The sequence below is a fragment of the Pseudoalteromonas sp. SR43-3 genome, from assembly GCF_014163875.1.
Taxonomy (GTDB): Bacteria; Pseudomonadota; Gammaproteobacteria; order Enterobacterales; family Alteromonadaceae; genus Pseudoalteromonas; species Pseudoalteromonas distincta.
Genome location: NZ_JACJEC010000004.1, coordinates 173,015 through 288,357, shown reverse-complemented (window position 1 = coordinate 288,357; position 115,343 = coordinate 173,015). Strand labels below are relative to the sequence as shown.

The 115,343-nt window shown below is 38.3% G+C and carries 97 protein-coding genes and 2 pseudogenes (2 of these 99 running past the window's edge); 62 read left to right on the top strand and 37 right to left on the bottom strand.

Annotated features, from left to right (window positions below):
- Positions 1-226: the beginning of an efflux RND transporter permease subunit gene (locus tag H5088_RS07680; protein WP_182752600.1), read on the bottom strand. 2,843 nt of this gene lie to the left of the window's left edge; only the first 226 of its 3,069 coding nucleotides appear in the window; the start codon lies at positions 224-226; its stop codon lies beyond the left edge, outside the window.
- Positions 227-228: 2 nt separating this feature from the next.
- Positions 229-1,311, bottom strand: coding sequence for an efflux RND transporter periplasmic adaptor subunit (locus H5088_RS07675; protein ID WP_165724062.1), 1,083 nt, complete (start codon positions 1,309-1,311; stop codon positions 229-231).
- Between the two features lie 122 nt (positions 1,312-1,433).
- Between H5088_RS07675 and H5088_RS07670 the strand changes: the two genes are divergently transcribed.
- The 3 genes from H5088_RS07670 (at position 1,434) to H5088_RS07660 (ending at position 3,734) form a co-directional block, all read left to right on the top strand.
- A complete protein-coding gene (locus H5088_RS07670; RefSeq protein ID WP_182752599.1) occupies positions 1,434-2,330 on the top strand; it encodes a LysR family transcriptional regulator in 897 nt (298 codons plus the stop codon).
- Entirely contained in the window at positions 2,320-2,631 is a 312-nt protein-coding gene (locus H5088_RS07665; protein ID WP_182752598.1) for an MGMT family protein, read from the top strand. Before H5088_RS07670 ends, H5088_RS07665 begins: the two co-directional genes overlap by 11 nt.
- A gap of 551 nt (positions 2,632-3,182) precedes the next feature.
- Positions 3,183-3,734, top strand: coding sequence for a hypothetical protein (locus H5088_RS07660; protein WP_029753163.1), 552 nt, complete (start codon positions 3,183-3,185; stop codon positions 3,732-3,734).
- A 270-nt stretch (positions 3,735-4,004) separates the two neighbouring features.
- Here the strand turns inward: H5088_RS07660 and H5088_RS07655 are convergent, their stop codons facing one another.
- A complete protein-coding gene (locus tag H5088_RS07655) occupies positions 4,005-4,904 on the bottom strand; it encodes an SDR family oxidoreductase (protein ID WP_165724068.1) in 900 nt (299 codons plus the stop codon).
- Positions 4,905-5,576: 672 nt separating this feature from the next.
- On the opposite strand from H5088_RS07655, the pseudogene H5088_RS20485 reads away from it, so the two are divergent.
- Positions 5,577-5,703 (top strand): annotated as a pseudogene (locus H5088_RS20485) (Mobile element protein); the annotation flags it as partial.
- Positions 5,704-6,010: 307 nt separating this feature from the next.
- On the opposite strand, the gene H5088_RS07650 reads toward H5088_RS20485, so the two are convergent.
- The gene (locus H5088_RS07650; RefSeq protein ID WP_007587265.1) at positions 6,011-6,295 is read right to left on the bottom strand and encodes a hypothetical protein; all 285 of its coding nucleotides are present in this window, start codon (positions 6,293-6,295) and stop codon (positions 6,011-6,013) included.
- A gap of 715 nt (positions 6,296-7,010) precedes the next feature.
- Between H5088_RS07650 and H5088_RS07645 the strand changes: the two genes are divergently transcribed.
- Complete coding sequence (locus tag H5088_RS07645) at positions 7,011-7,691, top strand: hypothetical protein (protein ID WP_182752597.1); 681 nt, start codon at positions 7,011-7,013, stop codon at positions 7,689-7,691.
- Between the two features lie 251 nt (positions 7,692-7,942).
- Here H5088_RS07645 and H5088_RS07640 read toward each other — a convergent pair whose 3' ends face one another.
- Positions 7,943-8,572, bottom strand: a complete 630-nt coding sequence (locus H5088_RS07640) for a hemolysin III family protein (protein WP_182692445.1) — start codon at positions 8,570-8,572, stop codon at positions 7,943-7,945.
- 185 nt (positions 8,573-8,757) lie between these two features.
- Here H5088_RS07640 and H5088_RS07635 point away from each other — a divergent pair, with 185 nt between their 5' ends.
- Positions 8,758-9,108, top strand: a complete 351-nt coding sequence (locus H5088_RS07635; protein ID WP_165724298.1) for a hypothetical protein — start codon at positions 8,758-8,760, stop codon at positions 9,106-9,108.
- Between the two features lie 383 nt (positions 9,109-9,491).
- A complete protein-coding gene (locus H5088_RS07630) occupies positions 9,492-10,970 on the top strand; it encodes a cellulase family glycosylhydrolase (RefSeq protein WP_182752596.1) in 1,479 nt (492 codons plus the stop codon).
- 60 nt (positions 10,971-11,030) lie between these two features.
- On the opposite strand, the gene H5088_RS07625 is transcribed toward H5088_RS07630, so the two are convergent.
- On the bottom strand, positions 11,031-12,722 hold the full coding sequence (locus H5088_RS07625) for an alkaline phosphatase (RefSeq protein ID WP_182752595.1): 1,692 nt from the start codon (positions 12,720-12,722) through the stop codon (positions 11,031-11,033).
- Positions 12,723-13,020: 298 nt separating this feature from the next.
- Here H5088_RS07625 and H5088_RS07620 point away from each other — a divergent pair, with 298 nt between their 5' ends.
- The 15 genes and pseudogenes from H5088_RS07620 to H5088_RS07550 all read left to right on the top strand — a co-directional run bounded on the left by H5088_RS07620 (position 13,021) and on the right by H5088_RS07550 (position 24,301).
- A complete protein-coding gene (locus tag H5088_RS07620) occupies positions 13,021-13,293 on the top strand; it encodes a hypothetical protein (protein ID WP_002962453.1) in 273 nt (90 codons plus the stop codon).
- Between the two features lie 235 nt (positions 13,294-13,528).
- Complete coding sequence (locus H5088_RS07615; protein WP_182752594.1) at positions 13,529-14,107, top strand: LON peptidase substrate-binding domain-containing protein; 579 nt, start codon at positions 13,529-13,531, stop codon at positions 14,105-14,107.
- Positions 14,108-14,175: 68 nt separating this feature from the next.
- Positions 14,176-14,799, top strand: coding sequence for a sigma-70 family RNA polymerase sigma factor (locus H5088_RS07610; RefSeq protein WP_002962457.1), 624 nt, complete (start codon positions 14,176-14,178; stop codon positions 14,797-14,799).
- Entirely contained in the window at positions 14,792-15,472 is a 681-nt protein-coding gene (locus H5088_RS07605; protein ID WP_182694906.1) for a ChrR family anti-sigma-E factor, read from the top strand. The genes H5088_RS07610 and H5088_RS07605 overlap by 8 nt, the downstream gene beginning before the upstream one ends.
- Positions 15,473-15,480: 8 nt before the next feature.
- Positions 15,481-16,434, top strand: coding sequence for a DUF523 and DUF1722 domain-containing protein (locus H5088_RS07600; RefSeq protein WP_024606012.1), 954 nt, complete (start codon positions 15,481-15,483; stop codon positions 16,432-16,434).
- Positions 16,434-17,828: a deoxyribodipyrimidine photo-lyase gene (phrB, locus tag H5088_RS07595; RefSeq protein ID WP_182752593.1), complete on the top strand. Its 1,395-nt coding sequence runs from the start codon at positions 16,434-16,436 to the stop codon at positions 17,826-17,828. Before H5088_RS07600 ends, phrB begins: the two co-directional genes overlap by 1 nt.
- Position 17,829: 1 nt before the next feature.
- Positions 17,830-18,258 (top strand): nuclear transport factor 2 family protein, encoded by a 429-nt coding sequence (locus H5088_RS07590; protein ID WP_182752592.1) that lies wholly within the window; start codon positions 17,830-17,832, stop codon positions 18,256-18,258.
- 2 nt (positions 18,259-18,260) lie between these two features.
- Positions 18,261-18,971 (top strand): SDR family NAD(P)-dependent oxidoreductase, encoded by a 711-nt coding sequence (locus H5088_RS07585; RefSeq protein ID WP_024596920.1) that lies wholly within the window; start codon positions 18,261-18,263, stop codon positions 18,969-18,971.
- A complete protein-coding gene (locus H5088_RS07580) occupies positions 18,968-20,224 on the top strand; it encodes an NAD(P)/FAD-dependent oxidoreductase (protein ID WP_149603675.1) in 1,257 nt (418 codons plus the stop codon). The genes H5088_RS07585 and H5088_RS07580 overlap by 4 nt, the downstream gene beginning before the upstream one ends.
- On the top strand, positions 20,217-20,954 hold the full coding sequence (locus H5088_RS07575) for a DUF1365 domain-containing protein (RefSeq protein ID WP_182752591.1): 738 nt from the start codon (positions 20,217-20,219) through the stop codon (positions 20,952-20,954). The genes H5088_RS07580 and H5088_RS07575 overlap by 8 nt, the downstream gene beginning before the upstream one ends.
- Before the next feature lie 37 nt (positions 20,955-20,991).
- A complete protein-coding gene (locus tag H5088_RS07570; RefSeq protein ID WP_182752590.1) occupies positions 20,992-22,254 on the top strand; it encodes a cyclopropane-fatty-acyl-phospholipid synthase family protein in 1,263 nt (420 codons plus the stop codon).
- On the top strand, positions 22,232-22,732 hold the full coding sequence (locus H5088_RS07565; protein WP_182752589.1) for a DUF2878 domain-containing protein: 501 nt from the start codon (positions 22,232-22,234) through the stop codon (positions 22,730-22,732). Before H5088_RS07570 ends, H5088_RS07565 begins: the two co-directional genes overlap by 23 nt.
- Positions 22,733-22,785: 53 nt before the next feature.
- The gene (locus H5088_RS07560; protein ID WP_182752588.1) at positions 22,786-23,274 is read left to right on the top strand and encodes a chalcone isomerase family protein; all 489 of its coding nucleotides are present in this window, start codon (positions 22,786-22,788) and stop codon (positions 23,272-23,274) included.
- 1 nt (position 23,275) lies between these two features.
- Positions 23,276-23,815, top strand: a pseudogene (locus H5088_RS07555) (DUF3833 domain-containing protein).
- Positions 23,816-24,025: 210 nt separating this feature from the next.
- Positions 24,026-24,301 carry an HU family DNA-binding protein gene (locus H5088_RS07550; protein ID WP_002962474.1) on the top strand — a complete coding sequence of 92 codons (276 nt, stop codon included), beginning with the start codon at positions 24,026-24,028 and terminating at the stop codon, positions 24,299-24,301.
- Between the two features lie 92 nt (positions 24,302-24,393).
- Here the strand turns inward: H5088_RS07550 and ilvN are convergent, their stop codons facing one another.
- Entirely contained in the window at positions 24,394-24,891 is a 498-nt protein-coding gene (gene ilvN, locus H5088_RS07545; protein WP_002960314.1) for an acetolactate synthase small subunit, read from the bottom strand.
- The gene (locus tag H5088_RS07540; protein WP_024596926.1) at positions 24,891-26,615 is read right to left on the bottom strand and encodes an acetolactate synthase 3 large subunit; all 1,725 of its coding nucleotides are present in this window, start codon (positions 26,613-26,615) and stop codon (positions 24,891-24,893) included. The genes ilvN and H5088_RS07540 overlap by 1 nt, the downstream gene beginning before the upstream one ends.
- Positions 26,616-27,104: 489 nt before the next feature.
- Between H5088_RS07540 and H5088_RS07535 the strand changes: the two genes are divergently transcribed.
- Positions 27,105-30,155, top strand: a complete 3,051-nt coding sequence (locus H5088_RS07535) for an immune inhibitor A domain-containing protein (protein WP_182752587.1) — start codon at positions 27,105-27,107, stop codon at positions 30,153-30,155.
- Between the two features lie 35 nt (positions 30,156-30,190).
- Here H5088_RS07535 and H5088_RS07530 read toward each other — a convergent pair whose 3' ends face one another.
- The 6 genes from H5088_RS07530 to H5088_RS07505 all read right to left on the bottom strand — a co-directional run bounded on the left by H5088_RS07530 (position 30,191) and on the right by H5088_RS07505 (position 37,283).
- Positions 30,191-31,198, bottom strand: a complete 1,008-nt coding sequence (locus H5088_RS07530; RefSeq protein ID WP_039487666.1) for an isocitrate dehydrogenase — start codon at positions 31,196-31,198, stop codon at positions 30,191-30,193.
- A gap of 206 nt (positions 31,199-31,404) precedes the next feature.
- Positions 31,405-33,093 (bottom strand): hypothetical protein, encoded by a 1,689-nt coding sequence (locus H5088_RS07525; protein ID WP_182752586.1) that lies wholly within the window; start codon positions 33,091-33,093, stop codon positions 31,405-31,407.
- 11 nt (positions 33,094-33,104) lie between these two features.
- Positions 33,105-33,488, bottom strand: a complete 384-nt coding sequence (locus tag H5088_RS07520) for a DUF3192 domain-containing protein (RefSeq protein WP_024596929.1) — start codon at positions 33,486-33,488, stop codon at positions 33,105-33,107.
- Between the two features lie 69 nt (positions 33,489-33,557).
- Positions 33,558-34,331, bottom strand: a complete 774-nt coding sequence (xni, locus tag H5088_RS07515) for a flap endonuclease Xni (protein ID WP_182752585.1) — start codon at positions 34,329-34,331, stop codon at positions 33,558-33,560.
- Between the two features lie 10 nt (positions 34,332-34,341).
- Positions 34,342-35,685, bottom strand: a complete 1,344-nt coding sequence (ppnN, locus tag H5088_RS07510) for a nucleotide 5'-monophosphate nucleosidase PpnN (protein WP_182692829.1) — start codon at positions 35,683-35,685, stop codon at positions 34,342-34,344.
- A 62-nt stretch (positions 35,686-35,747) separates the two neighbouring features.
- Positions 35,748-37,283, bottom strand: a complete 1,536-nt coding sequence (locus H5088_RS07505; protein ID WP_182752584.1) for a GGDEF domain-containing protein — start codon at positions 37,281-37,283, stop codon at positions 35,748-35,750.
- A 204-nt stretch (positions 37,284-37,487) separates the two neighbouring features.
- Here H5088_RS07505 and H5088_RS07500 point away from each other — a divergent pair, with 204 nt between their 5' ends.
- The 3 genes from H5088_RS07500 to H5088_RS07490 all read left to right on the top strand — a co-directional run bounded on the left by H5088_RS07500 (position 37,488) and on the right by H5088_RS07490 (position 43,810).
- Entirely contained in the window at positions 37,488-39,275 is a 1,788-nt protein-coding gene (locus H5088_RS07500; protein WP_182752583.1) for a M61 family metallopeptidase, read from the top strand.
- Positions 39,276-39,494: 219 nt separating this feature from the next.
- On the top strand, positions 39,495-41,540 hold the full coding sequence (locus tag H5088_RS07495; protein WP_310737272.1) for an EAL domain-containing protein: 2,046 nt from the start codon (positions 39,495-39,497) through the stop codon (positions 41,538-41,540).
- A gap of 98 nt (positions 41,541-41,638) precedes the next feature.
- Positions 41,639-43,810, top strand: coding sequence for a S46 family peptidase (locus H5088_RS07490; protein ID WP_182752582.1), 2,172 nt, complete (start codon positions 41,639-41,641; stop codon positions 43,808-43,810).
- A gap of 105 nt (positions 43,811-43,915) precedes the next feature.
- Here the strand turns inward: H5088_RS07490 and map are convergent, their stop codons facing one another.
- The gene (gene map / locus H5088_RS07485) at positions 43,916-44,692 is read right to left on the bottom strand and encodes a type I methionyl aminopeptidase (protein ID WP_182752581.1); all 777 of its coding nucleotides are present in this window, start codon (positions 44,690-44,692) and stop codon (positions 43,916-43,918) included.
- Complete coding sequence (locus H5088_RS07480) at positions 44,685-44,891, bottom strand: ParD-like family protein (RefSeq protein WP_024596935.1); 207 nt, start codon at positions 44,889-44,891, stop codon at positions 44,685-44,687. Before H5088_RS07480 ends, map begins: the two co-directional genes overlap by 8 nt.
- Before the next feature lie 204 nt (positions 44,892-45,095).
- Between H5088_RS07480 and H5088_RS07475 the strand changes: the two genes are divergently transcribed.
- The 5 genes from H5088_RS07475 (at position 45,096) to gntR (ending at position 52,668) form a co-directional block, all read left to right on the top strand.
- Positions 45,096-47,615, top strand: a complete 2,520-nt coding sequence (locus H5088_RS07475) for a bifunctional diguanylate cyclase/phosphodiesterase (RefSeq protein ID WP_220488844.1) — start codon at positions 45,096-45,098, stop codon at positions 47,613-47,615.
- A gap of 309 nt (positions 47,616-47,924) precedes the next feature.
- Positions 47,925-49,196 carry an O-acetylhomoserine aminocarboxypropyltransferase/cysteine synthase family protein gene (locus tag H5088_RS07470; RefSeq protein ID WP_182752580.1) on the top strand — a complete coding sequence of 424 codons (1,272 nt, stop codon included), beginning with the start codon at positions 47,925-47,927 and terminating at the stop codon, positions 49,194-49,196.
- A gap of 258 nt (positions 49,197-49,454) precedes the next feature.
- Positions 49,455-49,835: a BlaI/MecI/CopY family transcriptional regulator gene (locus H5088_RS07465; protein ID WP_182692377.1), complete on the top strand. Its 381-nt coding sequence runs from the start codon at positions 49,455-49,457 to the stop codon at positions 49,833-49,835.
- An 11-nt stretch (positions 49,836-49,846) separates the two neighbouring features.
- Complete coding sequence (locus H5088_RS07460) at positions 49,847-51,463, top strand: M56 family metallopeptidase (protein WP_182752579.1); 1,617 nt, start codon at positions 49,847-49,849, stop codon at positions 51,461-51,463.
- Positions 51,464-51,657: 194 nt separating this feature from the next.
- Positions 51,658-52,668, top strand: coding sequence for a gluconate operon transcriptional repressor GntR (gntR, locus tag H5088_RS07455; protein WP_182681961.1), 1,011 nt, complete (start codon positions 51,658-51,660; stop codon positions 52,666-52,668).
- A 109-nt stretch (positions 52,669-52,777) separates the two neighbouring features.
- Here gntR and gntU read toward each other — a convergent pair whose 3' ends face one another.
- A complete protein-coding gene (gene gntU / locus H5088_RS07450; RefSeq protein ID WP_004586388.1) occupies positions 52,778-54,121 on the bottom strand; it encodes a gluconate transporter in 1,344 nt (447 codons plus the stop codon).
- A 150-nt stretch (positions 54,122-54,271) separates the two neighbouring features.
- Here gntU and H5088_RS07445 point away from each other — a divergent pair, with 150 nt between their 5' ends.
- Complete coding sequence (locus H5088_RS07445) at positions 54,272-54,820, top strand: gluconokinase (RefSeq protein WP_182752578.1); 549 nt, start codon at positions 54,272-54,274, stop codon at positions 54,818-54,820.
- A gap of 40 nt (positions 54,821-54,860) precedes the next feature.
- Here the strand turns inward: H5088_RS07445 and H5088_RS07440 are convergent, their stop codons facing one another.
- The 10 genes from H5088_RS07440 to hisG all read right to left on the bottom strand — a co-directional run bounded on the left by H5088_RS07440 (position 54,861) and on the right by hisG (position 62,799).
- Entirely contained in the window at positions 54,861-55,049 is a 189-nt protein-coding gene (locus H5088_RS07440; protein WP_182752577.1) for a DUF1289 domain-containing protein, read from the bottom strand.
- A 2-nt stretch (positions 55,050-55,051) separates the two neighbouring features.
- Positions 55,052-55,606, bottom strand: a complete 555-nt coding sequence (locus tag H5088_RS07435; protein WP_182752576.1) for a hypothetical protein — start codon at positions 55,604-55,606, stop codon at positions 55,052-55,054.
- A 108-nt stretch (positions 55,607-55,714) separates the two neighbouring features.
- A complete protein-coding gene (gene hisIE / locus H5088_RS07430) occupies positions 55,715-56,329 on the bottom strand; it encodes a bifunctional phosphoribosyl-AMP cyclohydrolase/phosphoribosyl-ATP diphosphatase HisIE (RefSeq protein ID WP_182752575.1) in 615 nt (204 codons plus the stop codon).
- Entirely contained in the window at positions 56,320-57,099 is a 780-nt protein-coding gene (gene hisF / locus H5088_RS07425) for an imidazole glycerol phosphate synthase subunit HisF (protein ID WP_004586384.1), read from the bottom strand. Before hisF ends, hisIE begins: the two co-directional genes overlap by 10 nt.
- On the bottom strand, positions 57,081-57,815 hold the full coding sequence (locus tag H5088_RS07420) for a 1-(5-phosphoribosyl)-5-[(5-phosphoribosylamino)methylideneamino] imidazole-4-carboxamide isomerase (protein WP_002960267.1): 735 nt from the start codon (positions 57,813-57,815) through the stop codon (positions 57,081-57,083). The genes hisF and H5088_RS07420 overlap by 19 nt, the downstream gene beginning before the upstream one ends.
- Positions 57,816-57,848: 33 nt before the next feature.
- A complete protein-coding gene (hisH, locus tag H5088_RS07415) occupies positions 57,849-58,439 on the bottom strand; it encodes an imidazole glycerol phosphate synthase subunit HisH (RefSeq protein ID WP_002960265.1) in 591 nt (196 codons plus the stop codon).
- Positions 58,436-59,497 (bottom strand): bifunctional histidinol-phosphatase/imidazoleglycerol-phosphate dehydratase HisB, encoded by a 1,062-nt coding sequence (gene hisB, locus H5088_RS07410; protein WP_024604828.1) that lies wholly within the window; start codon positions 59,495-59,497, stop codon positions 58,436-58,438. The genes hisH and hisB overlap by 4 nt, the downstream gene beginning before the upstream one ends.
- The gene (gene hisC, locus H5088_RS07405) at positions 59,494-60,603 is read right to left on the bottom strand and encodes a histidinol-phosphate transaminase (RefSeq protein WP_182752574.1); all 1,110 of its coding nucleotides are present in this window, start codon (positions 60,601-60,603) and stop codon (positions 59,494-59,496) included. Before hisC ends, hisB begins: the two co-directional genes overlap by 4 nt.
- Complete coding sequence (hisD, locus tag H5088_RS07400) at positions 60,593-61,894, bottom strand: histidinol dehydrogenase (RefSeq protein ID WP_024597350.1); 1,302 nt, start codon at positions 61,892-61,894, stop codon at positions 60,593-60,595. The genes hisC and hisD overlap by 11 nt, the downstream gene beginning before the upstream one ends.
- A 5-nt stretch (positions 61,895-61,899) precedes the next feature.
- Complete coding sequence (hisG, locus tag H5088_RS07395) at positions 61,900-62,799, bottom strand: ATP phosphoribosyltransferase (RefSeq protein WP_002960257.1); 900 nt, start codon at positions 62,797-62,799, stop codon at positions 61,900-61,902.
- A gap of 419 nt (positions 62,800-63,218) precedes the next feature.
- On the opposite strand from hisG, the gene H5088_RS07390 reads away from it, so the two are divergent.
- The gene (locus H5088_RS07390) at positions 63,219-63,455 is read left to right on the top strand and encodes a hypothetical protein (protein ID WP_002960256.1); all 237 of its coding nucleotides are present in this window, start codon (positions 63,219-63,221) and stop codon (positions 63,453-63,455) included.
- 113 nt (positions 63,456-63,568) lie between these two features.
- On the opposite strand, the gene H5088_RS07385 is transcribed toward H5088_RS07390, so the two are convergent.
- Complete coding sequence (locus H5088_RS07385; RefSeq protein WP_182752632.1) at positions 63,569-65,422, bottom strand: cytochrome c/FTR1 family iron permease; 1,854 nt, start codon at positions 65,420-65,422, stop codon at positions 63,569-63,571.
- 283 nt (positions 65,423-65,705) lie between these two features.
- On the bottom strand, positions 65,706-66,989 hold the full coding sequence (locus tag H5088_RS07380; RefSeq protein WP_024597348.1) for a sodium:proton antiporter: 1,284 nt from the start codon (positions 66,987-66,989) through the stop codon (positions 65,706-65,708).
- Positions 66,990-67,637: 648 nt separating this feature from the next.
- On the opposite strand from H5088_RS07380, the gene H5088_RS07375 reads away from it, so the two are divergent.
- From H5088_RS07375 to H5088_RS07355, 5 genes are all read left to right on the top strand, one after another.
- The gene (locus tag H5088_RS07375) at positions 67,638-69,824 is read left to right on the top strand and encodes a M4 family metallopeptidase (RefSeq protein ID WP_182752573.1); all 2,187 of its coding nucleotides are present in this window, start codon (positions 67,638-67,640) and stop codon (positions 69,822-69,824) included.
- 89 nt (positions 69,825-69,913) lie between these two features.
- On the top strand, positions 69,914-71,776 hold the full coding sequence (locus H5088_RS07370) for a M28 family metallopeptidase (protein WP_182752572.1): 1,863 nt from the start codon (positions 69,914-69,916) through the stop codon (positions 71,774-71,776).
- 106 nt (positions 71,777-71,882) lie between these two features.
- A complete protein-coding gene (locus tag H5088_RS07365) occupies positions 71,883-73,799 on the top strand; it encodes an ATP-dependent DNA helicase (protein ID WP_182752571.1) in 1,917 nt (638 codons plus the stop codon).
- Positions 73,800-73,808: 9 nt separating this feature from the next.
- Positions 73,809-74,510, top strand: coding sequence for a tRNA (adenosine(37)-N6)-threonylcarbamoyltransferase complex dimerization subunit type 1 TsaB (gene tsaB, locus H5088_RS07360; protein WP_024595264.1), 702 nt, complete (start codon positions 73,809-73,811; stop codon positions 74,508-74,510).
- A 68-nt stretch (positions 74,511-74,578) separates the two neighbouring features.
- Positions 74,579-74,908, top strand: coding sequence for a hypothetical protein (locus H5088_RS07355; protein ID WP_182752570.1), 330 nt, complete (start codon positions 74,579-74,581; stop codon positions 74,906-74,908).
- Between the two features lie 95 nt (positions 74,909-75,003).
- Here H5088_RS07355 and H5088_RS07350 read toward each other — a convergent pair whose 3' ends face one another.
- Positions 75,004-76,293: an alkaline phosphatase gene (locus H5088_RS07350; protein ID WP_182692913.1), complete on the bottom strand. Its 1,290-nt coding sequence runs from the start codon at positions 76,291-76,293 to the stop codon at positions 75,004-75,006.
- Between the two features lie 414 nt (positions 76,294-76,707).
- Between H5088_RS07350 and H5088_RS07345 the strand changes: the two genes are divergently transcribed.
- The 3 genes from H5088_RS07345 (at position 76,708) to rnd (ending at position 80,509) form a co-directional block, all read left to right on the top strand.
- Positions 76,708-77,559, top strand: a complete 852-nt coding sequence (locus H5088_RS07345; RefSeq protein ID WP_182752569.1) for an alpha/beta hydrolase — start codon at positions 76,708-76,710, stop codon at positions 77,557-77,559.
- Positions 77,560-77,674: 115 nt separating this feature from the next.
- Positions 77,675-79,327, top strand: a complete 1,653-nt coding sequence (fadD, locus tag H5088_RS07340; protein WP_182752568.1) for a long-chain-fatty-acid--CoA ligase FadD — start codon at positions 77,675-77,677, stop codon at positions 79,325-79,327.
- A gap of 51 nt (positions 79,328-79,378) precedes the next feature.
- Positions 79,379-80,509: a ribonuclease D gene (gene rnd / locus H5088_RS07335; RefSeq protein ID WP_182752567.1), complete on the top strand. Its 1,131-nt coding sequence runs from the start codon at positions 79,379-79,381 to the stop codon at positions 80,507-80,509.
- Between the two features lie 323 nt (positions 80,510-80,832).
- On the opposite strand, the gene minE is transcribed toward rnd, so the two are convergent.
- The 3 genes from minE to minC are packed head-to-tail and all read right to left on the bottom strand — an operon-like array spanning position 80,833 to position 82,617.
- The gene (gene minE / locus H5088_RS07330) at positions 80,833-81,096 is read right to left on the bottom strand and encodes a cell division topological specificity factor MinE (protein WP_004334706.1); all 264 of its coding nucleotides are present in this window, start codon (positions 81,094-81,096) and stop codon (positions 80,833-80,835) included.
- A gap of 1 nt (position 81,097) precedes the next feature.
- On the bottom strand, positions 81,098-81,907 hold the full coding sequence (minD, locus tag H5088_RS07325; RefSeq protein ID WP_004334708.1) for a septum site-determining protein MinD: 810 nt from the start codon (positions 81,905-81,907) through the stop codon (positions 81,098-81,100).
- 5 nt (positions 81,908-81,912) lie between these two features.
- A complete protein-coding gene (gene minC, locus H5088_RS07320; protein ID WP_024596847.1) occupies positions 81,913-82,617 on the bottom strand; it encodes a septum site-determining protein MinC in 705 nt (234 codons plus the stop codon).
- A gap of 155 nt (positions 82,618-82,772) precedes the next feature.
- Here minC and H5088_RS07315 point away from each other — a divergent pair, with 155 nt between their 5' ends.
- Together H5088_RS07315 and H5088_RS07310 are read left to right on the top strand one after the other, a co-directional pair.
- A complete protein-coding gene (locus H5088_RS07315; RefSeq protein WP_004334712.1) occupies positions 82,773-83,060 on the top strand; it encodes a YcgL domain-containing protein in 288 nt (95 codons plus the stop codon).
- The gene (locus tag H5088_RS07310; RefSeq protein ID WP_004334714.1) at positions 83,053-84,069 is read left to right on the top strand and encodes a lytic transglycosylase domain-containing protein; all 1,017 of its coding nucleotides are present in this window, start codon (positions 83,053-83,055) and stop codon (positions 84,067-84,069) included. The genes H5088_RS07315 and H5088_RS07310 overlap by 8 nt, the downstream gene beginning before the upstream one ends.
- Positions 84,070-84,109: 40 nt before the next feature.
- Here the strand turns inward: H5088_RS07310 and H5088_RS07305 are convergent, their stop codons facing one another.
- Complete coding sequence (locus H5088_RS07305) at positions 84,110-84,655, bottom strand: GbsR/MarR family transcriptional regulator (protein ID WP_024596846.1); 546 nt, start codon at positions 84,653-84,655, stop codon at positions 84,110-84,112.
- 205 nt (positions 84,656-84,860) lie between these two features.
- Here H5088_RS07305 and adhP point away from each other — a divergent pair, with 205 nt between their 5' ends.
- A complete protein-coding gene (gene adhP / locus H5088_RS07300; RefSeq protein WP_182752566.1) occupies positions 84,861-85,871 on the top strand; it encodes an alcohol dehydrogenase AdhP in 1,011 nt (336 codons plus the stop codon).
- 139 nt (positions 85,872-86,010) lie between these two features.
- On the opposite strand, the gene H5088_RS07295 is transcribed toward adhP, so the two are convergent.
- Both H5088_RS07295 and H5088_RS07290 read right to left on the bottom strand, forming a co-directional pair.
- Positions 86,011-88,431 carry a TonB-dependent siderophore receptor gene (locus tag H5088_RS07295; protein ID WP_182694884.1) on the bottom strand — a complete coding sequence of 807 codons (2,421 nt, stop codon included), beginning with the start codon at positions 88,429-88,431 and terminating at the stop codon, positions 86,011-86,013.
- A gap of 218 nt (positions 88,432-88,649) precedes the next feature.
- A complete protein-coding gene (locus tag H5088_RS07290; protein ID WP_182752565.1) occupies positions 88,650-89,927 on the bottom strand; it encodes an amidohydrolase family protein in 1,278 nt (425 codons plus the stop codon).
- Positions 89,928-90,081: 154 nt separating this feature from the next.
- Here H5088_RS07290 and H5088_RS07285 point away from each other — a divergent pair, with 154 nt between their 5' ends.
- From H5088_RS07285 to H5088_RS07200, 18 genes are all read left to right on the top strand, one after another.
- Positions 90,082-91,923 (top strand): DUF885 family protein, encoded by a 1,842-nt coding sequence (locus H5088_RS07285; protein WP_182752564.1) that lies wholly within the window; start codon positions 90,082-90,084, stop codon positions 91,921-91,923.
- Between the two features lie 97 nt (positions 91,924-92,020).
- Entirely contained in the window at positions 92,021-92,533 is a 513-nt protein-coding gene (locus H5088_RS07280) for a YcgN family cysteine cluster protein (protein WP_182752563.1), read from the top strand.
- The gene (locus tag H5088_RS07275) at positions 92,533-93,045 is read left to right on the top strand and encodes an RNA methyltransferase (RefSeq protein ID WP_024595017.1); all 513 of its coding nucleotides are present in this window, start codon (positions 92,533-92,535) and stop codon (positions 93,043-93,045) included. Before H5088_RS07280 ends, H5088_RS07275 begins: the two co-directional genes overlap by 1 nt.
- A 78-nt stretch (positions 93,046-93,123) precedes the next feature.
- Positions 93,124-94,014 carry an ABC transporter substrate-binding protein gene (locus H5088_RS07270; RefSeq protein ID WP_182752562.1) on the top strand — a complete coding sequence of 297 codons (891 nt, stop codon included), beginning with the start codon at positions 93,124-93,126 and terminating at the stop codon, positions 94,012-94,014.
- 88 nt (positions 94,015-94,102) lie between these two features.
- The gene (locus H5088_RS07265) at positions 94,103-95,359 is read left to right on the top strand and encodes a sugar MFS transporter (protein ID WP_165723870.1); all 1,257 of its coding nucleotides are present in this window, start codon (positions 94,103-94,105) and stop codon (positions 95,357-95,359) included.
- A 255-nt stretch (positions 95,360-95,614) separates the two neighbouring features.
- Entirely contained in the window at positions 95,615-97,504 is a 1,890-nt protein-coding gene (locus H5088_RS07260; RefSeq protein WP_182752561.1) for a methyl-accepting chemotaxis protein, read from the top strand.
- A 5-nt stretch (positions 97,505-97,509) separates the two neighbouring features.
- Positions 97,510-98,592, top strand: coding sequence for a GGDEF domain-containing protein (locus H5088_RS07255; protein ID WP_182752560.1), 1,083 nt, complete (start codon positions 97,510-97,512; stop codon positions 98,590-98,592).
- Between the two features lie 13 nt (positions 98,593-98,605).
- Entirely contained in the window at positions 98,606-99,220 is a 615-nt protein-coding gene (locus H5088_RS07250) for a DsbA family protein (RefSeq protein ID WP_024594646.1), read from the top strand.
- A 251-nt stretch (positions 99,221-99,471) separates the two neighbouring features.
- A complete protein-coding gene (locus H5088_RS07245) occupies positions 99,472-100,224 on the top strand; it encodes a DUF3450 domain-containing protein (RefSeq protein WP_024594647.1) in 753 nt (250 codons plus the stop codon).
- A gap of 10 nt (positions 100,225-100,234) precedes the next feature.
- Complete coding sequence (locus H5088_RS07240) at positions 100,235-101,602, top strand: MotA/TolQ/ExbB proton channel family protein (protein WP_182752559.1); 1,368 nt, start codon at positions 100,235-100,237, stop codon at positions 101,600-101,602.
- A 3-nt stretch (positions 101,603-101,605) separates the two neighbouring features.
- The gene (locus H5088_RS07235) at positions 101,606-102,133 is read left to right on the top strand and encodes a MotA/TolQ/ExbB proton channel family protein (protein WP_010552929.1); all 528 of its coding nucleotides are present in this window, start codon (positions 101,606-101,608) and stop codon (positions 102,131-102,133) included.
- 53 nt (positions 102,134-102,186) lie between these two features.
- Complete coding sequence (locus H5088_RS07230; protein ID WP_004334764.1) at positions 102,187-102,600, top strand: biopolymer transporter ExbD; 414 nt, start codon at positions 102,187-102,189, stop codon at positions 102,598-102,600.
- 12 nt (positions 102,601-102,612) lie between these two features.
- Positions 102,613-103,218, top strand: a complete 606-nt coding sequence (locus tag H5088_RS07225) for an energy transducer TonB (RefSeq protein ID WP_024597386.1) — start codon at positions 102,613-102,615, stop codon at positions 103,216-103,218.
- Between the two features lie 44 nt (positions 103,219-103,262).
- Complete coding sequence (locus H5088_RS07220) at positions 103,263-104,591, top strand: lipopolysaccharide assembly protein LapB (protein WP_182752558.1); 1,329 nt, start codon at positions 103,263-103,265, stop codon at positions 104,589-104,591.
- A 296-nt stretch (positions 104,592-104,887) separates the two neighbouring features.
- Positions 104,888-108,976 carry a hypothetical protein gene (locus H5088_RS07215; protein WP_182752557.1) on the top strand — a complete coding sequence of 1,363 codons (4,089 nt, stop codon included), beginning with the start codon at positions 104,888-104,890 and terminating at the stop codon, positions 108,974-108,976.
- A 64-nt stretch (positions 108,977-109,040) separates the two neighbouring features.
- Positions 109,041-111,737, top strand: coding sequence for a TonB-dependent receptor domain-containing protein (locus tag H5088_RS07210; protein ID WP_182752556.1), 2,697 nt, complete (start codon positions 109,041-109,043; stop codon positions 111,735-111,737).
- A 203-nt stretch (positions 111,738-111,940) separates the two neighbouring features.
- On the top strand, positions 111,941-113,080 hold the full coding sequence (asd, locus tag H5088_RS07205) for an aspartate-semialdehyde dehydrogenase (RefSeq protein WP_004334779.1): 1,140 nt from the start codon (positions 111,941-111,943) through the stop codon (positions 113,078-113,080).
- A 176-nt stretch (positions 113,081-113,256) separates the two neighbouring features.
- Complete coding sequence (locus H5088_RS07200) at positions 113,257-115,146, top strand: bifunctional diguanylate cyclase/phosphodiesterase (RefSeq protein WP_220488843.1); 1,890 nt, start codon at positions 113,257-113,259, stop codon at positions 115,144-115,146.
- A gap of 151 nt (positions 115,147-115,297) precedes the next feature.
- Here H5088_RS07200 and H5088_RS07195 read toward each other — a convergent pair whose 3' ends face one another.
- Positions 115,298-115,343, bottom strand: partial view of a GGDEF domain-containing protein gene (locus tag H5088_RS07195; protein ID WP_259398098.1) — the final stretch only. Its footprint extends 1,046 nt past the window's final position; the window shows 46 of its 1,092 coding nt (coding positions 1,047-1,092); the start codon falls outside the window, past its right edge; the stop codon is at positions 115,298-115,300.

The window sequence follows — 115,343 nt, the reverse complement described above, 5'->3', positions numbered from 1 at the left end:
AAGGTAATTGCTGAATCGCGTTTTCCAGAGGAAAAGTTACTTCTTCTTCTACTTGTTGCGGCGATGCGCCAGGGTACATGGTAATAACCATGGCTTTTTTAAGCGTAAACTCAGGGTCTTCTAATTGCCCTAAGTCAAAATACGACACGGTACCGCCAATTAATAGCAGCAGCGTAAACATCCAACTGATTACTTTTTTCTCTATGGAGAGTTGTGCAAAGCTCATAATTATAAGCCTCGCTCTTTATTCCATGCTCTTACTTTCATGCCTTCTTTTAGTGAATGCACACCGGCAGAAACAACAATTTGGCCTTCTTTAATACCACTTAACACCTCAATACCATCGCGGTGTAGCTGGCCAATTTTTACTGCTTGTTTATGTACTTGGCTAGTTTCTGAATCAAAAAGCCACACGTAGGCATTATCTTTAATAGACTCTTGAGGTTCAGAAAACACTGATTCGATTGGCAGTATTGTGTAAGACACTTGCGAGCGCGTTACTTTACTTAAATCAATAAATACACTGCCCGTCATACCCGCTAGTAAATTAAAGTCCTCAGGTACTGGTAGCGAAAACACAACTTTATAGGTAAGTGTTGCAGGGTCTGCTTGGGTATCCCACTCTTTAATATCAAGTGTGTATTCTTTATCGTCAAAGCCATCGAATTTTACAGTAGGGTGGTAATCAGTGCCTTTTTGAAAACGAGCGACTATTTTTTCAGGAACTTGGATTTCTACATCCATTAAATCGCGTGTTTCTAAACGCAATATATTTTGTTTGGCTTGAATGTTTTCAAAGTTTTTAACAAATACTTTTGCAACTGTGCCTGAAAATGGCGCGCGTAGCTCGCTGTACTCAAGGTTTGTTTGTGCAATTTTAAATGCAGATTCAGCAATTTGCATATTAGCAGTGGCTTGATCTAATTCTGATTGGCTAGTGATTTTTTTCTCAAACAATTGCTCAATACGGCCAAGTTGTGATTTTGCCAATTCAAAGCGCGCTTTGCGCTCATCAAACTGCAACTGAAAATCTTCAGGGTCCAGTTTTGCTAATAAATCACCTTTTTCAACGTGTTCACCAGCAAGCACAGGAAACTTAATAAGTTCTCCGTTTACCCTAAAAGCAAGGTAAGAGCCTTGGTTTGCAACAACCTCAGCAGGAAAGCTGCGAATGTTAGTTTGAGAATCATGACCTATGTTGAATAATTTAACAGGGCGAATGGGCTCTTCTTTAACTTGTTGTTCTGGCTCAGAACAGGCTATTAAGCTTAGTAAAGTCGTAGTTAAAAAACATAGACGAAAGAGTTTCATGTCTTCTCCGTTGCAATGATGGCAAAATAATTAAGTGCAGCATACGCTGCAAACATATAAAATAAAAATCATAAAATTTTAGAAACTCAATAAGTTTTACTTATAATGTTGCAGAGTGCTATATGAAGCTGAATCAATTAATAATTTTAGATGCCATAGTGCAAAGCGCAAGCTTAAGCGGGGCAGCACTAAAGCTACATAAAACGCAGCCAGCGCTTACACTTGCTATTAAAAATCTAGAAGAAAAAATAGGGTTTGAGTTGCTAGACAGAAGTAAGTACCGATTACAGCTTACTGAAAAAGGGCGAATTTTTCACCGCGAGGCGCAGCAACTTCTGCATGCCAACGACGAGCTAGCGCAGCTTGCTAAAGAATTGGCACTCGGAAATGAACCCCAATTTAGAATTTGTTACGAACAACTTTGCCATACGCAGAGTTACAACGAGATCATAAGTAATACTTTTAGATTGTTTACCAGCACCGAATTTAGCTTAACAAGCGGGAAGCGCTTTATTTCGTTAGAGCAAGTAAATAGTGGGCAAGCCGAATTAGGCATTGGCCCGTGGTTTGACTTATTTCATGCAACAGGCGATTTAGAAAGCGTACCTATAGGCAGGCTCGATATTGGCATTGTCAGCGCCAAAGGCGTACTTCCTCAAAGGCTCACCTATAGCGAACTACAAACGTATCCGTGTTTAGCCATGTTTGAAAGTGATTTGAGTATCGACAGCGACAGACTATCGTACTCAAAAGGCTCCGCCATGATGAAAATTGATGATGTATCGACCTTAAAATCGTTTTTACTTTCAGGCGCAGGTTGGGCAATGATGAGCTTAGAGCACTGCGACTCTGAAATAAAAGCTGGCTTACTTCAAGAAATACACATAACTGACCGAGAGCATAAGTTTAGTGCGCAAATTAGAGCCTTTAGGCAGCATGCAATGCACCACGGCCCTGTAGCGCGTACTATTTGGGAGCAATTTAAAGTACTTAGTGAGGCGTATTTAAATGAACGCTGATATTGATAAAGAAACACTTATTTATACTGTTATCGCAGGCATACCAATAGGCAAAGTAGCAAGCTATGGGCAAGTTGCTACTCTTGCAGGCTACCCTCAAAACTCACGGTTGGTGGGGCGCTTATTAAAAGTGATGCCAAACGACTCAGTTATACCTTGGCATAGGGTAGTGAATAGCCAAGGTGAAATATCATTCCCTGCAGGTAGCGAAAAATACCAAGAACAACGCGAAAAGCTACTATCAGAAGGCGTATTGTTTAAAAACGACAAAGTGAATATGCGCGAGTGCCGGTGGCAGTAGAAGACAAGGAATGGCTTAATAATAGTATTTAAGCATTGTTACCAAACCAAGCATGTTGACCACTTTTTTATTTATGAAGTTTAGCAATACATATAAATAACCTGATATTTGAGCATTTAGTTTTATCTTCAATACAAGCTCCTTACTAACCTAGATTATCGCTAAATGAAAAAGTTACAAAAAAGGGGCATATTTTCTACTTTCTAGCCATCAAAAATACAAAGAGATTAGCCTAAAACTCTTCCACACATACCTATACCTGCGTTTTCATGCAATCCACTAAAAATAAAAGTTTGGCATGCCACTTGAACAAACAATCTGTCGTAGAAAATTATGAGCATATCCGTGGTGGTACAAGAGCTCGCTTTAAAGGGTATCTCATATACAGCTAAGTAAAAATTCTTAAAGCTATAATAAAAGTGGCTAGAACGCGTTTGAAGAACACGATTTATGCTTATCGGTACTTTATTAATTATCGAAATGACCAAGCGTAAATATTTAGTTTTGAGTGTGACAAATTTTAAAAACTTGATTTTAAGGACTAACCAAATATGACTGACCCTACTTTAGTTATTTTAATGTACTTTGTGATCCCTATTTGGCTTGTAGCTGGCATTGCGGATTGGTTTTGTCATCGACGTAGTAATATTTCTACAACAAGTGGTGCAAAAGAGTCGTTTATTCATCTATTAATGTTTGCCGAAGTGGGTATACCGTTAATTCTTGTTTTAATTTTTGAAGTTAATAGTTTGATTATTGCTATCAGTATCTTGTTGTTTTTTATTCATGAACTTACAGCAATGTGGGATGTAACTTACGCGGTAAGTAAACGTAGAGTGGGGCCAATAGAGCAGCATATACATAGCTTTTTAGAAATGATACCGCTGTTGGCTTTAGTATTAATTATTGCGCGGCACTGGGAGCAATTTACAGCATTATTTACTCCTGGGGGCTTTCCTCCTGAATTTACGCTCCAATTAAAAGAGTCACCTATACCAATAACTTACTTGATAACAGTGCTATTCATATCACTCGTGCTAGAGTTTATGCCTTATTTAGAAGAGTTCATTCGCGGTATACGTGCTAAAAAAGACAACGCATAAAACCAGTTTGATAAATAGATATAAAGCCTAAGTTGACTGCTTAAGCAGCTCTAGTTGTTTAAGCAGTTTGTTTATGCGTGCTTAAATAGGCTCACTCAACCTCGTACTAAGTCAAATAGTGCAGTGGGTAACTCAGGCTTTTAGGGGGTTTATAACCACGGTTTCACGAATACTTAGTGGATTTTGTTTAGATGTGATGCAAAAAGAGTAGGTAATAAAAGCGGCGTATACTCGCCGCTATTATGTTGTTTAACAATCATCTGTTGATGATTAAGGTAGATGTTGCCCACCTGTCACGCCCATTATTTCAGCGGTAATGTAACTTGACTCTTGCGAAGCTAAGTATACATATGTTGGGGCTAGCTCGGCAGGTTGGCCTGGTCTACCTAGTGGCACGTTATCACCAAATTCGGGAAGTTTTTTCGCCGGTTGGCCGCCACTTTGTTGTAGCGGAGTCCAAATTGGCCCTGGAGCAACACCATTAACCCGAATGCCTTTATCTATTACCATTTTTGCTAAACTTTTAGTAAAGCTAGTAATTGCGCCTTTAGTTGATGCGTAATCCAGAAGTCCAGCAGATGGCTGGTAACATTGGATAGAGGTTGTGTTAATAATACTTGCCCCGGGTGGCATATGCTTTACTGCGGCCTTTGTTATCCAAAACATAGCAAATACGTTTGTTGCATATGTTTGGCAAAATTGCTCGGTAGATAAATCTTCTAACTCGGCGACAAATTGTTGCTTACCAGCATTATTAACTAGTATGTCAATTGACCCCAAGTATTCAACGCTTTGAGCGACAAGGCTGTTACAGAAATCTTCATCAGATATGTCACCTGCAATACCCCAAGCCTTGTTACCGCTGGCTTTTAGTATATCGAGTGTTTCTTTCGCATCGGTTTCTTCGCTGGGTAAGTAATTAATAACAACTTCCGCACCTTCTCTTGCAAATGCGATGGCTACGGCTCTTCCAATCCCAGAGTCGCCGCCTGTGATCAAAGCTTTACGGCCTTTTAACCTGTCGTGGCCCTCATAGGAGTCTTCGCCATGATCTGCTTTAGGTTTTAAAATTTCATCTAGCCCTGGGTCCGGTTGATTACTGTCTTTTTCGGTACGTCCCATCTGATATTGGCTTCTAGGATCTTGCATAGTAAATTGATTAGTTGGCATATCAAAGTCTCCTCAACGTAAAGTTTAAGTTCGATTAATTGCATGTAATCACAAAGAGCGTAATCTCAGACAGCACAGCAATGCTGTTACTTCTCTTTGCTTAGCGTGAATTGGGTGATGTAAAAAACATAAGAGGCGTGTGTGGTTGTAAAATGTCGAAGCTAAAGAGCGACTAACTGATTTAGCACGAATAGCAATATTATAGTTAGCTTGTAATGCTCCCACTCTGTCTCTCCTTTAAAATTGACATTTTTAGCCGTTTACGTACACCGCCTTCTTTATAAAAAAGCAATAGATATGCCACAGAGGTGCTTTTTAAATATTAAGCTATGTTACTTATTTTAAAGTGTTTATATTTAAACTGTTGAAAATATAAGTGCGGATGACGGGTAAAAAGTGGATATTAGTACCGAAAATATTACACACCGTTCATTAAGCCAATCAAGTTGGGAAGGTGCGTTTATGGCTACACTGATGGGCTTATAATTAAGCCAGAAAATAGCAGCACGTTAAAGTGTGTCGTTAAGTGATATGCTAATCCCCCCGAAAAATTATAGAAGCCAAATATAAAATTTTCACCTATCGCAAGTAAGCGTGGCACTCGAATTAAATTTTGCACTTTTCTACGTCAGCTTTTCTTTAGTTTAAAAAACAAACTGGAGTTTCAGGGTAATTGCAGTAAAACGTCAAGTAAGTTTGTTTAATACAAAATATTATTATCTTTTATCACTGTGCGTGCACCGTGCTTTTTTTATGAGGCGAAGACCACTTTACAGGTAGGTCTTACGAACACCGCAGAGCCTAGGTTGAAGATAAATCAATTAAAAAAGGAAGAATCTTGATTTCTTACATTACAGTTTTTGAGAGGCTACTCATGGCTGTGTGCCAAAGTTCGGCTCAGTGCCAGTGTAGGTCGGATAAGCGAAGCGCCATCTGACAAAGTAAAATACCTTATCAATTATTATTAATACTTTATGTTGTCGAGTGGCTGGAGAGTGCCATGAGCGGACGGTGGTAACGCCCCAAGCAGGGGATTTCAAGAGCGTTTTTCAGCGAGTAAAATTCCCTCTGACTTGGCTTGTTAGGTTGCTGGTCTACAACAAACACTATTGAGCCTCGACGCTGTGATAATCAGCTGATGTTTCATAACAATTGACACACACAACTGACATTTTATTAAAGGCTCGAAACTTCTCAGTCATACCATCTTCTTCATCAAACAAGGCTTCACATTTGGAACACCACGCTTGAAGGTCATTAGGTTCGCTAGAGTTTTCAATAAAGCCTACAGGTACACCTTCTGGTTTCAACAAATGGCAACAGACGACGGCTGCAACTCGCTTACCATGTTCGCCACAATCAACATACATTGGTTCAATCTCAGTGCTCATATGCAACCTAACAACTCTATCAGAGGACACTTTCCCTTTTTTAACGCGAAAACGTCCTTATTGTATGAGTTTCTATTAATAGCAAATAGTGTAAGTTATTGCCATCTATAAATATTAAGCTTAGGAAAGGTTATTTTACTATGTGGAAAAGAGGGAAGTTTTCACTTATTCTTACTAAGTTAATGACGACTCACCTGAATGGTCGGTTATCGCTCTTTGCCGAAGTTCGGCTTAGTGCCATGAGCGGACATTGGAACTGACTCATCTATGCACCTTAGCGGGTTAAAGTAGATACTCTAAAAGTGGCTTTTAGCGATTAAAAGACTTAAGGTTATTCACTCTAAAATGATGAGTCTTGATGAAGAGACTATGATTCATACTTAGAATCTATTGTGATTGGAATTTTTTATCTTTTTTATATCAATTGCTGAAATATTGGCCAGCGTCGAATACCCGCCGAGCACATGAGAACTACATTTACTAAATAAAGCCTCTAGTAAGTTGCTTAATTTTATTAAGTTTTTATAATACCCCCCTAATAACAGGGTTCAATTTAGTCCGCGTCTGGGATAGGCCGTACTCGCGAATGCGTATCTATATAATAGAAGGGCTTGTGTTTAGAAGCATGTAAATATTGTTCCCATATTGACATTTAACCAGTGTCATTATATTTTTTGTCTAATAATTAACCACTCTTCATTTAAATAGGAATATTATGACAAACTTTTATAAGTTAGCTTCTGTCATACTGCTTGTAGGCATTTTTAGTGCAAATGGAAAACAAATAATTGAACCCACCAATCCAATATCACAAATAGAAAGCAATATAGCCAATAACAGTAGAAGTTTAGGTTTATCTGAAAAGGCCTACAAATACGCCACGGATCAATTCATGAGATTAAACTCAGGTTCATCCGTTCCTGATATGGAACTAATTTCTGAGGTGCCTGAATTTATTTCGCCAGAGGATTATTCAGAAAAAGAATTAAATAAAGCAATGAATGAGCAAAAAACAAAATTTGCGAACTATTTTGGTATACCAGTATCAAAGTTGGATCCATTTGTTGCTCAAATGTCTGTCGTTTTTGATTCAGATCTTTTCAGTGGAGGTGCTACTACTTTCGATACAGGTGAAGATATGGAGACAATAACAATTTTCTGTGAAGAAGCATGTAGTGGTGGAAAAACTTCAGGAGGAGGTATTGCATTGGGTCTGAGCGTTTACCAAGGTGCATTAAATGCGGGTATAAGTCAGTACACTGATTTTCAAGTTGAATTTGTCAAGGAATCAACAAATGATAAAGTTTCTACTGAAGTTTGGAGATACAATAACTTTTCGGGTGCTTGGAGAGAGAGTGTAATTTCTAAGCCTTGCCCTACCTGTTCTTATAATTAAAGCAGTTCAATACAAGTTTTAAAAAAGCTAACAATTATGTTAGCTTTTTTAATTACTCGATCTATTCATTACTAAATTAGATGGCTTTTCCTAAGCGAATTACTACCGTAGGCGAAAAAAGTATTTGGCTCACTAACAGCATCATATGAGAGTTATTGTTCAAATACTCTAACACGTTTCTGTCCAAAAACGAGTTGACCCGACAGTCCGGTTATCGCTCAAACCAGACCATTTTAAAATGCTATACAAGCTCAATAAACATAATTACTAATTGAAATATAATGGCAAACACACCCAGCAATAACAAATAAGTGCCAAATAGCGTGGCTAAATTGGGTGCTTTTAGCGCTGTAAAATAATGTACCTAAACTATAAAAAATGCCGCCGGCAAGTAGCCAGTAAAGTGCTTTTACATCAACACTTGAATAAAGCGGATATACAATAGCCAGTGCAAACCAGCCCATGAGTAAGTAGGTGGCGAGTGATATTTTTTTATTACCGTTTTTTACAAATACTTTGTACGCAACGCCCGCCAGTGCAACACTCCAAATAAATGTAAGTGTTGCCCATGACCAAGCACCGGTTAATGAGATTAATAAAAAGGGAGTGTAGGTGCCAGCAATTAATAAGTATATGGCGCAGTGATCGCACTTTTTATAAAAGGCTCTTAAGCGCGGTTGAATACTCGCGTGGTACAAAGTGGATGACAAAAACAGCACAAATAAGCTGCTGCCATAAATTGCAGTACTAACATACGCTTTAGTGCTGGTGGCTTGGCTAAATAAATCCCACATAACACACGCGGCAAATATAATACCGAGTGCATGGCTGATTACGTTTAATTTCTCTTCTTTACGGGAATAAGGCGCTTCTAACGACATAACTGTTCCTACCACTATTGGAATTAATTTCAGTGTACAACTGTACGCTGAAAGTTTCAATCTTAGCTGTGAGTAATTCTAAATAACTTTATTTGATACGCTACTTTAGCTTTTACTTGATTTTAAAGAGAATTAATTCACTATGTTGGTGTCTAGTGTAATACATATTACGAGCTGAAATAACCATGAAACAAGATCTAAAAGCTGCTTTACTTACCGCCATTGTTTATCCTGGAGCGGGGCATTTCTCTTTAAAAAAACACCTAATAGGCGCTATTTTTGCGGGTGTATTTACTGTTTTTTTAATTTTAACCTTTCAAGATATATTTGCGATTGCACAGTGTACTGCAAATGAAATTGTACACGGTAAAATTCCTATGTCGGTTAAGGCCATTTTAAAAGCCGCGCAACAACCTTCCGACGCCTGCGCTAAACTCGCTGAATATAAGTATGTACCTTTAATGATTATAATTTGGGTGCTGAGTATGCTGGATGCATATCGTTTGGGCAGAAAAGCGCTGCCTACTAAAAAATAAGCCAGTTAATCAGAACTCGGTTTGGTTGGCTTATTAATATTTACTCTGATATTTAGCTATTATTGATGGCGGTAATAATTATTACCGCTTTTTCCATTTTTATACATATTTTTTGTAACCGAGATTTTTGCCTGCACCATGTAAACATCGTGTAAATACCTGTATATACCCAGTAAAATCCTCAAACCTCGTTAAATTGCTCACTTGTTGATACTTAGTTAATTAAAACCCTTCTCCTTGTTCCTTTTTATTCATTTAATGTTAATAAATAAATGATGCTTTTTGCTCGCCAGATTAACTTTGTTTAACTATTAAGTATTGGTTTTGTGTCAATTTATTACATCAAGCAATGACGACTGATAATTTCAATTTAAGGAAATACGATGAATAACAGTTCAAATAATCATAAAAGAAAGGATTTTAAAGTGGCGAGCTTATCGTTAGCTTTATTATTAGGATGCTCAACCATGGCCAATGCCGCTGTTGAGAAGTTAACGGTGAGTGGGAATCAAATTCTTGCAGGTGGAGATAACACAAGCTTTGCAGGACCTAGCCTATTTTGGAGTAATACGGGGTGGGGCGCTGAAAAGTTTTATACAGCACAAACAGTAGCAAAGGCAAAAACTGAATTTAATGCAACATTAATTCGTGCAGCTATTGGCCATGGTACGAGTACCGGTGGTAGTTTGAACTTTGATTGGGAGGGCAATATGAGCCGTCTTGATACTGTTGTAAACGCAGCTATTAGCGAAGATATGTACGTTATTATTGATTTTCATAGCCATGAAGCACATACCGATCAAGCAACTGCAATTCGCTTTTTTGAAGACGTAGCTACTAAATATGGGCAGTACGACAATGTTATTTATGAAATTTATAATGAGCCGTTACAAATCTCGTGGGCTAACGATATTAAGCCTTACGCAGAAACAGTTATTGATAAAATTAGAGCAATCGACCCTGATAACTTAATTGTGGTTGGTACGCCTACGTGGTCGCAAGATGTGGATGTGGCATCACAAAATCCGATAGATCGCGCCAATATTGCTTACACTCTGCATTTTTATGCTGGCACGCATGGTCAATCGTATCGAAATAAAGCACAAACTGCACTCGATAACGGTATTGCACTATTCGCCACAGAGTGGGGAACAGTTAATGCTGATGGCAATGGTGGTGTTAATATTAATGAAACCGATGCATGGATGGCATTTTTTAAAACAAACAATATTAGCCACGCTAACTGGGCTTTAAACGATAAAAACGAAGGTGCTTCGTTATTTACTCCAGGCGGTAGTTGGAATTCACTAACCGCGTCAGGCACTAAAGTTAAAGAGATCATTCAAGGTTGGGGTGGTAGTACGGTTGCTTTAGACTCTGATTGCGATGGTATAAGTGATAGTAACGATCAGTGCGATAACACTCCCGCAGGTACAACGGTTGATAGTATTGGTTGTGCAGTAACTGACAGCGATGGTGATGGTATTAGCGATAGTGTTGATCAATGCCCTAATACACCTGCAGATGAAACTGTTAATAATGTAGGCTGTGTTGTTGAAGTAGTTGAACCACAAAGCGATGTGGATAACGATGGTGTGAATGATGATATTGATCAGTGCCCAGATACACCCGTTGGTACAAGTGTAGATACAAATGGATGCAGTGTTGTAAGTTCAACCGATTGTAATGGCATTAATACATACCCTAATTGGGTAAAAAAAGATTATTCGGCCGGTGCGTTTACTCACAATAACACCGACAATAAAATGCAATATCAAGGCAATGCATACAGCGCAAATTGGTATACAAATAGCCTTCCAGGAAGTGATGCTTCGTGGACGCTTCTTTATACTTGTAATTAAGCACGTTTTATAAAATATACAAAGAAAGTAAATAATACATTTACCTTCTTTTTAAAAGTATTAGCCTTTATAAACACTTTGGTGTTGATTAATGATGTTGTAGCTAGGGGAGTTTATGTTATCTATATAGCGCCAATCGGTTGTGATTTGCTCTTTAGTAATAGTCACTAACATATATCCACGGTGTGATAAGTCACAATAGTTTAAGTCGTTTATTAACAATGAAAGCGAGTCAGCCATTTGCTTTGCTTGTGCTGTATTAAGCGCTAAATAATGCTCCATACCCGGGGATGTAACACCTGGTGTTGCAAACTCTACTCCTACGCTTTCGCCTTTTGCATTTTTTAATGTGCCATGCCACGCATTGTGCGTATCACCTGCAACCACGACTAACTTTTTATTTAATTTAGTAACGCTTTTGTATAATGCTTCGCGCTCGCTTGGATAACCATCCCACGCATCTAAATTGTAAGGCATTAAAGTATTTACACGTGCGAGTTGCTCGGGTGTTACCGCTTTATTAGCTAACACGGCTTTTTTAATGGTAACAAGCTCTTTTAACACCTGCGGTATTTTAGTGCGATCGGATTGCGAGAATATTTCAGTAGGTAGCCACATTTTAGTCATCAATACTTGCTGGCCCAATACTTGCCATTTTGCATTTGATTTAGTTATTGCACTGGTGAGCCAGTTTAGTTGTGTGTTACCTAGTAACTGCCTACTTGGATTATTTAAATCACTGGCAAAGCGCGCAACATCCATTTGTTTGGTCTCTAGGTTTTTATAGTCGCTGTAAGCGAGTTGTTTATCGCGTGCTATTACGCGCGTATCTAGCATGTGCAAGCTTATTAAATTACCAAAATCGAAGGTGCGGTATATTTGCGGGCTTTGCTCGCCCATAGGCGGTCTAATTGGCAGCCATTCGTAATAGGCTTGAATAGCTGCTGCACGGCGCTTAAAAAAGTCACCTTCATCAGGGGTATGATTTTCAGCACCACTTTTATAGGTATCGTTGGTAACTTCGTGATCATCCCATATTGCAATAAAAGGCGCTGCAGCGTGAAGAGCTTGAAGGCCATGGTCTGTTCTGTAAATAGCATAGCGCTTACGATAGTCGCTAAGGGTAATAATTTCACCACTGTTATCGGCTGCTAATTGGCGGCCAATTTTTTCAGCATTTTCGGTAGCGTATCCGCCCATTGGGTATTCGTAAATGTAATCTCCCAAATGCAGTACCACATCTAAATCTTTTTGTTTAGCGGCATCGGTGTAGGCATTAAAGTACCCAGCAGGATAGTTTGAGCACGACACAACAGCCATTTTTACTTGTTCAATGTTATTTATTGGTAGTGTTTTAGCACGGCCAATTGGGCTTTGTGTATTTAAACCCATAAACCGATAAAAGTACTCTGTGTTTGGAGTAAGTTCTTGCACATCTATTTTTATTGTAAAGTCTCTGCTTTTATCTGTTTGTTCGCGCCCGCTGCGGATGATGTTTTTAAATTGAGAGTCACTTGCCAGTTCCCAAGCAACAGTAACTTCAAAATTTGATTGAGAAGTAGTTGCACGTGTCCAAATTATTAAAGCATTACTGAGCGGATCGCCACTGGCTACACCGTGTTTAAATTCAATAGCCGATAGAGGTTTGTTTGTTAATGTTTGAGCACAACCTGTAATGGCACTCGATACTGCGACGGTAAATATGCTTGCTGCTGAGATTTTTAAAAAATTTCGACGTGATGAAAGGGTCATACTGCACTTTTTGAATTATTTATAGTGGTGTGCACTTTAGCGGGTAGATATGACGTTTTTATAAACGCTAAATGTATTTAGTGTGACGGTATTAATACATTTAAACCCTTTTATTTATTAACTAAAAAGTAGTCAAAAAATTAAATTAAATGGTTAAATTAACAAGGCATGAATTTTTTAAATTAAAGAGATGCATGTAAATCTGTTTAATTACAGTTACTTACGATTTGTTTTTATGTTGGCACAACCCTTGAGTATGTAACTACGTCTAAACAATACACAAACAAGGAATACCATTATGAAACATTCAATTAAAATCGCTATGGCAAGTTTATTAGTTTTAGGTTCTGCGCAAGTACATGCAACAGAAGTGGACCTAGATGTAACTGATATATTAACTCAAAGTGTAGCAAGCTACGTAAAGCAAACCACAATCGAGCTTGAAAAATCACTAAAGGAAACGCTTTATTTTGATGCTAAAACTGTTTTAGAGGGTTTATTAGATGAGCCCGTTTTAACACATAGCACAACGCCTAAAAATACTGACACTAGTATTAAAAACGCAAAATAAATTATTTAAAGGATTAAAACGATGAGCAGTGAACTTGGATTATTTGCATTAATGTTAGCACCCGTAGTCAGTATGATTAGCGCTTATTACTCGGTTCAAGTGTTTAAAGCTATGGGAGGTTGGTTTAATCTTTAGCCAATTATATAGCTGGTAATTAATTCGATTCATACAAAGCTGATCGACTTAGCAAAAGCGCACGTAAATAAAGGCAGAGTGTTTGAAAGAAGTAGACTTTATGAAACGTGCGATTTTTCCATTACCCATTTTTATATTACCAGAAGGCTATACGCGATTACGCATATTTGAGCCTCGCTATTTAAATATGGTTAAAACCGCATTAAAAAACAATACAGGGTTTGTGCTTTGTACATTTGAGCACGACACGCCATTTAATATAAGCGCGCAAGGTTGCCTTGTTGATATTATTGATTTTGACCAAGACGACAACGATGTATTATTAATCGATGTGTTTGCATCTAAAAATGTGCAAATTAATGATGTTTATCAAGACGAAGACGAATTACGTCATGGCTTGGTATCGCCTTGTAATACGCCATATTGGTATAAGGATTCTAACAACTCAGTTGGCGAACATGACTTATTACATGATGCACTTTTAAACGTGTTTAAAAGTAATCCGGAACTTAATTTGCTGTACAAAAAAACTCACTTTGACAAACTGCCTTGGATTGCAGCTCGTTGGCTTGAGCTCCTACCTATTTCTATTGAGAAAAAACAGCAACTTGCGTTTGAAACGAACTTTGATAACTTACTGAATTTCCTCCATACTGTGATTAATAACGAATTTGCCTAAATTTTATGATCCTAAATTAATTATTGCCCGTATTACTTAATACAAAAGCAATAACGGGATAAATTATTATGGTAAGTCAACAACAATCACCACGTTGTGAACCTAATACAGGTAAGTACACTGCCATGCCAGAAACGCCGAGTAAAGAACTCATGCAAGCGCTTATAGATGTTGCACAGTCACGCGATAAAAAAGCATTTTCCTATTTATTTGAATACTTTGCGCCAAAAATTAAACGCTTTGGAATTAAGCAATTTGGTGTTGAAGCTCAAGCAATGGAGCTTGTGCAAGAGACGTTAACTTCTGTTTGGCGTAAAGCACATTTGTATCACAGTGATAAAGGTGCGGCTACTACGTGGGTTTATACCGTTATGCGTAACGCTTCATTCGATATGCTTCGTAAAATGAAAAGTAATAAAGAAGAAAATATAAGCGAAGATATTTGGCCGTTATTAAACGAATCACAAGATACACATCACGAATACAGTGATCATTTAGAAGATAAACAAATTAAACGTTATTTAGACAAATTACCTATTGCTCAACGCGAAGTGGTAAGAGGCGTTTATTTTCAAGACATGTCGCAAGAGCAACTTGCACATCAACTTAATATTCCAGTAGGCACGGTAAAATCACGTTTACGTTTGGCCTTGCAAAAATTACGTAATGAAATGGGAGATCAGCATGATTAAACATCACCCGAGTGAAACTTTACTGACACAGTATTGCGATGCATCACTTGCTACATCATTGAGTTTAGCCGTTTCTATTCACGTAGACATGTGCCCTGTGTGCCAAGCTAAAGTAGCTAAAATTGAAGCAAGTAATGCAAATGCATTATTTAGTGAAGAGCCTGCTAAATTTGAGAAACCTCAAACTGAGAAATCTGATTTACTTGAAGAATTTGAACTAAATGTTCTCGATATGATCATGTCTGATGATTCTATCGATGAAGTTTACGAAGTAGAGCCTGTTTCTATTAAAGTTAATGAGCATAACTATCAGCTTCCACGTGCGCTAACGCGTATTTCTCACAGTAAATTTACCCAAGTGGGTAAGCTTGCGAGATCGCGTATTGCACTTGATGATGGCCCATTACGCTCTAGCTTGTTACATATTGATGCTGGTGGTGAAATACCAGAACACACGCACACTGGCTTTGAAGTTACTTTACTCCTAGATGGCGAGTTTAGTGATGAAGAAGGAAAATATGTCCCAGGTGACTTTATATGGCAAGATGGTAGTCACCAACATACTCCTTTAACAAAAGATGGTTGTTTGTGCTTTACAGTTGTCAGTAGTGCGCTACATTTTAATAAGGGCTTCAGCAAGTTACTAAATCCAATAGGTAATTTGATTTACTAAGAGAATTTATGCACACAGATATAATAAAAATAGGTATAAGCGCCTGCTTAGCAGGCGAAAAAGTTAGATTTGACACAGGTCATAAAAAGTCAAATTTCTGTATGGATGAGTTAGGTAAACACGTTGAATATACACGGTTTTGTCCGGAGGTAGCGGTAGGTTTACCAATACCTCGACCAACTATTCGCCAAGTTAAAGTGGGAGATACTATTAAAGTATGTCGCCCAGATGGTACTGGAGACGTAGGCCAACAACTTACCGAGTATGGTAAAAAAGTTGCAACAGAACAAGCTAAAGAGTTGAGCGGGTTTGTATTTTGCGCAAAAAGTCCAAGCTGCGGCATGGAGCGCATTAAAATATACAACGAAGCAGGCACGGGTAATACTTCTGAAGGCGTTGGTTTTTTTGCTGAGCAAATAATGAAGCACAACCCATTATTGCCATGTGAAGAAAACGGTCGCTTAAACGATATGCATTTACGTGAAAACTTTGTAATGAGAATTTACGTATTTAAAAATTGGCAAAAGTTGGTACAAGAACCACTAACGGTTCACAAGCTTACTCAATTTCATTCTCAGTATAAGTACTTGTTGATGGCTCACAATTACCAAGCTTATCGAGATTTGGGTAATCTGCTTGGAACGTTCGTAGGTGACAATATAAATGCAGTTGCGGATGAATATATTTTAGGTTTGATGACGGGTCTGAAAAAGCCAGCTTCTCGCAGAAATAATTGCAACACCCTAATGCATTTACAAGGCTACTTTAAAAATGATTTATCGAAGGTTGAAAAACAAGAACTTCGTGATGCGATAGACGAATACCGCGAAGGATTGGTGCCATTGTATGTACCACTTACCTTGTTAAAACATCATTTGAAAGTTCATCCGAATGAGTACCTTGAAAAACAAGTGTTTTTTAACCCATACCCTCACGATTTAAAACTACGATTTGGTATTTAATGGATACATTATTTTGGTTTAGGCGCGATTTGCGCCTTTTTTCTAATGAAGCGTTAATTCAAGCGCTAAATAATGGCGCTAAACACGCCATTTTTTTTGTGTCTGAAAAGCAGTGGCAACAACACCAAGCTGCGCCTATTCAGATTGACTTACTCAAGCGCCGAGTTACTTATCTTCAATCACAACTTGCTGATTACGGTATTACTTTACATATTATTGAAGCGCCTAGCTTTAGTGATTGTACGCGCGAGCTGATTAACTTTTGTAAAGCAAACGATGTAAAACACGTAATTGCTAATACAGAGTATGAGCTTAATGAAGTAAACCGCGATAAAGCAATTTTGCATGAATGCGATGAGCTTTCTATTACTTTTACTTTGTACGAAGGTGATTTAATTGCGCCTGCAGGCTCTGTCAAAAATCAAAGTAATGAAATGTATAAAGTGTTTACTCCCTTTAAACGTGCATGGTTAAAGCAGTATCAAGATACACACTTTAGTTTGCCACAATGGCCTTTAACTTCTGCGCTTATTGAGTTTGACGAGAGTGATTTACTAAAAAGTGATGGGTGCTCAGATAAGTGGCCGGTTGACGACGAAACACTCTCTACGGTAGTTGATAATTTTATATGCGACAAACTTACAAGTTACGACGACCAGCGTGATATTCCCAGTGTAAAAGGCACATCGGGTTTAAGCCCGTATTTAGCACTAGGTATTGTAAGCACAAAGCAACTGCTTATTAATATTCAGCAGCGTTATCCTGATATTTTAACTACATCAAAAAGTAAAACGTTTACGTGGATTAACGAGCTTGTTTGGCGCGAATTTTACAGGCATTTAATTGCTGAATTTCCGAAGCTTTCGCGCGGCGATAACTTTAACGAAAAGTATAATGCTGTAGTGTGGCGTAAAAGCGAAAGCGATTTTAAAGCATGGTGCGAAGGGCGTACAGGTTACCCATTAGTGGATGCAGCAATGCTACAACTTAAGCAAACCGGTTGGATGCATAATCGTTTACGAATGGTTGTTGCAAGCTTTTTAACTAAACATTTATTAATAGACTGGCGTGAAGGTGAACGCTTTTTCATGCAGCACTTAATTGATGGCGATTTAGCCTCAAATAATGGTGGTTGGCAGTGGGCTGCAAGTACAGGCTGTGATGCTCAGCCTTATTTTAGGGTTTTTAATCCTATCAGACAAAGCGAGCGCTTTGATCCAACGGGCAAGTTTATCCGTAAGTATTTGCCAGAGCTTGAAAACGTGCCAGATAAACACATTCATTTTCCACACACTTATTTAGCCGCAACAGGCAAAGATAAGGAATGTTACTGGCCAGCAATAGTTGATCATAAAGCGGCACGAGAACGTGCACTTGCTGCATTTAAGGTGTGATATGGATAACCAGTTACCAGTAGATAAATTTGTTGAAATATACCAACAGCTTGATAGCACTAATCTTGATTTATTGAGTGATATTTACTGTGACAACATACAGTTTATAGACCCGATGCATGAAATTAACGGCATTGTAGAATTGCGCAGGTACTTTGCTAACTTATACAGCAATGTTAAGCATTGCCAGTTTGATATTAGTGATTCGTTTAATAGCGGTAACAATGCTTTTATTTATTGGACTATGCATTATGGACATCCAAAGCTTTCATCAGGTAAAACTATCTCGGTAGCCGGTCATAGTAAGCTTATTTTTAAAGATGGCAAAATTATTAAGCACAGAGACTACTTTAATGTGGGCGAGTTGTTATACAAACACATTCCTTTACTTGGTAGCGTTATAAAGCTAATTGATAAAAGGGCAGGTTAATTATGATCACACTTATAACGGGTGCTACATCAGGTATTGGCGAGCAGCTAGCAATTAAATATGCACAGCTAGGAGACACTGTTATAGCTTGCGGCCGTAATAGTGATAAGCTCGCCGAGCTTGCTAAATATGACAATATCCAAGCATGTAAATTTGATGCAACTAACCTGCAAGATATAAAAGAGTCGACAGTTGGCTTTCCTCATTTTGACCGTGTTATTTTAAACGCTGGTAATTGTGAATATATAGATGATGCGCGCAACTTTGATAGCGCGTTGTTTGAGCGTGTAATAAACGTTAACTTACTTTCTATGGGGTATTGCCTTGAGGCGTTACTTCCTAAAATAAATCCAGGCGGCCAACTTGTTTTGGTCAGCTCAAGTGTTACTTACCTTGCGCTACCTCGTTCAGAAGCTTATGGCGCATCAAAAGCGGGTGTAAGTTACTTAGCAAAAAGCTTAGCGGTTGATTTAAATGATGTTGATGTGACTTTAGTTCATCCTGGGTTTGTAAAAACGCCACTTACTAATAAAAATGATTTCCCGATGCCTATGGCTGTTACTGCTGAAAAAGCAGCTGACTACATGATTAAGGGTATTCAAAAACGCCGCAAAGACGTTCATTTCCCTTATCGTTTTACACTTATATTAAAAGCTTTACGCATTTTACCACTGCCGATTTGGCTTAAAATCGCAAAAGGATTAGCCCGTTGAAAAAAATAGCAATAATAGGAACTGGTATATCTGGTTTAACATGTGGGCATTTGCTTCACAAACATTACGATGTAACCGTATTTGAAAAAAATGATTACATAGGTGGCCATACAGCAACGGTTGATGTTGATGTGTGTGGCATCAAATACGCAATAGATACAGGCTTTATTGTATTTAATGACCGAACTTACCCATATTTTGAAAAGCTACTTTCGCGCATTGGTATTGATAAACAAACAACCCAGATGAGCTTTAGTGTGCACAATGAAGCCACTGGTTTTGAATACAATGGACATACGTTTACAAGCTTATTTGCACAGCGTCGTAATATTTTTAGACCTAAGTTTTGGCGATTATTGTACGACATTGTTAGGTTTAACAAACTGTGCAAAGCAATGCATGAAAAAGGTGATTACCAGTCTGATCAATCATTAGGGCAATTGCTTAACGATAACCAGTTTAATGACTTTTTTAAATACCATTATATTCTTCCTATGGGCGCGGCTATTTGGTCTACCAGTATTAAAGAAATGGAAAACGTAGGCGTTGAGTTTTTTGTTAAGTTTTTCTTTAATCATGGGCTTTTAGATGTAACCAATAGACCACAGTGGTATGTAGTACCAGGAGGCTCTCGTCAGTATATAAAGCCGCTGATCAGAGGTTTTGCCGACAAAATTAACCTCAATACAAATATTAAATCAGTTACGCGGCAAAATGATGAAGTAACAATAGAGTTTGCCAATGGTGAGCAAAGTAAATTTGATAAAGTAATATTTGCTTGTCATTCAGATCAGGCGCTTGCACTACTGGGTGATGCTACTGAGCAAGAAAAGTCAGTATTGGGTGCAATAGCTTACACTGAGAACTCAGTGGTGTTGCACACCGATACAAACCTTTTACCAGATAGAAAAGCGGCATGGGCAAGCTGGAACTACCTACTTAACAACAACACTGATAAAGCCGCTGTTGTAACTTACCAAATGAATATTTTGCAAGGTATACAATCAGATACACAGTTCTGTGTAACGCTTAACCATCTTGAAGGAATAAGCCAAAGTAAAATTTTGCGCGAGTTTACTTATCACCACCCTGTATTTAACCAAGAGTCTATTGCGGCTCAAAAACTTAAACACAGTATTGACGGACACAACAATAGTTATTTTTGTGGCGCTTATTGGTACAATGGTTTTCATGAAGATGGCGTACACAGTGGTGTAGATGTAGCCAAGCAACTTGGGGTCGAATTTGACTAGTGCAGTGTATTTAGGCGATGTTAAACATCGCCGTTTTGCTGTTAAAGAACATCGCTTTAGTTACCCTCTGTATATGATGTGGGTAGATTTAAATAATCCTCAACAACTAAATGGTGTGCATAAACACATAGGTACGTCAGGCTTAAAGGCGTTAAAGTTTAATGAAGCTGATTATCTTAAAGGCACCTCACAGCTTGCTAAACGTCCTCTTATTGAGCGTGCACACGAACAACTTGCCAATTTAGGTATTATTGAAACCTTTACTCATATTTACATGCTTGGGCAACTTCGTTGTTTTGGTGTGTATTTTAGTCCTGTTAATTTTTACTTTTTTGGTCATAACGACACCCGTTTTAAATACATGATTGCTGAAGTAAGTAATACACCATGGAACGAACGTCATTATTATTTAGTACCTTTAGAAAAAAAAGTGAACTTTAAAAAGGTTTTTTCCGTATCACCTTTTATGAATCTAGATATGAACTATCATTGGCATGTTAAGCAATCGCCTGATAAAACATTGATACACATTGAAAATAAGCGAAATGAAGAGCTATTATTTGATGCTACACTTCGCTTAAAACGTAAAGAACTTACTAAAGAAGAAGTTAATAAGTTATTTAAACGTTTTCCGGCCATGACATGGTCTATTTTCAAAGGTATTTATTATCAAGCGTTAAAGTTGTTTATTAAACGAGTTCCTTTTTTAGGCCACTCAGGCAAGCCATAAAGCACATAGATAGTCAGGACAATTAATAGGTATTTCAATGGATAAAGTGTCGAGCTTAAATTGCGAACAAAGCACAAACTGGTTAACTAACATATATAAAAAATTAGTGACTAAAGCCTTCTCGTCAATTGAAACAGGTCAAGTTGTTTTAATTGAAGGGAATGAGCGTACAGTTTTTGGCGACCCATCTTCAGTGCTAAAAGCAACAATTATTGTAAACGATAAAGCTATGTATAAGGCATTTGCATTATCTGGGAGCGTTGGCGCTGGTGAAGCGTATATTTTGGGGCATTGGTCTTGTGACAACTTAACCTCTTTCATTGAGATATTTGCTATAAATGAGAAGCAACTTGATGAGTTTGAGAAGAAATTCGCATTTTTTAGCAATATTGCACACCGGTTTAATCACATAAAAAATAAAAATTCTGAATCGGGTTCTAAGAAAAACATCGTTGCTCATTACGACTTAGGTAATGATTTGTACGAATCATTTTTGAGTAAAGAAATGCTTTACTCAAGTGCTGTATATCCTTCAAAAGAAGCGACGCTTGAAGAGGCTCAACAATACAAGCTGAAACGCATTTGTGAGCAAGTTGAGCTTCAAAAAAATGATTCAGTAATTGAAATTGGTACAGGGTGGGGGGCTTTTGCTATATATGCAGCCACACATTACGATTGCCATGTAACAACAACAACCATATCTGATGAACAACATGATTATGTCGCTAATAAAATTTCAGAGCTTGGTCTTACCAATAAAATTACATTACTTAAGCTTGATTACAGGCAATTGAGAGGAAAATACGACAAGCTTGTTTCTATCGAAATGATAGAAGCGGTAGGTCATGAGTACTTACCTAGCTTTTTTACCCAATGTGGTGAACTGTTAAAAGACGACGGTGCCATGCTAATACAAGCTATAACTATTGGCGACCAGCGTTATAAGCACTACTTAAAAAACTCTGACTTTATCCAGCAGTATATTTTTCCGGGCGGATGCTTGCCATCGCTTAACGAAATGAGTGAGCAGATTAAAAATAATACCGATATGGTTATTCACACTGTTAATGATATTGGCGCTCACTACGCACGAACATTAGCAGATTGGCGAACCCGTTTTATAAAAAGCTGGCCTGATTTAGACCGCTCTAAATTTGATGAACGCTTTTATCGTTTATGGTTATTTTATTTTGCTTATTGCGAAGGCGCGTTTAGAGCCAGAGCAACAAGTACGGTGCATTTAATGGCGCGTAAACCACGTTTTGTTAGCGATAACGATGATATTGCGCTCGGTTACTAATTTTGTTTTATTTCAAGCAGTGTGGTTTTTATCATTGCTGCTTGAAGCTGATTCGCTACTTTTTAGCGGACTGATTATTGTTTTAATGTTTTGGTTGTCAAAACAAAAAAAACACGACACCTTACTTCTAATTAAAGCCCTACCTTTAGCACTATTATTAGAATTTATAGCGGTAAAGTTAGGCTTGTTAGAGTTTAAAGTTTATCCCTTCCCTCTATGGCTCGTCTTTTTATGGGCTGCGTTATTACTTTCTTTAAATACCTCAATGGTTTTTTTGAGTAAATTAAAGCTTTGGCAGGCCTTTTTAGTATGCATGGCTTTTGCGCCAGCAAGTTATTGGGCTGGGGCGCGCTTTGAAGTAATAAGTTTAGGTTTACCTTTATGGCAGTTTTGGCTCGTTTACGGTGCGCTTTGGTCTACAGTGTTTACTGTTATTCTTTTTATAAACCAAAAAATCAAGTTATTCATCAATCGCTGATCGCCCACAATTCCCATTTCGTAACATTACTCATTGACTCAAGGGAGCTTATTTTGAAATTTTTACTAAAGGCAGTTACTTTTTATTTGCTTACAACTTCAATTGTTTTAGCTAACACACAGTTTAACAAAGTAGGCGAAGCACGAATGGAGTATTTATTTTGGGATGTATATGACGCGGTTTTATTTACCCCTTCAGGTAATTACAGCGCAGGAACGCATCCTATTAAATTTAAACTTACCTATTTACGTGACTTTGAAGCTAAAGAAATCGTAAAAGCAACAAATGAGCAGTGGGAGCATATTGGAAAAAAAGAGCTAGCAGACAAATACGACAGTAAATTATTGTCTATTTGGCCTGATATTAGACAAGGTGATTCGCTAACGTTAGTCACAAATGAGCAGGGTATGAGTACTTTTTATCATAATGATGAAAAAATTGGCGAAATAAATGAACCTCAATTTTCGAGTGATTTTTTAGCCATTTGGCTGGAAGAAAAAACCTCTGAGCCGAAACTACGAAAGCAACTATTAGGGAATTAATATGAATGTATTTAACGCGTTTAAAACAGCTCTTGTATGCTTATCTGCTTTGTTGCTGATAAGCTGTTCGGCACCAAATGTAGAGCATTATAAAAATACATCGCCAAACTTTGACTTTAAAACATTTTTTAGTGGAAATTTGAAAGCCTACGGTGTTGTACAAGACTTTTAGGGTGAATTGACCCGCAAGCTTGTCGTAGATATGAATGCGAGCTGGGATGGTAACCAGGGCGTTATTGAAGAAGACTTTGTTTATGACGATGGCGAAACTCAAAAGCGTATTTGGAAAATAACGTTAAACGAAGACAATAGTTTAACGGGTGTGGCAGATGATGTTATAGGTACTGCAAAAGGTAGAAGTGATGGCAGCGTATTTCATTGGAATTACGATGTAGAGCTTCCATACGATGGCAGTACTTTAAAAGTGAATTTTGATGATTGGATGTACCTGGTTACACAATCGCGCTTGATAAACCGCACATCTATTGTTAAGTTTGGAGTCGAGGTCGGGGAAGTGACCTTAGTGATCGAAAAAATATAGCTTATTTACCCAGTTGCTTAACTTGCGCCAAAATTGTACTCAAATTAAGTCTTTGTTAACCCAACACGCTGTATTTTACAGAGAATTATTTAAATTTTACTCATTTTTTAAGAATTTAAGCAAAAAATGCAATTTGCTGTTGCTAACTCTTTAAAAATGCATAAAGATAGGTTTTGCGAAGGCAAAATAATAACGAATAGGAATCTAACAATGAATAAAGCTCAATTAGTTGAAAAAATTGCTACTGATGCAGAAATCTCTAAAGCCGCTGCTACTCGTGCTCTTGACGCGTTTACAGGTGCTGTAACTTCTTCTTTAAAAGAAGGTGATTCAGTAGCATTAGTTGGTTTTGGTACTTTCTCAGTAAAAGAACGTGCAGCTCGCACTGGCCGTAACCCACAAACGGGTGCTGAGATCCAAATCGCAGCGGCAACTATCCCAAGCTTTAAAGCAGGTAAAGGTCTTAAAGACCAAGTAAACCCTTAATAGGTTTAACGAATTAAATTAAAAAAAGAGCTAATTAGCTCTTTTTTTTTATGTTTAATAAAGACATCAATTGATGCCTTTATATTATAAATTTATGCTTTTAAGGCTTTATCGCCTCGACCAATGCCAACAGCGCCAGAACGTACAACTTCAATAATATCGGTTTCATGACGAAGAGTGTCTAAGAACGATTCTATTTTGTCTGTGCTGCTCACTAATTGTAGACTATAGCTTTGTCGGCCCATATCTAAAATAGCACCTTGGAACACATCAACTACTCGCGTAACCGCTGCACGAGTCGTCTCGTCTTGAGCAAAGACCTTAACAAGCAATAGCTCACGTTCAATGTGACTCATTTCTGTTAAATCGATAATTTTAAGCACGTCGACTAGTTTGTTAACCTGCTTTGTAATTTGCTCTACAACTCTGTCATCACCCATAGTGGTAATGGTAATACGCGACAATGATTGATCGTCAGTTGTGCCCACAGTTAGGCTGTCGATGTTATATGCACGTTGTGAAAAAAGCCCAACAATACGTGATAGGGCACCTGGTTCGTTTTCTAATAAAATAGATAAAATACGACGCATTATGCTTTTACTCCTTTACGTAACCACATCTCATCAATGCCGCCTAACTTAATTTGCATTGGGTATACATGTTCTTTTTCATCAACGTTTATATCTAAAAAGACTAATCGGTCGTTAATTGACATTGCTTTATCGATAGCAGGTTGTAACTCATCTAGTGTGTTTACTTGTATGCCTACATGGCCGTAGCTTTCAACTAACTTAACAAAATCAGGTAGTGAATCCATGTAAGATGATGAATGACGTCCACCGTAAACCATGTCTTGCCATTGGCGTACCATACCTAAAGAGCGGTTATTAAGTGATACAACTTTTACCGCTAGGTTGTACTGTAAACAGGTTGATAGTTCTTGAATATTCATTTGAATAGAGCCATCACCCGTAATACACACAGACTCTTTATCAGGAAAGGCTAGCTTTACGCCCATTGCAGCAGGTAAACCAAAGCCCATGGTGCCTAAGCCGCCTGAGTTGATCCATTGACGAGGATGCTTAAATGGATAATATTGCGCTGCAAACATTTGATGCTGACCAACGTCAGAACTTACGTAAGCGTCGCCATTAGTAGCTTTATAAACCGCTTCAATTACAGCTTGTGGCTTAATTTTGTCGCCATCAGTGTTGTAGCTTAAGCACTTTTGTTCGCGCCAGCTGATAATTTGTCGCCACCAATCTTCTTGCGCGCTGCGGTCTATTTTAATTGGGCTTTTATCAATACCCGCTTGTAGTTGTTCAAGTACGGTTGCTAAACAACCTACAACTGGTATGTGTGCTTTAATTGTTTTAGAAATTGAAGTTGGGTCAACATCAACATGAACAATTGTGGCATTAGGGCAAAACTTTTGAACATTATTAGTTACCCTGTCATCAAATCGGGCACCAAGCGCTAAAATCACATCGGCGTTAGCCATTGCTTTATTTGCCTCAAGCGTGCCGTGCATGCCTAACATACCTACAAAGTTTGGATGCACACCTGAAATACCACCCAATCCCATTAGTGTATTTGTAATGGGGGCATTTAATGATTCAACTAAATGCGTTAATTGCTCTGATGTATTTGAAATAACAATACCACCACCAGAGTAGATAACCAGTTTTTTGGCCTCTAAAATAGCTGTTACGGCTTTGCGAATTTGTTTTGAGTGCCCTTTAGTATTAGGGCTGTACGTTCTCAGCTCGGTGGTTTTAGGAAATTCGTATTCAAACTTAATAGCAGGGTTAAGCATATCTTTTGGAAGCTCAACAACGACAGGACCTGGGCGGCCAGTGCTAGCAATATAAAAAGCTTTAGCTAAGATTGTAGGGATGTCTTTAGCACTTCTACAGTTAAAACTGTGTTTAACTACAGGGCGAGAACAACCCACAATATCGGTTTCTTGGAATGCATCGTCGCCAATCAAATTTGTAGGCACTTGGCCTGATAACACAACCATAGGAATTGAATCCATGTAGGCCGTTGCAATACCTGTAATACAGTTTGTAGCGCCAGGGCCTGAGGTTGCAAGTACAACACCAACGTCTCCAGTAGCGCGGGCATAGCCGTCAGCCATATGTGTTGCAGCTTGTTCGTGACGTACTAATATATGTTCAATGTCATCTTGCTGAAAAAGTGCATCATATAAGTCTAAAACCGAACCACCGGGATAGCCAAATATGTATTTTACCTTTAACTCTTTTAATGCCTGAACTACTAGTTCAGAACCATTATATTCTTGTTTGCTCATCCTCATTCCTCTGTGCGCTTTTTTATGCATAAAAAAACCCCCGCGTAGTGCGAGGGTTTTTAAAAAGCAGTATCACCTTTTAATACATCCCCGCTGGGCTTATAACTAAGACCAGTACGAGTACGACTAAAAGATTAATGTATGTGTTCATAGTTTTTACTCTACTTAGCAAAACACTGCTTTTAAATTAAAGATTTTGTATAGGTTTATTTTTAAGGGTTTTGAGCCTTCATGTCAACCTTGAAAGCTGTTTTTTGCATTTTAAATTCGTTTTGTGGCTTTTTTTAATTTAAACCTGCAGAAAGCCTATGTTTAATTGAGTTTACTGGCAGAAATTATGCATTTTAGGTTGTAAGTTCGATTTTAGATATAAAAGAGTGTGAGAGACCATTAGCTTTAATTGCATATGTTAACTATATGTTTTTATCGCATGTTTAAATTTCTATTATTAGGTATGATTGCTACATAATTATGTTTGAGGAAAACACAGTGAAAAAAGTGACGTTAATTGCGCTTTTAACTACGCTATTAAGCCCTATGGTGGCGGCTAATAACTTAAGTCCGCATGATATTGGTATAACTAACGAAGAGCGTATTTTATATTGGCTTAAAAAAAGAGACCAAATACCTTCAAGTGAGTTAGATAGTTCATTTAAGTCATATATGAGTAACAAAGACGTTGCCAATCACTCAATTAAAAATGGCTTTAGGCAATTTAAAACCTCTTCCAACGTTTTTTCAAATACAAATAAAAAACAGGTCGCTTTTTCAACGTCGCTAGTGCCAGATCAAAGCGTTGATGATGTAAAAGTGTTAGCTATTTTAATTGATTTTCCTGATCTTAAACATGACGACAATCAACTTGTAGAGCAAGACACAGATATGTTTTACGCTGATTATTCAACTGAGCACTATCAGCAAATGCTTTTTTATACTCAAGGTTATACAGGCCCTGATGGACAAAGCTTAAAAACGGCTGCTGATTATTATAAAGCGGCTTCGGGAAATAGCTTAAACTTTAGCGGGCAGGTATATGGTTGGGTAACCGCTAATAGCAATGCAAAAATATATGGTGAGCGCCAAGGCAGTACACGGGATATAAATGCGCCCGCTTTAATTAAAGAGGCTGTGGAGAAAGCAGTTGCAAAGTTTAATATTAATTTAGCGGATTATGACTTAACTGATTTAGATGATATTGATGGCGACGGTATCCTTAATGAACCTAATGGCATTATTGACCATGTAATGGTATTTCATTCAAGTATTGGCGAAGAAGCGGGTGGCGGTTACCTAAGCACCGATGCTATTTGGTCGCACCGCTACTATGTATTTGATGAAAATAGCGGGCCGAGCGAGATTGCAGGCAGCAACATTAAGCTATTTGGTTATACCATTAACCCTATTGATGCCGGGATTGGTGTGGTTGTGCATGAGTTTGGGCATGATTTAGGATTATTAGATGAATACGACTTACAATCTAACACGGTAGGTGAGCCTGTCGCGTCTTGGTCAGTTATGTCGACAGGAAGTTGGGCTGGTTCGCCAAGAGGCTCAGAGCCAGTTATGTTTAGCCCTTATGCGCTTGAATATTTACAAAAGCGGTACCAGGGTAACTGGGTTAACCAGCTTACGCTTGATATGGATGAGATAGAGGCTAACTCACAGCAAACATTAATTAATACTGCGAGTACTTCACAACAGCAAAATCAAATAAAAATATCACTACCACCAAGGCTCGAAAAATTTAGGGCTCCAGTAGAAGGTGATTTTCAATACTATTCAAATACGGGCGACAATATTAGCAACAGCTTAGCTAATACAATAGCGCTACCAAGCACAACTGAGACACTTACTTTAAGCTTTATTGCTTATTACAGTATTGAGCGCGATTACGATTTAGTTCAAGTAAAAGTAGATGGCGAGCCAATCGCGAGTAATTATACGCAAGCGCTTAATCCATACTACGGTGATATTGGTCCGTATATCTCAGGTGATTCATTTCTTAATAGTGATGCTAAGCAACCTAACGGCTATTTGACCCATAAGTTTGATTTATCAGCTTATGCTGGGCAAACAATTGATTTAAAAATTGAATACATAACAGATGCGAACACACATTATTATGGTTTTGTTGTTGATGATATGCGCATTGAGCAAAGTGATACTTTAATTTGGCAAAATAATGCACAAGATCAAGTTAACACTGTGTTTAATGGCTTTGAAAAAGTTGGTAGTTACACATATGCATCGCCATCACATTACTATTTACAACTGCGTTCATACACAGGCGTTGACAGTAGTTTGCAAGCAGAGCAGTACTCACCGGGGTTATTATTGTGGTACAGCAATGAATCTCAAGCAGATAATAATACTACCGAGCATCCAGGCAGTGGTTTTACATTAGTGGTAGATGCCGATCAGCGATCAATAAATAAAGGTAGTACGCAAACTCCGGCAGCTTCAGCAATTCAAATACGTGATGCTGCTTTTAGCCTATATCAACAAAGGGCAGGGTTAGGTGATGATGATTTATCAGCTATCACCGGGTTTACTGATAAAACCGATTATAGCTTTGCAGCGCAAAAACCATCGGGTGTTGTGCTTCCACAGGTTGGTTTTGGATTTAGTATTATAAGCCAGTCAACAGACAGTGAAGATATAGAAGTAGAGCTTACTTACGATGTTACTAAGGGAATTAATTTTACTAAAAACGGTTTAACCGTTAATTTTAGTGTAGAAGGTTTTGCACTTACTCCTGCGGACAAATTTACGTGGAGTTTTGACGATGGAAGCTCCAGCACAGAGTTAACGCCTACTTATGAATACCAAGACTATGGCACTTATAACGTTGAGTTTATGGCAGATAATGGTACTTCACAGCAAGTCGCTGTAGCACAAGTTACATTAGTTGAACCATTAACTGTAAATGAAATTGAATATGTAATAAACCAAGGAGCTTTAACAGCTGAGGCATCGCTTACAGGTGGAATCGCACCGTATACTTATAATTGGCAGCTAGGAGATGGAAGTACTTTAGCGACTCAATCGCTTACGTATAATTATTTGTACTCTGGCAATTACCAAGTAACGCTTACAGTGACAGATGACGAAGGCACTGAACAATCAAAAGCGATTGATGTAACTGCTAATGTTCCGCTTAGCATAAACGCAAACGTTACAGTTAGTGATTTAAGCGCACAATTTAATGCCCAAGTAACCGGCGGCTTTAATAGTTATACTTACAGTTGGGATTTTGGTGATGGCAGTGCGTTATCAAATTTACAAAACCCAAGGCATACTTATCAAGCTGACGGGACTTATAACGTAACGTTGAATGTTACTGATACTCAAACCAATGATACTTTTACTCAAGAGTTATCTGCTACTGTACAAAAACAACAAAGTAGTTCGGGTTCAAGTGGCGGATCACTGACGGGTTTATTAGGATTATTACTGTTAAGTTTATTTAGGTTTAATACTAACCTGCATAAATACACTAGGTTAGTAAACGCAGTTAGCAAACACAAAAAAGCCCGCTAAATTAGCGGGCTATTTAAATTAATAACAAATATTAATTATAAACGGTCAATTACTGATTGAGTGAAATCAGTTGTACCGTGGCTGCCACCTAAATCGCGAGTTGTACGGTCGCCTGATTTAATTACATCAGCAACAGCACTACGAATACGCTCTGCAGTATCACCCATATTTAAATGCTCAAGCATTTGAATAGACGCTAAAATTACAGATGTTGGGTTAGCTAGGTTTTTGCCAGCAATATCTGGTGCACTACCGTGTACAGCTTCAAAAATTGCAGCGTCTTCACCAATGTTAGCACCTGGAGCCATACCTAAACCGCCAACTAAACCAGCACAAAGGTCAGATAAAATATCACCAAATAAGTTAGTCGTAACAATTACGTCAAACTCTTCTGGTGTCATTACCAGTTTCATACATGTTGCATCAACAATCATTTCATTTGATTCAATTTGTGGGTAACGCTCAGCTACTTCACGTGCTACTTTTAAAAACAAACCAGATGTTGATTTTAAAATGTTAGCTTTATGAACTGCAGTTACTTTTTTACGACCTTCGCGTACCGCTAGCTCGTATGCAAAAGTTACGATTTTTTCTGCGCCTTCACGCGTAATTATCGATTTTGCTTCTGCTTCATTCCCGTCTTCACTTACTACTTGGCCAGCACCTGAGTACATACCTTGAGTGTTTTCACGAATAGTGATGATATCAATATCGTCGTAACGCGCTTTAGTACCAACAAATGATTTAACTGGACGTACGTTAGCGTATAAACCAAATTGCTTACGAAGTGTTACGTTAATAGATGTAAAACCTTCACCTACAGGCGTAGTTAATGGGCCTTTAAGAGTAATTTTGTTTTTAGCAATTGTATCAACTGTTTCTTGCGGTAATAACTCACCTGTTTTTTCAAGTGCAGCTAGGCCAGCATCAACAAATTCATAATCAAAGTCGCAACCTGCGGCTTTTAATATTTCAAGTGCTGAGTCGATAATGCTCGGACCGATGCCGTCGCCTTTGATCACTGTGATGGTTTGTTTGGCCATTGACTTTTCCTTTAAAGAGTTTGATTTGCACATAAATTATTACTCTGAGAGAGTAACCGCTTGTTAGAACATTTATGTGAACGTGCTTGAAAATTTAAGGGCGCATTTATACCAATTTATCACCCATTTTGCTAGTTTATACAAAAAATACTGGGTATACACGAAAGTTATAATGGGTATAAAGACATAAAATAGCTTCTAATAAACTAAATACTATTAAACAACTCAAGAGATTCTAATTGTTGATAAAAATCAGCTTGGTTATGCCACTTGAGTATTTTTAGCTGTTCATTTAACGTTTGCTGCTGCCACGGAGTTAGCGAAAGTTCTGGTTTAAACACATTTTGAGCAACAACCTTAAGTGTGATCCAAAGTTTATGGGCCTCAGTTAAGTGCTTTTTAGGTGTTTGCTCTGCCTCTAAGAGTGCTGCTGTCCATGGGTTATCACTCAATAAATGAGTAAGCTGTTGTGTTAGTTGTTCGGTGTTAATTGCATTTACCCCAAAAAAGGAGCAGATAGGGGCACTCAATGTTTTATTTGGTGTGTCGTCAATCAGCGTTTTACGAGAAAGCTGTGTACTGCATTGCGTTAATAAAAAATGGGTGTAAGCGTATAAAGGTAAAGTAATGTGCTCAAACTGGTCATGATCATTTTTACTAACCAATAAAGCCATTATTTTTACTAATCCATTTAATCTGTTAGTCACGTAGGCTTGCAATGGATGTGGGGTAACATTAACTAATTGTTCAAAAACAACCCGTTGAATTATTGCAGGTGCATTATAATAACCGACCATAGATAAACTATGTTTTAAGTCTTTTGCGGGCTGATGTTCTTTATTATATGGTTTTACAGCCTCGCATAAATTAGCAATTACAAGAGGGTGAGGCGCCATCAGTAGGCTTAATCCTTTATAGCTGTATTCGTGCTGTAACTTAATATTACTTATTAGCTCAAGTAAAGATTGTGCCTTATCAACCTCAAGCTCACTTTGTGGTTTTACATGTTCACTGTTAAATACTTTAAAGCTAATGGTTTTATCAGTGCAATGCCATTGTTTTGGATTATCGTTAAGCGTTGCTTTTACTCTGTACCAGGTTAATTTATTTGGATTTTCTGTACTAATTAAAACATGCCGTTGTTGTGCATCAGTTGCTAAATAAATCATGGTTTGCTCAGCGTATAAAACGCGGCTTCCCGGTAATAATGGCCCTAAATGCGCTATTAGTGATTTAATTAATTGCAGTGCGAACAAGTTAGGCGTGCGAATGTACAAATCGGTTAGTGCTTTATATAAGCTAATATGTTTATTAGCCGTGTTGCTCGTAATGTTCATGCTAATAATATTTGCTAGAGCAATCAGCGTTATGCCCCCATCGTAAAGCATTATTTTAGGAGCACTTACCAATGCTTGTTTATACTTATTTAATTTAGCTAGTAACTGCGTAACAGGTTTTGCTGAATCGCCACTAGCTAACATTACTTTTGCTGCTAACTGATGACGCATTTTCCAAATTTTTTTATCAGAATCTTGAAAAGGTGTTTGCTCGCAAAGCTTGTTTAATTGCGCTCCAACACATAAATGTTCAATGAGTGTAGCGGCTATGTATAGCTCACTTAAGGCACTATTATAATTTTGAGATTTACACAGGGCAGCAGTTATGACGCTCTGACTAACAACTAAATTTGTTGCATAAGAATAACTTGGATTATAAAGCGTTAATCGGGATTGTAATGCGAATGGCTGTTTGCTGTAGAGCACTCTATATTGCTCAGCTAGCTTACTTGCCATTGGATATAGAGCTGTCCATTTTTGTTTATTGTTATAATAACTTAAAAACAGCTGCGTATTATTAAGCAGCTGCTCTAAGGTAGTTGAAACAGCTTCATCCATTAAACCTTCACCTAATTTTGTTCTTGGTATTTATTGTATGCACTCGGGCCCCATAAAAACAGCTGCCCATTTTTAAATAATAGGCCAGTACATTCATCCATAGTGGTAATACCGTCAGATGTTTTATGTTGTGTACGATAAAAAACTATCTGAAATACTTGTTCACCATCTCGTTTGGCATAAGTAAGATCGGGGCTGCCTAAGTAATCAAGAACACTATTTAGTGTTGTTGGCTGCTCAAGTGATAGTTTTTCGATGTAACGTTTATTGAAAGCCTCTCGGTCTTGCCAAATCATAGCTTGAGGATCGTCTTTATAAAAGGTAATCACCAATGCAGCTATCAGTGCATATAGCCCTAAACCTAAAATTAAATATCGGATAAATTTTTTCAATATGGCTTACTCTGACTCCGGTAACTAATATCAGTATACGTTTTGTAATGTTTAGAGGCTATTAACTTGCGACTAATTAAGTCTTAACTGCTTTAAACTAAAACCTAAATTTATATCGGTGCGTAAACTAACCAAGTGCTTTGAAATTACGTACATATCCATATTAGCGGCTAACTTTGCTTTAATACTCGGGCTTAGAGACTCATCTTCGGCTGCTTGTTCAATTGAGTTATAGTTATTAACTATTTGCTGCGCAGATTTAGTACCTATTCCTTTAACTCCCGGAATATCATTTGTTTTATCGCCCGCTAATGCCCAAAAATCAACGAGTTTATTTTGCTCAACACCAAAACGCTCTTTTATACTTGTCTCATCTAGATAGAGCTTTTTAAAGTAATCGTAAACTGTAATGTAAGGGCCAATATAAGGTAAAAAGCCTTTATCAGTAGAAACAACAGTGCTCGTTATTTGATTATTTGATGCCTTAAAGGCAAGCGTTGCAATAATATCATCAGCTTCATCGTTAATAGGCTCAAATACTACAATACCTATTTCTTCAATTGCGGCTTTAAAATGCAATAGAGCATCTTTTAATACTTGGGGCATTGGCGCGCGTGAATGTTTGTAGTCTTTATAAAAATGATAACGCCAGCTTTTGTCACCATCGAACACAGCAATGGCATGGGTTGCATTACTCGTATCTAAAAGCTTTTTACAGGCGTGGGCTACACGTGCACAGCACGTTTGTATCATTTGCTCGTCGCTATGATGTTTTTGATTCGCGTCAACGGCGTAAATGCGCCTAATTAAATTAAGCGCATCTATAAGAAGTAAATGGGGTTTCAAACTATAAAACTCATGCTTTTATTTTGTAACATGGAACATATTTACTACCAGGGAGCTTCATGCGACCTTGAAGAACAAATGCCTGTAATAATTTATCCATATTTGTCATAAGGGCAGGTTCGCCACTTAAAATGTATGGACCGTTTTGTTTAATGGCTCTAACGCCTTCGTCTTTTACATTACCAGCAACAATACCAGAGAAAGCTCTACGCAAATTAGCCGCGAGTAGCTGTTTAGGCTGATCAAGGTGTAAATCTAAACTTGCCATATTTTCATGTGTTGGTGCAAAAGGTTGTTGAAAGTCGTTATCTATTTTTAATGTCCAGTTAAAGTAATAAGCATCACCTTCACTTTTACGGTAATCACGAACATTAGCCATCGATGACTTTAGTTTTTGACCGACTAATTCAGGATTATCAATAATTACTTCAAACTTATCCAACGCTTCCTTACCAAGTGTCATTTCAACGAACTCGCATAGCTCTTTAAAGTACGCCTCGCTTTGTTTGGGGCCTGTTAAAATAACAGGTAAACATTGCTTAGTATTATCTGGGTGCAACAATATGCCTAATAAATATAACAACTCTTCAGCAGTACCTGCGCCACCAGGAAAAATGATAATTGCGTGAGCTGTTCTAATAAAAGCTTCAAGGCGTTTTTCAATATCAGGTAAAATAACGAGTTCGTTTACAATAGGATTTGGTGGCTCGGCAGCAATAATGCTTGGCTCTGTTAAACCTAAGTAGCGATTATCGGTGTTACGTTGCTTTGCGTGGCCAATAGTTGCGCCTTTCATTGGGCCTTTCATGGCACCAGGACCACAACCGGTACAAATATTTAATCCACGTAAACCAAGTTCGTAACCTACTTGTTTTGTGTACTTATATTCAACCTCGTTTATTGAATGTCCGCCCCAGCAAACAACCATGTTAGGCTCGCTTTTAACACGCAGTGCACCTGCATTTCTGAGCATATCGAACACCATATGGGTTATGGCTTTTTGCTCTTTTAAATCTTTTTCGTATTTTTGACAAATAAACAAAATATCACGAATAACAGAAAATATATGTTCGTGAATACCGGTAATTATTTCGCCATCAACAAATGCGGTTTCGGGTGGGTTTTCAAGCTCAATTTTAATACCTCGTTCGCGGCTTACTAAACGAATATCAAAATCTTTGTATTTGTCGTATATATCGTTACTGTCGTCGGTATGGCTACCTACATTGAGGACTGCAAGTACGCAGTTTCTAAATAATTTATAACGCTCACTAGCAGACGATTGCTCTAATAAATCAACTTCTAATTGCGACAGTAAATCTAAAACCCCAGTTGGGTTTAACTGTATTAACATAGACGTGCTCCTACTACTAAATCGTAAAACTACTTGTCATAAAAGTTATAATAGCTATGACATTATTTACTGGTACAAAGTCTATCTCGCCCTGAATTTTTGGCTTCGTAAAGTGCATCATCAGCTCTATCAAATGCCTTTAATAGGGTATCGCCTTTTTTAAATTGAGTTGCACCTACCGAAATAGTGATCTCAATTTGTTTTTCTCTAAATTTAAAAGGTATATTTTTAATTACCTTTCTTACTTTATCCAGGGGTAATGTTGCGTTTTCTAGCGACACACCTGGCATTAATAGCACAAATTCTTCACCGCCATAACGCGCTATAAAATCAGACTTTCTTACTGATTTTTGCAACGCTTTTGATATAACTTGTAAGGTAATATCACCTGCGGTGTGGCCAAATCTATCATTGATAGATTTAAAGTGGTCAACATCAATAACTGCAAGCGTAACATCTGATGGCTGCACATTAAACAAATGCATTTCGTGATTGTAACGTTCGTCAAATGCAGCCCGGTTAGGCAGTTTTGTAAGTCCATCTAGTAAGCTTTTAAAGCGCTGTTCGTTTAAGCGTTTTTTATACGTTGTTAACTTATCTTCTAAAGTAACAATTCGAGTATTTATTTCATTAAAGCTAGCGCTAAGCATTTCTCTGTCTTTTCGTTCTAACTTTTCTTTTGCTATAAAATCTTCGCTTATTGATTTTAATTCGTTATCTACGAGTTCTTTTAAAGATGAGATTGATGTAGCTTTTTGCGTTTGCTCATTAAGATTTTTTATTTTTAGTTCAATGCTTTTATTAAGTGAGTCAAACTCAACCTCCATAGACTCAGAGTGCTTGCTAGTTGAGACGATAGAGTTATGAAGATCTTCGAGGGTTTGATTTAATGAAACTAAAAAGCTTTGCGCGGATTTACGCTCTTTACTTATATTTTTTACCACTACATCAATAATACTAATTGCAACATCGAGTAATGAATCGATTGAGTCACTTTCTGTAATATTATTTTTTATATTATTAATTTTTAGCGTAGCTTCTTCTTCAAGTATAAGTTCATTTGCGAGCTCAAGTAGTTTTTTTGCACGCGCCTGTTTTACTGGGCGCTGCTGATCAACTTGAGGGTCTTGTTTGGTAAGCAACGCTTCATGATAAAAGCTAATAAGTTGATCAAGTAGCGGAATGTAACCATGAGTTGAATGAACGTTATTAATCTCGTGATCGAGTAAATTTCTTAGAGTTCTACGAGTATCGTCAGGTAAACCTTTGGTTTTTTGTAATTGTTTACCGGCACTTTGCACACTGTTGAATAAATTACGTTGCTGAGCTTGTTGAATCGATTCTTGGTTTTTAAGTAGGATTAAAGTTTCACTAATAAGGGGAGCAAGGTTTTCAAAACTCATGCCTTTATTAAGCGCACTTCTAAATTTGGCGAGGCGATTATCTAACTCGATATCTAGTCCTTTACAGCTCAACGATAGTTTAGCTGCAAAGTCACATAGAACATCTACTTGATGTTTACGAGCACTCTCAACAGCCATACGCGCATCAATTGCTTGTTTTAGCTTTTTATCTGTTGCGTTAGATCTTTGTGACACCTAAGCATACCGCCATCAAATTAATTTCATTATCTTCAGTTTACAACAAATTTTTATTATGTGTAGTTATCTAGTAAAAAACTTAGAAATTTTAATAAGCTACTACTTATAAACTCGTATATAGGGTCATTTATCGTATTTAATTCACTTTTAAATAGGGGCTTGTTAGTCTTGTAAGCAATTAAGTTTCCACTAAGAGTCTCTATGAAAAAGTTATTAGCCCTTTCAATTTTAGCTGCATGTTCAGCGCCTGTATTTGCCGATGTAAATTATTCTTTAGAAATCTCGCAACCACAGCATCATTTAGGTGATGTAAGTGTTGAGTTTCCAAAAACAGCGCAAGCACACCTTGATATAAAACTTCCTGCGTGGCGCACGGGTCGCTACGAAATGTTAAATCTTGCAAATGGCATTCGCTACTTCAAAGCCAAAGATGAAGATGGCAAAGAACTAAAATGGGAAAAAATAGATCACAGTACATGGCGTGTACATCTTAATGAACCTACAGAAGTAAATGTTGACTACCAGGTGTATGCAAATGAGCTTGGTAAACGTGCTCGCCACATTGACGACAGCCATGCATTTATAGATGCGTCAGGCTTTTTTATGTTTAGTGAATCATTTCGCCAAGAGCCTGTAACCGTTAATTTAGACGTGCCTAAAAAGTGGCGTTCTGTATCGGGTATGGATAATTTAAAAGGCAAAAATTCATTTAAAGCAGCCGATTACGATGTACTTGTTGATTCACCAATCGAAACGGGTATTAACCAACTACACACATTTGAAGTAGAAGGGCGTGAATATGATTTAGTTATATGGGGCGATGGTAACTACGATGTAGAGCTAATGCTTACCGATCTTAAAAAATTAGTTGCCACGGGTAATGTAATTTGGGATGGCTATCCGTATGAGCGTTATGTATTTATGGTGCATGCAACATCAGGAGCTGGTGGTGCAACAGAGCATTTAAACTCAACAATTATTCAACGACCACGTGACCGATTTGGTAGCCGCGAAGATTACTTAGGTTTTATTAGCACCGCTGCGCATGAGTTTGTTCATACATGGAATGTTAAAGCATATCGCCCTCAAGGTTTAGTGCCATACGATTACACTAATATGAACTATTCAAAACTGCTGTGGATTGCAGAAGGTTCAACAAGTTACTTTGAAGATCATTTATTAGTTCGCTCAGGCATTCAAACAACAGATGAATTTTTTAAAGTAATGAGTAAAACCATTAACCGTCATTTGCAAACACCGGGCCGTGAAGTGCAAAGCGCAAGCGAAACAAGCTTTGATAAATGGATTAATCAAGGTGGCGATCATGCACGTAACTACAGCACCAATATTTATTCAGAAGGTTCGTTACTTTCACTTGCTTTAGATATTGACTTACTAGAAAAAAGCCAAGGTAAAATAAGCTACCGAGACGTACACAAAGCACTTTATAACAATCATAAAATGCCCGCTGGATTTACAGATACAGATGTACTTAATATCTTAAAAGATTTAACAGGACGTGATTATTCAAGCTGGTGGCAAGAAAATGTAGAGTCGCCTGCAAGTATTAACTTTGACGATTTACTTACTAAAGTAGGTTTAAAGTTTGAGCGTCCTGAAAAAGCAAAAGCACTTGCAAGTATTGATGCTACCGCCAAAAATACGGGTGAATTACTGACGTTAAGTTATGTACGCCGTGGTGGCAGTGCGTGGAAAGCGGGTTTAACTACCGATGATAAAATTGTCGCTATAAACAAACATCACGTAGGTAAAGATTTAAAAACCAGCCTAGAAACGTTTAAGGCAGGCGACAAAGTAACCGTTGACTATCTTCGTCGCGATGCACTTGAAAGCTTAACATTAGTATTATCAGAAGATTTCGATAAGCCTAAAAAAGTAGTTGCTGATAAAGAGGCAACGCCACAGCAAAAAGCGCTTTTCAAAGCATGGATTGGCGTGGAACATCCAAATAATGTGACAAAAAAATAAATTCAGTTTTTATAGAGTTTAAATACAGTTAACAATTATTAAAAAAGAGCTTCGGCTCTTTTTTTGTTTTGTATAATGGCGTATATAATGTACATGGAAATTTAATATTAAAATTTAATTATTATTTGGTGTTTTTTATTACTAAATAAAATTACTTATGGATATAGCCTCAAAATGAAATTAGACGACGTTGCTTCAGACTTAACCAACTAATTTGTAATTAACGACTATTTGCACCAGTTATTTGATGCGGTAAATGTAATTTCTGTTCAAGGTTATGACAATGAGCGTCGTGTTATTTATTGGAATGAAGGCAGTGTGCGACTTTACGGATACACCAAAGAAGAGGCCATAGGGCAAAAAATAGAAGACCTTATAATTCCTGAATCAATGTGTGAATTTGTAATTGACGCACACAGTGATTGGGTAGAAAAAGACATAGAAATTCCAGCATCCGAAATTACCCTAAAAGGTAAAAATGGCGAAAGTGTATCTGTTTTTTCTAGCCATGTTATGTTTACAAATCAATATAATACAAAACAAATGTATTGCATTGATATTGACTTATCTGAGGTTAAAAAGGCACAAGCAGATGCATCATTTAATGAGGATATGCTAAAAACTATTTTTGAGGCAATTCCTGACTTATTTTTCTTGATGGAAAATGATGGAACTATTATTGAGTATCATGCCAGTAATGAGACCGATCTCTACACCAAGCCAAAGCAATTTATTGGTAAAAAAATGGGTGATGTACTCCCGCGCGCTGTAGCCAAAAAATTTGAAACCTATATCAGCCTCGTATTAGAAAAAGAGCAGATGATGAGCTTTAAATATGAGCTAGCTTTACCCCATGGGCTCGTTTTTTTTGAAGCAAGAATAAATAAAATAACAGAACATAACCAGTTAATGGTTATTATTCGAGATATTACAGAACAGCATAAATCAGATGAACTAATTAGACATCAAGCGTATTACGATAGTCTAACTTTACTCCCTAATCGTTTTTTAGCACTTGATCGTTTGTCGCAATTACTTATTGAAGCACAAAGAAATAACGAGAAAGCGGCAGTACTGTTTTTGGATTTAGATGATTTTAAAAAAATAAATGACTCTTTAGGCCATGAAACAGGAGACAAACTTTTAATTGAATCAGCGCAAAGGCTGCAAGAGGCACTGCGAAAAGACGACACGGTAGGGCGCCTAGGTGGAGATGAGTTTATCGTATTACTACGAGGTATAACTGATCACCATGCAGCGCTAAAAATCACTGAAAAATTGGTCAATAACTTTAGAGCCCCTTTTAAAATTGAGGGTCGGGAACACATACTAACAGCGAGTATTGGTGTAGCCATATACCCAGAAAATGGTACAACCGTTGCTGATTTATTACGAAATGCTGACACTGCAATGTATCAAGCAAAATCATATGGTCGTAATACTTATTCATTTTTTACTAAAAAGATGAATGTAATTATTCAGCGCCGACTAGTATTAGAAGAGCAGATGCGTGGCGCCCTTGAACGTAATGAGTTCGAGTTATTCTACCAGCCCCAATTTGACGCCAAAAATAAACACATAATTGGCGCAGAAGCGTTATTACGCTGGCATAACCCTGTGCTAGGTAATGTAACACCCGATGAGTTTATACCTATTGCCGAAAATACAGGATTAATTGTACCCATTGGCAAGTTTGTAATTAGCCAAGCATTAGATTTTTTAAACACATGGCAAAGTACTTGTAAACGCACACAGCAATACACCATGGCTGTTAATTTATCGCCTCGCCAATTTAGGGACGTAGGGCTGCTCAGTTTTATTCAAAACTCATTGAGTGAAGCAAACGTAAATCCCGAAAGTTTAGATCTTGAAATAACTGAGGGAGTATTGATGAGTTGCCACACTAATGTTGTTGATATATTGACTGAAATAACAGGATTAGGCATTAACTTATCAATGGATGACTTTGGTACAGGTTATTCATCATTAAGTTATTTGAGGGAGTATCCGTTTAATGTACTTAAAATAGATAGAAGTTTTATTGACGGTATTGTACTAAACAATGAAGATTGTAATCTCGTAAAGGCAATTATTGCCATGTCGCACAGTTTAGGGCTGACAGTGGTAGCCGAAGGCGTAGAAACAAAAGAGCAGCATACTTTGTTGAACAAATTAGACTGTGATTTTATGCAAGGCTTCTATTTTAGTAGACCCATACCAGCAAAACAGTTTCTTGATTTTTCGATGAATTTTGATAAAAAGTAAGATCAAACACTCGATTGTAACAATTCATTGCACGGCTATTGACCTCATTAGCTACTGACGAGTAACCTGTTATAGAAACAAATAAAAAGGATTCTATAATGCGTTTAAAACCTCTTGTAGCTACATTAGCAGCCACATTTTCTTTATCACTTTCAAGTAGTGCCATAGCCGACGAAGGCATGTGGCAACCACACCAACTTCCAGAGTTAGAATCAATTTTAAAAGCCAAAGGGCTTGAAATTGATGTTGAATCTATTTCTAAATTAACCGAATTCCCAATGAATGCGGTAATTAGCTTGGGTGGCTGTACAGCATCGTTTGTATCGCCTAAGGGTTTAGTTGTGTCAAACCATCACTGTGTTTATGGCTCGGTGCAATACAATTCAACACCTGAAAACAACATATTAGAAAATGGCTTTTTAGCTAAAAGCCCTGCTGAGGACTTACCAGCAGCGCCGGGTTCACGCGTATACGTCACAGAAACAGTTACTAATGTGACTGAAAAAGTTAGTAAAGGTATTGAAGAACTAAGCGGTAAAGCACGCTACGACGCAATAGTAAAAAACGAAAAAGCGCTAGTAGCCCAGTGTGAAGCCGACGAAAGCTACCGTTGTAACGTGTATTCGTTTCATGGTGGTTTAGAGTTCTACCTAATTAAGTCACTTGAAATTAAAGACGTACGTTTATCTTACGCACCAGCTATGGGCGTAGGTAAATACGGTGGCGATATAGATAACTGGATGTGGCCGCGCCACACAGGCGACTTTGGTTTTTACCGCGCTTATGTAGGCAAAGATGGAAAACCAGCTGAGTACAGCGAAGACAACGTACCTTACGTACCAGACTCTTACCTAAAAGTAAGTGCCAAAGGCGTGCAAGAAGGCGACTTTGTAATGGTTACAGGCTACCCAGGGCGTACTAACCGCTACCGTATAGCAACAGAGGTAGATAACGTATTTAACGACAGCTACCCTAAAGCACGCGTTCATAACTCAAAATACGTGTCGCTTATTGAAGAAAACTCAGAAGACGGCAGTAAAGCGCGTATTGCTTACGAAAGCACCATTGCAGGTTATAACAACTATATTAAAAACTATGGTTCGATGATCGAAAGCTTCAAAAAAGGCACTATGCTTGAGCGCAAAAAACAGTTTGAGAAAGAGTTAACACAATGGATCAATAGCGATAGTGAGCGTAAAGAGCAATACGGAAGCGTATTAGGTGAGCTATCTGAGCTAATTGCACAATCACAAGAGCACAGTGAACGCGACCGTATGTTAGGTTATGTACATCGCTCACAAATGATCAGCACAGCACGACGTTTATACCGCCTAGCTTACGAAAAACAAAAGCCAAATAGCGAACGTGAATCTGGTTATCAAGAGCGTGACTTACCTCGCATTAAAGCAGGGCTTGAGCGCATGACGCGCCGTTATGATAGCAAAGTAGACAAAGCTATTTTACTGCACTTTTTAGAGCTGTATGCAGCACTTCCAAAAGAAGAGCGTTTTAGCGAGGTTGATAACGTATTTAAAGTACAAAATGGGTTTGATAAAGCAACCCAAAGCGCGTTACTTGATAGCATGTATGAGCAGTCAAGACTCGATAATGCCACTGTTCGCAATTCATTATTTGAACAATCGTTTAGCCAGCTAAATCAAAGCCAAGACCCATTTGTGCAGTACGCTAAAGCAATATTTAAAGTAATGAAAGCAGAGGAAGATAAATCAAAAGCACTTGCAGGTAAATTACAAGCAGCTCGCCCAGAGTTAATGAGCGCAATCATTGCGTTTAACAAAGCTAAAAACAAACCTGTATACGCCGATGCCAACAGCACATTACGAGTAACCTATGGCACCGTAGGCGGCTACTCACCTCAAGATGGCTTGGTAGCAACACCTTTTACCTCGCTTGAAGGGTTACTAGCTAAAAACACCGATGTTGACCCATTTAATGCACCTAAAAAGTTACAAGAGCAAATTAAAGCCAAGCTTTATGGTGATTACACGGGTGGCATGAATACAGTACCCGTTAACTTCTTATCAAATGTAGACACTACCGGTGGTAACTCAGGTTCGCCAACACTTAACGGTAAAGCAGAGCTTGTTGGTTTACTGTTTGACGGTGTTTACGAAAGTATTATTGGTGACTGGGATTACAACCCTGAGCTTAATCGCTCAATCCACGTTGATTCACGCTACATGCTTTGGGTAATGGATAAAGTAGATAATGCACAAAACTTGTTAGACGAAATGACAATCGTAAAATAAGTAATTAGTGAGATAACAGAAGGGCGCTTACTGTAAAGGAAGCGCCTTTTTTATTAATCATAATGGGTTACGGTTTGTATACGTCAGTTGCATAACTTAGTTTTGCTAAGCACGCTTCTCTTCATCGCGAAGTGTTAAAACTTCGAAGCCCGTTTCTGTTACTAGAACGGTATGTTCCCACTGAGCAGAAAGTTTCTTGTCTTTTGTTACGACTGTCCATCCATCTTTTTTAGTTTTTACCTTCTTGGAACCTTGGTTGATCATAGGCTCTATAGTAAAGGTCATACCTGCTTCAAGCACTAACCCTGTATGAGGTTTACCATAATGCAAAACTTGCGGCTCTTCATGCATTTCTTTACCAATACCATGACCGCAATATTCACGTACTACACTATAACCAGAAGATTCAGCATGCTTTTGAATAGCATAGCCAATATCACCAAGCGTTGCTTTTGGCTTTACCACCTTAATACCTTCCCACATAGCATCATAAGTCGTTTTAACCAATCGTTTGGCTTCTGAGCTTGTCGCTGCAAAAGTATACATTTTACTTGAATCACTGATATAACCATTTTTCTCTAAGGTAATATCAATATTTAAAATATCTTTGTTTTTTAATTTATAAATATTATTGGGTACACCATGGCACACTACGTCATTAACAGATGAGTTCAATGAATACCGATAGCCATATTGGCCTTTACTGGCAGGACGAGCATGTAACACATTGGTAATATAGCTTTCTACTTTATTGTCTATATCTAACGTAGTTATGCCCTCGCAAATAAAATCATCAAGCATTTTAAATACCTGAGCTAAAAGCTTTCCTGATTCTCTCATGAGCTCAATTTCTGCATCAGTCTTTATTGTTGCTTTACTCATGCAAAAGATCCTGAATAGTAAGCTTTTCTTTTATGAGTTGTTTTTTAATTATTTCATGGTAGGTAAGTGTCGGATTTAACTCAGCAAGCATGCCTATTTTAATCCAAAACTCTGCTTGTGAATTGATAGATCTGGACATGATATTACTCGATTTTCTAATTTCTTCATGCAGCCCGTCTGATATTTTCACTATTCCCATTATATATACCGTATATGATTTATGCATGTATCGTATATAATGAAAACATGGATGTCAACTTGGAGGTCTTACAATCGAAAGTGTATTTCTCGGCCACTTCACAAGAAAAATGATTAATAAGTAATACTTTATGTTTGCATTGAATTGTATAAGCAATCCTTTTAAACTGCATTGGGGCAGCTGATAAATTTAATGGGTTATGATATGAGATTGAATGTGACAAGAAGTGCGACTAGTATTTTATATAGCGCTATTTTGTATTTTCACTGTATTATTTTTGCACTAGGAATGGTTGAATCTACTTTTTCTGGGTATGAATTAATGAAGGTGATAAGCCCCACGACGGCAATAATTTCACTGTTAATTGCAGGCGTTTTAGCAACCATAAAAAAAGTAAGTCTATATACAAAGAAGTATTGCATCGCAATAGCTACAGTTGCTGCATTGTGTTTTCTATTTATTCAGTTTTCTTTTTTATTTCATATGCAGGTTAATTTCGATCTGGGAAGCCTTGATAACAACCCATTTACTTTATCATTGTACGCCATTTTTATGTTTACTTGTTTTTCAGCAATTACTATCAAAGCTTTTCATAAAAATATAAAAATAAATGAAATGAAAAAAATAAAATTAGTCGTATTTATAATTGTATTAATCGGTTCAACTGTGTGGCATCAGTCAACTTTGAATCTAGTCAGAACCCAAGATGCTAATGCAAGAGAAAAAATACACTTATTAGAAACAATGATAAACCGCTCTTTGGCTTCACAGAAAAAAGCTCTAGCTAGAATAAAGACTAGAGTAGAAAAAGTTAGTTTTGAAGATTTTATGCGTCTAATTAATATAGACTCAAAAAATTACATTAGTGATTATAATATAATCAAAGGTGTTTTAGTTCTTGATAATGAATTAAATTATATTTCAGGCGATAATTTTTCTAGCAGTTTTTACTTAAATGGAATGCTAGAAAAACCTACAATAAAATTATGGCTTAAAAGAGATATAGAGGAAGTCCAATTTGCAGCTAACTCATTAACTCTAGACTCCGATATACCAATTTTAATGTTTTTAGCCCCTGTTAAACTTGCGAATCAAAGTCGTTTTTATATATTAAATTTACTAGATATGAACTTATTATTAGAGAAAAGTTATTTAAAATATCTTAGTCGGTATGATACATATTTAGAGTTAACTCCAAATGTATACTTTTCAGTAGACTATAAAAATAAAACTCAGTCTGATTTAAACAAGCTAACTAGCCGTTATAACCATTTTATCACTGAAAAAATAAATGTGATGGGTTTAGTTGAACATAATGTCTATACCTTTATCAATGACTATGAAGCAATACACATTGATACTATAATTGATCAATTAATATTATGGTTTACGTTTCTATTTATATTTATTTTTGTACTGGTAGCTGATTCATCAAGAGCCTTAGAGTTTAGTACAAAGCATGATGAATTAACTGGTTTACTGAGATTGAAAGCTTTGGAAGAAGAGTTTCTGCAGCTTAGCTCGGTTAGAGGATATAGTAATTTTGCAACTGTAATAGTTAAACTAGATTTTTATGAAGAGATACATAACTCTTTAGGTTATGAAATCAGTGATAAAATTCTGAAAAAAGCTTCTGAAAGAATAAGTATAAATGTTGACAACCGAGTATTAATTTCTAAGGGAATTAACGATAGCTTTGTTTTATATTTTACAGATACTACACCAGCTATCCTTGAGCAAAAAATTGAGGCTCTAATACTCGATTTATCTAAAGCGTACTGTATAGACACATTTGACTTCAATCTTACTGCAAGTGCTGGAGTGGTATTTTATCAAACCCCCGAATTATTTAATTTTAAGCTTAACCTTCAGCAAGCAAATATAGCCCTTGAAAAATCTACAGAGCTTGGAGGGAATCAAATACACTTTTATCAACAAATAATGGATGATAAACACAGCGAAAAAATTATTATCCGAAATAATTTACACACGGCTCTAAAGAACAACGAATTAGAAGTGTTCTACCAACCTATACATAACTTGAATGGGAACCAAATTGTAGGTGTTGAAGCGCTAGTTAGGTGGTGTTGTAACGGTGAATGGATCTCTCCGGCAAAATTTATCCCTGTAGCAGAAACTACGGGTCAAATAGTTCAAGTAGGTAAACAAGTTTTAAATCAAGTCCTTCACGATATAAAAAAACATTCGCAACTGCAAAATATAACCGTAGCAGTTAATTTTTCAACCAAGCAGATTATTAAAGACAATTTTTCTATCGACTTACTCCATTTACTTACTCAAAATAACATCACATATAAAAATTTCACTGTTGAAGTCACTGAGTCCTCCTTTCAAGAAAAGACATCTATAGAGAAAACATTACTTGAATTAATTAATTCAGGTTTGAATGTTGCTATAGACGATTTTGGGACTGGTTTTTCAAGTTTGTCATATCTTGCTAATCAGCCCGCGAACATTATTAAAATTGATCGAGAGTTTACTCTTGGAGCGGATAAAGATACGAAAGAACGAAAGCTTTTAGATACCATTATCAAAGTTTGTTATGACTTAGGCAAAAAAGTAGTAGTAGAGGGGGTAGAAGATGAAAAGCTAATTACACACTTATCTAGATATAAAGGTATTAGGATTCAAGGATACTTTTTCTCAAAGCCGCTTCCTGTTGACCAACTTATTGAATATATTCGAGCCATACAATACAAATAATATTAGTAATTTATGTTGTCCTCTAAAGTTTCTAATACATATTTCGATTAAGCTTGTTTTATTTAGTGCTTAATACTAATTCATTAAATATAACCTTAAAATAACTTACTACCTAATGGAAGAACACAGCCATATAAAGTTTTTTTATATGGTTTTTCTAAAAAGTTCAAAAGAACATAATCCTTGAACTCATAGCTATTAACCGCCTTAACTTAAATCAAATCACCTTAACACCCTTAAATATATTTCATGTACATTTTATAACCAAGAAGTGCTAGGTTAGTGGTAAATTAATTGAAGGAAATAATTATGAAATTAGAGTCATTAGCACTGCACCACGGTTACGAATCTGAGCCTACGACCAAATCGGCAGCCGTGCCTATTTATCACACTTCTTCTTATACATTTGACAACACGCAGCATGGCGCTGATTTATTCGATTTAAAAGTACCTGGAAATATTTACACCCGCATAATGAACCCAACCAATGCCGTACTTGAACAACGTATTGCCGCGATGGAAGGGGGAATTGGTGCGCTGGCTGTTGCCTCAGGGATGGCGGCTATTACGTATGCTATTCAATGTTTGTGCGAGGTAGGTACTAATATTGTGAGCACCAGCCAAGTATATGGCGGCACGTATAACTTATTTGCTCATACACTACCTAGGCAAGGTATTGAAGCACGTATGATTAAAGCTGATGACTTTAGCGCATTCGAGGATGCCATTGACGACAGCACCCGTGCTGTTTTTTGTGAATCTATTGGTAACCCGGCAGGTAATATTGTTGATATTGAGCGTTTAGCACGTATTGCACACAGCAAAGGTGTGCCGCTTATAGTTGATAATACCGTGGCTACGCCGTATTTATGCCGTCCATTTGAGCTGGGCGCCGATATAGTGGTTCACTCACTGACAAAGTATATAAACGGGCACGGTACTGCTATTGGCGGCATGATTGTCGACTCAGGAAAATTTGATTGGAAAGCAAATGCTACACGTTTTGCAATGATGAACGAGCCCGATCCGTCGTACCACAATGTGGTTTATACCGAAGCTTTTGCTGAAGCTGCATTTATCGGTCGCTGCAGAGTAGTGCCACTTAGAAATACTGGCGCAGCGCTTGCCCCTAAAAACGCATCTGACATTTTAATCGGCCTTGAAACCTTAGGCTTAAGAATGGATCGCCACTGCGAAAATGCACAGCACTTGGCTGAGTATTTAGAAAATCATCCAAAAGTGCTTTGGGTTAATTACGCAGGGCTTGAATCAAGCCCGTATAACGAAATGAGTCAGAAAATTACCAGTGGTAAAGCATCGGGTATTTTAAGCTTTGGTATTGCTGGTGGCCTAGAAGCAGGTACTCGTTTTATTGATGCGCTAAACATGATTTTACGCTTAGTTAATATTGGCGATGCCAAGTCGCTTGCGTGCCATCCTGCGTCAACCACACACCGCCAATTAAATGATGAAGAGCTTGCTAATGCGGGCGTAAGTCGCGATTTAATTCGTTTGTCAGTCGGTATTGAGAACATTGCAGACATAATTGCCGATGTAAGCCAAGCGCTCGATAAAGCATAGTTACCTCACTACCTTTCATAAAAAACTTTAAAGCATAAAAAGCGTTAGTTGAAAATAAACTATCGTTTTTTATGTTTTTCTAAAATCTATTAATAAGTATACCTCTTTATTTTATCTACCTTTTTTATAAAACCTTCCTAAGGCTTTTATATTTTTACCGCTTGTTTTTTATTCACATGTCAATTTTGTATTGACACTAAGATTACTTACTACTACATTTGTAACAGTACCACTACAAGTGTAGTAATAGGAGCGACAATGAAACTTAGTGATTTTGAAATGGATATTATGCAGCTGCTCTGGCAGGAAGAACCCTGTACCGCGAGTCAACTACATAAGGTGCTTTTAGCTGATAAGCAAAAAGATAAAAAAGTAGCCTATACAACAGTTAAAACTATTGTAGATAGGTTAGAACACAAAGGAGCGATTGAGCGTTGTGGACATGAAGGACGAGCTATTATTTTTAGAACAATCGTTACTCAAGACACATTATCGGAGCAAGCTATGCCTAGTTTTATGCAACGATTTTTTAAAGGTAATTCTCGTAGTTTAATTGCCCACTTTATTAAAGAAGAAAAGCTAAATGATGAAGATATAGAATATTTACAAACGCTTTTAAAAAATAAGAAGTTAGATTAAAGGAGAGGGTAATGACGGATTATTTACTAACTTGCACACTTATTAGCTTATGTATTTTGCTTACAGTAAAAGGGCTAAAAAATGCCCCAGCACGATTAAACTTTTACATTTTAATGACTGCCTTGGTATGTTGGTTTGTCCCTTGGCAATATTTTTCCCAGTTATCCTTATTTGAAGGGGCAAATCGTTACACATTCAACGTGGCGCAATTGATTCCCAATGTTAAAGCATTAATACCAAATGCTGAACAAGTAGCAACTAAGGACGAATTACAAAGCGATATGAGTATATGGGACTTATTGCCATCACTTAGTAATGTTTTTATAGTTTTAGTTTTAGCTGGTTTTGGATTGTTTTCATTACGCGTGAGCCTTTATGTAAAGCTTATAAAAAACTTATACATTAACTCAAAGCCAAGTCCTGAACTTAAACACATTAACAATCAGTATCCAATTAGACTAACAACCCATACAGAGCCTGCTTTTGCTACCGGGTTAATAAAGCCTGTTATTTGGCTAGAGTCGACGATGGTAAATCGTGAAGAATTAGATTCAGTCATTCAACACGAGGTAACTCATTTACAACAAGGTGATATTTATTGGACGTGGCTTATTTGTTTTATAGAAAGCGTTTTTTGGTGGAATCCTATTTGCTTAAAGTTAACTGGTTTAGCAAAAGAGCAACTCGAACTTAGCTGTGATGAGTTGTGTATGCAAAAGCTAAAAGGTAAATACCAATTGGATTTAGCCAGTTTATTGCTACAAGAGCAAAGTGCTAAAAGCTCGCCTAACTTTTTTACCCCCCCACTTTTGAATATTGCTCATTCTAAGAGTTTTAATATTCAGAGGATCAAAATGTTAAACAAGGAAAAAACAATGAAAAGTAAATATTTGGTTATGGTTGCGGCGGCAATGTCTTTTAGTGCTTTAGCTGCAGCGCAAATTGTAGATGGTAGTTCAGATAACAAGCAGCCAAGTAATAATACGTCTCAGGCTCCTGTTAAAAGTGAAGAATATAAACAACAACTTGCACAGCTTCTAAAAAGTGCTGCTGGGGCAAAAAGTGATACCCCTGAACTGTTAAACCAAGCTGCGCAAGGCATACAACAATGGCACTTAAATAGAGATAAACTTGCTGGTTTTGAAGAAGCTGAAATTAAACTACAAAGCTTTAGGCTGCTAGATCACGTTTACTCTAAACTTGAGCAATATGAAGATATACTAAGTGCTTACGAAAAATGGTATGAGCCTGGTAGTAACCCGCCTTACTTTTTAAAAAATTCACTAGCAACCGCGTATATACAACTAGGGCGTTATGAGCTTGCTGTTGCAGAGCTTGAAGATTTATCAAAACAGCTTGAAGGGAAACTACATGTTGGCTCTGCTGATAACTTAGCACTGGCATACATTTACCTTGATGATTACGATAAAGCGTTAAAAACCCTAGAGAAGGTTGATGCAAAAGACGATGTATACGGAAATATCCTTAAATATTATGTTTATGATAAACAAAATAACCGTAAAAAGATGGATGAAATCAAAAGTAAAATCCCAGAAGCATTTGCAGTTACCCCCGCGTTATTACCACAAAGCGGCCTACCTGGTTCGCAATTGTTGAGATTGCTATAAGTTTTCAATTACGATGAGGCTCGGAGTATCTGAGCCTCTGTTTATGTTATTGGTACAAATACAGTAAAATAGGTCTAGATTATTTAAATCTCTTGGGTAATCGCTTAGCGATAACCTAAATAAAAATGGCTAAAAGTAGTGATTTTTCACAATAGTTGGTATGTTACAAGTAACATTTTATTTAATTGTGTGTGATGAAAAAAAACAAGCGTTCTTCTCTTCAAGATATTGCCGATGCGGTTGGTGTAACCAAAATGACGGTGAGTCGTTATTTACGTAATCCCGAAAAAGTATCAGAGTCTACTCGCACTAAAATTAGTGCAGCTATTGATACGCTAGGTTACATTGCAAATAAAGCCCCTGATTTACTCTCTAATGCTAAAAGCTACTCTATTGGTGTACTAGTCCCATCGTTAACGAACCACGTATTTGCTCAAGTTATAAAAGGTATTGAAGACGTAACAGGGCCTGCAGGATATCAAACAATGTTAGCCCATTATGGTTACAACCCTGAAATTGAAGAAAAACGGGTTGAGTATCTATTGTCGTATCACGTTGATGGTTTAATTTTATCAGAAACCACACACACAGACAGAACGCTAAAAATGATTGAAACGTCAGGCGTACCTGTGATTGAAATAATGGATACTCATCACTCTCCAATGCAGCAAGCGATTGGTTTTGATAACGTTAAAGCAGCTTTTGATATGACGACGGCACTTTTAAATAAAGGCTATCGCAATATTGTTTATATAGGTGCAAGGCTCGATGTACGAACACGCCTAAAATTTCAAGGTTATTCAGATGCTATGTTAGCTAAAGGTTTTACGCCTAAAAGTGTGATGACTGATCAAGCTTCATCTTATAGTTTAGGTGCTGAACTTTTACAAAAAGCGCGTACTGACTACCCAAATACTGACTGTTTGTTTTGTACTAATGATGATTTAGCAATTGGGGCTATTTTTGAATGCCAGCGAAACAACATTTTAGTGCCTAGCCAAATGGGGGTTGTGGGTTTTCATGGCCATGATATTGGCCAAGCAATGGTGCCTCAATTAGCAAGTGTGATCACCCCTCGTTATCAGATAGGTAATGTTGCGGGAAGAGAGTTGTTGAGCCGGATTAATTCAGATTTGGATGCTAGGATTAATTATAAGCAAGTAATTGATACTGGTTATATAGTTCATCTAGGTGAAAGTGTTTAAATACTCTAATTATATGAGCCTAATTACCTGTGCCTAATTACCTGAGCCTAAATAACAAAAGGCTCAGGTAATTTTTATATGTGTGATGATAACTCTACATACTGTAATTTTACAAAAACAGAGAAATAATCATAGCGACAAGTGCGCCAACAGTACCAATAATAGTTTCCATTACCGTCCACGTTTTAAGAGTTTGCATTTCGCTCAAACCGAGATAGCGACTCGCTAACCAAAATCCTGAGTCGTTTACATGGGAGAGCACAATAGAGCCCCCACCAATAGCGATAGTGACAGCGGCAAGCTGCGCTCCATCAAGGCCTAAAGGCTGAAGCATTGGAATAATTAAGCCACACGCTGTAAGCATAGCTACTGTCGCAGAGCCTTGAATAACCCGCACAGCGGCTGATAATACAAAAGCGAGTATTACAATCGGTAATCCTGAGCCAGCTAAGTAATTACCTAGTGCAGTACCTACTCCTGAATCAACTAATACTTGTTTAAATACCCCACCGGCACCAGTGACAAGAATAATAATTCCTGCAGGTTGTAAGGCACTACCACAAATTTCCATGATTCTAGCATTAGGGACACCGCGCCTTGCACCGAGCAAATAAAATGCCATTAGGCAGGCAACTAAAATTGCTGTAAATGGATGACCTATAAAGGCTAACCAATTATATAAATCAGAGTCTTTTTCAACAAAGCGGCTACCAATAGTATTTAAACTAATCATAATTAACGGCAGAGCAATTAAACCTAATGCTAATCCAAAACTAGGCGTGCCTTTACCAACTCTTTGGTTATCATCGATTTGTTCGTGCTGTGGGAGTTCTACATGAATAGATTTAGAAATAATAGAGCCCCAAATTGGACCTCCTATAATCATTGCCGGTATGGCAGCAATAAGGCCAAATAAAATCATATAACCATAGTCAGCGCCTAATTGAGAGGCAACCAAAATCGGCCCTGGCGCAGGAATAAGAAATGCCTGACAAGATGCTATCCCAGCAAGTAGCCCAATACCAATTTTAACAACGCTGCCACCGCCTTTTCGTACCACAGCAAAAACAATACCGATTAAAAGTACAACGGCTACATCAAAAAAGAGGGGGAGGGCACAAATAAAGCCCGTAAAGGTAAGCGCCCAATTAGCGTTTTTTTCTCCAAAACGGTGTAAAAGTGTGTGGGCAATGCGATCCAGCGCGCCGGTTTCTTCCATTACTTTGCCAAACATGGCGCCTAAAGCGACCACCACCGCTACAAAGCCTAGTGTTCCGGCCATTCCTTTTTGAATTGTAGCGGCAATTATTTCTGGGCTCATTCCTGAGAATAATCCTGCAATCATAGAAACAAGGATCAAAGAGACGACAGCATGTAGTCGTACTTTCATTACTAAAAAAAGCAATAAAAATATGGAGCCTACCGCTGTTAGTATTAATGATAAATCTGACATTTTTCCCTACTTATATTCAGTGTGAATTATGATGTTTAGTGTGTGTTTAACTTCACTTTCGTATTTGTTACGGGTAACATGTTACCCGTAACTCAATATAATATATACATTGAAAATAATTAATTATTAAATTAAGGCGAGGGTAAATACATGAGTAACACAAATGTAGGTCGTATTTATATTGTAATGGGGGTTTCAAGCACAGGAAAGTCAAGTGTGGGTGATGCATTAGCAAAGCGCATTGGCGCTAAATTTATCGACGGAGACGACTTACATCCCAAGGCTAATATATTAAAGATGTCATCTGGGCAGCCTTTAAATGATGCTGATCGTGTGCCTTGGCTCGAAAGAATACGTGATGCTGCATTTAGCATTGAAAAGAAAAATGAAGTCGCGGTAATAGTCTGCTCAGCATTAAAAAAGAAATACCGAGAACAAATATGTGATGGAAATACAGGCATTACCTTTTTACATCTTTTTGGTGATTTTGAGCTGGTTAAAAGCCGTATGCAGGACAGAAAAGGACATTTTATGCCTGTTGATTTACTCAAAAGCCAATTTGAAGCGCTAGAAGTTCCAAAAGAAGATGAGCCCAATGTTATAAATATAGATATTAATAGCTCATTTGAGCAAGTGGTCGAAAGCTGTATTAGCGCAACTAAAATGAATAGCAACAACAAGCAAAAAGTGTTTAATTAATCAGTTAACTGTTACTTTTAACATTAAGGGGCTTTATTTGTTATGAGTTAGCGTCTGCTCGTGGTGTTTCTAAAATCGCTTTTTTTTCATCTTCAGATAATATTATCCAATCAAAAATTTCTTCGTTGGTACGCCCACACCCGGTGCAGTAACCGCTGCGCCTTTCGCATATTCCTAGGCAATCAGTTTTAAATTTAGATGGTTTGTTGTTTTGATTTAATTGGCGCATTATTAAAGTCCTAACGGTGGAGCAATTTCAAAGCGAATAGAAAACCCATTACCTTCTTGATTGGTAGCAAGTGTAATGACAGGGGTTTTAGTATCAAGTACAAAGGTGCTGTAAATTGAACTTGCTGTTTCTTTTTGGCTTTCCAACCAACCTGTTTTGGTTAAGCATTGGCGCAATTGCTTAGCCAGTTTTTGATGAGACTTTATTGTTTGCGTTTGTGTTTTAACAGGTGTTTGGCATTGGTAGCTTGCTTGCTCTGACTTATTTAAAGTAACTGTACAGTTTGCTCCAATTATATGAGTATTAGTACGCCATTGATTAGTAAACTGGTTATTTACTTTATCTGTTTTGATTGAATTAAAACCAGACTCATAACCATTTATTAGGTTATTTATGGTGCTGCATTCATCGGGTGTTACTGTGGTTTTTACAGACTGATTCGTTGTAGTAGTGGTTGCTGTAGTTGTCGTCTGATTAGTTTTGCTGGTACAGCCCGCTAAAATAAACGCGACGACTAAAATAAATGCGACAATAGAAGGAGTAATATAGTTTTTCATAGTTCACAGTAACCGATTAATTTAGCCACGCACTATATCACACGTGATTTACTGTAAAAATAAAAAAGCCCATATAAATATGAGCCTCTTTGTTAGTCACAACTAATGCTATTTATGGCGACCTTGCAAGCATTTAACTACATCTTCAAGGGCTAAGCCTTGGCGTTGTAGTAATACAGTCAGGTGATAAATTAAATCAGCAGACTCGTTTGTTAGCTCATCGTTATCGTGTTTCATAGCGGCAAGGGCAACTTCTACGCCTTCTTCACCTACTTTTTGACAACTACGGCTTAAGTCTTTTGCAAATAATGACGCTGTGTAGCTTTTTTCAGGGTAATCATTTTTACGCGCAACAATCACATCTTCTAACTGTGCTAAAAAGCTTAAACTTGGTTTTGCTTCATCACCAAAACAGCTTTGTGTGCCTAAGTGACACGTTGGGCCTTCTGGGTTGGCAAGTACTAAAATTGAATCGTAGTCACAATCTGTATGCACAGATACTACGTTTAAGTAGTTTTCTGATGACTCGCCTTTAGTCCATAAACGCGATTTTGAACGCGAGTAAAACGTTACCTTATTGGTATCAAGCGTAACAGCGAGTGCTTCGCTGTTCATAAAGCCTTGCATTAAAATAACACCAGAGCGGGCATCTTGAATAATCGCAGGGATCATATCACTTTTAGCGAAATCGACCTGAGCTTGGTTTTGTTGTGTTACTTGCATAATCTTGCTGCCACTTGGTTATCTGTTAAAAATTGTTTTAGTTCGCCAATGTTAATCACATTTTTATGAAAAACGCTGGCAGCTAATGCACCATCTACTTTGCTTTGTTTAAATACATCAACAAAATCTTGCATACTACCCGCACCGCCAGAGGCGATTAAAGGAATGTCACACAGATCGCGAATTTTACTTAGTTGCTCGTTGTCGTAACCGTTACGAACGCCATCTTGGTTCATACAGTTTAATACAATTTCGCCTGCGCCTAGGTCTTGTACGCGTTTAACCCATTCTTGTGTTTTATAGCGCGTACGGCTTGATGCATTAGGATCGCCGGTTAATTGGTAAACTAAATACTCGCCGGTAATTTCATCAAAAAAGCTGTCAATGCCGACTACAACACATTGCTTACCAAACTCATCGTGTAATTCTTTAATAAGTTCAGGACGCGCAATAGCAGGGCTGTTAATACTTATTTTGTCAGCGCCGCGCTCAAGTACACGCGCTGCATCAGCCACTGATTTAATACCGCCCGCTACACAAAATGGAATATCGATATTACGTGCAATGCTCTCTACCCAGTTTACATCAAGTAGGCGTTTTTCAACGCTTGCACTGATTTCGTAAAAAACCAGTTCATCGGCGCCAGCTTCGCTATAGGCTTTAGCCATTGTTAAAATATCGCCAACTATTTCATGGCCTTTAAACTTAACGCCTTTAACTACTTGGCCGTCTTTAACGTCTAAACACGGGATTATGCGTTTTGATAACATGCCAGTGCCTCCTCAACGCTAAATGCGCCATCAAGCAAAGATTTACCTAAAATAACGCCGCCCACACCAAGCTCTTTAAGCTTTTTAATGTCATCTAGTGAGCTTACGCCCCCTGAGGCTTGCACTTTAATTGTGCTGTTGTGGCGAGTTAGGTCTTCGTAAAGCTCAAATGATGGGCCCGTCATGGTGCCATCTTTACTGATGTCCGTACATAAAAAATCGATAACACCTAAGCTCACATAAAAATCTACCAGCTCAAGTAAACCAAATTCAGATTCACTTAACCAACCGTGCGTAGCAGGTGCCCAGCCCGTGGCTGTTTTATTTACATCAAGAGCAATTACAAAATGCTCTGCGCCAAATTGCTCAATCCAGGCTTTTACTTGTTCGCGTTTTTCTACTGCCATTGAACCAATAACAACTTGGTTTGCACCGGCTTTTAGCCAATCACTTACATCTTGCTCTGAGCGAATACCGCCGCCCACTTGATACGGTACGTTAAGTGCTTTGGTCGCAGCTTGAATATGTTTCCACTGTTTTTTACTTGGATCGCGTGCACCTTCTAAATCAACAAGGTGAAGTTTACCTGCGCCGCTGTCGGCGTATTCTTTTAAACGCGCGCCAAGTTCGAAAGGGTAAAACTGTGCTGTGTCGTATTTACCTTGGTACAAGCGCACAATTTGATTTTGTAATACGTCTAATGCTGGAATAATCACAAATAATCTCTTTTTTGTTAGTTAATGGGCAGCTTATAACTGCCAATCAACAAAATTTTGTAATAAACGTGCGCCAACTTTTGCGCTGCGCTCTGGGTGAAATTGCATGCCTGCGTAATTGTCTTTAGCAACAATGGCTGAAAAGGTTTGACCATATTCGCCGCTCACTAGTGTGGCGTCGTTTACGGTGTGCGCAAAGCTGTGAACAAAATACACTTGCTCATCAAGCGTTAGCCCTTTAGTTAATGCATGCTCTTTGTTAACGCTTAAGTTATTCCAACCCATATGCGGCGACGTTAAATTGCCTACATCAAGCGCTTTTACTTGCCCTGGTATTTTACCTAGGCACTGTACGTTACCTTCTTCGGTGCTTTCGCACAGTAACTGCATACCTAAACAAATGCCCATAAGCGGGCGCTGGTATTCATTTATAGCTTGTTGCCAGCCGTTATCTACTAGGCGTTTCATAGCAACCGACGCGTGGCCTACACCTGGCAATATAGCGCGCTCAAAACCCGCTAATTGCTCTGGTGAAGTAATTACTGTTGGTGTTTGCCCTAAGCGTTCAAACGCAAAGCGTACTGAATTTATATTGGCACAACCGGTATTAATTATGGCAATCATAAACATCCCTTAGAGCTGGCTGTTTGTTGGGTCGTGTCTTGTGCCACTGCCATACGAAGAGCACGTGAAAACGCTTTAAATAAACCTTCTACTTGGTGATGACAGTTACCGTCGCTTACCGATAAAATAAGGCTAATAGCGGCGTTATCACTCAAGCTTTTGAAAAAGTGCTCAACCATTTGTACGTCTAAGTCGCCTGCTTTTTCGCGGCTAAAGTTAGCGTTTAATACAAATGATGCACGGCCCGATAAATCAATTTGTGCTTCAGCTTTACACTCGTCCATAGGAAGGGCAAAACCATAGCGTGCAATTTGCGATTTAGTGCCAAGCGCTTGTTTAAGTGCGACACCAAGAGCAATACCAATGTCTTCAACAAGGTGGTGCTCGTCTATGTGTAAATCGCCTTTAGCTTTAATGTTTAAACCAATGTTTGCGTGGGTGCGAATTTGATCAAGCATGTGATCAAAAAAGCCAAGTCCGGTGTCTATGCTGCCATTTTTAGTTTGATCTAAGTTTATGGCTACATCAATTTGGGTTTCTTTAGTGTTGCGTGTAACACGACCTTCGCGGTTTGCGGTAGTCAATTTTGTCACTATCGCACTCCAATCGCCGTCGTATAAAATACCTTCACAACATAAGTTTTGAGCAAGGCCAATATCGGTCTGGCGATCGCCAATAACAAAAGAGCGCGCTAAGTCTACTTTGCCTGAGCGCATAAGCTCGGTAAGTAAGCCCGTTTTAGGTTTACGGCAATCACAGTTTTGCTCGTCAAAGTGTGGGCAAATTAATACCTCGTCAAAGCTAATGCCTTGGCTTTGCATTATTTCCATCATTTTGTCTTGTGCTATGTCAAAATCAGCAGTAGGAAAGCTATCTGTGCCTAAACCATCTTGGTTAGACACCATTACTAAACGGTAACCTGCGGCTTGTAATTGTAATAACGCAGGAATGACACCAGGTAAAAATGCTAGCTTTTCAAGGCTATCTACCTGTTTGTCGGTAATTGGCTCTTCAATAATAGTGCCGTCGCGGTCTATAAATAAATAGGGGTTACTCATGATACTTCGTTTCCTGCTAAAGATGCTGCGGTAGCCGGCGTTTGTAAGCCATCTAACCAAATTTTTACTTGTTCAAGTTCTTGTTCACTGCCAATTGAAATTCGTAGCCAGTCGTCTTCACCGTATAGTGTAAAAGCGCGCATAACCAAACCTTGCTCAAGTGCAATTTTAAAGTAGTTTTTATCGGCTAATTTTAAAGTAACAAAGTTACCTTCACCAGTGAGAATTTTTAATGCAGCAGGGGAGGCGTTTAGCCAATCTACCAACTTAGCTTTTAAGCTATTTAGAATAGTAACTTGGCGGCGCATTGATGTAATTGCATCGGGTGCAATTGCTTGCGCTGCAATACTTGCTACAACACCTGATACCGGATACGGCGCAATTACTTTACGAATTGGCGCTAGTGTTGCTGCTTGTGCAAGCGTAAAGCCCGTTCTGAGCCCCGCTAGCGCAAAGGCTTTAGAAAGCGTGCGCAGAACCACTACATTACTAAACTCATTAATAAGTTTTGTGGTGCTTTGCTCTGGGCAAAACTCTATATAGGCTTCGTCAACAATAACCAGTGCTTTACCCATAAGTGCTGTTGCAATCGCTTTTACTTTATCAAGTGGTGTTAGGCTACCCGTTGGATTATTTGGGTTACAAATAAATACCAGCTTTGAGCTGCCAACAGCTGCAACTATTTCGTCAGCACTGCCACTTAATAATAATTCTTGTGTAAGCGCGTTAATACCAACGTTGTGTGTATCGGCGGTAACTTTGTACATACCGTAAGTTGGTAAAAATAGCGCAATACTATCTTTAGCTGGCTCACAGTATGTGCGCACTAAAAGCTCAATGCCTTCATCTGCGCCGCGCGTCATTAATACATTTTCGCTTTCAAGATCTGTATAAGCTGCGTAACGGTCAATAACCAGTTGCGGTTGTGGGTCGGGGTAGCGATTTAAATCCTCAATACTCAGTTCAAGATTTTTAGCATACGGGCTTTCGTTAGCATTTAGCCACGTAGTACCGGTTAGCTTTTCACTTTTTGCAGAGCTGTATGCAGCAAGGGCTGCAATATTCTTAGGTAATAAGCTAGACGCTTGTGCGCTCTCATTGCTCATTTTTAATTGCCTCTAAACGAATTGAAACCGCATTAGCGTGGGCATCAAGGCCTTCTGCATCTGCAAGTGGTAAAATTGCTTTTGAAAGCTGCGTTAAACCACTTTTAGTAATTGTTTGCACTGTGTATGTACGGAAAAAATCAAGCAAGTTTAAACTCGAGTAAGTTGCACTGTAACCATATGTTGGTAACACGTGGTTAGTACCCGATGCGTAATCGCCTGCAGATTCTGGTGTGTAGTCACCTACAAATACTGAGCCTGCATTTTTAACTTTATCTAGGTAAGGTGTTGCATCGCCTAGTTGTAAAATTAAGTGCTCTGGGCCGTATTGCGCCGATACGTCAAATGCTTGTTCAACTGAATCAACTAAAATAAGTGAAGAATTAGCGAGCGCTTGCTCGGCTGTTTCTTTGCGGCTCAAATTAGCTAATTGGCGTGTAAGTGCCTGCTGAGTTTGTTCTATAATACTTTCGCTGTTACATAATAAAATAACCTGCGAGTCTGCGCCGTGCTCTGCTTGTGAGAGTAAATCGGCGGCTATAAATTCTGGGTTTGCACGTTCATCTGCAATAACTAATACTTCAGAAGGACCTGCTGGCATATCAATTGCCATACCTGGGATAGTTTGCGCAACGAGCTGTTTAGCCATTGTTACGAAGCTATTACCTGGGCCAAAAATTTTGTTTACTTTAGGAACTGATTCGGTGCCATAAGCCATTGCTGCAATTGCGCCTGCGCCACCACTTTCTATCAAAGTAGTAATGCCACATAACTTAGCTGCATATAAAATAGCAGGGTTAATTGCTTTATCACCTTGTACCGGCGTAGCAAGTACAACGGTTTTAGCGCCGCTTAACTGTGCTAATACACCTTGCATAATAACCGACGATGGCAGCGGAGCACTGCCACCGGGTACATAAATACCGACTGCTTCGATGGCTTGATATTTCAGTTCACATACAACGCCTGGCTGGGTTGATAATTTAATATCTTTTGGCAACTGCGCTTCGTGAAAACGTTTAACATTTGCATAAGCGGTGTCAATTGCGTATTTAAGCTCAGCACTTAGTGCTTGCTCAGATGCGTTAATTTCATCTAGCGGTACGCGCAAACGTGGGTTAGCTCTATTATCAAACTCTTTGGCCATGCTAAGTAAGGCCTCATCGCCTTGCTCTTTTACATTAGCTAAAATAGTTTTGCATATTGCTTCAACCTTTGCGCTTACAGAAACTGCAGGGCGCATTAGCGCCGCTGCTTGTACTTGTGAAGATTCCTCATTCCAACGAAGCATGGTACTTACTCCATCATTTTTTCAATTGGCATAACTAAAATAGAGTTAGCGCCTAGGGCTTTTAACTGCTCCATTGTTTCCCAAAATAATGTTTCGCTGCTTACCATGTGCAGTGCTACGTATTCTTCATTACCCGCAAGGGCAAGTAGAGTCGGTTGACCAGAACCAGGTAAAATTTCACAAATTTCATCAAGTTTGTTTTTTGGTGCGTGTAGCATGATGTATTTGCTTTCTTTAGCTTGTCTAACACCACGTAGGCGCGGCATAAGCTTATTGATTAGTGCTAGTTTGTCAGCGTCTTGCAGATCTTTATTTTGAATTAAACATGCGTTTGATTCTAAAATTGTATCACCTTGAATTAAGCCGTTAGCTTCAAGTGTTGCGCCAGTAGATACTAAATCACAAATTGCATCAGATAAACCTGCACGTGGTGCTACTTCAACAGAGCCAGTAAGCATTACTGTACTTGCGTTGATGCCTTCGCGCTTTAACCACTGAGTTAAAATTTCTGGGTAGGTAGTTGCAATACGTTTGCCTTCAAACCAACTCTTATCGCGAGCGCCTAGCTCTTGTGGCCATGCAAGTGCAAGACGACAGTAACCAAAATCTAGTTTTGAAAGTTTGTTTACTTCGCTTGGAACACCTTGGCGTTCACGTTCTGCTTGAACTTCTACTAGTACGTTTTCGCCAACAATACCTAAATCACATACACCGTCCATTACTAAACCAGGAATATCGTCATCGCGCACACGTAGTACGTCAATTGGCATATTAGTTGAGTGTGCAATTAAGCGTTGTTCACGAAGGTTAAGCTTAACACCTAACTGTTTTAACAGATCTTGACAATCTTTAGATAGGCGGCCGCCTTTTTGGATGGCGATACGTAGACGATTTGTGTTACTCATTATTCATTTTCCTTTAATTTAAAAACTAAAAACCCCGAGGGGAACCTCAGGGCGAAAATGAATCAATGTTTTTTGAATCGCCAGAGGTTCCTTTTAGGAATAACCTCTCAGCGAAAGACCTGACAGGTTATTCCGGTGAATGGTGGTGATGATGTACTGTTGTCAGGTTTAAGCGCATTTTTTATCCTATTTAACTGCTCGTTGTTATATTAACGTTCAGTTGTTATCTGTTTAAATAAATTTCGCATTCATAAAAACATAAACAGCCATATTATGGCAAGTTTTTTTTAGCTTAATTAAAGCATATCTTATAACTGTCGATAATATTAAGAAGGGAAGTGCATTTTTTGCATATATTTGTTTGTTTATTAGCCAAACCAAGCGTTTAGATAATTTAACAGTAAACTAAGGAAGTGTGTATGGATATCATGATTCCTTATTTAGGAAGAATAACCAGACTAGAAGTTGAGTCAAAAAGTGCTTTTCATATTGCGGGTGTGCAAAGTGGATCGGCCGCTGAAAAAGTGGAGCTAGAGAATAAAAAAAGGCGTGAGTTACAAAAAAAGAAAAAGCTCAATATGCTTGACGACCAAAATAGTAAAAAAAAGTCTAACGTAGATGATGACGAAAACCCCCATTTAGATACATGGGCTTGATAATACCAATTTTACTAAATACATAAGCAATTAACTAAAAAGGCCCTTGCGGGCCTTTTTACTATGTATTTTGCTTATGCCAATTAGCTTAAACTCTTAAGCAGATAGGCATACTATTGGTTTTTGCTTTTAAATATATAAAAGCTAAATATAGCGAACACACATACCTGAGCTACAATACCTTGCCATGTTGACTTAATACCAAGCCATGCTATTTCAAAGCTCATTGGTAGCGACGCAATACCTATTATATCGGCCTCTTGTAATGCAATAACGGCTTTGCCCATAAGCACAAACGAGAGTGCAAATAATAGGTAAGTGGTAATTGCAAAAAACTTAGCAACCGGTAATTTAATTGAGTACTTAATTAATACCCACGTAATAATAGCCAGTATTGCTACAGCTATCGCGAAACCCGATGCAATAGATGAATATTGAGCAGGCGAGCTTTGCGTTAATAAAGACTGATAAAACAATACGGTTTCGAATACTTCTCGGTACACGGCAATAAAAGAAAGCCCCGCTAATCCCCAAAGTGTTCCCGACTCAAGACGCTTATCTATATTGTCTTTTATATATTTTTGCCATTGTTGCGCACTTGTTTTACTGTGCATCCATACGCCAACATACAGTAAAATTACAGCGGCAAACAATGCACCAGCACCTTCCATAACTTCGCGACTTGCACCACTTATTTCTATTAATGTATGCGCAGCAGCCCATGTTAAGCCACCGGCAATAAGTGCTGTTACCCAGCCAAAATGTACGTACTTAAGCGCATCTTGACGTTTCGTTTTAATAAGCACAGTCATAAGGGCAATTATAACTAAGAGTGCCTCTAAGCCTTCTCGCAGTAATATTATTAAACTCGCTGAAAGTAGGGCGCCATCAGTTAGCTTGGTTTCGTTTAGCATGCTATCTGCTTTAGCGAGTTGCGTTAGTGCGGCATTTACTTTTTCGGCAACGACGGCTGTATCTTTTTCGTTTTTGAATGTTTGGCGTAGGTTCATCAGTTGTACTTCGATGTTTTTACGCAGTGTTTCGTCGTAGGCATTTAAGTTGTTTTCAACAAGCTCAAAGCCATCTAAGTATGCGCTAATTGCTAAATCACTTGCTTGTGAGTAATTGCCTTTAGCATGCGCAGCTTGCGCTGCAAGTAACTGCGTGCGAGTAACTGTTATCGGATTTTTGTTAGCGCTAAATAATTGCTCTGGATTACCACGAAGCCATTTAACGTAATGTGCTTGTGCTTCACTTTGACCTGCCGATAATTGTGCAGGGTTTAGGTTTACAATCTGCGAAGCGGTAATGTTTTGTTCTACATTTTGTGGTTTTTGAACATCTTTAAATGCCAAGCTACCTACATAAAAAGCTAAAGACCATCGTTGTTGTTCATTAAATTGGGTAAAAGCAACCATAGGCGTGTCGTCAATGCCGTTACTTACAGCGTCAAATAACCCCATTAATGAGCGGTTTGTTGCGCGTTCTTCATCGGTAAAGTTGGTAGGCTCTGGCGATAAATTTTTTGCAAGCGGACCGTCGCCTTGACCGCTTTGGCCGTGACACATTGAGCAGTTAGTAGCAAAAAGCGCTTTAGTTTGCTCAACCGGAAGCAGTGATGTAGGTAACGATAGTTGTGGCATAAAGGTAAGCAGCGACTCACGAAGCGCTGAGCTTGCTGCACGTACATCGGCAACACTCGCTTTATTGGCAATCGCTGTATGCAGTGCTTTAGCTTGTGCCTTTACTGTATCAAACTCATTGGTTTGGCTTGATAGCTGTCCAGCTTGCTCAATAATAACGTGCGAAAATTCAGTCATTTCTTGATATTCGTCGGGGTCTAGTATTTCACCATTTCCAACAGCTGCCACGTAATCTACACCTACATACTCTGCAAGCTGTGCAATTTGTTTTATTTTTGTTTGCTCATTAGGTGAGGCCGACACATTAAAGCTTGCCATAGCCATTATAAAAAGCACAAAAAAACAATGAAATTGTCGTTTGCCCAGAGATACCAAATTTAAAAACACGTGAGAATTATTTTTGGACATTGAAAAGCCCTACAGAGGAAAAGCCAAAATTATAATTGTTTTCATTTGCATTTCAAGCGGATTAATTTAAACAAAGAAGATAAATAAAAAGGATAACAATTTATAGAACTTTAAAGTGTTTTTGTAACACGTGAGTAACAGTAACCAAGTGATTTATATAATAACTTGGTTACTGAGTTGATTGCTCACAAAGCATTTATTACTTTGCTTGCTCAGCTGATTTAATACTGCTTTGAATAAGCGGCGAAATAGTTAAGCCTTGTACAATAATAGAAAATATAACCACAACGTAGGTAACAATAACGATTAGGTTATGTAGGTCAGAGCCGCCTACAAAAACTTGCTCGCGTGGAATTGCTGCTGCCATTGCCAGTGCAAGACCACCGCGTAGCCCACCCCAGGTTAAAATTTTAACACTGTGTTTATCGTAACTTCTAAAGCGTTTAAAGATAACAAAGGGTGCGCCTACGCTAATAAAGCGTGCTAGTAATACTGCAGGTACCATTAGTAAGCCTAAGCCAATTTCACCAAGCGTGATTGGCATCGTCACTATTAGCATACCTATTATTAAAAACAGTAGGGCATTTAAAAAGCTATCGGTTGCATGCCAAAAATCTTTTACGTAACGAGTGTCTTCAGGCCCCGTGCGCTCAGTTGCTTTAGTACGAGTAATGTTACCCATCAATATGCCGCTCGTAACCATGGCAAGTGCGCCTGATATTTCCCAAATATTTGCAGCAGCAAAACCTGCGGTAGGAATAGTTAAGGTTATCAATAAGCGAATGTTTACATCGCGGCTGTTAATAATTAAAAAGTGGCCAACCAAAGCGATAACCAAACCAAACGCAATGCCGCCTAGGGCGTCTACAAAAAAGAGTTCTGCTATATCGCCAAATTGTGCATCGGTGCCATAAAAAGCAACCGAAAAAATGGTCGTAAATATTACTAAACCAATACCGTCGTTAAATAGCGACTCACCTTCTACTTGAACTGAGATTCCTTCTGGCGCTCGCATTTGTTTAATAATTGCAAGTACGGCAATAGGGTCGGTTGGGCTAATAAGCGCGCCAAATAATAAACAGTATATAAACGGTACATCAAAGCCAAATAAGGCAAATAGATAAAAACTTAAATAACCGACTATAAAAGTGGAAGCAATAGTAGAAAATAGCACTAGTGCGGTTATTTCCCAGCGCTGTTTACGAAGCGCCATAAGGTTAATTTCCAATGCGCCAGCATAAAGTAAAAATCCGAGCATACCTTTGAGTAATAACTCGTTAAAGTTAATACTGGAAACAATTTGGGTCATGGCTAACGCATTTTGATCGCCTAATAATTTAACGGCAATAATCAATAATAAAGAAATAACAACTGAGCCTGTAGTAATGGCAATTGTAGTTTGCATTTTGAGGATATATTGGTTTGCAAAAGCAATAAAAATTGCAATGGCAGAGAGAAAACAAATGAGATACCAAGCATTCATTGGCTAACCTTACTATTTTTTAACGACAAACGAAAAAGGGGAGTATAAACGCGGCATATGTTACTCCTGTGCTTTATCTGTGTCACAGTCTTTATGGTTTGATTAGCTATATTTATTATGTCCTGTAGGACATTTAGTTAATTTATAATTTCTATTGTTACGTTTTGTAATGCACTTTTTAATACTAGGTTACTTGGTGCAGGTAGTTGACTAAACCAATATAAAACATTGCTCTAAATAGTCCTTTTCTATTGTTGAAAGCGCGCCTTCTAATACGTACTTAAATGTTTTTAACTGCGTTAATTACCACTCTCAGTTAATCAAAAAATAAAACTCTATTTTTTGTTTTTACAAGCCATTTTTTAAACTTCTTCAATTTTTTCTAATCCTTTTTTAAATACTGGCTAATGTAATTTTAAGTAAATATATGTTTACAAAATGTAAAATAGAGGTTTTGATTACTTGTCACTAAATCAGTAACTCACTGTAATAGAATAGTTTAAATTTTAAACTAATACTTTACGTGTAAATTAAATGTTTAATTTTTAAATCTTCAATTTGTAACATATGCTTGATCCTTAATCGGGTACAGATGGTTCCGGTTAATACAATTCCACTACAAACTAAATATTTTAACGGAGCGTAAACGTGAATTTATCAAAAATCACATTAGCAACTTTTGCTGCTTTAACTTTTGTTCAAGCAACAGATGCAGTAGCTGCGAATAAGAAATACCTAAATCAACAACAGGCTATAAATACTATGGTGCAATCAAACTCTGCATCAATATTATCTACAAGTCCTCAAGAATTGATTGGGTTGAGTGTAAGGAACGAATTAGTTGTATTAAAAGAGTTTACAAGCAATAACGGGGAGGTGACTCGCCGGTATCAACAAACCTACCAGGGGTTACCCGTGATAGGGGATACACTAAGCTTAACATTTAAAAACGGCATGCTAAAAAAAGCGCACGGCGCGGCAGTGTATGACATTGAAGGTGATATAAGCGATGTTAGTGCTAAATTATCAGCTAAACAGGCGATGCTCCAAAGCCAAAATGTGGGTATTGCAGCAAAAACAATTGGCTTAAAAAAACATAATGAAAAATCAAGATTGGCTATTTGGGTCGATCAGCAAAGCAAAGCGCACTTGGTTTATGAGGTGTCGTATGTCACCTATGGTAAATCGCCTTCTAGACCCTATCAGATTATTGATGCTAACTCTGGCGAAGTGCTACTTAGCTTTGACAATCTTCAGCATGCAGATGCTACAGGTCCAGGTGGAAATTTAAAAACAGGAAAATACATATATGGTACTGACTTTGATAGTTTAGATGTTACCCAGTCAGGCAATAACTGTACGATGAACAACACAAACGTGCGCACCATAAACCTCAACGGTGGTACTAGTGGTACGTCTGCATATTCTTTTACTTGTCCTGAAAATACATTTAAAGAAATAAATGGTGCTTATTCTCCTCTCAATGATGCGCATTATTTTGGAAATGTAATTTTTAATATGTATAACGATTGGATCGGTACGCCACCACTTACGTTTCAATTAAAAATGCGAGTTCACTACAGTAGTAACTATGAAAATGCATTTTGGGATGGCAGCGCCATGACCTTTGGTGATGGCCAAAATACGTTTTATCCGCTTGTTAGTCTAGACGTGTCTGCTCATGAGGTAAGCCATGGATTTACTGAACAAAACTCTGGCTTAGTGTACAACGGAAAATCAGGCGGTTTAAATGAAGCCTTTTCTGATATGGCGGGTGAAGCGGCCGAATTTTATATGAAAGGCACTAATGATTGGCTTGTCGGCCAAGACATATTTAAAGGCAATGGTGCGCTTCGCTACATGAATAATCCAACGCAAGATGGTAATTCAATAGATAACCAATCAAGTTATTATTCTGGGATGGATGTGCACCATAGCTCTGGTGTATTTAATAAAGCTTTTTATAATTTGGCTACCACACCCGGTTGGGATACAAAAAAAGCATTTATTGTAATGACTAGAGCTAATCAGCTTTATTGGAGCGCAAGTACAAATTGGGATTTAGCCGGTAATGGCGTAATGGATGCAGCTTGTGATTTAAACTATGACCCAAGTGATGTACAAGCAGCGCTAAGTGCTGTGGGAGTAAACTCTAATTTAAGTTCAGGTAGCACGTGTAGCTCAACACCTCCTCCAACTAACGATGAAGCTTTAACTAATGGCGTAACTCGTACTGGTATAAGTGGCTCAGCTAAAGAGCAGTTGTTTTTTACGCTAGAGGTTCCTGCTGGAGCAAGTAATTTAGTGTTTAATACAAATGGTGGATCAGGCGATGCAGATTTATACGTACGATTTGGAAGCAAACCGACACTTAGCACTTATGATTGCAACAGTACAACTTCTACAAGTACTGAAAGCTGCTCTATAGGTAGTGCTCAAGCGGGTACATACTACGTTATGGTAGAGGCATGGAATGCTATTTCAGGCGTTTCATTAACAGGTAGTTATGACGGGTCTACTGGCGGAGGTGTTTCGCCAATTAACCGTACAGAAAGCAACGTGAGTGTTGCTTCAGGTGGTTGGACACGCTTTACGCAAAATTTAGATGCAGGGTATTCTTCACTCGATATTTCAATGGCCGGTGGTTCTGGTGATGCTGATTTATATGTAAATTTTGGTTCAGCATCTAGTACTAGCTCTTATGAGTGCCGCCCATATAAAAATGGAAACGTTGAAACGTGTACGATAGAAAATCCTCAAGCAGGTACATGGTATATAGACTTACAAGGTTATAGCGCGGCAAGCGGTATAACATTAAGTATTTCAGCCAATTAAGTTAATTTCTAGGGAGCATTCGCTCCCTTTTTTATTTTTCAAAACTCCCTCGTCTCAAATGCATTACTCGACTTAAAAGGTATCAATTAATGAAACACGCGATAAAAATTATGCTATTTAGTGCTAGTACTTTATTACTTACCCAACCCTCATACGCACAAGATACTGAAAGTGTTTGGGTAACGATAGATCCCGTTGCAGCCAAACATTATAAACAGGTTCAAAACTCGCTTAAACCAAATGATGAATTATTGAGTATACAAGATACAACATTACAAACAGTGAATTTGTTAAAAATAAGGCCTGCAAATATTGCTCATTTAAGTGAGTTTATGCATGATAATTATCATCGCTGTGGAGGGTTTGTTGCTCATGATTCGTTAATCGAGGCTAATGAATACACTCAGCAGTTAGCTTCTGTTCAAAATCAAAATCTAAGTGCGTTAGCTGCTACATATAGCATTAACAATCCGCAAACAACTCAGCAATTAATAAATAGTATTAGTCCAAATAATTTGACGAACACAGTTAATTCGATGAGTAGCTTTTATAATCGCTATTACACGGCTCAAACTGGGGTAGAAGCCTCACAATGGCTAAAAGATTACTGGCAACAGTTAGCAGCTACACGTAATGATATAAATGTTGATTACTTTACTCATAGCTGGGCGCAGTCGTCGGTCATTGTTACTATTGCAGGAGATGAAGAGGCTGATGAAATTGTCATTATTGGTGGGCATTTAGACTCAATTAATCAATCAAATCCAAGCAACGGTCGCTCACCAGGGGCTGATGATAATGCATCGGGGATTGCTGTATTATCTGAAGTGTTAAGATCGATTGTTGAAAATGATTATAAACCGCAAAAAACAATTCATATAATGGCTTTTGCTGCAGAGGAAGTTGGTTTAAGAGGTTCAAAAGATATTGCTTCATCTTATAAATCACAAGGAAAAAATGTGATCGGCATGGTGCAATTTGATATGACTGGAAACAATGGCAGTAGCGAAGATATTGTAATGATGACTGATTACACTACAAATGCTCAAAACCAATTTTTAGGTCAGTTAATTGATACCTACTTACCTAGCATTACCTATGGTTTTGACCAATGTGGGTATGGGTGTTCTGATCATGCATCATGGTATCAACAAGGCTTTGCAGCATCAATGCCATTTGAATCTAGGATGGCTGATATTAATCCGTTAATTCATACACAGAATGACGCTAATTCTGATGCTGACCACGCTAGTAAATTTGCAAAACTTGCTGTGAGTTATTTAGCTGAAATGGCAAAAAATGCTGGTGATATAATGCCACCAGCTAATAATGAGTTACAAAATGGTGTTGCAGTTTCTGGCCTTGCAGGTGATGCTAAAGCGCAGCTTATCTATACGCTACAGGTACCTAATAATGCAAGTAACTTAAACTTTACTACCTCAGGGGGCAGTGGTGATGCAGACCTATATGTTAAATTTAATACAGCGCCTACATTAGAAAATTTTGATTGTAAAAGTACAACATCATCGAGCAATGAACGTTGTGATATTGCGAGTGCCCAAAACGGTATTTATTACGTTATGGTAGAAGCATGGAACGCTATTGCTAATATTTCTCTTATTGCCAATTATAATGAAACAACAGCGATTGAACCTATTAATCGAACAGAAACTGATATTAGTGTTGCTACGGGAGATTGGGGGCGGTTTACACAAGACTTAGTAGCAGGGTATTCCTCTTTAAATATAACTATGGCTGGTGGCTCAGGCGATGCCGATTTATATATGAATTTTGCCAGTCAATCAACTGAATCTGTATATCAATGTCGACCGTATAAAAATGGTAATGCTGAAACGTGTAGTATTACCAACCCACAAGCGGGTAAGTGGTATATTGACTTAAAGGGGTACAGCGCAGCTAGTGGAATAACCTTAACTATAAATGCGCAATAATAACTAATGGGAGCTCTGCTCCCTTATTTATATACTCAAACCGATTACTTAATTACTTGCCCTTGATGTTTAGCTTACGTAAAATCCCGCTATTATTTATTGTAAAGTGATTGGTATTATCAAACAGCTGTTTAGTGCAACCGGGCCTTTAGCGTTATCTTTAGATGGGTATACGCCTCGCCAACCTCAAATTGATATGGCAGTAGCTGTTGCGGATGCATTAAAAAACAGTTCGCAATTAGTTGTTGAAGCAGGCACGGGTACGGGTAAAACATTTGCATATTTAGCCCCTGCACTTAAGTCAAAAGGGCGCACGATAATATCAACAGGTTCTAAAGCTCTACAAGAGCAGCTTTATCACCGCGATTTACCGCAACTAGTTAAAGCTTTAAGTGCTTCAAAAAAAACCGCCTTATTAAAAGGGCGCGCCAATTACCTATGCACCTACCGACTTAATCAACATGTTGCACATGTACCTACTGACGACTCCGACGTAATGCATCAACTAGCTATGGTAGCTAAGTTTGCAAGCGAAACACAATCGGGCGATTTGGCTGATTGTATAGGTATAGAAGATGATGCCAAAGTACTGCCTTATGTAAATTCAACAGCCGATAATTGTTTAGGTAAAGAGTGTCCAGATTTTCAAAGCTGTTATATACGCAAAGCACGTTTAACTGCGGCCGATGCCGATGTGGTTGTAATTAATCACCATTTGTTTTTTGCTGATATGGCTGTAAAAGAAAGTGGCTTTGCTGAACTTATGCCAAAAGCAGATGCTTACATATTTGATGAAGCCCATCAGTTAAGCGAAATTGCCAGCGATTACTTTGGTGAAAGTGTTAGCACTAAAAAGTTGGTAGATTTAATTAATGATTTACGTGCTATTTATAGAGCTGAAATTCCCGATATGCTGCAACTTGGTAAAAGCTTAAACAAGCTTGAGACAAGCGTTGCTGATTTACGTTTACAATTTGGTGTTGATGGCAGCCGTGGCGATTGGCGAGAAAAACTAAGCGATAAACAAATTTGCGCGGCGCTCCATCGTGTGATCAGTGATTTAGATTTTGTTTATCAAGTACTCAAGCTTTGCCTAGATAGAAGCGACAAAATTGAGCATCCATTTGAACGTGCACTTGCGTTTAAAGGGCAGTTAGAGCGGGTTTTTGATACAGCCCAAACCGGCTTTAGTTATTGGTATGAAACAACGCGCCGTTATTTAACAATTAATATAACGCCATTGAATGTATCAGCTAAGTTTGCTCAAATGATGCAAGACACGGGCTCAGGATTTGTATTCACTTCTGCAACACTTTCGGTTGATAACAAACTAGAGCATTTTAATGCAAGCCTAGGTTTGAAACCAAAACAAAGTATGATGGTAGATAGCCCATTTGATTACCCTAATCAGGCGCTGCTGTGTTTACCTCGCTACTTACCCGAATCGCACGCTGATAATATGCCACATGCAATTGTAAAACTAACGCTTGAGCTTATAAAATCAGCACAAGGGCGTTGTTTTGTGCTATTTACTAGCTATCGAATGATGCACTTAGTGGCCGAAGGGCTAACTACACAAATAGACTACCCAGTTTATATGCAGGGGCAAATGTCTAAGCGTATAATTTTAGAGAAATTTACCCGCCATGGTAATGCGGTATTACTCGGCACGGCTTCTTTTTGGGAAGGCGTTGATGTACGCGGCAGTACATTAAGTTGTGTTATTATAGACAAATTGCCATTTGCAGCCCCTGACGATCCATTGCTACAAGCTAAAATGCAAGATTGCCAAATGCAGGGAAAAGACCCTTTTTCACACATACAATTACCGCAGGCTGTAATTGCGCTAAAGCAAGGTGTAGGGCGTTTAATTCGAGATAGTAAAGACAAAGGCGTACTTGTAATATGTGATAATCGCTTAGTTACACGCCAATATGGCCAAGTATTTTTGAAAAGCTTACCACCGATGCGCCGCACACGAAGCTTAGAAGATGCCAATACATTTTTAAAACAAATTAATTAGAGTACTAAAATGATCAAAAGTAATATCCTTGCCCTTGATGCTTCAACTGAAGCACTTTCAATTGTTTTACATTACCAGGGCCAAACGTTTCATCATTTTGAAGAGTGTCCGCAGCAGCACAGCCAAAAAATACTTCCACTTGTGGATGAACTGTTAACTAAAGCAAACTGTAAATTAAAAGATTTAGACGTAATCGGTTTTGGCCAGGGGCCAGGTAGTTTCACCGGTGTACGTATTAGTGTTGCTATAGCGCAAGGCTTAGCGTATTCAACTAATTTGCCGCTTGTTGGTGTGTCTACACTGGCTACTATGGCTCAACAAACGTTTGAACAAAAAGGCAGCCTGAGTGTTTATCCAAGTATAGATGCGCGTATGGGGGAGATATACTTTGCACATTACCAAGCGCAAAATAATCTAATGCTTTTAGTTAACCAAGAATGCGTTATAAAACCTGATTTACTAAATAATGACTATATAGCGACCACTGAGCCATCTGTAGCTGTGGGCACGGGCTTTAAAACCTATCCTGATGCGCTAAATGACTTTGAAAACGTGACAATTAATACTGATATTACATTGCCTGATGCGCGTTATATGTTAGCGCATGTTGAAGCCGCGTTTTTAGCGGGTGACGTTGTAAAAGCGAGTGACGCTCAACCTAAATATGTGCGAGATACGGTAACGTGGAAAAAGCTACCAGGGCGTGACTAATCATATTATTTGCAAATTGGTTGTTTTTAAATCATAATTTTATACAATATTAAGGTTGGAGACGCGTAATGACGCTGCCTATTGGTTCAGGTTTTTTTACCGGGGATATTCCGGGTAGGGTTAGCCCTACTAAAGTTGTTACTAATAAACCACAGAGTTTATTAGACCATCCGGCTGCTCAAAAAACGAATACCGATTATGTAAAAAGCAGTGTCGAGGGCGTCGAACTTGCTAATCAGCTGTTTAAAAGCAGTGCTAAAAGCAATGAATACAGCCAAACAATTTACGACCAACCGACAGCTCAAGTAAGTAAAGCGATTTCTACTTATACTGAATTTGCTAATTTAGAACGCAGAGCCGAAGTACAAAATTTAATAGGTGTTGATATATACGCTTAAAGCTTAATTGAGCGTTTTAGATAAATACAGCGATAAAATTCAATAAAAAGCCCGAACATGTGTTCGGGCATTTTGTGTTCAAAACGAGGTGAAATTTACTGCTCAATAAAGCCAATCAGCTTATCTGCAATATCAGTATTATTTTGTGAACCAATAAATTGCTCACTGCCTTTGCCATAGGCAAATACTTGAACGTCTACAGCGGTGTGTCCGCCAGTTGTCCAGCCAGTAAAGCTTGCATCACTAATAATACTTTTAACAGCTAAATTAAGCGCTTTTTCTCCCATTTTTTTAGCTTGCTCAAGTTTGATTTGGTTTTCAGTTGTAAATTCAATATTGGTGTTAGCAGTCCATACTGGTTTTAAGTCTTTAGACTCCATAAGTTTGTCTGTTAACTTACTAGCCGTTGCCTTAACACCTTTAATTACGTCTGTTTCCCATTTAAATTGGCCGTGCGAACCAATAGTTAAGCCGCCCGTTGAGTGATCGGCTGTAACTACAAGTATAGTGTCTTTATTTTTATCAACGTACGCTTTTGCTTTTTCGATTGATTTAGCAAAGTCGTCCATTTCAGCCATCGCACACGCTATATCGTTAGAGTGACCACACCAATCAATTTGGCTGCCCTCAATCATCACAAAAAAGCCTTCTTCATTCTGGTTATCTAGTAAACCAAGCGCTTTAGATGTTAACTGAGTAAGGCGAGTTGGGTTCATATCAAGGGCAAATGGCAAGCCTTTGCTTGCATACAAACCTATGGCAGGTATTTGTGTAATTTGTCCCAGATTATTAATATCGTCACCGTATTGGTAACCTGCCGCTTTAAATTCTTCAACTAAATTACGGTCGTCACGAATAAAATATTTAGTACCGCCACCTAGCATTAAATCAACAGGTAATTTACCAGCAATCTTATTATCAATATAATCGTTGGCAATATCATCGTAGTTGTAACGAGATTCATTGTGAGCTGTAAAGCTAGCAGGTGTTGCATGGTTTATTTGTGAAGTTGCTACAAGCGCTGTTGTCATACCGCGCTCTTTTGCCATTTCAAGCATGGTTTTAACTGGCTTTTTATCTGTATCTACAGCAACTGCACCATTATAACTTTTATGGCCGCTACTAAGCGCTGTAGCACCCGCAGCGCTGTCTGTTACATAAGTATGGTCATCAGGGTAGGTGTGAGCCATGCCTTTTAAAATAGTGTCAAAAACCGTGCCTTCTACTTCTTTTGTTGCAGGGTCATCTTTAAAATAGCGATAAGCCGTGGTGTAAGCCGGACCCATGCCGTCACCAATCATATAAATTACATTTTTAGGTGCTGATTCTGCGTAAGCACCAGAAGCGGTGCATAAAAGTGCCAATAAGCTGATCTGTTTTTTCATGGTTGTACCTTATGAGTGTACCTTATTTAATAGCCGCTGATATTGTATACAGATAGGATGATAAATAAATGAATATCTGAGATATTTATAATTTATACTTTGATTTTATATACATAAAATTATAGTTAACGCTGTTAGTTCTATTTATTTAAATTATACTAGTTATAAGTTAAGTATATACAATGCCGCCATTTTTAAATTGTTCAAAATACATACAGAGTAAGCTTATTAAAAACGGTTAGTTTGTTGTTTTTAGTTTAAGTTATTAATAATGTTATGTTTAATTATTATGCTTTGCTTCTTTTTTCATCACGAAGATAATTAAATCGTGAATTTGGCACCATTTTCTAAGTTAGTGGTCTGACAACTTGTATGCTATAAATAATGATGCTCTAAATTAATAAAGGACTTGCCGTGCAGCCATTTAATATTGAAACCAATAACTTGAATATTCATGGCTTAAAAGTAGGTTCTGGGGATGAAATAGTAATAGCGTTGCATGGTTGGTTAGATAACTGCCACAGTTTTATACCAATGTTAAGTAAAGCTAAGCCAAAGCACACTTGGTACTGTATTGATTTTGTCGGGCATGGTTTATCATCTTGGCGAAGTGATGATGCACATTATTATTTTGTTGATTATATTGATGATGTGTACCAACTTATTAATGCGCTTGGTGTTAAAAAAGTGCATTTAGTTGGGCATTCGATGGGAGCCATGGTTGCAGGGCTTTTTGCTAGTTGCTTTGGTAATTATGTAAAATCTGTTACCTTTATTGAGGGGATTGGGTGTGTTACAACTCCCAGCGAAGGCGTATGTGAACAGCTAAAAAGTGCAGTATTAAATAGAGCGCGTTTAAAAAATAAGAAGCAGAAAGTTTATAAATCGAAAGAGCTTATTTATGAAGCACGTGCTCAAACAACCGATTTGAATAGTGAGCTTATTGCTCTTTTAATGCAGCGAAATATAAAATCGGTTTTAGATGGTTATACATTAACAACTGATCCAAAGCTTAAAAATCACTCAGGTTTTAGGTTTAATGAGGCGCAATGTATTGGTGCAATAAAAGATTTAATTGCACCGTGTCAATTAATTTTAGGTAACGAAGGTTATTCGTTTGTAAAACAAAATCTGGCAAAGTATATTAGTTATTACAATAGCTTAAAGGTAATTAATGTAGATGGTGGGCACCACTGTCATATGCAAAGTAGTGAACTATGTTTTAAGCATATTCAAGACTTTATGCTGCAAAATGGTGCATGTTAATTGTAAGTTTACGTAAAATGTGGGATTATTCCTCCATTAGAGTATTTGCTCAATTGTTAAAGCGCCTTACTTAGATTAAGGTTAATAAAAATATAATTATAAACAGGGGCTAAGAGTGGAAAAAATCTGGCTTAAGCGCTACCCAGAGGGTATGCCTGAAACAATCGATCCTGAGCATTACAACTCGTTACTCGAAGTGTTCGAAAAAAGTTTTACTGACTACACCGATTTACCTGCATTTACTAATATGGGTAAAACGCTGTCTTATAGCGAAATAGATACAGCAACAAAAAAAGTTGCTTCCTACATTCAAAATGATTTAGGTCTTAAAAAAGGCGACAAAGTTGCCGTAATGATGCCTAACTTACTACAAACACCAGTAACCATTTTAGGTATTTTACGTGCAGGTTGTGTGGTTGTAAATGTTAACCCACTTTACACTGTGCGTGAATTAGAGCATCAGCTAAAGGATTCTGACACTACCGCTATTTTCATTTTAGCAAACTTTGCTGACACACTTGAAAAGTCACTTGCACACACTGATGTTAAACACATTGTAGTAACGCAAGTAGGCGACATGGTTGGTGGGCTTAAAAAGCACATAGTTAACTTTGTTGTGAAGCACATTAAAAAAATGGTGCCAAAGTTCAACTTACCAAACACAATTAACTTTTCAGACGTTTTAGCTGCAGACGAAACTAAATATACACGTCCTAAAATGAGCTTGTCAGATCTTGCTTTTTTACAGTACACCGGTGGTACAACAGGTGTATCAAAAGGGGCAATGCTGAGCCATGGCAATATGGTTGGTAACCTTGAGCAAGTTTCAGGCTGTTTAGACAAAGTGTTAAATCGTGGTACAGAAGTTGTTGTTACCGCTTTACCGCTTTATCATATATTTGCTTTAACAGCTAACTGCCTGACGTTTATGAAGTACGGTGGTTTAAATATATTAATCACAAATCCACGAGATATGCCTGGGTTCGTTAAAGAGCTGGGTCAGCATAAATTCACTGCTATTACTGGTGTTAATACGTTATTTAACGGTTTATTAAACACACCAGGTTTTGCTGAGCTTGATTTCAGTCATTTAAAAATGTCACTTGGTGGCGGTATGGCCGTGCAACGTCCTGTTGCTGAAAAATGGCAAAAAGTGACTGGCTCAAAATTAATGGAAGGCTATGGCCTTACAGAATGTTCTCCATTAGTAACTATTAGTCCTTATGATTTAGAAGCATATAATGGCTCTATTGGTTTGCCTGCGCCTAATACTGAGATTAAGCTAATACTTGATAACGGTGAAGAAGCCGCTAAAGGTGAACCAGGTGAAATGTGTGTGAAAGGCCCGCAGGTTATGGTGGGCTATTACAAGCGACCAGATGCAACAGTTGAATGTTTAAAAGATGGCTGGTTTGCAACAGGTGATATTGCAACTTATGACGATGAAGGTTTCTTCTTTATTGTAGATCGCAAAAAAGACATGATCATTGTATCTGGCTTTAATGTTTTCCCTAATGAGATAGAAGAGGTAGTGGCTATGCACGAAGGTGTGCTTGAAGTTGCTGCTATTGGTATTCCTCACGATGTAAGTGGCGAACAAGTTAAAGTTTTTGTTGTTAAAAAAGACCCTTCTTTAACTGAAAAAGATATAATAAGTCACTGTCGTGATAATTTAACTAATTACAAGGTCCCAAAACTGGTAGAGTTTAGGGATGAGTTACCTAAAACTAACGTAGGTAAAATACTCCGAAGAGCCTTGAAAGATTAGCAACCTATAAAAAAGCCGACATATGTCGGCTTTTTTATTGTAGGAGATTAAGTGCAATACCAATTGATCGAAACCCAAAATCAACTGAACACTTTTGTTGAACAAATAAAAAATAAGCCTATTTTAGCTATTGATACTGAGTTCATGCGTCGTCGCACTTTGTATCCAGAAGTTGCACTTATCCAAGTTTTTGATGGTGAGCATTTAGCGCTTATCGATCCGTTAGCTGAGCTCTCATTATTCGATTTTTGGGAAATACTAAAAGATCCTAGTGTTTTAAAAGTACTGCATTCTCCTTCTGAAGATATTGAGGTTTTTCAAAAATACGCAGGCTTTGTTCCATCCCCACTTTTTGATACACAATTTGCGTTGCAGTTACTTGGGGAAGGTAACTGTATGGGCTTTGCCCTTATGGTAAAAGAGTTGCAAGGTATTGAAATAGATAAAAGTGAGTCACGCACTAACTGGCTGCAACGTCCGTTAACTAAAAAACAGTTAGATTATGCTGCTGCAGATACTTTTTACTTATTGCCGTGTTTTGAGCTGATTATAGAGCGTATTAATGCCGCTGGGTTCTTTGACATTGTAATAAACGAGAGTGAGCTGATTGCAAAAAAACGTGCATTTCAAACACCAGACGAGCTTTTATATAAAGATATTAAAAATGCATGGCAACTCAAACCGCACGAACTCGCGGTTTTAAAAGAACTTGCTGTATGGCGTAGAAACAAAGCCATTAAGAAGAATTTAGCGCTAAATTTTGTGTTAAAAGAACATAACATGACTGAAATTGCCAAACGTGGTCCTTCAAGTTTAAACGCTCTACGTCAAATTCCAGGAGTTGAAGCAATTGAAGTTAATCGCTCTGGTGTAGATATAATAAAGTGTATTGAAGTTGCCAAAGCGGTTCCTGATGCTCAGCATCCTGATGTACTTAAGCGCTTAATTGATTTTCCTACCTATAAAAAAGTAGCCAAAGATATTAAACAAAAGATCACTAAAGTCGCTAAAGAGCACAATATACCAGAAGACGTTATGGCCTCTAAAAAGCAAATTAATCAATTGATTAGTTGGAATTGGAAGTTAACTAATGAGCAAAAACAAAGTCATATAAAACCTGATTTATTAAGCTCTTGGCGTTATACCTATGTTAAAGACGCTTTAAAAGAATGGGATACTTAAGACTAGATATTTTTTTACTGTGTAATACATATACCAATCCGCAATAATACTTAATCATTTTGCGGCGCTAAACGTGTCGTTACCTGTGTTAAAAAAATCTCATTTAGAACAACTAAATAGCGATTTTTTTGCCTAGCTATCAACACGTTTTTCCATCCTCAAAATAGATCACTTAATTAAGCGAATTGGTATTATCTATAATTTTTGTGTTACATAGTAGAAAAGTTTTAGTTGCATGCAAGGGATTAAAACGTAGATATTTAGAAAGTTATTACAAAGTAAATGAAAATAAAGAGGGCGCTTATAAAGCGCCCTTTCTTCAATTACTTCTTTTCTTCATCAGGTAGTGTAACGTTTAGCTCAAGTACGGCTAAATCGTCTTCGTTTTGATCAAACTGAACCTGAACTGCATCGGTACTTACGTTCACGTATTTACGGATCACATCTAAAATATCTTGTTTTAATTGTGGTAAGTAATCCGGCGTTCCTCGTTGAGAACGCTCGTGCGCGACAATGATCTGCAATCGCTCTTTTGCTAGTGACGCACTGTTTTTCTTTTCTGAGCGGAAGTAGTCAAGTAAAGACACGTTAACCTCCAAAAATCCGTTTAAATAAGCCTTTTTTCTCAACGTCTAAGAAGCGAAAATCGACGGTTTCACCTAGTAAGCGGTTAATTGCATCAGAATAAGCTTGGCCTGCATCAGATTCTGTATCCAATATAACAGGTTGGCCTGAGTTTGAAGCACTTAATACCGCTTGCGATTCAGGAATAACCCCTAATAATGGGATTGACAGAATATCTTGCACATCTTCTACCGATAGCATTTCACCTTTTTCAACACGACCAGGGTTATAGCGTGTTAATAGTAAGTGTTCTTTAATATTTTCTAGGCCTTCTTCAGCACGTTTTGATTTGCTGTGTAAAATACCTAAAATACGATCTGAATCTCGAACTGACGACACCTCTGGGTTTGTTGTAACAATTGCTTCATCAGCAAAGTACATCGCCATCATAGCGCCAGCTTCAATACCTGCTGGTGAATCACATACTATGTAATCAAAGTCTTCTTTTAGTTCATTTAGTACGCGTTCAACACCTTCACGTGTTAAAGCATCTTTATCACGAGTTTGTGAAGCAGGTAGTAAAAATAATTTATCTACACGTTTATCTTTAATAAGCGCTTGGTTAAGGTTTGCCTCACCATTAATTACATTTACAAAGTCATAAACAACGCGGCGTTCACAACCCATAATTAAATCTAAGTTACGTAAACCAATATCAAAGTCGATAATAACTGTTTTATAGCCTTTTAACGCTAAGCCTGTGCCAATTGCAGCACTTGATGTTGTTTTACCAACACCGCCTTTACCTGAGGTAACGACAATTACTTTTGCCATGAGATTTATCCTTTAACCAAAGCTGAAATTTCTAATGATTCGTCTTTTTGTTGTATTTGCACTGCATTTCCCCAATGTTCACCTTGTAGCGAATCACTGATCCAGTAATTACCATCTATTGAAACCAGCTCGGCTTCAAGTTTTTGGCAAAAAATGTGTGCTTCTTTAAAACCTTTTGCGCCTGCAATAGCGCGACCGCGTAGGGTGCCATAAATATGCACATTCCCATCGGCAATGACTTCCGCACCATGACTAACTGCGCCAAGTACTATCAAATCTCTATCTTTTGCATAAACTTGTTGTCCAGAGCGAACTGTACCGCTGATAATTTGCGCTGGTAAATGCACCGTTTTTTCTACAATCGATGTATTGGGCTCTTGTTTAACAGGTTCGCTCTTAACGTCTTGTGAATAATTTAAAACAGATAAGCCAGCAGCCTTTGCTTGAGTATGTTGCTCATCTGAGCCATTACACACACCAACCGCATTAAAACTCATTCGCTCGATTAATGATTTTAAGTGAACAAAATCAAGTGAACTGTTTTTAATTTCTATTAAATTAACGACAATAGGCGCACCCTCAAAAAACTTAGGGGCCTGGGCTATTTTTACATACAGTTGTTCTGCTAAAAGGTTTATATCAGTACTATAAAGATGCAAAACTGATAACGTAAAAAGATTCCCTTTTAACTCAAAAATTTGGTCCGACATACACGCTCAATTGATTTGTCTGATTAGAAATTAATTTTAGATAAACGTAGGCTGAATAGGGCCTTTATTGAAATTTCTAATCTAATTTTTCTAACTTATTATTACTCTCATGTTATAGTGTGCGGCATTGTTAAGCAAGAATTTATAGGGCCATAATGCTCACTGCAGTATATAAAAGTAAGAAAAAAGCGGATACGTTCTTATTTGTTGAAAAAAGAGATGATTTTAGTAAAGTTCCGGAACCTTTGATGGCTATGTTTGGTCAACCTGTTTATGTGATGATCATCAATTTAGCAAAACGTGAGCATTTAGGTGGGGCAGATTTAGAAACTGTAAAAGCAGCGTTATCAAATCCTGATAAAGGCTACTACTTACAAATTCCACCACCTGAGCAAAATTTGCTAAGCCAATTACGAAAAGACAATGGAGTTGATAGTGATTAAAAAACTTATCGTTATATTATGTGGTGTATGTTTAAGCTCACCTGTTATGGCAAAAACTCAGGCTGAATTTCAAGATTATTTAGCGAATTTAAAGCAAGAAGCTATCGCAAAAGGTTACGAAGCCAAACTTATTGACGATGCGTTTGCAACAGCAACGTATAAAGAAAAAGTGGTTTCGGCTGACAAAAACCAGCCAGAAGTAAAAGAAACCCTTGAAACGTATTTACCAAAACGTGTACCACAATGGAAGATTGACCGCGCACGTAAGCTTTACGCAGAAAACAAAGAGGTACTTGAAAAAGTAGCGAAAGAGTTTGGCGTACAAGCACGCTTTATAGTCGCGCTTTGGGGGCTTGAAAGTAACTTTGGTACAATTCAAGGCGGTCATAACGTTATTTCATCATTAGTGACACTTGCTTTTGATGGACGCCGAGAAGCACTTTATAAGCGCCAACTTTGGGCTGCACTGGATATTTTAAAGTCGGGCCACATAACGCTTGATAAATTTAAAGGCTCTTGGGCAGGCGCAATGGGGCAAACGCAATTTATGCCTACCTCTTTTAATGCTTACGCGGTTGATTACAATAATGATGGTCGCAAAGATATTTGGACTACAAAAGAAGATGCTTTTGCCTCAATTGCTAATTACCTAAAGCAAGAAGGCTGGAATGACTCTCTTACGTGGGGTCGCCAAGTTCAGTTACCTGAAAACTTTGATAGTAAATACGTTTTAGTGCGTGGTACAAAAACTCGCAAGCAGTGGTTAGAATATTGGAACGACTCAGAGCGCTCATTAGCTGATTGGCAAGCACTGGGTGTTCGTAAAGCTGATGGTTCTGATTTACCTAATGTAGACGTACGTGCTGCGCTGGTTATGCCTGATGATATAAATGGACGTATGTACTTAGCGTACGATAACTACAAAGTGTTTATGCATTGGAATCGCTCGTATTACTTTGCTACTAGTGTAGGTTACTTGTCGGATAGAATTGGTTATCCAAAAATCTAATTTTTAAAATATACCTATAAATAAAGCCGCAATTGCGGCTTTATTCTTTTTTGAATATCTTTTCTTTTAGGTCAATAACTTTACCAATTCCAGAACCTAGCTTCATTAGCTTATTAAGTTGCTCTGGCGTTAAACGCTGTAGTTCTGATGACCATTTAGTGACGGTTTCAAGTAGGTTGTGAATCTCACCCATTTGTTTTTGTGCGTAAAGTTCATCGTCGTTACTGGCTTCGTCTAATAAGTTATCGCGTAGTAGTGTTAAGGTGGGCTCAATTTCACGTTTTTTACGTTCTTCAAATACGCGATTTGCCATATCCCAAATATCGCCAGCAGGGGCGTAGTACTCTTTACGATCGCCAGGAATATGCTGTACTTTAATTAACTGCCACGATTGCAGCTCTTTAATGCCCATACTTACATTACCGCGAGAAATACTAAGCGCATCTGCAATCTCATTAGCTGTCATTGGGTTTTTAGTAATAATCAGCAAACCACACATTTGTCCGATCGTACGATTGAATCCCCATCGGCTGCCCATCTCACCACAATGCATTACAAAGGCAAAATTCTTTTCGGATAAACTCATAGCTTAGTAACTTTCAGTAATTTCAGAAAGTAAATGCTAGCACGCTCATTATGGATAGCAAGTTCTTAGCAGGCTTATAAGTTAATTTAAATGACTAAAATATGATTTAGATTAATATTTATACATCTATATTAGGATATGTTGTACACAACAATACATAAATAAATCCTTATCTTTAATTTTCTTCACATACGATGGAATGACTATGAAAGCTGCAATTAATACTCAATACAAAGGTAAATTAGAAATAACAGACTTACCAATTCCTGAGGTGGGAATAAACGATGTTTTAGTAAAAATAGCGGCCTGTGGCGTTTGCCATACCGATTTACATGCCTGTCATGGGGATTGGCCAGTAAAACCAAAAATGCCATTAGTACCAGGGCACGAAGGTGTCGGTGTTATCGAAAAAGTCGGAAGCAACATTAAGCACTTAGAAGTTGGCGATAGAGTCGGTATTCCTTGGCTCTATAGTGCATGTGGGCACTGTGAGTTTTGCCTAGATGGTAAAGAAACACTGTGTTTATCGCAGCACAATACTGGCTATTCTATTGACGGTAGTTATGCAGAATATTGTTTAGCGCATGGCGACTACGTTGTAAAAATACCAGAAGAACTCGGTTTTTCTGAGGCTGCTCCATTATTTTGTGCAGGTGTTACAACCTATAAAGCATTAAAAGTATCCGGTGCTAAACCAGGACAGTGGGTTGCTATTGTTGGTGTGGGCGGGCTTGGTCATTTAGCAGTACAGTACGCTAAAGCAATGGGTTTTAATGTAATAGCTGTTGATACAGGTAAAGAAAAACTCGCGCTTGCTAAAGAGCTAGGCGCAGATATCACCCTCGATTTTAAAGAGGTGGTTCCAAGCGAAGCTATTTTTGAACAAGTAGGTGGCGCGCATGGTGTTGTGTGTACTGCGGTGTCTAAAGCGGGGTTTGAACAAGCCTATAAAAGTGTACGCCGTGGCGGTAAATGCGTATTCGTGGGATTACCTCCAGAGGATATGCCACTTCCTATTTTTGATACTGTCCTTAATGGCATTTCAGTAGTGGGCTCTATTGTTGGTACGCGTAAAGATTTGCAAGAATGCTTGGAATTTGCAGCGCAAGGTAAAGTAAAAGCGATTATTGAAGAAAAACGCTTAGAGGACATTAACGAAATTTTTGATGATATGCTCAAAGGTGAAATTAACGGTCGCATAGTGGTTACTATTTAATTTAGATTAAGCGTTTATAAAACACAAAAAAGCACGGCTTCTAAATTAGAAAACCGTGCTTTTTAAGTATTTAACTAACCTGAGCGCTGAAAATAGCTGCTTGAGATAGATTTATTTATCCAGAGTTCAGGTTAACCAATTAAAGTGTGTAACTAAAACTTAGTTTTGCATTACGCTCTTCCCCTGGCATACCACCTAAAAACATCGCTTTTGAGTAATACTTTTTGTTGAACAAGTTATTTAAGTTTAACTGCATATGCCATTTATCAGTTGTATACGATACAGCTGTATCGTAAGTCGTATAACTTGGTACATAACCATCAGGAATCGAGAATGAACTTGAATTAGTACTTCTGTTATCTACAAACGTAATACCACCACTTATATTTACAGCTTCAGGTAAATTAAACATATCTGCGTAGTAGGTTACCCACGTACTTGCTGTTACGTAAGGCACACCTTTTTGGCGTGTGTCGTAACTGCTGCTATTAGGATTACTTTTGTCACGTGCATCTTGATAAATACCGTTTACGTTTACTTTCCATTTATCGTTCAAGTAAGCATTTAAATCAAGCTCAACACCTTTTGTTTGCTCTTTACCATCATAATAGCTTTCAGGTACATCTGAGCCTGATGTTAATGCGTCATAAAGCGGGTTTGCGTATTCTAAATTAGTACGAGAGCTTTCAAATATAACAACAGATGCGAGTAGTTGGTCATCAAATGCTTTAAATCTAAAGCCTAGGTCGTTACTTATAGACTCTGAATCTTCACGGTCAGCTTCGTTACCTGCCACAGAGCCTAATACACTATACGCTGTACGCCCTTTTGAATGATTTACAAATACAGATAAATCTTCAGATGGCTGATACGTTGCACCAAGGTTATACGTTAAGCCAGAATCTGATGTACTCGCTTCAGGTGTTGGCTCTGCACGGCTAGAACTGTAGCGCTCATCAACACCAAAGTGCTCATAAGTTTGCTCAATTCGGTTATACGCCACACCAATACGCGTTGTAAGTTCTTCAGTTATGTAACCAACATGTTGAATGCCTAAGCCCCATGCTTGTACTTTTTTATTGTAGTCACTTGTTTTAAGCGGATCGTAATCTTCAAAGTTACCGGTTGGCCAATTTGGTTCTCTTATATCGTAAATATACGGCAACGAACCTTGGTACGTTACATCACCATCATTGTTTGTGAGTACGTAATCTTGATCCCATATTGAGAATTGTTTAAAACGAATATCTCTATCTTCGTAGTTGGCGTTAACCAGTAATTCGTTATCTACGTCGCCTAACATAAAGTCATAACGTAAATCTAAGAAGTACTGCCATGATTTTTCATCTGCTTCTACTTGGCGGTATTCTTGGCGGCGTGCTGCATACGGGTAAAGTACACCGTCTTCAACTAATGGAGCACGGGGGTCGTTATTAATTATTCCATCGCGTGTTGAATAGACGTAGTTATATGCACCTGTTTGGCGCGCAAAACTTGATGTGTAGTTACGGTACTGTAGCTGCTGGTTTAAAAACAAATCGTCAGTAATGTAATAGTTATGCGTTAATTTAAAACGCAACTCTTCACCTTCGTTAGCATCAGCCATTGGTGAAATAATACCATTTGTGCCAAAGCTATAAGGTGTTAAGCCATCAGATGCAGATAATGAATTAGCAAGTTGGTCGCGTTGTGCATCACTTAACTGTACGCCGCTTCCTGTCGGATCGTTTACTAAATCGGCACCAGTTACTTCACCCGCGCTTAAGCCGTTTGCAGTTTCTGCACTGTAAATACGAATAGGATGACCAATAGAATCAACCGCTATTTCATCTTTTATATAGGCTGCAGAAAGCATGATGTTTTGTCTGTCATTAAGCACGTATTTAAGTGAGGTATAAATTTCGTCGCGATCTTCTTTTAAATCGCGAAATCCGTCACTTGACGCTGTTTTAGCCATAACACGATAAGCTAAATCATCTGTTATAGCGTTAGTGCTATCAAACGATAATGAATAGCTATCCCACTGGCCAAGCTCAGCCGATACTTTGTGTTTTTCTTCAAACTCTGGCTTTTTTTCAATTAGGTTAATTACGCCACCTGCGCTACCAATGCCATATAAACCTGTTGCAGGGCCTTTTAAAACCTCAACAGATTCAACATTTGTAAGTGAACGAGTTGGGTTAAATGTATTCCCCAGGCCTGCACCACCATACATACCATCGTAGGTGTAGTTTGCATCTAAACCACGAATTACTAAGTTATCACCAATACCGTAATTATTACCTGCTTGTGTTAAGCCACTTACGTTTCTAACTAAATCTTGTAAGCTATCTACACCTTGAGATTCAATCAGTTCTCGGTCAATAATTACTACCGGTGCAGGAGTTTCCATTAAAGACATGTCTGATTTAGTAGCAAGACCAGAGCTCATCACCACGCGGTTTTGCTTTTCGTATACGCTGATGCGTTCAATATCAGCATCAACTTTTGTATTTTGGGCAAATGCAACATTTGCATTTAAACAAGCAAGAGTAATAAGAGAGTACTTAAACGTTTTCATAGAGTGATAACTATTCGCGTTATTGAATTTTCGCGAATGATAATGGTTATTGTTTTTAAAGTGAATAGAAAGTTCATTTTATTTGATTAAATAAAACTGTTCGGATAATTAATAGACAAAAGCGAGTCTAATAGGGGGGCGGTGACCCTTTTATGGCATATTCAATATAGGTGAGAGTTTTATTAAGGCTGAGTAAACTCAGCCTTAATAGCGTGTATTTACAATTGGTTTTTATAAACAACCCCTGCTTTCATTACAAAAGGTACTGCCTCTAAGGTTTTAATACTTTTAAGAGGATTTGCTTTTACCGCAATTATATCAGCTGCAAATCCGGTTTTAATTTGTCCTAACTGAGTATCCATTTTTAATAACTTAGCGCTATTAATAGTTGATGCTTGAATGGCTTGTAGTTCTGTCATGCCAAATTCAACCATGCGGCTAAACTGTTTTGCATTATCTCCGTGCGGGTAAATTGCTGCATCGGTACCAAAGACCATTTTAACACCCGCTTTTACAGCACGGCTAAAGCTATCACGTTGCCTTTTAGAAACTTGGCGCTCTTTATTTAGGTTTTCTTCGTCTACGCCGTTTTGCTCGCCATAAGTGAGTGTGTATTCGGTGTTATAAATATCCATAGAAAGCCAAGTTCCATGCTCTTTGGCAAGCGCTATCGCTTCGTCATCTAAAAAGCTGGCATGCTCTACGCTATCAACACCTGCTTTAATGGCTGTTTTTATACCGCTTGTACCGTGTGCGTGAGCAGCTACTGGTAAATCTCGCATATGGGCTTCATCAACAATGGCTTTCATTTCTTCAAAAGAATACTGCTGTGCACCTACTTTAGTCCCTTTTGAAAATACTCCACCTGTGGCGCAAAACTTAATAGCATTTGCCCCGTATTTAATATTTTCGCGTACTTTTATACGCGCAGCCCATGGACCGTCTGCGACGCCACTTGAAGTATATTTAAGCTCAGGAGGCAGGCGGTTGTTATCACAGTGCCCGCCAGTAATGCCGAGTGATGGGCCTGCAGCCCAAATACGAGGGCCAACTATGTCACCCGCATTTATGCCGTCACGCACGGCTATGACGCTGTAACCTTCTGCGCCAACATTACGTACTGTTGTAAATCCAGCTTCTAAGGTTTTTTTAGCAAAATGAGCCGCTTTAATCGCCATTCTAGGAACTGACTGGCCTAAACGTTCACTGCGCGGCACCGTAGGGTCACTCGTTAAATGCACATGCATATCCATTAAACCAGGCATAAGGGTCAAATCAGGGAGTTGAATATGTTTATCATCTTTAGTTAGCGTTGGTTTTTTATTTTGTTCAACATTAGTGATCACGCCATCATCTATAGTAATTAAGGGCGATTTAATGAGCTTGCCATCTTTAACATCAATCATGGCTTTAGCCGATAGGTATGTAACTGCATGGCTATTAAAAGTGGTTAAGCAAAGTAAGGCAATAGAGGTGCTGAGTAGTTGTTTTTTCATTTTATTTTTCTTTTAAATCATATTTGAATTAATAGAAATGTAACAAGTTCAGATAAAAGTGCAAATTTAATACGATGAATGCAATCTATCGTAATTTCTTTATTAAGCACGGTTTAATGCGCATAATTAAAAAACGATATTAAAAAGGATTATCATGAAATCAATTAAATTAGCATTAGTTGCCAGTGGCGTTATGTTTGCTTTAAGTGGCTGTATGAATACTGAGCTTAGTACACAGACTAATACCAGTACGCAGCTAAACACAGTTAACGCATCGGCAGGTATTGTTTCAGAGCTTTCAGCAGAGCAACAACTCGATGTACTTGTTGCACAGTATTACGATGAATCGCTCACATACAGCCCCATCAGCGCAACGTATAATGGTCGTAACGAGTTTAACGATCAATTTACGCCTGAGATTTCAAAAGAAAATAGAGCTAAAAAAGCGGCTTTTTATAAAAAATATCAACAGCGCTTAAACTTTATAGATAAAGCACAGTTAACAGGGCAATCGCTTTTAAGTTTTGAAATATTAGAGCGCGACCTTGCACTTAAATTAGAAGGCATGCAGTTTCCTGATTATTTACTACCAATTAACCAAATGGCAGGTGCGCATAACACCTTTGCAGGTTTTGGTTCAGGTCAAAGTGCTCAGCCGTTTAATACCGTTGAAGATTACACGGCTTTTATCTCGCGCAGCGAAGGTTTTGTAAAGTGGCTTGCCAGTGTAGAGCGCTCAATGGCGCAAGGCATTAAACTAGGTATTACGTTACCAAAACCACTTGCTGAAAAACTGCAGCCACAATTTGCGGCTCATGTAGTTAAAAATGCTGAAGACTCACTGTTTTGGGGACCAATTAAAAAATTACCAGAATCGTTTAGTGCACAGCAAAAGCAAAAAATTACAGCGCAGTATCGTCAATTGATTATGCAGCACTTAGTACCGGCTTATAAAAGTATGAGTGACTTTTTAGCTAATCAGTATATTCCTAATAGTCGAGAAAGCGTAGGTTACAGTGACTTACCAAACGGTAAAGCATGGTATGAATACCAAATTAAGAAAAACACAACGCTTAGTTTATCTGCAGATGAAATTCACGACATTGGATTAAGTGAAGTGTCGCGCATTTTAAGCGAAATGAAAAAAGTAAAAGAAACCGTAGGCTTTAAAGGTGAGCTATCTGAATTTTTTGATCATTTACGCGATTCAGATGAATTTTACTACGACACGCCCGAGGAGTTAATTGCGGCATATGAAAACGTTAAGAAAAAAATAGATGCGCGTTTACCTCTACTTTTTAACATAGCACCCAAAGCACCTTACGTTGTAAAAGCAGTTGAAGCCTACAGAGCGCAGTCGGCAGCAGGTGCATCCTATGCATCTCCGGCGCCTGATGGCTCTCGCCCTGGTATTTTTTATATCAATGCTTATAACTTAAAAGCGCAGCCTAAATTTTTACTCGAAACTTTATCGATTCACGAAGCAGCCCCAGGTCATCACTTTCAAATAGCACTTCAGCAAGAAATAGAGGGCTTACCTGATTTTCGTAAATTTGGTGGCTATACCGTGTTCGCAGAAGGTTGGGCGCTTTACGCAGAAAGCTTAGGCAAAGAGCTAGGCTTATTTACCGACCCTTATATGTGGTATGGACGTTTATCGGATGAGCAATTACGCGCAATGCGTTTAGTGCTTGATACTGGTTTTCATGCAAAAGGGTGGACGCGTCAACAAGGTATAGATTACATGCTTGCAAATTCATCTATGGCTAAAAGCGATGTAATTGCTGAAGTAGAGCGATATATTGCATGGCCAGGACAAGCGCTTTCTTACAAGTTAGGGCAATTTAAAATTCAAGAATTACGTGATTTTTCTAAAAAAGAACTCGGTGATAAATTTGATATTAAAGCGTTTCACACGCAAATATTAATTGATGGCGCATTACCAATGCCAATCCTTGAGGAAAAAATTAAGCGTTGGGTTAAATCTCAAAGCTAATTTGTAGCGCAAAGCCAGTACTTTGAAAGGGTATTGGCTTTGCGCCATTTACAGCAATACGGTAGAATGCGCGCTCTTTAGGGGGCACGAGTAAACTATGTTTGATCAACAATTAGCAAATACACAATTTTGGCTTAAAAAAAGCTTAAGCGACATGAGTCAAAACGAATGGGAAGCCATTTGTGATGGATGCGGAAAATGTTGTTTAAATACGTTTATTGATAGCGAAGATGAAGACGAATTTACCGCCACCGATCAGTTACGCGAAGGTGAGCAATTAATATTTACTAATATTGTATGTCAGTATCTTGATAACAACACCTGTGGTTGTAGCGAATATGAAAACCGCCAAACGCTTGTTCCTTCTTGTATAAAACTCACAAAAGAAAACCTTAAAGACATCTTTTTTATGCCACAAAGCTGCAGTTACCGTCGTTTACATGAAGGTCGTGGTTTGGCTTCTTGGCATCCGTTATTAAATAATGGTGATAAAACAAAGATGCATGAGCTAGGTATTTCTGTAAAAGACAAAACAGTAAAAGATTGCGATGTAAAGCTCGACGACTTTGATTTGTACATTGCAGAATGGCCAACAAAGGACGTAGATTAATGAGTAAACAACAAGCCGTAATTGGTTTAATCAATCCTAAAAGCCCGACTAATGTTGGCGGTGTATTGCGAGCAGCTGGCTGTTATGACGCTAAACAAGTTTTTTTTACAGGCAATCGCTACTTAAATGCCAAAAAATTCCATACAGATACAAAAAATGTAGTGGAGCGTATTCCTTTAACCGAAACAGATAATTTAGAAGCAATAAAGCCACAAGGCGCAACGGTTGTGGTTATTGAGCTTATTGAAGGTGCAACACCTTTACCTGAGTTTAAACATCCTGAAAATGCATTTTATGTATTTGGGCCCGAAGATGGTTCTGTATCAAAAGACGTCTTAAAGTGGTGTGATGAAGTGGTATATATTCCAACTATTGGCTGCATGAACTTAGCGGCAACCTGTAATGTAGTTTTGTATGACCGCTTGGCTAAATTAGGCGGCGTTGAGAGTAGTGACGATACTATTATTAGCTCTCGTGATACAAACAATAAAATGAGGTGGCAAAAAAGCTGATTAGTTAAGGTTTATTTGTGCAAAAGTGTTAGTAGTAGCTAAACTTAAAAACACTATTAATCACAAATAGATACTAAAATGCGCTGGTTTTATTTTATATTATTGCTAACAACTAGTAATAGTTTTGCTGAAACATCGGTTGAGTATTTTCAAAATGGTACTCAACACACTTTAAATGGGCATTCCCATAAATCAGGGGTGCTCTATGAAGCTAAAAACTCCAAACAAACACTTCATCTAGCCACACTCGATTGGCCTCCCTATATTGGTAATAATGTATGTAATAAAGGCTGGGTTTATCAATTTTCAATTGCCTTGTTAAATAGTAAGGGCTACAGCGTATATATTGAATTTTTGCCTTGGGCAAGAGCGGTACGAAATGTAGAACTAGGCAGGGCTGACATACTAATGCCTGAATACTTTATAGAAGATACAGCCCCCTCCGATTATGTTGATGGTAAAACACGTCGAGAATTACTCGGCTTATCTAATTCGTTTAAAGGTGGCGAAATTGCTTTTTTAAAAAGGAAAGGCGATACAGACCATTTCACAGGAAACTTGAACTCGCTCAAAGGGCTTAAGATTGGTGTTGTTCGAGGGTATCAAAATACGCCAGAGTTTGATGCCATGATGGACAATGGTGAGTTTGAAGTTATCGCCTCTGTTGATGACTTACAGCTTGTTAAGCTACTGACTGCTAAACGTGTTGATTTGGTTATAGGCGATCCTCAAGCTTTGAAATCATCTGTGGCTTACTCCTCTTTAACTAAACCTGAAAAACAGTCTTTGCTTTCTTCCATTGAGCAAGAAAGCATTCCTTTGCAATATAACTCGTTATATTTTGCCATTAGTAAGCGTGCACATAATTGGCTTTTAGTATTAGAGGATATAAACGAAGGGCTTTATCAGTTTAATAACAGTGGCGAAATAGACCGAATTGTTAGAGCGACCAACACGCAATGTGAATAACGCCACTGGAACGTTCCATAAGTGCGCTGACTAATTTATATTTAAACATGTAAAATCGTTTTCAACTTGTTAATGGAGTGAAAACGACGTGAGTGAAATAAATACAAACCAATCATTCGCGGTCAACGAACAGCCAAATAAAAATTATCTGTTTCCACTGACTGCAATGACGACCCTATTTTTTTTATGGGGTTTTATTACTGTTTTAAACGATGTACTAATACCACGCTTAAAAGGCGTATTTGATTTGAGCTTTTTTGAAGCGATGCTAGTACAGTTTTGCTTTTTTGGGGCTTACTTTATTGTTTCTATTCCTGCGGGGCTTTTAGTTAAGCAATTTGGTTACAAAAAAGGAATTTTAACTGGTTTAATTGTGGCTTCAATGGGGTGTATGTTGTTTTACCCTGCTGTTGTAGTACATGAATATTGGCTATTTTTAGGCGCTTTATTTGTACTTGCTGCTGGTGTAACTGTACTTCAGGTTTCTGCTAACCCTTATGTTGCAGCTCTTGGCAGTGAAAAAACAGCTTCTTCTCGTCTAAATTTAGCACAAGCACTTAATGCGCTTGGTACTACCGTTGGGCCTTATGTTGGTGGTTTATTATTTTTCGGTACGGCAGGTAGTTTAGCCGCATCGGCAGCAACTGCTGAATCTGTAAAAGTGCCTTATTTAATGCTTGCTGGCGCTTTATTGCTTATCGCTATTGTATTTGCCTTTATAAAGCTTCCAGAAATTGAAGCCCACAAAGAGGAAAATAATACAGCAATTGAATCTCGTTCGTTAATGCAAGCACCGCACCTAACTATGGGTGTACTTGCTATATTTTGCTACGTAGGCGGGGAAGTTGCCATTGGCAGCTTTTTAGTTAACTACTTTGGTGAGGCGCACATAGCAGGGCTTGAAGAGCATACTGCGGCCGCACTTATTAGTTATTACTGGGGCGGGGCAATGGTAGGGCGTTTTATAGGCTCTGTATTATTACAAAAGATAGCACCTTCTAAAGCTATAGCGTTTAATGCATTTAGTATTATTGCGCTATTATTGATCACTATTTTTACTCAAGGTGACGTCGCTTTATACTCAGTATTGGCAATTGGTTTATTTAACTCAATTATGTTCCCGACTATATTTTCAGTTGCAATCGAGCGACTAGGATCATTGACGAGCAAAGGTTCTGGCTGGTTATGTTTAGCAATTGTTGGTGGTGCACTTGTACCATTACTGCAAGGGTTTATAGCTGATACAGTAAATATACAGCAAAGCTTTTTTGTTCCAATGTTATGTTATGTATTTATTGCATGGTACGGTTTAAATGTTGTTCGCTTAGCAAATAAGTGGAAATAACAGACTATACAAAAGTGACTGAATACGTATTCAGTCACTTATAAAGCTATATTTAATGGGAACGTTCCATAAAAAATAAATCTAGTCATTAATTATTTAATATTAGCCAGTTACCCACGAAAGCCTTTTGTTTTACAATCCTTTATTCTTATTTTTCATCAATAACCTAACTGTAAGTCTCTTTTACTAGGACATTTAGCTAAATTTTTGCTAAAACAGTAAGGCTAATAACGATAAATAATAAAAAGGGTGTATATGCTTAACTCGTTGAAATTTACTTCCAAAGTGACTATTGCAGCCTCCTTAATTTTGGTTTTGGTGCTAGGGTTATTTACTTCTAATAACTACATTGCGATGCGCAAGCAAACCGAGCAGCAGTTAAGCTTGGTATTGCAACAAAATTCCGAATCTGTTTTACAAAATATAGCGAGTTGGTTAAATGCAAAGTTGGCGATTGTTATATCAATTGCTAAAACCCATAAAGCTAATGATTCTAAAGCACTCACCCTTTCACAACTAAATACAGCAGAGCTTGCTGGAAGCTTTAAAAATACGTATATAGGTAAATCCAGCGGCACGTTTATATTAAACGATCAAACGGTTGTATTACCTGCAGATTTTGATGCGACTTCTCGTCCTTGGTATAAATTAGTCGAAAACAAATCAAATACCGCTTTTACAACTCCTTATATTGATGTAACCACTAACGAGCTTACAATTTCAGCGGTAGTACCCATACTCCAAAATGGTCAGTTTAGCGGCGTTGCAGGTGCCGATATTGATATGCAGACCGTGACAAAAATTATCAACGATATTGACTTTTTAGGACTCGGTTATGGTTTTTTACTCGATAATAAAGGCCAAGTGTTAAGCCATCCAAATGCTCAGTTAAACTTAAAAAATACATCAGACATATTTGGCACGAATACGCCTTTACAAAGTGAGTTTACCCAGTACGAGATAAACGGAGAGTCTAAGCTTATTTCGTTTACAAAAATTAGTGGTATTGAAAACGTAGATTGGTACCTAGGTGTTGTTATAGACAAAGATAAAGCGTATGCCAGTGTCTCTAATTTTGGCCAAACCGCAGCTGTTTTTATGGTGATAGGAATTATCACTATTATAATTATGATGCAGCTTTTATTACGCTATTTAATGCAGCCAATGAATCGTTTAAACGATGCTATTAAAGATATAGCACAAGGTGAGGGCGATTTAACAAGGCGTTTAACCGTTGAAAACGACGATGAATTTGGCGATTTAAGCTATTCATTTAATATTTTCATCGAAAAAATTCAGCATTCAATAGAACAAGTAAAAGAGTCTACAAAGCAATTAGATACAGCTATTGAGAGCTTGGTATCACAAACACATTCTTCGCTGTCTATGTATGATGATCAAAGTAAACGAACCGATAGCGTTGCAGCAGCTATCAACCAGTTTTCTGCCACATCAATGGATATTTCAAGTAATGCAGAGAGTGCATCGCAGCTTGCTAAAAATGCAGATGAACACTCAACACAAAACCAAGAAGCATTAAGCCACAGTGTTGCAACTATCCACCAGCTCTCGGGTAATATGGAAAAAGCTCAGCAAACTATAAACAGTTTAAATACGCATACAGCCAGTATTGGCCAAGTGCTTGAAGTTATTAAAGGTGTAAGCGAGCAGACTAATTTATTGGCACTTAATGCCGCAATTGAGGCGGCTAGAGCAGGAGAGGCGGGACGCGGTTTTGCCGTTGTAGCAGATGAAGTTCGCCAATTAGCGCACCGCACTCAACAGTCAACGCAAGAGATTGAAGACACGGTTAGTCAGTTGCAAAAAGGCTCAAACCTTGCTGTAGAGCTTATGAAAACAAGCCTTGAAGGCAGTGAAAAAAGCGTGCAACAAGCCGATGCTGTTGGCAATTTAATGAGCCATGTTATACAAGCGATTCAACAAATTAACGATGCAAATCACTCTGTGGCCACTGCAACAGACGAACAAAACCAAGTTGTTAAGTTATTAGATACAGATATTCAAACAATTAATTCGCTTTGTATACAAGGCAAGGCCAACTTAAATGACACGCTTGACGAATGTACCAAACTAAAACAACAGTTTAGTGCTTTAGAAAATATGGTTCAAAAGTTTAAAGTATAAAATTAATGACTAAAAAAAATGTGAATAAACCAAATTGGCTCAGTCTGATAAATATCGACAGTGTTTATAGCTCAGACATGCAACGCAAAGCGTTTTCTTTATTTACCATGATTGGGATTTCAATTGTGGTGATCGCAGTATTAGTGTTTTTTAATTATAAGCTTTATTCGCCACTACTGACCGCTTCATTAATTATCGTTAACATTACAAATATATGCTGTTCTATCTACTTTATAAAAACGGGTAACCTGCAAGTTGTGGCATTAATAAGTATGAGCATTGTGTGCATGATGTTTATTGCACTTGTTTATACCGGCGGTAAAGATAATACCGCGCTATATTGGCTAATGTTTTATCCTGTCGTAACGTTTGCATCTTTAGGGGTTAGATTAGGTGCTTGGTTAGGCTGTACCTTACTGTTTTCTTGTATTGTTATTTTATACGGCCCTGACTTTGGTCAAGTTAGCTATGGCAACGTAGAAAAAACACGTTTTATAGCGTCCTTTTCTATGGTGTTTTTATTCTCATTTATTAGTGAGTATTTTAGGCATAAAAGCCACATGGCTATTGCCGATATTACGCTAGAGCAAAAACAAGATGCTTATACTGACCCCCTTACTGGCATAGCAAATAGGCGTTTTATTACCTCTCATTTTTTAAAGCTTGCTCAAACACGCCCAGAGCAGTACTTACCTTTTTCAATTTTGTTAATTGATTTAGATAATTTTAAATCTTTAAACGATACGCATGGCCACGATTTTGGTGATACGGTATTGATAGAATTTACCAAACTTCTTGAGTCTCAATTTTTGGCAACTGCGTTAAAGGCCCGTTATGGCGGTGAGGAATTTGTTGTTATTTTACCGCAGCTCACAGCCTCTGCAGCCTCTGTAATTGCGAACAAATTTCGAGAAGCTGTGGCAGGGCATGTTATATTTACTGATGACAAGCAGCGTATTTCAATCACCTGTAGCATTGGTATTTCCCAAGTAAATAAAGTAACTGATTATGATGATTCATTAAAGCAAGCTGATGAAGCTCTTTATAGTGCAAAGGCTGCTGGTCGTAATAGTGTCGTCTCAAACTAGTTGAAGGATTAATATGTCTCAAAGTAAGTTAATATATGTTCATGACCCAATGTGTAGTTGGTGTTGGGGTTACTCACCAACCTGGCTTAAGCTAAAATCAGAGCTTGCTGGTAAAGTAGCAATTGAATATAAAGTAGGTGGATTAGCACCTGATAGCCAAGACCCAATGCCACAAAATATGAAAGAGATGCTTGAGGGCACTTGGCATAAAATTTCAGCTCAGCTAGGTACGCAATTTAATTATAACTTTTGGCGCAATTGCCAGCCAAGGCGTTCAACGTATCCCGCATGCAGAGCTGCACTTATAGCGCGTAAAGCGGGTAAAGAAGCTCAAATGGTGGCTGCTATCCAACACGCTTATTACCTAAACGCACAAAACCCGTCTGATGAAAGTACATTAATTAGTTTGGCTGAAAAAATTGGCTTAAATAAAGATGAGTTTTCGGCGCAGCTAGCGTCAAGCGAGCTTAATGATGAATTTAAAGCTGAGTTATCTTTTGTTCGCACTTTACCAATTCAAGGTTTTCCCTCACTAGTGCTTATTAAAGATAATAAAGCATACCCTATAGAAATTAATTATACCGATTGGCACTATTCCCTTAATCAAATTAATTCAATTTTGGATTAACCACCTTCTTGCATCTTCTTAATAGGGGGTATTTGGCCAGCAAGTACCCTTATTCGCGTTAAAACCTCCTTGTAAGTCTCAATTGTTACCATTGTCATAAAAGCGACTTTTTTGCGCAACATCCTTGTCATGTTTCATCTATAAACTCCTGCTCATTGAATTATTAAGTCATAAATTATTTATATAACAAAGTTTATGACCTAAAAAAACAAACTAGCAAATCCGCTAACTAACGAGTAAAGGTGTATGCGATGAAAGGCGTTAAACCATTAATCTTAGCTGGTATTGTGGCCGCAAGTGCAGCAGTACACGCAAACGATTTAGATAAGGTTATTGATAAAAGCAGTGAAATTAATAAATCAGCTGCGCAATCACAAACAAAAATAGACAAGATTGCAGATTCAATGCAAGGACGTTTACAGCAATTTAAAACCCTCAATAAAGAGATTGATGGTTTAGCTGTATACAACGCCCAGCTAACTAAACAATTAAATAATCAAATAGAAGAGATGGAATCTTTAAACCTGTCAATGGATCAGGTTTCTATTATTGAACGTCAAATTACTCCGCTAATGCTTAGAATGATTGAAGGTCTTGAGCAGTTTGTATCTTTAGATATTCCATTTTTAGCTGATGAGCGCACTAAGCGCGTTACGTCTTTAAAAGAAATGATGAATCGTGCTGATATTAACTCAAGTGAAAAATTCCGCCGTGTACTTGAAGCGTATCAAGTAGAAGTTGACTACGGGCGCACTATTGAAGCTTATACCGCACTTTTAAATGTGGATGACAAAGAACGTGAAGTTGATTTTTTACGCATTGGCCGTTTAGAGCTTATTTACCTAACACGCGATGGCAAAAAAGCAGGTAGCTGGAATGCAGAGACAAAATCATTTGAAGCATTACCAGACTCTACAATAAGCCAAATTAATAAAGGTTTACGCATTGCGCGTAAACAACTTGCCCCAGATATGTTAACTCTGCCAGTACATGCAGCAGAATAAGAGGTTGAAAATGAAATTGTTTACTCAAATGACAAAAATAGCTCTTTTTGCTGCAAGCCTAAGCATTACTGGTGCAAGTATAGCGGCAGAGCCAATGAACTTAGATTCATTACTTAAAACGCTCGAAAATGGTAAATCAGCTCAAAGCGAGCAAAATAAACAACGTGAACAAGAGTTTGCTGCTCGCCAAAACGAGCAAGTACAAACACTTAAAAATACCCAAGCAAAGCGCAATCAAATGCTGGTGGAATCTGAACGTCTAGAAACGCAATTTGAAGAAAACGAAGTAAAACTTGCTAACTTAACAGACACGCTTTCTAAACGCATGGGTTCGCTTAAAGAGTTGTTTGGCGTTCTTCAACAAGTTGCAGGGGATTCTAGTAATAAGTTTGCGACATCAATAATATCTGCTCAGATTGCTGGGCGCAGTATGTTTATGGATGACCTTGCTCAAAAGATGGGTTCAACTTCAAAACTTGCTTCAATAGAAGATATTGAAAAAGTATGGTTTGAATTACAACGCGAAATGACCGAGCAAGGTAAAGTAAGTCGTTTTAACGCAAGTGTTATTGTTGAAGGCGGTACTAAAGCACAGCAAGAAGTTGTGCGAGTGGGCGCATTTAACCTTATATCAAACGGTAAGTATTTAGAGTTTAATTCCTCGACTAATTCTTTGAGTGAATTAACTCGCCAACCTGTATCGCGCTTTACTGCAACAGCAGAAGAGCTACAAAGCACTAAAAGTGGCGTGGTGCAATTTGCACTTGACCCAACAGGCGGCTCTATTCTTGGTTTATTAGTACAAGCACCTGATACACAAGAACGTGTTCATCAAGGTGGCACAGTGGGTTATGTGATTTTAGGCGTAGGTGTTATTGCACTTCTTATATCACTTGAGCGTTTTTTCTCACTATTGATTATGGGCGGTAAAATTCGTCGCCAGCTTAAAGATACAGTTGCACGTGATGACAATCCGCTTGGACGCGTAATGAAAGTAAAAGATCAATTTCCAAGTGTTTCACACGACACACTGGAGCTTAAACTAAGTGAAGCTATTTTACGTGAAATGCCAAAAGTGACGCGTAATTTAACACTTATCAAAATCATCTCTGTTGTTGCGCCGCTACTAGGTTTATTAGGTACGGTAACCGGCATGATCAATACATTCCAAGCAATCACCTTATTTGGTACTGGGGATCCTAAGCTTATGGCGGGTGGTATTTCTCAAGCGCTAGTAACAACGGTATTGGGCTTAGTGGTCGCCATACCAACGGTATTTTTATACACCTTACTTAATACGCGCGCTAAAAATATTTTGTTAACTATTCAAGAGCAGAGCGCCGGTATTATTGCAGAGCGAAGCGAGAAAGGAGCATAAACCATGGTGCTATTGATTGATTCAATCAATGCTATCCGTGATTTTCTCGACACTGGTGGCCAAGTTCTCTTGGTCATCGGGGTGTTAATCTTCGCGATGTGGTTATTGATACTCGAGCGATTTATTTACTTTTTTAATGGTTTTAGAAGCTATAAACACGCTCTTAAAGCCAATTGGATTAACCGTGCAGAACGTGATAGCTGGAATGCAGAGCAAATACGCGAAGCGATGATATCGCGAGCTGGTATGCGCTTAAACACCAATCTTTCTTTGATTAACGTGATGGTTGCTTTGTGCCCGCTACTTGGTTTGTTAGGCACGGTGACGGGCATGATAGAAGTGTTTGATGTAATGGCAATTACCGGCACAGGTAGTGCGCGCTCAATGGCATCAGGGGTATCAAAAGCAACTATCCCGACAATGGCAGGCATGGTAGGTGCGTTATCTGGGGTATTTGCCTCAACGTATTTACAACGAAAAGCTAAGCGCGAAGTAGAACTACTACAAGACAGCATGGTTTTAGACCATTAAGCAAAATTTTGATAAGCGGCTTATATAAAGCCGCTCATCCTAGGAGAATAAAAATGAGAGCCCCGTTAGGAAACCTATTTCAAGAAGACGAAGCTGAAGAAATAAACATGACCCCAATGTTAGACGTTGTATTTATCATGCTTATTTTCTTTATTGTAACTGCCTCTTTTGTTAAAGAAGCCGGTATTGATGTAAACCGCCCAGAAGCCGCAACAGCTGTTAAAAAAGAGCGTGCTAATATTTTAGTGGCTATTTCTGATACAGGCGAGATTTGGATTAATAAACGTCAAATTGATGTACGCGCAGTACAAGCCAATATCGAGCGTTTAAAAGCAGAAAATCCACAAGGTAGCGTTGTGATTCAAGCGGATAAAAAAGCCACTACCGAAATGTTAATAAAGGTGATGGATGCCTCGCGCGCGGCGGGCGCATTTGATGTATCAATTGCCGCACAAGATGCGTCTTAAGGGCTAGTTATGTTGCGATATTTAGTTGCATTAGTGATAGCCGGTGTAGTGACCTTTATGTTGTTTTTAGGCATGCAGGCACTGATCACTGGCGGTGAAGGCGCTATGACGGATCCGGTTAAGGGTAACGTACTTGATTTTGTTCGCTTGAAAAAAGAAGAAACCGTACAAAAAAAAGAGCGTAAGCCACAAAAGCCACCAACACCAAAAGAGCCGCCACCACCAATGGAATCACCGCAAATGCAAAATAGTGATGCTACAGCAAATGCTAACAACTTTGACTTTGGTGCCAATGTAGATGCGGATGTAAATTTAGCCGGCGGGTTAGCACTTGAAACAAGTGATGGTGAATACTTACCGATTGTAAAGGTGGCCCCAGTTTATCCGCGCCGTGCGTTATCACGTGGCATAGAAGGCTACGTGATTGTTGAATTTACAGTAACTAAACAAGGCACTGTACGCGACCCACAAGTAGTAAAAGCAGAGCCTGAGTCACTTTTTGATAGAGCTGCGATGGATGCAGCCCTTAAATTTAAATATAAACCGCGCGTAGTAAACGGTGAAGCCGTTGAAGTTGCGGGTGTTCAGAACAAAATATCTTTCCAAATTAGCGGTTAATTAGTAATTAACCACGAGTAAACGGACAGAAATGCGAGGCGATTATGAAATTACTACCTACAGCTAAACTTTTAAAGTTAACACTATTTTGTACCGCTGCGATCAGTACAAGTATTGTTACACCAAGTGCTCTAAGCCTAATTCCAGGGCTACATGTAGCTACGGCATATGCAGAGCAAGAACAAAAAACGAAACGTGTACCAGCACTACGTGAAAAGGTTTATAGCCAGCTTGCTCGTGCCCAAAAACTTGCAGACGATGGTGATGTTAAAGGTGGACTTGAAGCGCTTGATAGCATTCAAGAGCGAGCTGCAAGCATGAACTCGTACGAAGTGGCAATGATGCATAACTTTTACGGGTTTATTTATTACAACGAAAACGACTTACCAAAAGCGATTGCCTCGTTTGAAAAAGTGGTAGCTGAGGAAGCCATTCCTGAGTCACTTCGTTTAAGCACTACATTTAGCTTGGCTCAACTGGCTATGGCTAATAGTGATTACACTAAAGTTATCTCTTTTTTAGATGATTGGGACAGTATTAACACTCAGCCTAAAACAGAAGGCTATTACTTGTTAAGAGCCCAAACATACTATCAGTTAAAGGATTATAAAAAAGGGCTTGAGTATATCTCCCAAGTTATCTCCTTAAGTGATAGCGAAGGTAAAATTCCTAAGGAAAACTGGTTAGTACTTCAGCGTGCAATGTATTACTCGCTTAATCAAGCTGACAAAGTTGTTGAAGTACTTGAGCGCATGGTAAAGCTTTATAATAAGCCTGAGTATTGGGTGCAGTTATCGGGTATGTATGGTGAAACAGGTAGGGAAAAACAACAGTTGGCGGTAATTGAAGCCGCTTACCAGCAAGGATTTTTAACCTCTAAATCTGATTTACGCCAATTAGCGCAAGTGTATTTATACAATGGTTTAGCGTTTAAAGCTGCAAAAGTGATGAGCGATGCCATTTATAAAGATATTGCTGAAAAAACAGCAAAAAACTACGCTTTTGTTGCCGAGGCGATGATCCAAGCTAAAGAAGATGAAAAATCTATTACCTACTTTGCAAAAGCTGCTGATTTATCTGAGCACGGTAAATACGATCAACGTTTAGCCGAAGTGTTTGTAAATACAGAGCAATATGAAGAAGCCGCCGATGCAGCGCGTAAAGCACTTGATAAAGGTGGCCTTGATTTTGAATCAAATGCATTTGTTGCACTGGGTATGGCGCAGTACAACATGCAAAATTTTGATGCATCAATTTTAGCGTTTGAGCAGGCAGAAAAACATAAAAAATCTCAGCGTTTAGCACAGCAGTGGATCAAATATGTAAAGCGCGAAAAAGTGCATGCAGAAACACTTAGAACAGCTTTACTGTAAATTTTAAAGCGCTTTACTAATTAACAAGTAACGCGTGTAAAACCAGTTCATAATCGCAACACTAAAACCGCCTCAGGGCGGTTTTTATCGTCTCTAAAAGCATTCAATTATTTGATTTTAAATAAGTTACTTTTGTCATCTTATGGTTATTAAACTGTAACTACTTTGTCATAAGTCTCCCGTATTGTAACCGCAGCTAAACTCAAGTGACCTTAAAGCATTATTTAAGTGTTTTATGGTGACTTGAGTTTATTTGAGCACCTAAAAAATAATTAAATACTTTAACGGAGTGAACAATGAAATTATCTGACTTATTCAAAGTAAGTTTGATTGCAACTGCAGTATCTTTAGCTGGTTGTGGTGGAGACTTAGTAGTATCTGAAGGCGACACAACTATTAATGAAGGTGATACAGTAACTAACGTTATTGAAGGCGGTGACGATACAAGTGGTGAAACGTCATCACGTGATGATTCACAAAATGCTACCACTGGCTTTCCTACTGATATTGATAATGCACTAACTCAAGGTTTAGCAACTGATGTTTCTAGTGAGTTTACATCTATTACAGATAAGCCCGTATATCGCTTAGCTGCAGATACCGTGTTCACTACTGATGTATCGTTAACAAACGACGCACACTGGATCTTAAATGGCCGTACTGCGGTTGGTAATGATCGCGCAGATAACGCCAAGCTTTATATTCAGCAAGGTACAACGATTATTGGCGAAACAGGAGATGACTTCCTAGTTGTTCGTCGCGGTTCACAAATTGAATCGGTAGGGACTGTAAGTCAGCCCATTACAATGACCTCAATTCAAGATGTTACAGCTCAAGAAACAACGATTGGTCAGTGGGGCGGTTTAGTATTATTAGGTAACGCGCCAGCAAATTCTTGCGGCGACCAAGAAGGTGAAGCAACAGCTGATGAACTTGCTAATTGTGGTGTGTCGGCTGAAGGTGATGCAGGTCAGTTTGGTGGCGATATCAGTGATGATAATTCAGGTACTTTAAAGTATGTACTTGTTAAGCAAGCCGGTAAAACGTTAGGTAATGGTGATGAGTTAAATGGTATTACGTTTGCCGGTGTTGGCTCTGCAACTACGGTTGATTATATTCAAGTACATGAAAATCTTGATGATGGTATAGAGTTCTTTGGTGGCACAGTTAATGTAAGCAATGTTGTACTTACAAATATTGGTGACGATTCGCTAGATTGGTCTTTTGGCTGGACGGGTTCAGCTACTAATGTTTACATTCAACAAGCGGCTAACGTAGGCGATAACGCTATCGAAGCTGATAACTCTGAATTTGACTCAAGCGCCACGCCATTAACATTACCTACTATTTCAAACGTTACAATTGTGGGTGCTGAGGGCAATAACGGCATTCGTTTACGTGCGGGTACTGCAGGGGTTCTTAAAAATGTATTTGTAACGGGCCCAGCTACTTATGAAAACTGCTTACGTGTAGGTTCAGATTCAGTACCTCGTGCTGAGGATGGCACACTTACGATTACAAACTCTATTGTTGCTTGTCAAACTGCAGCGAATAACTTTGGCAGCGAAGTTATTAACGGTGGCGATGTACAATCTTGGTTTGAAGGCCAAGACGCTAACCAAACACTTACTCCAGCTGATTTAATGCTAGATGACAACGGTTATACACCACTTGCTGGCTCGCCACTTATTGCAAATACGCAAATTGGTGCTTTTGATGGCTCAACTAATTGGATGGAAGGTTGGACTGTTGGTATCAATGGTGGCTTTCCTACTGATATTGATAATGCGCTATCGCAAGGCTTAGCATCAGATGTTTCTAGCGAATTTCCGGAAATTACAGATAAGCCAGTATATCGCTTAGCTGAAGATACAACGTTTACAGCGGATGTAACACTTACAAATGACGCACATTGGATTTTAAATGGCCGTACAGCAGTAGGTAATGACCGCGCAGACGCTACAACACTTTATGTTCAAGCAGGCACGACATTAATTGGTGAATCAGGTGATGACTTTTTAGTTGTTCGTCGTGGTTCGCAAATTAACGCAAATGGTAATGCAACTGCACCTATTACAATGACATCTATTGAAGATGTAACAGGCGCTGAAACAACAATTGGTCAATGGGGCGGTTTAGTACTTTTAGGTAATGCTCCTGCTAACTCGTGTGGCGATCAAACTGGCGAAACGACTGCTGAAGAACTTGCTAACTGTGGTGTATCTGCAGAAGGTGATGCAGGACAATTTGGTGGCGATATTAGCGATGATAACTCAGGTGTTCTTCGTTATATTGTTGTTAAGCACGCAGGTAAAACTCTTGGTAACGGCGATGAGCTTAATGGTATTTCGTTCGCGGGTGTAGGCTCTGCAACAAAAGTAGAATATATCCAAGTTCATCAAAATCTTGATGATGGCGTTGAGTTTTTTGGTGGTACTGTAAATGTTCGTAACATAGTACTTACTGATATTGGTGATGATGCATTTGATTGGTCGTTTGGTTGGACTGGTCGTGCGCAAAATATTTATATTCAACAAAGTGCTGTTGGTGGTGATAACGCTATTGAAGCGGATAACTCAGAATTTGATTCAAATGCTACACCTTTAACAAAGCCACTAATTTCTAACGTAACAATTGTAGGTGCTGATGGTACTAACGGTGTTCGTTTACGTGCAGGTACAGCGGGCGTTCTACGTAATGTAGTAATTACAGGACCTGAAGGTTACTCAAACTGTTTACGTGTGGGTTCTGACTCTGTAGCAAATGCAGAATCTGGAGAGCTTTCTATTGAAAACTCAGTAGTGGCATGTAGTGAAGATAATAACTTTGGTAGTGAAGCAATTGGTGGTGGTAACGTTCAATCTTGGTTTGAAGGCCAAACAGGTAACCAAACGCTGACAGCTGCTGCCCTTAGTTTAGCAACCGATGGCTTTACACCTAAATCTAGCTCACCATTATTAGGTTCGGGTGTTGATTCGTCAGACCTTGATTCGTTCTTTACTAAAACAGATTATATTGGTGCGTTTGATGGCGATAATAACTGGATGGATGGTTGGACAGTCGCTATAACACCAAGTTTTCCTGATGATATTCAAAACGCCTTAGAGCAGGGTTTTGCTACTGATGTATCAGCAAGCTTTCCTGAAATCACAGACAAGCCAGTTTATCAGTTAACTTCTGATGTTGTATTCACTTCAGACGTAACATTAACTAACGATGCACATTGGATTCTAAAAGGCCGTACAGCCGTAGGTAATGACCGCGCTGATGAAACGACTTTATATGTTCAATTTGGTACTACGCTTATTGGCGAGTCGGGTGATGACTTTTTAGTTGTTCGCCGTGGTTCTAAAATAGAGGCCGTGGGCAGTGCAACTCAGCCAATTACTATGACGTCTATTGAAGATGTTACTGGTGGCGAAACGACTATTGGTCAATGGGGCGGTTTAGTGCTTTTAGGTAATGCACCGGCTAACTCGTGTGGCGATCAAGAAGGCGAAGCTACCGCTGATGAGCTTGCAAACTGTGGTGTGTCTGCTGAAGGTGATGCTGGCCAATTTGGTGGTAATGACCCAGAAGATAACTCAGGTACTTTAAAATACGTGGCAGTTAAACAAGCAGGTAAAACGCTAGGTAACGGAGATGAGTTAAACGGCATTACGCTTGCTGGTGTTGGTAGTCAAACAGAGCTTGATTACATTCACGTTCATGAAAACCTGGACGATGGTGTTGAATTTTTCGGTGGTACTGCAAACATCAGTCACCTTGTTTTAACTAATATTGGTGATGACTCACTAGATTGGTCATTTGGTTGGACGGGTAAAGCGCAATACGTACTTATCAAGCAAGCCGAATCAACAGGTGATAATGCAATTGAGGCGGATAACTCTGAGTTTGATTCAAGTGCAACACCACTCACAATGCCTACAATTTCTAATGTTACTATTATTGGTAATGTAGGGGTTAACGGTATACGTCTACGTGCAGGCACTGCGGGTATGCTTAAAAACGTGGTTGTGACAGGTGGGGCAGATTATTCAAATTGTTTACGTGTAGGTTCAGATTCAGCTCCTCGCGCAGAGGATGGTACATTAACTGTTACTCACTCAGTTGTTGCATGTGAAACGGCAAATAACTTTGGTACGCAAGCAATTGGTACTGGTAATGTTGAGTCTTGGTTCTTAGGCCAAACAGGTAACTCTGTGCAAGCAGCCACAGACCTTGGTTTAGCAGATAACGGATATATGCCTTCGGCTGAGTCATTACTGTTAGGTAATGGTTTTGATTCTTCAAGCCTAGATAGTTACTTTGATTCAGTAGATTACATTGGTGCAATGGATGCACAAACAGACTGGACAGCAGGTTGGGTTAAGGTAGGTCTTTAATCCAAACCACATTATAGCCGAGCGAAAGCTCGGCTAATGTCTTGTTTTGTTTCGGAGTATAAAAATGAAATCTTTTAAACCCTCTTCTCTTGTTCTATGTAAACTAAATTGCGCAGTTATGGCTGCAATTATGGGGCTATCAGTAAACACAGCTATAGCAGCCGAAGCCGAAGAGCAAGAAATAGAAGAAGTAGTTGCTGTTGGCCAGCGACTAAAAGGTAGTGCAGGCGCAGTACTACAAGAGCGTCAAAATCAGGCATTTGTTGCTGATATTATGGGTGCTGATCAAATATCACGCACAGGTGATGGCGATGCAGCTTCAGCGCTTCGTCGTGTGACTGGTTTAACTTTAGTCGATGGTAAATATATTTATGTTCGTGGTTTGGGTGAACGTTATTCAAGTACCCAACTTAATAGCATGTATGTGCCAAGCCCAGATCCCACTCGATCAGTTGTTCCACTGGATTTATTTCCATCGGATATTATTGAAAGCTTAAGTGTGCAGAAATCGTTTTCTCCTGATATGCCAGCGCACTTTGGTGGTGGTAATGTAAATATACGCACCAAATCTATTCCTTCTGATTTTTTGTTTAAAATACAGTTGGGTACTTCATATAACACCTCTAACAGTGACACCGGTTATTTTTACAGTGGTAGTGATGATGATTGGATGGGGCGCGATGATGGTACACGTGCTTTACCTTCATTAATTTCTACAGCGCTTAAAAGTGATGCAGGACTTGAAGGTGACAGCAGTACTTCGCTTGAGCAGCGTCAAGCGCTCTTACAATCTCTAGATTGGCAAGTTGGACCTACTGAGAAAGACGTTGATCCAGGCATGAATTTTTCAGTAGCACTAGGTGATAGGTTTGAGTCTGAAGTAGGTACTTTTGGCGTTCTTGCAGCTGTTTCCTATGACAATGAATGGGAAGTAGTTAAAGAGCAAAGCGGTACAAATTTAGGTAGTTTGGGCTGCGAAGATAAATGTTTTGCACAAACTTATGATGGCATATCTACTGAACAAACCGTTCGTTGGAGTGGCACATTAAATTTAGGTTATGAATTTAATAATAACCATAAATTTGAACTAACGAATATAGCTCTGCATGATATGAGTGACAGAGTGCGTAATCGTGACTTTTTCGATGCTAACGAGTCAGAAGAAGGTGTTACTGAGTTACGCCGTGTTGACGTTATGTATGAAGAGCGTGAAATGTTCTCTACGCAGCTCAAAGGGACGCATAATTTTCCTGAATTAGAAAATTTATTTTTTGATTGGTATGCAGGTACAAGCCGCGCCAACAGAGATGCTCCAGGTGCGTTAGATGTTGTTTTTCAAACTAACTTAAATGATGGTGTTTTTGAATCAGAGCAGTTACAAGATGTTGCTGCAACAAACGTAACACGTGATTATCAAACTTTGCATGATGACGTAGATACATATGGTTGGAATATGGGCATCCCGTTTTATGGTGATGGCTATGAGTTAGAGCTTAAGGTGGGTGGCGATTTTTCTGAAAAAAAACGTGATGCAAGTAATATTCAATTTGGTATTACGCACCGTGGTATAACAGATGAATATACATTTGGCTCAAACATAGACCAAATTTTTTCTGACGAAAATTTAGCTAATAGTGAGTTTTATACAAGTATTACAGGCTCTGGTATTTTTGATGATGGTACCGCAGATGGTGATAAGTACAGCGCTGCACATAAGTTAGACGCTTATTATTTTATGGCCGACTTTTTCTACGAAAACACATGGCGTATAACCGGTGGTATTCGTTGGGAAGACTTTTCTCAAATATCAGTGCCTTTTCAGGCTCATACTAATTTCTTTGATGGAACAATTGAAGAAGTGAGCGAAGTTGCAATAAAAGAAGATAACTTTTTTCCTTCTTTAGCAATTACTTATATTATGGATGAAGAAATGCAGTTTCGCTTAAACTTAAGTGAAACGACGATTCGCCCAGATATGCGTGATGTAAGCTCAACTTATTATGTTGACCCACTAACAGAGTTTTTAGTGCGAGGCTCGCCTACACTTCAAAGCTCTAAGCTAAAAAATGCTGACTTTAGGTTTGAGTGGTACATGCCTTCAGGAAACAATCTATCAGTTGCTTTGTTTTATAAAGATATTGAAAACCCAATTGAAATGGTTGAGTTAGCGGGTGTTGGTGGAGCTGCTCCGCAATTACTAACAGCAAATGCGCAGTCGGGTGAACTAACAGGTATTGAGGTAGACTTTTTAACTGACTTTAGTTTTATTCATAATGATTTATCTGCCATATTTTTATCAGGTAACGTTACTCTATCGGATTCAAGTGTTGAGCTTGGCATAAACGATGCTGATGGGGTTGATTCATTATTTGAACAACAACTAAAAGAGGCGTTGGAAGCTGACTCTGTTTCTAACATTGTTACTAATAATAAACGTCGTTTAGTTGGTCATTCTGAATGGGTAGCAAACTTACAAATGGGTTATGACTCTGCTGATGGTTTTCATTCTACTTCAGTTGTTTATAACGTGTTTGGGCCGCGCATAATTGTACCAGGTACGCGTGGTAACGAAGACGCAGAAGAAAAGTCATTTCATTCTCTTGATTTAGTTTATTCTTACTTCCCTAACTTTAATACTAAAGTTAATTTTAAAGTTAAAAATATACTTGGCCAAGAAAAAGAAATTGAACAAGAAAACTTAACACTTTGGCGTCAAGAAGAAGGCACTGAGTTTAGTTTAAGCTTTAGCTACGAGTTTTAATTTTCTACCCAAGGAAGGGGGATATAATAAAACCTAATTACCTATTAGCCCTGTATTTAATACAGGGCTTCTTTATGACTATGAAAAATATTTAAGTTCTACTTTATTCACTAGTTTTAGCGCGCTGGTGGTGTTATTTTGACGTTAATGAAAATTAAATCTCACGCAATGAATTTAATTTTTAATGTATTAAGGCATCTTTTATGAATCAAACAGTGGAACAAACAATGAAAAAAGTAGGATTAGTCGGTTGGCGTGGCATGGTTGGCTCTGTGTTATTAGAACGTATGCAGCAGCAAAGTGATTTTGCCCATATCGACACCACCTTTTTCACCACCTCACAAGCGGGTCAACTAGGCCCTGATATAGCAGGCGACGCAAAACCATTGCTAGATGCAAGTGACATTAGCGAACTTGCTAAAATGGATATTATTGTTACTTGCCAAGGCGGTGACTACACCAATGCGGTATATCCAAAATTACGCGAGTCGGGTTGGGATGGTTACTGGATTGATGCAGCTTCAGCACTGCGTATGAGTGAAGACAGCATAATAGTGCTAGATCCCGTAAACAAAGATGTTATTGAACAAGGCTTAGAGCAAGGCGTTAAAACGTTTGTTGGCGGTAACTGTACAGTATCGCTAATGCTACTTGCATTAGGCGGTTTATTTGAGCAAGACCTAATTGAATGGGTAAGCCCAATGACTTACCAAGCGGCCTCTGGTGCTGGTGCGCGAAATATGAAAGAGCTTATTGCACAAATGGGCGCTATTCATGCAAGTGTTGCCGAGCAATTAGATAACCCAAGTTCTGCTATTTTAGAAATTGATAAAATAGTCAGTGAAACAATGGCGTCAAAAGACTTACCACAAGACCAATTTGGTGTGCCATTAGCGGGCAGTTTAATCCCGTGGATTGACGTACCAATGCCAAGCGGTCAGTCTAAAGAAGAGTGGAAAGCGCAAGTAGAAGCCAACAAAATTTTAGGCTCTTCTAAGCAACCAGTGCCAATTGATGGTTTATGTGTTCGTATTGGCGCTATGCGTTGTCATTCGCAAGCGATGACCATTAAATTACGTGAAGATATTAGCGTAGAAAAAATTGAAGAAATTTTAGCGTCTCATAATGAGTGGGTTAAGGTAATTCCAAACGAGCGTGAAATTAGTGCCACAGATTTAACACCGGTTAAAGTAACGGGCACTTTAAGCATTCCTGTTGGCCGTATTCGTAAATTAGCGATGGGACCAAAATACATTAGCGCATTTACAGTAGGCGATCAGCTTTTATGGGGCGCGGCAGAGCCACTTCGTCGTATGCTACGCATAATTGTTGATGGTGAGTGATAAGTAATCAACATTAACAAAAAGGGGTTGGCAATTTGCCAGCCCTTTTTAGTTTAATGGCTTATAAAACCGCTTAAGAGGCTCAAATAATACTTTTTTATGAATGTTCACTGTTGTTTATTATTGAACTTAAGTAAACTGTTTACATTGTGCAACAGCCTATTCAAGTAACATTAATGACCTCTCACATAAATAACTTTGCCAATAAGCGATTAGCATTTGTTAGCTCCTATTTTAGTTCTGCAATTGCTATAAACACGGTTGTTTCTTGTTTTCTTATTTTTAGTAGTATTAACCACAGCGCCTCGCAAGAAAAACTTTACTGGCTTTTTACGTTATCATTTATTTCATTACTTCGAATAGCGAGCCATGTATTTGTTAACAACACCCATGCTTTTAAATATCACCTGTATTTTATAGGTTTATTATTAACGGCTTTAACATGGGCTGCTTTTCCTATTTTGTTTTATGAAAAAATGCAAATGCAGGAGAAGTTTATATCACTCGTTGTTTTTAGCTCCCTTGCTGGTGGCGGTGTAAATGTTTTAGCATCCGATATTCGCTCTTCATTGTCGTATATAACCTGTTTATTGGTTCCTTTTAGTATTTTATTACTTTTACAGCCTATTGAAGATGAGAATGTACTAGGTATTTTAGGGCTCGTTTTATGGTTTATTTTATGCTTTGTCACTGCTGTACGTACTGCAAAAGATGTAAAATTATCAATTAATAATGAACTTAAGTTAGATCAATTTATTGAAAACTTAGAAAATGAAGTGCAACTTCGCACCGAGCAAATAATCCTTTTAGAGCAAAGAGATAACCTCACTAAGTTATTTAACCGTGGTAGTTTTGTTTCTAATGTTGAACTTGATTTAGCCAATCACAATGATGATATTAAAGCCGTTTTATTTTTAGATATGGATGATTTTAAAATCATCAACGATAAATACGGTCACGATTTTGGGGATTTTGTGCTGGCCCAAACAGGTAAACGATTAGTTGAAACACAAACTCAAGGCGATTTTATTGCGTGTAGATGGGGTGGGGATGAGTTTATTTTTTATTCCCGTAATAACACCGAAGACGAACTTTTTGACTGTGTTTTTAGATTAGTTAAAACCTTAACAAAAACAGTGAGTATGGATAGCTATCAAGTAAACCCTTCTTTTAAGGTTGGGCTTTATTTTACGCGTGAAAATTTTAATCTTGAAGACGCGATTAAATACGCTGATGTTGCTATGTATGAAGGTAAGAAAAGCCGTAACGAAATATCGGTATTTGACGAGCGAATGCATGAATCGCTTAAAAGAGAAGAAGTACTTCGTAGCTCAATTAAAGAGTGCGTAGAAAAAGGTGACTTTCATCTTTGTTATCAACCCATTGTTGATATAAGCACAAATGAAATAACCACGTTTGAAGTATTACTTCGTTGGCAATTTAATGATGAATTTATCCCCCCTTCAGAATTTATAGATATTGCAGAGCGATATGGAAAAATTAATATATTAGGTGAGTTTGTACTAGAGCAAGCCATTGCGAGTTTAAGTAAGTTAAATGCGGTTAATAGTAAGATTGGATTGTCGATTAATGTGTCTGTCTTGCAACTAGAAAACCATAATTTTTTAGATTTTTTAGTTGCGCTTTTAAATAGATACGCAGTTAAACCATACAATGTGCATTTAGAAATAACAGAAACAGTCATGATTAAAAATTTACCGTATTTGTCAAAAGTGATTACGGCCATAAAAAATACCGGTGTACGTATCTCTATTGATGATTTTGGTACCGGGTTTTCTTCTATATCGGTTTTAAAAGAGCTGTCAGTTGATTACATTAAAATAGATAAATCTTATATTGATAACATTTGTGAATGCTCAAAAGATAAAAGTATTGTATCTGCGGTAACTAACATGTCGCATATGATAGGTTGCCAAGTAATAGCGGAGGGCGTAGAAAGCCCAGCTCAGTTAACGTTATTACAAAGCTTACAAATTGATAAGTATCAAGGTTTCATATTCAGTAAACCAGTTAGATTTGCCGACGCGCTTAAACTTATTAGTTAGAGCGCTGACTTTTTCACAAAGTTTGTTTATGTAGGGATGATCCAACAGTGCCGTGCGTTTTGCTTAGCGTTTTCATCATGCTTTGTACATAATCCTGCTACTGAAAAATCAGTCGCTAAAGGTCAATACCCCTAGTAATAATGAACTTTTATTAACTTAATGTATTCACATGAGCCACCTGATTACGCCCTTCATTC

Bases quoted from the DNA above. Each gene is read 5' to 3' on its own strand.
- phrB (WP_182752593.1), top strand. From the start codon at position 16,434: ATGGATACATTATTTTGGTTTAGGCGCGATTTGCGCCTTTTTTCTAAT.
- H5088_RS07610 (WP_002962457.1), top strand. From the start codon at position 14,176: ATGGTAAGTCAACAACAATCACCACGTTGTGAACCTAATACAGGTAAG.
- hisB (WP_024604828.1), bottom strand. From the start codon at position 59,497: ATGAGTAACCCCTATTTATTTATAGACCGCGACGGCACTATTATTGAA.
- H5088_RS07625 (WP_182752595.1), bottom strand. From the start codon at position 12,722: ATGACCCTTTCATCACGTCGAAATTTTTTAAAAATCTCAGCAGCAAGC.
- H5088_RS07540 (WP_024596926.1), bottom strand. From the start codon at position 26,615: ATGAGCAAACAAGAATATAATGGTTCTGAACTAGTAGTTCAGGCATTA.
- hisG (WP_002960257.1), bottom strand. From the start codon at position 62,799: ATGAGTAACACAAATCGTCTACGTATCGCCATCCAAAAAGGCGGCCGC.
- H5088_RS07240 (WP_182752559.1), top strand. From the start codon at position 100,235: ATGAAATTGTTTACTCAAATGACAAAAATAGCTCTTTTTGCTGCAAGC.
- H5088_RS07460 (WP_182752579.1), top strand. From the start codon at position 49,847: ATGACGGATTATTTACTAACTTGCACACTTATTAGCTTATGTATTTTG.
- H5088_RS07260 (WP_182752561.1), top strand. From the start codon at position 95,615: ATGCTTAACTCGTTGAAATTTACTTCCAAAGTGACTATTGCAGCCTCC.
- hisC (WP_182752574.1), bottom strand. From the start codon at position 60,603: ATGAGCAATGAGAGCGCACAAGCGTCTAGCTTATTACCTAAGAATATT.
- H5088_RS07530 (WP_039487666.1), bottom strand. From the start codon at position 31,198: ATGGCCAAACAAACCATCACAGTGATCAAAGGCGACGGCATCGGTCCG.
- H5088_RS07550 (WP_002962474.1), top strand. From the start codon at position 24,026: ATGAATAAAGCTCAATTAGTTGAAAAAATTGCTACTGATGCAGAAATC.
- H5088_RS07660 (WP_029753163.1), top strand. From the start codon at position 3,183: ATGACTGACCCTACTTTAGTTATTTTAATGTACTTTGTGATCCCTATT.
- H5088_RS07390 (WP_002960256.1), top strand. From the start codon at position 63,219: ATGGATATCATGATTCCTTATTTAGGAAGAATAACCAGACTAGAAGTT.
- H5088_RS07490 (WP_182752582.1), top strand. From the start codon at position 41,639: ATGCGTTTAAAACCTCTTGTAGCTACATTAGCAGCCACATTTTCTTTA.
- H5088_RS07655 (WP_165724068.1), bottom strand. From the start codon at position 4,904: ATGCCAACTAATCAATTTACTATGCAAGATCCTAGAAGCCAATATCAG.
- H5088_RS07665 (WP_182752598.1), top strand. From the start codon at position 2,320: ATGAACGCTGATATTGATAAAGAAACACTTATTTATACTGTTATCGCA.
- H5088_RS07200 (WP_220488843.1), top strand. From the start codon at position 113,257: ATGACCTCTCACATAAATAACTTTGCCAATAAGCGATTAGCATTTGTT.
- H5088_RS07565 (WP_182752589.1), top strand. From the start codon at position 22,232: ATGATATTGCGCTCGGTTACTAATTTTGTTTTATTTCAAGCAGTGTGG.
- asd (WP_004334779.1), top strand. From the start codon at position 111,941: ATGAATCAAACAGTGGAACAAACAATGAAAAAAGTAGGATTAGTCGGT.
- hisIE (WP_182752575.1), bottom strand. From the start codon at position 56,329: ATGCAAGTAACACAACAAAACCAAGCTCAGGTCGATTTCGCTAAAAGT.
- H5088_RS07245 (WP_024594647.1), top strand. From the start codon at position 99,472: ATGAAAGGCGTTAAACCATTAATCTTAGCTGGTATTGTGGCCGCAAGT.
- hisH (WP_002960265.1), bottom strand. From the start codon at position 58,439: ATGATTGCCATAATTAATACCGGTTGTGCCAATATAAATTCAGTACGC.
- gntR (WP_182681961.1), top strand. From the start codon at position 51,658: ATGAAAAAAAACAAGCGTTCTTCTCTTCAAGATATTGCCGATGCGGTT.
- adhP (WP_182752566.1), top strand. From the start codon at position 84,861: ATGAAAGCTGCAATTAATACTCAATACAAAGGTAAATTAGAAATAACA.
- H5088_RS07370 (WP_182752572.1), top strand. From the start codon at position 69,914: ATGAAACACGCGATAAAAATTATGCTATTTAGTGCTAGTACTTTATTA.
- H5088_RS07440 (WP_182752577.1), bottom strand. From the start codon at position 55,049: ATGCGCCAATTAAATCAAAACAACAAACCATCTAAATTTAAAACTGAT.
- gntU (WP_004586388.1), bottom strand. From the start codon at position 54,121: ATGTCAGATTTATCATTAATACTAACAGCGGTAGGCTCCATATTTTTA.
- H5088_RS07675 (WP_165724062.1), bottom strand. From the start codon at position 1,311: ATGAAACTCTTTCGTCTATGTTTTTTAACTACGACTTTACTAAGCTTA.
- H5088_RS07385 (WP_182752632.1), bottom strand. From the start codon at position 65,422: ATGGCTATGGCAAGCTTTAATGTGTCGGCCTCACCTAATGAGCAAACA.
- H5088_RS07605 (WP_182694906.1), top strand. From the start codon at position 14,792: ATGATTAAACATCACCCGAGTGAAACTTTACTGACACAGTATTGCGAT.
- H5088_RS07500 (WP_182752583.1), top strand. From the start codon at position 37,488: ATGAAAAAGTTATTAGCCCTTTCAATTTTAGCTGCATGTTCAGCGCCT.
- H5088_RS07615 (WP_182752594.1), top strand. From the start codon at position 13,529: ATGAAACGTGCGATTTTTCCATTACCCATTTTTATATTACCAGAAGGC.
- minC (WP_024596847.1), bottom strand. From the start codon at position 82,617: ATGTCGGACCAAATTTTTGAGTTAAAAGGGAATCTTTTTACGTTATCA.
- H5088_RS07250 (WP_024594646.1), top strand. From the start codon at position 98,606: ATGTCTCAAAGTAAGTTAATATATGTTCATGACCCAATGTGTAGTTGG.
- H5088_RS07230 (WP_004334764.1), top strand. From the start codon at position 102,187: ATGAGAGCCCCGTTAGGAAACCTATTTCAAGAAGACGAAGCTGAAGAA.
- H5088_RS07640 (WP_182692445.1), bottom strand. From the start codon at position 8,572: ATGTCGTTAGAAGCGCCTTATTCCCGTAAAGAAGAGAAATTAAACGTA.
- H5088_RS07465 (WP_182692377.1), top strand. From the start codon at position 49,455: ATGAAACTTAGTGATTTTGAAATGGATATTATGCAGCTGCTCTGGCAG.
- H5088_RS07295 (WP_182694884.1), bottom strand. From the start codon at position 88,431: ATGAAAACGTTTAAGTACTCTCTTATTACTCTTGCTTGTTTAAATGCA.
- hisD (WP_024597350.1), bottom strand. From the start codon at position 61,894: ATGCTTCGTTGGAATGAGGAATCTTCACAAGTACAAGCAGCGGCGCTA.
- H5088_RS07635 (WP_165724298.1), top strand. From the start codon at position 8,758: ATGAAACAAGATCTAAAAGCTGCTTTACTTACCGCCATTGTTTATCCT.
- H5088_RS07645 (WP_182752597.1), top strand. From the start codon at position 7,011: ATGACAAACTTTTATAAGTTAGCTTCTGTCATACTGCTTGTAGGCATT.
- H5088_RS07480 (WP_024596935.1), bottom strand. From the start codon at position 44,891: ATGGGAATAGTGAAAATATCAGACGGGCTGCATGAAGAAATTAGAAAA.
- H5088_RS07285 (WP_182752564.1), top strand. From the start codon at position 90,082: ATGAAATCAATTAAATTAGCATTAGTTGCCAGTGGCGTTATGTTTGCT.
- H5088_RS07255 (WP_182752560.1), top strand. From the start codon at position 97,510: ATGACTAAAAAAAATGTGAATAAACCAAATTGGCTCAGTCTGATAAAT.
- H5088_RS07600 (WP_024606012.1), top strand. From the start codon at position 15,481: ATGCACACAGATATAATAAAAATAGGTATAAGCGCCTGCTTAGCAGGC.
- map (WP_182752581.1), bottom strand. From the start codon at position 44,692: ATGAGTAAAGCAACAATAAAGACTGATGCAGAAATTGAGCTCATGAGA.
- H5088_RS07470 (WP_182752580.1), top strand. From the start codon at position 47,925: ATGAAATTAGAGTCATTAGCACTGCACCACGGTTACGAATCTGAGCCT.
- H5088_RS07670 (WP_182752599.1), top strand. From the start codon at position 1,434: ATGAAGCTGAATCAATTAATAATTTTAGATGCCATAGTGCAAAGCGCA.
- H5088_RS07315 (WP_004334712.1), top strand. From the start codon at position 82,773: ATGCTCACTGCAGTATATAAAAGTAAGAAAAAAGCGGATACGTTCTTA.
- H5088_RS07220 (WP_182752558.1), top strand. From the start codon at position 103,263: ATGAAATTACTACCTACAGCTAAACTTTTAAAGTTAACACTATTTTGT.
- H5088_RS07525 (WP_182752586.1), bottom strand. From the start codon at position 33,093: ATGGATGAAGCTGTTTCAACTACCTTAGAGCAGCTGCTTAATAATACG.
- H5088_RS07380 (WP_024597348.1), bottom strand. From the start codon at position 66,989: ATGAATGCTTGGTATCTCATTTGTTTTCTCTCTGCCATTGCAATTTTT.
- H5088_RS07215 (WP_182752557.1), top strand. From the start codon at position 104,888: ATGAAATTATCTGACTTATTCAAAGTAAGTTTGATTGCAACTGCAGTA.
- H5088_RS07270 (WP_182752562.1), top strand. From the start codon at position 93,124: ATGCGCTGGTTTTATTTTATATTATTGCTAACAACTAGTAATAGTTTT.
- H5088_RS07235 (WP_010552929.1), top strand. From the start codon at position 101,606: ATGGTGCTATTGATTGATTCAATCAATGCTATCCGTGATTTTCTCGAC.
- H5088_RS07435 (WP_182752576.1), bottom strand. From the start codon at position 55,606: ATGAAAAACTATATTACTCCTTCTATTGTCGCATTTATTTTAGTCGTC.
- H5088_RS07620 (WP_002962453.1), top strand. From the start codon at position 13,021: ATGAAACATTCAATTAAAATCGCTATGGCAAGTTTATTAGTTTTAGGT.
- H5088_RS07290 (WP_182752565.1), bottom strand. From the start codon at position 89,927: ATGAAAAAACAACTACTCAGCACCTCTATTGCCTTACTTTGCTTAACC.
- minD (WP_004334708.1), bottom strand. From the start codon at position 81,907: ATGGCAAAAGTAATTGTCGTTACCTCAGGTAAAGGCGGTGTTGGTAAA.
- H5088_RS07630 (WP_182752596.1), top strand. From the start codon at position 9,492: ATGAATAACAGTTCAAATAATCATAAAAGAAAGGATTTTAAAGTGGCG.
- H5088_RS07650 (WP_007587265.1), bottom strand. From the start codon at position 6,295: ATGAGCACTGAGATTGAACCAATGTATGTTGATTGTGGCGAACATGGT.
- H5088_RS07305 (WP_024596846.1), bottom strand. From the start codon at position 84,655: ATGAGTTTATCCGAAAAGAATTTTGCCTTTGTAATGCATTGTGGTGAG.
- H5088_RS07585 (WP_024596920.1), top strand. From the start codon at position 18,261: ATGATCACACTTATAACGGGTGCTACATCAGGTATTGGCGAGCAGCTA.
- tsaB (WP_024595264.1), top strand. From the start codon at position 73,809: ATGATCAAAAGTAATATCCTTGCCCTTGATGCTTCAACTGAAGCACTT.
- H5088_RS07590 (WP_182752592.1), top strand. From the start codon at position 17,830: ATGGATAACCAGTTACCAGTAGATAAATTTGTTGAAATATACCAACAG.
- H5088_RS07275 (WP_024595017.1), top strand. From the start codon at position 92,533: ATGAGTAAACAACAAGCCGTAATTGGTTTAATCAATCCTAAAAGCCCG.
- H5088_RS07350 (WP_182692913.1), bottom strand. From the start codon at position 76,293: ATGAAAAAACAGATCAGCTTATTGGCACTTTTATGCACCGCTTCTGGT.
- H5088_RS07280 (WP_182752563.1), top strand. From the start codon at position 92,021: ATGTTTGATCAACAATTAGCAAATACACAATTTTGGCTTAAAAAAAGC.
- H5088_RS07570 (WP_182752590.1), top strand. From the start codon at position 20,992: ATGGATAAAGTGTCGAGCTTAAATTGCGAACAAAGCACAAACTGGTTA.
- H5088_RS07445 (WP_182752578.1), top strand. From the start codon at position 54,272: ATGAGTAACACAAATGTAGGTCGTATTTATATTGTAATGGGGGTTTCA.
- ppnN (WP_182692829.1), bottom strand. From the start codon at position 35,685: ATGTTAATACAGTTAAACCCAACTGGGGTTTTAGATTTACTGTCGCAA.
- H5088_RS07475 (WP_220488844.1), top strand. From the start codon at position 45,096: ATGAGATTGAATGTGACAAGAAGTGCGACTAGTATTTTATATAGCGCT.
- H5088_RS07210 (WP_182752556.1), top strand. From the start codon at position 109,041: ATGAAATCTTTTAAACCCTCTTCTCTTGTTCTATGTAAACTAAATTGC.
- hisF (WP_004586384.1), bottom strand. From the start codon at position 57,099: ATGTTATCAAAACGCATAATCCCGTGTTTAGACGTTAAAGACGGCCAA.
- ilvN (WP_002960314.1), bottom strand. From the start codon at position 24,891: ATGCGTCGTATTTTATCTATTTTATTAGAAAACGAACCAGGTGCCCTA.
- H5088_RS07355 (WP_182752570.1), top strand. From the start codon at position 74,579: ATGACGCTGCCTATTGGTTCAGGTTTTTTTACCGGGGATATTCCGGGT.